Genomic DNA, 115,343 nt, shown 5'->3' on the forward strand with positions numbered 1-115,343 from the left:
ACCGCCCTATGACAATTTTGGCACCGCCGTAGATCGTCTTTACCACATTCACTCTTGCTTTGCCGGTATCCTCAAGCATCTTCTCGATTTCCAGCATTCGGTCCTTAATATCGGATTGTTCTGCCATGTTTGATTTTTTGGTGGCATTCAGTTTGATTCGCAGCGCCAGCTTGTCTGGCGACAAATGACCCGAGGAAGCTAACTGATTCAGAAGATAAAGCGCTTTATCGGTTTTATCCATACTTTCCAATGACTGTTTCAATTGGGCTCTAAGATCCGACAGTTCATTCCGCAGCTCGGGGAGAACACCAACTTCAATTACGGTAGCTGTCGACATGCTGTTTCCGATCGTTCGGGCAACCACTTTTTCACCCGCCTGCAAAATGCCGCCTACCACAAGGCCCTTCATACCGTTGCATTCGATATTCCGGACCGCCCGGATATTGGAGTGCATGATGCTCTGCGAGACAAATACGCTAGCGCCGGCTATGACGTTTCCATCCTGGATGAACGAGCTTTTGACATCCTGACCCGCCTTGACATAACCCTTGTTATAACCGATGATTCCGCCGGATATATCGATCGAGCCTTCAGCCTCCAGCTCGGCTCCTTCCACAAAGCCAGTGACTCGGATGTCCCCTGCTGCCTTGATTCTGAATCCAGTCAGCACATTGCCGCGAATGACCACCGTGCCGACAAAGTCGATATTGCCTATACTGTAATCAACATCTCCGTTAATCTCATATACCGGAAACACATTGATTTTTCCCTTTTCGGTTTTGGTGAGGAGTCCGTCAATTGCAGCGTACATGGCGGTTTTCTCGGCGTTAACAACGACGTTCTTCCCAACCTTGAAATGAGCTTCCTTTCCCGGTTTGCTCGGAATCTCCTCTCCGGTCACCGCCGTTCCAGGGACTCCCTTCGTTGGCGGGATTCGGGTGGCAAGCAGCTGCCCCTTCTTTACATTATTTAAACGAATCACTTCTTTATAATCCACTTTGCCATCTTCGATCTCAAGCGGCTTCAGATTCGTCTCATTCCCAAAATTAACGGTAAATTCGATTCTGCCGTTCTGTCCGTGCATAGGTTCCGTTCCCATTGCAATCGGCGTTCTACTATATTGATATTCCTCCGCATGATCTGCGATTCGCCGCAACGTATCATGTTGAAGTCCATATCGTATCTGGTGACTTCTCAGAAATTGTTCAAGAGCTTCTACAGAACAAGAGAAATCCTTCTCCCATTTGGTGAACTGTATATAGGCGACGACCTTGTCATCCGATAGCGTAACGCTAAAGTACTGATCCAATGCATAATCTACAGACAATCCAGGAACCCCCTTCATATATGGCAAGCGTCAATCGTTTTGCATCAGCAAATCCCGATCTTTATCGAGCGCGCCCCGAAGTCTCAAAATCGCTTTGGAATGAAGCTGAGATATTCGTGAAGGTGATAGCGACATCACTTCAGCAATTTCGCTGAGTGATAAATCCTCATAATATAATAAGGAAACTACGGTCCGCTCTTTCGGGGTTAATTTACCGATACCCTTCATCAGGGCTTCTCGCAGGTAAAATTCATGGACCTTGTGATCCGGATTTTTCGCTTTCTCATCAACCAGGAGCGACATTCGGGTCTCAGACTCCTCCTCGCGGATCGGATCCTCCAGAGATGTCAATGTCATGACTGCTACTTCCTGCAGCATGTGCCGGAATTCCTTCTCGGTCACGTCAAGGTAATCACTCATCTCGGAATCACTGACGCTGCGTAAATACTTCTGTTCCAACTGCTGATATGCAGTTTCAATCTTCTTCGCCTTCTCGCGGACAGAGCGCGGCACCCAGTCCCCCTGGCGCAGCGAGTCCAGAATAGCCCCACGCACACGCCAAGAAGCATAGGTTTCGAATTGCAGGCCTCGTTTGTAATCAAACTTCTCGATGGCGTCAATCAGACCCATTACCCCATTGCTGGCCAAATCTCCCTTAGAAACGTTCTTCGGAAGACCGATTGCCAAACGGCTTGAAACATAGTCAACGATGTGCAAATGATATTCGATTAGTTTCTTCTTCGCTTCATGGTCTCCATCTTCCTTCCATGCGCTCCATAAATCCGCATGGTTTAGCACAGAAGCTTTACGTTCGTCCAATTGCCTTCACCCTCCTTATTTTTCCGTAAGGTGACGAACGGCCTTGGCCAGTTCTTCGGGTTCTTTCGTTGAAACCAGCTTAGGAGGATTTAGCGGTACAAAGTCTCCATTCTCTTTGCTGCTGGATTCGGAATGGATTAAATCCATCAATTCCCGATCCTCATCAGGCGTGGATAAATCAAGAACAGTTCCTCGGTCTTGCTCCCGCTGCGTGTCGGCGTCCCCTTGAACAGTGGCTCGCGGACCCGTAATGGCAGCAAACATCCAATTCAACAGGAACGCCAGAAGAAACCAAATCGCACATGCAAGGAGAGCCCGATACATGCTAGTCATCCACAGATTGTTACGTATGGAGAAAATAAATGTGAACACAAACCCGGCAATTCCAGTCATCAGATAAAAACGAAGTTTTCCCATTAGCTACAATTCCTTTATGCCCTTTTGTACGCTTCGTATTGTAAACTTACCCGTTGCACAGTCCAACTCAACGGTTCTTCCGTAATTTCCTCCGGTATCCTCGGCAATTAGCGTTATCCCCATCTGCTCGAGCCCAGCCTTGCAGGACTCCACATTACGAGGACCAATGCGCATGGTGTCACCGGAGCCGGCAAAAGCAAACATTTGGGCTCCCCCCGCCATTTTGGCTACCATACGTGCCGGGGAAGCACCCAAATTCCTCATCTTGTTCAACAGGATCGGAAGAGCCGTATCGGCGTATTTTGCCAGGTTTAGCTGCCCTTCTCTGGCAATCGCTGAAGATGGAAGCATCACATGCGCCATTCCACCAATCTTCGTCACCGGATCATACAACGTCAGTCCGACGCACGAGCCGAGTCCCGTTGTACGTAAAATACCGTTTGGACCTGCGACGTTCAGATCCGCCATGGCTACTTTCACTATGCTTTGTTCTTCAATCATGCTCTAAGGGCACTCCTAAAGCTTCGAAAATTTGAGCAAATGATTGTGGATCAGGTATGAGGAAGAACTGGCCTTCCACCTCGTTCTGCCCTTCTAGGAACGTCGTGTTGATTAAGAGGGCATCGTCTCCCATTTCTCCGAACTGCAGCAGTCCATAACTTAAGATGGCACCTGCCATATCCATCGCGAGAGCTGGCACCGTAGGTGTCATGGACAGATTGGTCAAATCAGCGAGCGACGATAAGTACGAGCCTGACAATATATTTCCGATCTCACATAATGCGGACTGCTCCATCTCGGAGAATTGCTCCTCATCCGACACTTCAAAGCCCGCCAGATTCTGCAGCAAATTCTTCCCGGCTTCCGGACTCATAATAAAGAAGAGATTTCCCGGCGCACTGCCTTCTACCCGTAAAAATACGGCAAGAACGAGTTGTTCGCTCCCTCCTACACTTTCGGCAATCTGTTCAAAAGGCAGGAGTTGAACTTTGGGAACAGCCATATCAATCGGTTTGTTAAGCAAGCGGGAGAGGGCGGTTGCCGCATTGCCCGCTCCGATGTTTCCAACTTCCTTCAAAACATCCATTTTGATTTCCTTGCCATGCTTAAACAGCTCCACTGTCTACTCCTCAAGGCCTTCCAGCTGAATAATCTCACTTTTGTTCAGCACTTCGGACAGATTCAGCATGACGAGAAGGCGCTCCTCTCCTACCTTCGCGACACCGCGAAGATATTTCGCTTTTATTCCGCCGACAACCTCAGGTGGATTGTCAATGCTGTCCGTATTCAAATCGATGACATCACTTGCGGAATCCACGATAAAACCTACCTGCATGTCATTGACCGCCACGATGATAACCCGCGTTTGATCGGTTGCTTCAACCTCTTCCAATCCAAAGCGGCCGCGCAGATTGATTACAGGAATGACGACGCCGCGTAGATTAATAACCCCTTTTACGAAAGCATAGGTCTTGGGAACACGCGTAATGGGCATCATTCGCTCAATGGTCTGAACCTTGTCTACCTCGATGCCGTATTCTTCCTCGCCAAGTCTAAAGACAATAACCTTGATTTCTTCTCCCATGAATAAGTCCTCCTTCAAAATGTGTGGCCTGCCGCCTGAGTTATAGCAACCTGTTATTTGATAAATGCATTTGCGTCAATAATGAGAGCGACTTGTCCATCCCCTAGAATGGTTGCTCCGGATACTCCCTGAATGGCAGGCAGATATTTACCCAAATTCTTAATGACGATTTCACTCTGTCCGATAAAATCATCGATGGTAAGTGCCGCCAGACGATCCCCTTTGCGGATTACAACGATCTCTGTTTCTTCTTCCAGCTCCTCATCAAAATCCGGAATTTCAAACAAGCGGCTGAGCGAGATGACCGGAATCAGCGATTCTCGGAACTGGATCATGCGACTGCCGTGAACATGTTTGATTTGGCCACGCTTGATGATGCCCGTTTCAACAATGGAGGAAAGCGGAATCGCATATTTTTCAGATCCCATCCGGATTAACATAGCTGCAATGATAGACAGCGTTAATGGAAGCTGAACGGAAAAGTTCGTGCCTTTCCCCGGTGTCGAGTAGATGGTGACGTTACCGCCCAGGGCAACTATTTTGGATTTAACAACGTCGAGCCCAACACCTCGGCCGGATACATCCGAAATTTTCTCTGCGGTGCTGAATCCCGGTGCGAACAGCAGTTGATTGACCTCGTCATCGGTCATGGTCGCTGCTTCGGCCTCTGTCACAACGCCTTTTGCCAGCGCGTTCTTTAGAATTTTGTCACGGTAAATGCCGCGTCCGTCATCTTCAATCTCAATGAAAACATTGTTGCCGCTATGAAACGCACGCAGATGCACGGTACCGGTCTCCGGTTTACCAGCAGCGATGCGGTCGGCAACAGGTTCGACACCATGGTCAGCCGAGTTGCGCAGCAAGTGGACCAGCGGGTCACCAATCTCATCAATAACCGTACGATCCAGCTCCGTCTCTGCTCCGGTAATAATCAAATCAATCTTCTTGTCCAGTGTTTTAGCAAGGTCACGCACCATCCTTGGGAAACGATTAAACACCGTATCTACAGGAACCATGCGCAGCTTCAGGACGATATTCTGCAAATCGCTGCTCACGCGGCTCATATGCTCAACGGTGTCCGTCAGCTCCTGATTCTTGGACTCACTGGCCAATTGCTCTAGCCGTACCCGGTCAATCAGCAGCTCACTGAACAGATTCATTAATACATCCAGCCGCTCAATATCAACCCGGATCGTTCTCGAAGGATTACCTCCCCCTGCATTTCGGGCAGGTGCCTTGGACTCTTTGGCAGGCGCTGAAGGACTCTTGGCTTCCGGTGAAGCCACAGCCGCTGGAGCTGCCTCTGAAACTTGCGGTTTGACAGCTTCTGCTGTTGCCGCACTCTCCTGAACCATTTGCTGCAAAGATTCATGATCGAGCGCCACAACCGTAGTAGTCTCGATCTCCGAAACGCCCAGAATCTGGCTTTCAATGTCTTGCGTTTCTCTTTGCGTTATGTAATATAACGAAAATACGCGATCGAATTCACCTTGTTCAATCTCTTGAACGTCCGGATACGTTTTGACGATTTCCCCGGATCTTTCCAGCGTTTCGAATACCATGTAGGCACGAACCGCCTTGAGTTGGCAATCCTCTCGCAATGTCACTTGTATATATAAAACCTTATGTCCTTCCGAAATTGATTGATCAAGCACGGAAAATTGAAACTCATCCAATTCAATTCCTTGGACGGCCACAGCGGAGTTATCTCCTTCGGCAGCTGCCCCTCCAGACGAAGCTCCTTCACCACGTACAATCGACTGCAAGGAAGCCACGATTGAGGAAACATCCGCTTTCCCGTCTCCGCCTTCGGTAATATCCTGCACCATCGATTCAAGAGCGTCCAAGCTTTTGAAGAGCGTGTCAAAGATAAAATCCTGCATCTTTAGCTTTTCGTTCCGGACAAGATCCAGCACGTTTTCCATCTGGTGGGTAAGTGAAGCCAGATCTTCGTATCCCATCGTTGCTGCCATACCCTTCAACGTATGAGCCGATCGGAAAATAATCTGTACGATCCCGATATCGTCCGGGTTGCTTTCTAATTGAAGCATGTTTTCATTTAATGATTGCAGATGATCATTTGACTCATCAATAAACATTGTCAAATATTGATTCATGTCCATTGAGAGACACCTCCTCTTCAAGTTCACTTTCCGTTATTTACAGCTTGAACCATTCTAGGTGCAATATCATGAAGTGGCAGAACGTGGCTTACGCAACCGAGCTCAACAGCTGATCTTGGCATCCCGTATACGACGCAGGTTTGCTCGCTCTCCGCATAGGTGGATGTCACTCCTGAATCGTAAAGCTTCTTCATCATTCTCGCTCCATCGCTTCCCATGCCGGTCATCAGCACCGCATGACGTTTGATCATGGTCAACGGCAGTAGGGATTCGAACAGCACATCTACAGACGGACGGTGACCATTGCGAGTCTCATCCTGACTGATCCTGATTTGGTAAGCGCCGCTGTCCGAGCGGTAAACCCTCATATGGCTGCCCCCCGGTGCAATGTAGGCTTTCCCCGGTTCCAATACCATCCCTTGTTCTGCTTCCATGACCTCCAGCTGACTGAATGAATTCAAGCGCTGTGCAAGCGATCTGGTAAAACTCGGCGGCATATGTTGAACGATGACAATCGGGGCACAGAAGTCGCCGGGAATGGGCTCGAGAAAAGCTTTCAATGCTCTTGGCCCGCCGGTGGAGCAGCCCACCGCAACCAAATCCGTCAATTCCGTTGTCTGCGGTATCTTGGCTTCACGGAGCTGATGACCCTCGTTCTCTGGAAGCACGACTGGAGCTAAGTCTGCAACAGGCTTACGATCTGCCCGTTTTCTCTTTGAACCAGAGGGCTCGGCGCCGTCCGTAACAGTAGGCATCTTCTTCTCAACAGTCCGAGCTGACGGCAAACGAGGCGAATCCATTCGCTTGCTCCGTTGGTCAGTCTCGCGGACCGTCGTTCGCGTCTCATTCAGCTGCGGCTTCTTGTTCAGCGTTTTGTCAGAAGGCTTTGGCGAAAGAGGAACCGTTATGTCCGCACTCCGTCGTCTCTGCTCTTCTTCTTCCCACAATGCCCTCCGCTGTTTAGCCTGCATCGCCGCATTCAGTTGCTTCATTAGTTCTGAACGCACCTGCTCAATATCAAGCGCATTAGAAATGGAAGGCTTTCGTATAAAATCAAATGCTCCTGCCTCAAGGGCAAGAATGGTCTCTTTCATGCCTTGCTCATTAATGCCGGACAACATAATGACCGGACGGGGGCCCGATTCCATAATGAACTTCAGAGCATCCAGGCCGTTCATTTCCGGCATTTCTACATCCAGTGTAATGACATCCGGATTCAATTCCTTTACTTTCCGAACGGCGTCAAGCCCGTTATCAGCTGTTCCGACAACCTGAAAAGATGGGTCACGCTCGATGAAATCGGAAAAGATTTTCCTCATAAATGCGGAATCGTCAACGACAAGCACACGAAAAGGCTTCATAGATGTCCACCTCAGTTTCCATTAATCCAAGCAAAGAATCATTTCGTACGTTTGAGCCACCGATGCATAAATCCTTTGATTCCCTTCGGAGCTTTCGGCTCTGTGGCAGCAGGAACGGTCATGTAGCGAAGCGCGATCCGTCTGATATCACTAGAGGCATTACATCGCGGATAAGCTGCTGTAAATGGGACCTGCCGCTTAACCGCCTGAACAACATGCGTATCATCGGCAATCGAGCCGAGCAGCTTGATGTCAATATCAAGGAAACGCTGGGCCGTCAAAATAATTTTGTTTGCTGCCTCCCGAGCCTCCTGTTCATCACCCGCACGATTGACAATTAGGCTGAACGGAACCTGGTTTTCCGTGCCGTGCACCACCTTGATTAAGGCATAAGCATCCGTAATGGATGTCGGTTCCGGCGTCGTGACGACAAGGCATTGATCAGCGGACGTAATAAACCTCATATTTTCCTTGGACAAGCCAGCTCCCGTGTCAAAAATGATATAGTCCATTTCCGAGGAAATAATTTCAATCTGTGAAATAAAATAATTCATTTCCTCTTCAGACAGGGACATCATGTCAGCCAAACCGGAACCTCCGGCAATGTAAGGAAGCTTGTCCGGTCCATATTGAATTACTTCTTCAATGCTCTTCTCCCGGCGAATGAGATGATACAAGCTGTACCGAGAGCTCACGCCCATAAGAACGTCAATGTTTGCCATCCCGATATCGGCATCAAACACCAATACCTTTTTGCCCATCGACTGTAAAGTCAGCGCAAAATTCAGTGTGAAATTGGATTTCCCAACCCCGCCTTTACCGCTGCTGACCGTAATAATCTTGGCCGTTCTTGGAGATGCTGCCTTATCGCTGTTCCCTGATTGCTGAGAAGAAACAAGCTGGCGGAGCGATTGAGCTTGATCCGTCATGTACGAATCTCTCCCAGCAGTAGATGGCATAACCGCTCGCTGTCGGCCATCAACAGATCATCCGGCACATTTTGACCATTGGTCATATAGGACAAGCGAAGGTTATGGGCATCTATCAGATTAAACAAGGAGCCGTAACTGCCGGTCTCATCCATCTTCGTGAAGATGACCTTATCGAGTTCGTATTTGCTGAAATGATCCGCGATTTCTATCATATCGCTGCTCTTGGAGGTCAGGCTGAGCACAAGATAGGTTTCGCTTTGATCGGAATGGGAGAACAGGCTTTGAAGCTCGGAAACGAGCAGCTCGTTCCGATAGTTCCGGCCTGCTGTATCCATCAACACCAAATCACAATCCTGCAGCTTCTGAAGGGCTCGCTGCATATCACCAGGCGATTGCACGACTTCCATCGGCACATTGAGAATGGATGCATAAGTACGCAGCTGTTCAACGGCAGATATCCGATACGTATCGGAAGTAATAAAACCTACCTTGCGTTGGTTACGGAACAGCTGCTCTGCAGCGATCTTCGCGATCGTGGTAGTCTTACCGACCCCTGTCGGTCCAGCGATATATACAATCCGCGTCTCGGGTTGAACGCCGCCGCCGATACGCCCCTCAAGGAACGCCTCAGCTTGCTTGTAAATCACGTTCTGCAGCTCGGCCTCACTCATCTGCATATGATTAGCTTTCCAGGCTTCCTCCGCAGCTGTAAGCCACTCTTCCGTCAGTTTGGCCGAAAGATCCTGCTTGAGCAGTTGATCCCGAATGAAATGCAGCGGCTCAGGAAGATGCTGCGCTTCAAGATTTTGCCTGGATAATCGCGCAATCCATTCCTTCATTTCCTTAAGTTCTTCAAGGACTCTTTGTTCGGATTCGCTAATTCCTAGACGGGAACTTAAAGACTCCTCCTGTCCACCACGGGATGATTGAACCGATTGAACAGATTCAACGGAAGCTGCTGTTTCCGTTTGATCGTTTCGCATCGCTGCTTGTGCAGCTGCTGCAGGCTGTTGCACATGGCCCACTTCGTTCTTTTGCCTGTTAACTTCCTCCTCGGAAGCTGCAACCTGGCTCAGAATCTCGGCAAAACGACTATAGTCATCCTCATGCTGTACGCCGGAAGCTGTATCCGTGTTACTCGCAGAGTTCGTGGAGGTCTGTGTACCGGGCTTCGAGATTTCAGCCGTTCGTTGATAAGCCTTGGGTACAGCACCAGAAGGTACAGCAGGCAGAACTTTGGACTTCATCGGAGCAGAACCTTTGGATTTCTCCGCTTGCTCTACTGCCGCGATCACCTCGATCTTCTTACGGGTAAACATCCCCAGGAATCCGCCTACCTTGGTTTCCTTCGTACTCAGTATGACGGCATCCGCACCCAAATCCGTACGAATGTGCTGCATCGCCTCAGGCATCGTGTCGACGATATACCTCTTCACTCTCATAAGTTCACCACTCCGACACTTTGAATTTCGACGTTCGGCTCCAGCTCACTATAGGACAACACCGGAATATCCTGCATGCTTCGTTCAATGACCTGCCTTAAATACATTCTTATGGCCGGTGAGGTAAGCAGAACAGGCTGCTGTCCCATCTGAATGATCCGGTTAACCTGTTCACTGAGCTTCTGAAACACACTCTGTGTCGATGCCGGGTCCATAGCGAGATAGCTTCCTTGGTCACTCTGCTGGATGCTTTCGGCGATCTTCTTCTCCAGCTGCGGTCCAACCGTGATAACCCGCATGGCCTCGCCCTCTTGAGCATATTGCTGTGTAATTTGGCGAGAGAGGGCTTGTCTAACATATTCGGTAAGGACATCGGGATCTTTCGAATAATGTCCGTAATCCGCAAGGGTCTCGAGAATTGTGACCATGTCCCGGATTGAGATTTTTTCGCGGAGCAGCTTAGCCAATACCTTCTGTACTTCTCCAATGGTCAGCACAGAAGGAATAAGCTCGTCCACAAGGACCGGATAGCTTTCTCTAATATTGTCAACCAATGCCTTGGTCTCCTGGCGCCCAATCAGCTCATGGGCATGTCTCTTAATTAACTCAGTCAAATGGGTAGCCACAACAGATGGTGGATCGACAACCGTATAGCCGGCAAGATCCGCTCGCTCTTTCATGGCTTCATCTATCCAAAGAGCAGGAAGCCCGAATGCCGGTTCGGTCGTTTCGATCCCCGTTACGGAATCATCCTCGTACCCAGGGCTCATGGCGAGATAGTGATTTAATAATAATTCACCACCGCCGACAGCATTCCCTTTTATTTTTATGACATATTCATTCGGTTTTAGTTGAATATTGTCGCGAATTCGGATAACCGGTACGACGAGTCCCAGCTCAAGTGCGCATTGTCTCCGAATCATAATGATCCGGTCCAATAAATCTCCACCTTGCTGCGCGTCTGCGAGCGGAATCAACCCATACCCGAATTCGAATTCGATCGGGTCCACCTGAAGCAGGTTGATCACACTTTCCGGACTTCGAACCTCTTCGATTTGCTGTTCCTCCTCCAACTGCTCCACTTCGACCTGCTTGCGATCCAGATTGTTTTGCATCCTCCGTGCCGCAATGAATAAGATGAGAGCAATCGGTGCGGTCGTAATCAGATGAATGGGTGTGAAAATCCCTAGCAACAGAACGGTACCTGAAACAATGTACAATAGATGAGGGTAGGAGAAGAGTTGCCCTGTTAGATCCTCCGCCAGGTTCCCTTCCGAAGAGGCTCTTGTAACAATCAAGCCCGCTGCAGTGGAAATCAGAAGCGCCGGAATCTGACTGACCAATCCGTCCCCGATCGTCAGGATGGAGTAAGTGCTCATCGCGTCTCCGAATGACATTCCATGAATAGAGATCCCGATGATAAACCCGCCGATCAGGTTGATCAGCATGATGACAATCGTGGCGATGGCATCACCCTTAACGAATTTACTTGCACCATCCATAGCCCCGTAAAAATCGGCTTCCCGCTCGATTTTTCTTCTGCGCTCCCTGGCTTGCTGCTCATTGATCAAACCTGCGTTCAAATCCGCATCGATACTCATCTGTTTACCAGGCATCGCATCGAGCGTAAATCTTGCCGCAACCTCGGCTACCCGCTCCGAGCCTTTGGTAATGACGATGAACTGTACGACAACGAGAATCAAAAAGACGATGAAGCCAACCGCAATTTCACCATTCGCTATCCACTTACCAAACGTGGCTACAACCTCACCTGCGCTAGCTTCCGACAGGATCAGCTTCGTTGTCGAAATGTTAAGCGCTACACGAAACAGTGTCGTGATGAGCAATAAGGAAGGGAAAATGGAGAAGTCCAGGGCTTCCTTCGTATTCATGGCCACCAGCAAAATAATAAGCGCCAGCGAGACATTGATAATCAGGAGTACATCGAGCAGCCATACCGGGATCGGAAGAATCATCATGAGTACGATGCCAATGACACCCGCAAGGACAGATAGATCTTTTATTTTCACTGCACTGACGCCTCCGGTCCCTAATTATTTCACTTTACCTTTTAGTTTATATACATAGGCCAGCACTTCCGCTACGGCCTGGAACAGGTCTCCCGGAATCGAATCCCCGATTTCCGACCGTTGGTACAAAGCGCGTGCCAGCGGCTTGTTTTCCATCGTTATAATTCCGTGTTCCTTCGCTATTTCTTTAATCCGCAAGGCCATGAAATCCTGGCCCTTCGCAATGATCTGCGGAGCTTCCATCATGGACCCGTCATATTTGATCGCCACTGCAAAGTGGGTCGGGTTTGTGATGATAACGTCGGCATTCGGAACTTCCTGCATCATCCGCTGAAGTGCCATCCGACGCTGGCGTTCCCTGATCTTTCCCTTAATCAGCGGATCGCCCTCCATCTTCTTGTACTCGTCTTTGATGTCCTGTTTGGACATTCGAATGTTTTTTTCGTAATCATATTTCTGATACATATAATCCAGAATGGCTAGAATAATCAGCCCGATGGCAATCTTGAAACCCAGTGACATGGTGATATCGGCCACGAAATGAAAAATGGTGTCGGGTCCCATCGTTGACAAGGAAGATAGTCCTTCCCTCGCAGCCCACAAGGTGGTGTACACGAGGTAACCGATGATGGTCAATTTAATGACCGATTTCAAAAATTCGACCAAGGAACGCATCGAGAATATGTTCTTGAACCCTTTGATGGGATCGATTTTACTGAACTTCATTTTCAAAGTCTCGCCCGTCAGCATAAACCCGACCTGCAAATAATTAGCCACCAGCGCAATAACGAACACCGAGATAAACAACGGAGCCAGCAGAAGCAAGATTTGGACACCGTACTCCCCAAATAACTGCATCACATTGTCTTTCGTAACGTCCATGGAGAGCCGATTAATATAAATGTCGGTGAATAATCGAACGATGCGGTCTCTCATATACCCGCCGAAAATTAACAAGCAAAAGAATGCGGCCAGCAAAACCGATGCACCCGATACCTCCATACTCTTGGCAACTTGGCCTTTCTTACGCGTATCCTGGCGTTTCTTCGGTGTGGCTTTCTCCGTCTTTTCACCAGCGAAAAGCTGTAAGTCGACCGGATACCGGTATGACATCCGCTTCACCTCCATCCTCCTTAAGTCGGCCCGTCTCCAATAACGCCGAGCAACTGCCGGAGTGCTTCAAACATTTTGGCAAACAGATGATCAAATAGTGATACCAGCATCGGCATGAGCAGCATCAGCAGCACGAGTCCAACGATGATTTTGATGATAATACCTATAACAAATACATTGAACTGCGGTGCCGTCCTTGCAAGAAAGCCAAGCCCGACATCGGTCAGGAACAGGGCTGCTACCAGTGGAGCGGCCATTTGAAGTGCCAATACAAAAGAGTGCGAGAATGTCCGTACGAGAAAATCCGTTACATTGCCGTCATGGATCTTCCCAAACACATCACCCGTAATCGGAATCCAATCATAGCTGTACATGATCGCATCGAGCAGATAATGGTGACCATTCATGCTCAGGAATACCAGTAGAGCCAGATAATACTTGAAGGTACCGATTAATGGGGTTGAAGTCCCTGTAAATGGATCGATGACATTGGCCATGCTGAACCCGATCTGAATATCAATTAATGCTCCTGCCGTTTGGACGACGGTCATAATAAGATAAGCAGTGAAACCAAGAAGCAGTCCCACCAATACTTCCTGGACAATCAATATGACATAAGACAGATCTTGCGGAACCACTTCTCCGAGCCCGAACGAAAAATATACGATCAGGGCAATGATGGCCGAAAGGCCTATTTTGTAAGAAGCAGGTATCCCACGTGAAGTAAACACTGGCGATATTACAAAAAAAGCTGTTATTCGACAAAAAATAAGCATGAAAACAGGTAAACTTTGCTGTAACCATTCCATGGACACTCAGCCTATCCGATATATTTGTAGAGATTGTCCAAAATCCCGTGGGTAAAATCCACTAACGTCGTTAATATCCAAGGACCAAACAGCAGTAATGCTACAAGAACAATAATAATTTTTGGTACGAAAGCCAGCGTCTGTTCCTGGATTTGTGTTGTCGCTTGAAAAATACTGATGATAAGTCCGACAACCAGTGCGAGAACCAGCATCGGTGCGCTCACCTGGAGCACAATATAGACCGCTTGTCCTGCCAGACCGATAATAAATTCAGCGCTCACGGCGAGTCCCCCTGTATTCGAATTACTTGCCGCTTATTGCTACGTGTTAAAGCTCATCAGCATGGATTTCACGACCAGATACCAGCCGTCTACCAAAACGAAGAGCAAAATCTTGAATGGCAGCGAGATCATAACTGGCGGCAGCATCATCATACCCATCGCCATCAGCACGCTGGCAACCACGATATCGATGACCAGAAACGGAATGAAGATCATAAAGCCCATTTGAAAGCCAGTCTTCAGCTCACTAATGGCAAATGCCGGTACCAAAACCGTTAACGGAATATCCTCGTAAGATTCGGGTTTCTCTGCGCCTGTGTAATTCATGAACAACAACAGATCCTTTTCCCGTGTGTGCGCGAACATGAACTTCTTCATTGGATCTTGAGCCTTATCCAGCGCTTCCGCTTGAGTAATCTCACCTTTTAGGTAGGGCTGGAGCGCTACATCATTCATCGACGACAACGTTGGAGCCATTACGAATAAGGTAAGAAACAGGGCCAGGCCGATCAACACTTGGTTTGGCGGTGTTTGCTGTGTGCCGAGCGAAGTGCGTACAAAGCCAAGCACGATAACAATCCTTGTAAAACTAGTCATCAGCACCAGTATCGCCGGTGCAATGCTAAGAATGGTGATCAGGAGTATCAAGGACAAGGAGCTTGTCCCCGGTGTGTCTCCCTCATTGCCGATTTGAATATCGATGTTTGGAATCGGATCCGCAAATGCCGTATGGGAAAACAGAAATCCAAACAATATGAAAATCGCGATAGCGTACGAGATCTTTTTATTCATGAATCTTTTTGATCCTCCCGCAGCAATTCTTCGACCTTTTCTTTCCGGTTCGGTACGCTGCGCAGCTTGGATTCGAACACTTCATGGAAAGAAGATGTATCGTCCAATTCCATTTCTTCCGGTGGTTTGCCTTTACGGAGTTTTGCCGCCAATTTCGTTATGAAAGGCGGCAGTGCCCCATTATGTATTCCAGAATCCTGTTCAAATGCAGCTTGGATAAGCGCAACTTCAGCTGGATCAGAAATTTTGTCCACCAACCGGACGTCTTCGCCAACTCCGATCACATAGATGATGCCCCCAATTTCGACGAGCTGAAGGGACTTGTTAGGGCCCATCCCAACCGCACCCAAAGTACGAATGGAGCGGCCCTGCATCCAGCTCTGATTCTTTCTGCTGAGAAAGCGAATCAGGAACACGATCAACGCAACGATGATGGCAAGTACGATAAAGACATAAAATAACTGTAAATAATACCCGGTAGTACTACTTGAGCTTAATCCATCAGAAGCTGCCATCATCATAAGAAGAATCCTTATACGCCAAGCGTCTTATTGATGGCTTCAATGACTCTGTCCGATTGGAACGGTTTAACAATAAAGTCCTTGGCTCCAGCTTGAATCGCATCAATAACCATCGCTTGTTGGCCCATGGCAGAGCACATAATCACTTTTGCGTTCGCATCGACTTTTTTAATCTCTTTCAGCGCTGCGATACCATCCATTTCCGGCATCGTAATATCCATCGTAATCAGATCTGGACGAAGTTCTTTAAATTTCTCGATTGCTTGCGCACCGTCCTGTGCTTCTCCCACAACCTCGAATCCGTTCTTGACCAATATGTCACGGATCATCATTCTCATAAATGCAGCATCGTCCACAATCAGAATTCGGTTAGCCATTGATAAAAATCCTCCCTAAAATGTTTGTGCTATTGTAATTTTTGAATCCGGTCCCATTGGCTTACGATATCCGTCACGCGTACACCAAAGTTCTCATCGATGACAACGACCTCGCCTTTGGCAATCAGTTTATGATTGACAAGGATGTCTACAGGCTCACCGGCAAGCTTGTCCAACTCGATGATCGAACCTTGTGACATTTCCAGGATATCCTTAATTTGCTTTTGAGTCCTCCCTAATTCTACGGTGACTTTAAGGGGAATGTCCATCAGTAAGTTCAGATTGTTTTCATCCACCTGGGTGTATGGCGCAGATTGCAGATTAGCGAACTGTACGGGCTGTACATTCACATTGCGATTTGGCATGCCGCCATACTGTTGCGGCTGCCCTTGGTAAGGCATCTGCGGCTGTCCATATGGCATGGATTGCGGGATCTGTCCTCCCTGTCCTTGCACTGGCTGGCCGTAGCCTTGTCCGTAGTCGAATCCTTGGCCCATGTCATTGCCATTAACAGGGTTAGCCGGTGCTTGAGCCGGTTCCTGTGTACTGACAGGCGCTTCCACCGTCGGCGCGGCTTCCTGCTTCGCAGGCTGCGGCTCTTCCGTCCCGTTGATAAGCATGTGAACCATATCCTTGGAAAAATGAACGGGAAGCAGCTGCATAATGGTTGAATCAATAAGGTCACCGATAATTAATCGGAATGAAATCTTAATCAATGTCTCATCCGGCGGAAGGTTGTTAACCCCTTCACCATTGGCCATGTTCAGAATGTCAATGCCTGGCGGCGATATATTGACAAACCGGTTAAAAATCGTTGACATGCTCGTTGCGGAAGAGCCCATCATCTGGTTCATCGCTTCCTGAACGGCACTGATATGAATCTCGTTGAGTTCCTCTTCCACGGGGTTGCCTTCCCCGCCTAACATCAGATCAGCAATGACCTGAGCATCACGTGTTTTAATGACTAGAGAGTTAATTCCTTCAAATCCATCCACATAAGTAACATGTACCGCTACATGCGGCTTCGGAAATTCTTCCTCAAACTCGCTTCGCTTAATGATCGACACTTTGGGTGTCGTGATATCCACTTTTTTGCCCAGCAAGGTAGACAGAGCGGTTGCAGCACTTCCAAAGGTAATGTTACCAATCTCACCAAGCGCGTCCTGCTCTAGAGGTGTTAATACATCATCGACAGTCGCCGCCGAAGGAATTGATGCTGGTGATGCCATTTCCGACTGTTTTAACAAAGCGTCGATTTCTTCCTGGGATAAATAGTCTTTACTCGTCAAATTCTTCAGCTCCTTCGATGACAATTTCATCGATTTGTACAGCAACCCGGTCTTTTATCGTTCCGGGACTGCCAATAAACTTTAATCTGTCCCCAACCTTTATGGAAAGTCCATCATGCATCGGTTTGTTTAATGAGATGACGTCGCCGACACTCAGTCCTAAAAATTCGGACACCGTAAGCTGTGAAACACCCAGCTCGGCAACAATCGGAAGCTTGGCTTTACTTACACGCTGCTTAAGAGCATCTACTTCCTCTGGAACACTCGCTTTTTTCTCCGAGATAAACCACTGATGCGCCGATAGCTTGGACATGATCGGTTCCAGCACCACATGCGGGATACACAGATTAATCATCCCCGTGGTATCGCCGATTTTGGTGCTAAGGGAAATTAGCGCAATGGTTTCGTTCGGAGAAACGATCTGCATAAATTGCGGATTCGTTTCCAATGCCTCAAGGCGCGGTGAGATGTCCAGCACCGTTTTCCACGCTTCCTGCAGACTATCGAATGCCCGGCTGAAAATGCGCTCCATGATGATTGTCTCGATTTCGGTCATCGAGCTGACGGAAGAAGGAGCAATACCCGTTCCTCCCAGCAAACGGTCCAGCATCGCGTAAGCAATGTTCGGATGGACCTCAAGCACCATGCGCCCGACAAGCGGTTCCGCCTCGAATATATTAAGAACTGTCATTTTGGGTATGGAGCGAATAAATTCATCATATGGAAGCTGTTCAACCTGCACCACATTGATTTGCACAAAAGTACGTAATTGCGCTGAGAAATAAGTAGTCAGATATCGTGCAAAATTCTCGTGAATGCGGGTCAAGCTCCGAATATGATCCTTGGAAAACCGGAGTGCCCTCTTAAAATCATAAGAACGAATTTTCTTTTGCGTTTCCTCTTTTTTCAGTTCTTCAGCATCCATTTCCCCTGAAGAGAGAGCGGCCAATAAGGCATCGATCTCATTCTGCGATAAAACATCAACCATCTACTCACCCCCTTACAGGTCGTCCGACGAACAGTCTAGATACCTACGATCATTACTTCTGTCATTTCGATTTGAATTAACTGCCCGGACGTTAACGACTTATTGATCAGGTTCTGCAGCTTGCCAATAAACTGTTCGCGCCCTTTGGAGTCATTAAGCAACTCGGGTTTCGTGTCGGCCAACGTTTTGATAATAATCGGTTTGATTTTAATCTCCTTGATTTTATCGAATTCTTCCTTTGCTTTTTTGTCATTAAGCTGAAAAGCAAAGGCCATCTGGGCAATATGTTCAGGATCAGCGAGATTCGTCTTGATCCCGGTGATTTCCGAGGTCATCTTGACGATCTCATCGGCTGACAACTTGGATAAAGCCGCTGCATTAGCCGAAGCCTGACTTTTACTGTTATCGCCAAGCAGTTTGTCCGACAACAGGAAGATCGCCACAACGATCAGCGTAATGGATAACAGGATCGTAATTAACCAGGGGAGCATCTTTTTCATGAAGGTTCCTCCAATTGCTGCACTTTAATGGTAGCTTGATGAATGCCTACCTCGTGATGATACGCCTTAACGGAAGCGATGATTTCATTTGCACTTTCAAGCACAATCATGCGCTTTCCATTAATCAATGTAATGTAGGTGTCAGGAGTCTCCTCAACCATTTCTATCAACAGCGCGTTAAGCCACAACTGCGAACCATTTAACCTCGTTACCGATATCATGGACAGCCTCCTTGTTTAATGAGGGAGGGGGCTCCCCCTCCCTCTCCATCCTTATCGTTTCAGATTGACAACTTCTTGAAGCACTTCGTCCGAAGTAGTGATAATCCGGGAGTTGGCTTGGAAGCCGCGCTGAGCAACGATCATTTCAGAGAATTCGCCTGTCAGGTCAACGTTGGACATTTCGAGCTGACCGGCAATAATCGCACCAGTTCCTTCTTCAGCATTATTCCCTTCAAACATAACGGCATCCAGATCGCCATCAGGAACTGCATTCAGGGTCACGCGATACATATTGCCGCCGATTTTCTCAAGACCTTCCGGATTCGGTACTTTCGCAACGCCAATGATGGCTCCCTCTTCCGTTGATCCGTCACTCATCTTCTGAATAATGGCGCCGTTTTGCGCAATCGTGAATGCTGTTACATCATCGCCCAACTGGATAGGCTCACCTGTCGCATCGAGAACAAGCATACCGTCAGACGTTACCAGGTTGCGTGCCACGTCCACATGGAAATCGCCTGCACGGGTCAAGAAAGGCACATCTTGATCCTCACTAAGCTTCACCATGAAAAAACCGTCTCCGTCGATTCTCAGGTCCGTTGGATTCGGAGACATCATCGCGCTGCCTGGGGTATGCATGGTATCAATCGAACCGATCGATACACCAAGACCAACCTGCTTTGCGTTTACACCACCGGATGGATCGTCGGTTCCCGGCGTGACACCGGACATCGTTTGACTTAGTACGTCTTTAAACATCACTCGTCCCGCTTTAAACCCAACCGTGTTTACGTTGGCAATGTTATTACCAATGACATCAAGCTTGGTTTGGAAACCTCTCATTCCGGAAATACCGGAATACATGGATCTTAACATCGATTTTCCTCCTTTTGTTATGGACCGCTTCTGTCGATCAGCGGCCGCCTGGCTTCCTCACGGGCCAGCCAGATTTATGAAATAATAACTGCACTATCAATTTGCGTAAATACGTTATCCTTCATCGCTTTGCCATCCATTGCAGTGACCACGGTCCGATTCGGAATATTCACAATCAGAGCCATATCTTTCATCAAAATGAGAGATTCCTTGCTCCCCTTCGCTGCAGCTTTGTCCACAGCGCTCTGGATCTGCGCAAGCTGATCACTCTTCAATTCAATGCCGCGCTGCTGAAGTCTCTTCGCCGCATGGTTGCTGATTTTAAGAAGATTCTCACTTAAGAGTTCCTGAAACGTGCCCGCGGGTGGATTTACCAGAGCTTGTGCTGGTTTTCGTTCATTGTGAAGCGCTGCGGGATGTATTTTTCCAGGGTATAAATGGCCTATCATCATGCGGTCACTCATGGCGCTGTTCCCCCAGGCTCTTCTCCCCCTTGTCCGGGATCTCCGGCTTCAGGAACTGACGGATCGGGATTGCCTGTTTCGGGTACGGAAGGATCCGGATTGTTTGTTACAGGATCTGTTGGGCCCTGATTACTGGTGTCAGGTACAGAAGGACCCGGATTGTTTATTTCAGGATCTGTCGGACCTGAATTCAATGCATCTGGATCATTCTCGGTTACAGCGTTCTCGATTTTCACAATCTGGTCAAGCGATACTTCACTGTCACCGACTTTGGCATAATGGACGCCTTCACGAACAATGATGGAATCTACGATACCGCTCTTCATGACGGACTCCGAACCATCCTCCGGCTTGAACATCCAGCTGATCTGTTTACCGATCAAACTTGAAGCAGCGCCCAGAGACTGACTCATTGCCGTTAATTGAGTATTGATATTCATCAGCTGCTCCAGGGAAGTAAACTGGGCCATTTGGGCAATAAACTCCCGGTCCTGCATCGGCTGAAGCGGATCCTGGTGCCTTAATTGCGTAATCAGGATGCTCAGGAACTGATCCTTTCCAAGCTCCTGGCCGTTTCCGTTTTTACTGCTGACATTCCCTTTAGCATAGTTGGGCCACATATTTTTCGTAGATACCGGATTAGTTGCCATCCAAGCTCACCTCCTCACTGTTAGGCTTTCGCGGTAAATGTTCCTGCTTGTACAAGTTCATCGTCGGCTTGATGCTCAGCAATCCAATCGTTCAATTCTTCCGTCAGATTTGCGGCCAGCACGGCATCATCGGAAGGACTATCCTTCTCCTTTGAGCGGTGCTGCGGCTGCTGCTGGCCTGATCCAGGCTGACGGCCGTCTTGATAAAGATTCGCATTGGAAGGCTGGCTGCTCTGCGTAACTTCAATTTTCTCGATCTGCAGCCCTTGAGCTTGCAATGCGCTTCGAAGCTGTGCCATTTGCTGGTCAATCAGCTCTTTAGCATCCGTCGAACGTGTCATGAACTGGGCGATTAATTGGCCATTCTGCATCGTAAGTTTGATATCTACTTGACCCAGATGTTCCGGATTCAAGGAGATTCTCGCTTCCGTAAAACCGGTTTGTTTCACGATTTCGAGCTTATTAATAATGAAGGAAGTCATTTCGCTTCCGAAGTTCTCAACAGGCACCGGCGGAGCTGCAGGCTTTACTGCAATTTGCGTACCTGAACGCAGGGCTAGCTGACCGGCAGTGACCGTTCCTTGCTCCAACAGCGAATCGCCTTCGTTAATCACGAACTCAGTTGCTGTACCATCAACGTCGGTACTTGTCGTCAGCGATGACCACTTGGCATTCGCTTGGCCCGTTGTTTGTGATGAAGCCGACTGTCCTGAAGTATTCGTCGATATGTTAGACTGAACGGCATCCGGTTGCTTTTGGGCCAGGATGTTATCAAAACTGCCGCTTGCCTTACTCTCCCCGGTCCCTGTTCCTTGACCAAGCAGACTATGGAAAGATTGGACAAGCTGTTTTACAGCAGCTTCGGTAGTCAGATCCACCTGACCAGATTTGGACAGCATCGATGCCAGCTGGCTGATCGTATCCTGTACTGCAAATCGAATGGTCTCTGGTCTGGAAGCCAATGGAGATATCTCATTCCCATCCGAATTTTCTTGTGCTTGAGGAGAAGCTCCGCTCAGCATAAGATTCGCTTGCGTTAGCCAGTTCTGCAGCTCTTGCAAAAGGGAGGGATCCTCCATTAATGCCTGATCCATAGTGTCCAGCTCCTGCAGCAAACCTTGAAGCAATTCCATCAAGCCTTCAAGTGATGCTTCGGTTTCCGAAGAATACTGCGCAAGCAAGGATTCCAGCTTGGCAGCGACTTCCGTCGAAGTTGTTGAAGCGCTGTTACCGCTGCTGTTCATCTGGTAAGCCAGTGTCGCATCAAAGGAAACAGCCGCTGTCGTTTGACCCGCCGCGCTTGTCTTTCCGCTTCCCGAGGGACTGCTCACGGATGAAGACATGTTTTGTACCGTTATTGTCATCGTCTTATTTCACCTCCTTTCCTGGGGATGGAGATTCATTTCAGAGCTTATTTAGAGCCCATCAGGCGATTCAATATCTTTGCTGCCAGCTCCGCATCTTTCGAGGACATCGCATTTAAAATCCGTGAACGAGTAGCATCATCCACTGTATTTAAAATGGTCATGGTCTTAGCGGGACTGATCTTGTACGTTTGCATCAGCAGTTCGGCAGCGTTGGCGGGTGTCATTCCGGCAAAGGTCTGATTCAACTGGTTTTTATCCAGATTGTCGGATGACTTCTTCTGCGCTGCCTCCGTTTCGTTCTTCTTGAGTCTGGATTGCAAAGCCGCGATGGCCAAATCTTCAGAAGTCTCAGCATCTTTAAGCATCATGGTTGCATCCGCTGCCGTTTTCGGATCCATTTTCTGCAGAATGGCAACCCGGTTGCTGCTCTTCATCTGGCTAAGCATAAGCACCATTTCTTCCTGCGTAAGGTTTTGCATAATCGGTGCGGCTTTGCTTGGACTCATGTCGGCGTAGAGCTTGGACAGTTCACGAATCTGCTTGGTATACGCGTCTTCCTCTTCTGTCTCACCGCTTGTCGGTGTGCTCTGCATCGAATCAATCTGGGTTTCCAGCTCTTTCACCTTGTTTTCCTGTGCTGCCTTTTGCTCTGATACTTCATTTAATGTTTCTTCGCGTTCGGCAAGCTGCTTCTTGAGTTCAACAATCGTTGCTTCCGCGCTTTCTTCCTGCTGCTTCGCTTCTTTGAGTTTCTGCTCTTCCGGGGTCAGCACCGGATCCGGGACCCAGTTCTTGATAACCGGAATTTTATTAGCTACATCGATTAGTCCATCCCGAACATCGGCTCTAAAAAATACGGCAAGCGCCCCGAGCAGAACAATCGTGAATATAGCAGGTACCAAAATCAACAGTATCCGTTCAAATCCTCCGCCTGATTCTTCCTTATCAAGCGGCATGTCTTTTCGTGCCACTCTCATTCCTCCTTCGCGGTCATAACCCTTCGGTGTTTGCAAACCTTATCGGGCTTTGATCGCAAAACGTACCGTCGCCATTTCGTCCAGCTCGTTTTGTTCCCGAAGGAGACTTTCATGCCGGAACTTTTCTTGGGATTTATCTCTTGCCTTTAACCACACTTTTTCGTCAAGCATCTTATCAGACAATGCCTTTTGTTTCTTCGTTACATTGACATGAGCGATTCGTATGTCATCCCGTTTCCGCTCAATGCATTCTTCCAAGTACTCTGCATATACCTGAATGTTTCGGATCTCAGCAACCGGCACGCATCGCGATGCCACCTCCTGCTGAGCACGATACATTTGATCCCGCATCTCATACAGCTCATTCAGACTTTTCTCTTCTGCCTGCAGCTTCCCGATGGCACTTGACAGCATCCATTCGGCTTGCGTTTTCTCGTTGCTTTTCAGGTCTACGATTTTCTGGAATGCATAATGAAATTTCATTCTTCAAAGTCATCTCCTTGAAAACTCGGAAATCAAACGTTCCTGAACCTCATTCAATGTTGTCTTCTCATTCACTTTTTGCTTCGTGAAATCCCATATTTGGCTGATATATTCAATCGATTCATCGATATCAGCATTCGAGCCCTGTTGATATGCCCCAATATTGATCAAATCCTCCGAGTCTTTGTATATCGCCATCAGCCGCTTTACGTTCTCGGAAGCATCGATTTGTTCCTCCGGCGAAATATCTTTCATGACTCGGCTAATGCTAGCCAGCACATCGATAGCCGGGAAATGCCCTTTGTTCGCTATATTCCGGTTTAAAACGATATGACCATCGAGGATCCCCCTGACCGCATCCGCGATCGGTTCGTTCATGTCATCACCGTCTACCAGCACCGTGTAAAAAGCGGTAATCGAGCCCGTTGGCCCTGTGCCTGCGCGTTCCAGAAGCTTCGGCAGACTTGCAAAAACAGACGGAGTATAACCACGCATGGCCGGCGGTTCTCCTACAGCAAGGCCTACTTCACGCTGCGCCATCGCATAGCGGGTAACGGAATCCATCATCAGCATCACATTCAGGCCGCGATCCCGGAAATATTCAGCGATCGTTGTAGCGATCAAGGCCCCCTTAATACGGATGAGTGCCGGTTGATCCGAGGTCGCTACAATCACGACGGACCGCTTTAACCCTTCGGGACCCAAGTCCCGTTCAATGAAGTCCAGCACCTCGCGTCCACGTTCCCCGATCAAGGCAATGACATTGACATCGGCAGAAGTATTTCGGGCGATCATTCCCATCAAGGTACTCTTCCCGACCCCGGATCCGGCGAATATGCCGACCCGTTGGCCTTTGCCGATAGATAACAATCCGTCAATCGCGCGGACGCCGATGCTGATCGGCTCCTGAACCCTCGGCCTATTGAGCGGGTTCTGGGGGACATTATGGGTTGAATAATGCGGCATACGCGCCGGAATGATAGATCCGTCCAGTGGTTGTCCCAATCCGTCGAGCACTTTGCCCAGCAGTTCCGAACCTACCTGCACGCTCAGGGGTTTGCCGGTACCGACTACATCACAGCCGGGACCAATAGAGTGAAGCTCGCCGAGAGGCATCAGCAACACTTTGTTGTCTCTAAAACCCACAACCTCCGCTTTGAGCGGCTTGGATTGCTTCGTGGGATAGATGTAACAAACATCGCCGATGCTTGCATCCGGACCTTCGGACTCCACCATCAGCCCGATAACCTGCGTAACTTTGCCGTTGATGCGAACGGGGTCCAGATGTTTCAGATAATCCATATAACGCGCACTATTCAGCTTCTTCATCTTGATTTCTCCGTTCCTCATCATCAAGAGCGAACCGCACGAGTTCTTTTTTGATCTCGGCTAGCTGTGTATCGATGCGGGCATCCACGCTTCCGAAGGAAGACCTGATCACGCACCCGCGATCTTTAACCGTGGAATCCGGCAAAATTTGAAGTTCTGCCTGAGAATCGATCGATAATCCGAGCTCTTCCCGTGCCGCGTATACAAATTCGAATTGCTCAGGAGCTACGCAAAGGGAGATGACTCCTTTTTCCCGCTTGCGTGCCAGGTTCTTTCGAATCAACTCCAGCGTGAAATCAGGTTCAATCGCAAGCTGACGATCCAGTACTTTTTCCGCTATGCTGCAGCTGAGCTCCACCAAGAACGGCTCCGCTTCCTGAATTAAATCATCCTTAGCTTGATGGGCGAGCTGAAGCAATTCACTCGCTTGTAAAGTCGCTTGCTCCATCAGTTCCTTCATCTCAAGTTCTGCCTTGGCTGAGCCCTCGGCGTATCCTTGGTTAAATCCTTCCATTTTCAGCGTCTCAGACAAATCCTCGTCCTGAAGCCTTCTTTCGCTCCACCACGCTTCAATCTGCTGCTGCGCTTCACTCAACAGCCGCTCCGCCTCTTCCGAAGCCTCACGGATTTGCCTTTCGGCAAACTCTTGAGCATCCTTCAGCATCTCATGCTTTAAGCGTTCAGCTTCAGCCAGTGTCAGTACAACAGCCGGCTCGGCAGTCGGGGGAGTATACTCCTCGACCGTTTCCTGGGTTGGTGACGCGTAACGACGAGCAAGATCCAACTCTTTCAACACATCCATCGGTTTATAGTGGGACGATTTGATCAAGTTAGACAATGATGTCATCTCCTCCGCCGCGAGCAATAATGACCTCGCCCGCTTCTTCGAGTCTTCGGATCGTGCTTACAATCCGCGTCTGAGCTTCCTCTACATCACGCAGCCGCACCGGTCCCATGTATTCCATTTCTTCGCGGAAGGTTTCGGCCATACGCTTGGACATGTTGCGGAAAATGACATCCCGTACTTCTTCGCTTGCCACCTTGAGTGCAAGTTGTAAATCGGCGTTCTCGACATCGCGGATAATACGCTGTATCGAACGGTTGTCCACGTTGACGATATCTTCGAATACGAACATCCGCTTCTTGATTTCTTCTGCGAGCTCAGGATCCTGGATTTCCAGGGAGTCGAGGATTGTTCGTTCCGTTCCTCGGTCAACGCCGTTCAAAATTTGAACGATGGATTCAATGCCACCCGCACTGGTGTAATCCTGCGTAACCGTCGCCGACAGCTTCTGTTCCAGCACGCGTTCCACCTGAGCAATGACTTCTGGTGAAGTACTGTCCATGACTGCAACCCTACGCGCTACTTCGGCCTGCTTCTCTTGCGGAAGCGAAGATAGGATCGCGGATGCCTGCTCGTATTGAAGATAGGACAAGACGAGTGCAATGGTCTGTGCATTTTCGTTCTGTATAAAGTTCAGGATTTGGCTTGGGTCCGCTTTGCGGGCAAAATCAAACGGTCTTACTTGAAGCGTTGCTGTCAGTCTGTTGATCACTTCCATCGCTTTTTGCTGTCCAAGTGCCTTCTCCAAAATCTCTTTAGCGTAATTAATACCGCCTTGCGAGATGTATTCCTGGGCTAGACAAATTTGATGGAATTCCTGAATAATGCTATCTTTCTCATCACTGTCGACTTTGCGAACATTCGCAATCTCCAGCGTTAATTGTTCAATCTCTTCATCTCGAAGATGCTTAAATATTTGAGCGGACACTTCCGGGCCAAGTGTAATGAGCAGTATAGCCGCTTTTTGACGTCCGCTTAACATTTGGTTATTTCCCTTAGCCAATGCTTCCACCTCTATTCCTCAGCTAGCCATGTGCGAAGTAAATTCACGAATTCATCTGGCTTCTTCTTCGCCAAGGTTTCGAGCTGCTTACGAACCTGGCTTTCATTGGTTATACTTTCGAGATTAATCGATGGGAATTCCGTAACTGGCGGAAGCTGAATGTCGTCTTCAAATTCTTCCTGCTGCTGTCTGCGTCTGCGGATGATGAAATAGGTTCCTCCAGCAATTAACGCTAACGCAGCGATACCAATCCCCCATAATACAGGTTTTGAAAGAACGGTTTTCGGATTTTCATCCGCATTTACATTAAATACCTGTGAAATAACTGAAACTTTTTTGGACAAATCAGCGTCTGTATAAGTAGAGTCTGTATCCGAGAGCGACGCTCGTACAATATTAACCAGAATGTTCTGTATTGCCGTTCTTGTTGCATCATCCAAAGTTTGTTGTCCGGCAGGTGGTTCAACCGAGACATTAATGGTTAAATCTTTAACAGTATATGGACTTGCTATGATATCCTTCGTAATCCGGTTAACTTCATAGTTAACGGTTTTGGAGAGCTCTTCCGAGTTCGTTTCTCCACTTCCAGAATCGCTAGGATATCCCGGAACAGCTTCTTCGCCTACACCGGCCACTCCGCCGGTTGGACTACTGGTTCCCGAATAGTTCTTCTGGATCTCCTGAACACTGAGCTCAATCCCCTTCATTTCTTCTTCATCAACAGGGGTTACGATGTTTTCTTTGCTCTGCACCTGATCAAAGTTCAGTTTCGAGGCAACCAGAACATTAACTTTATTCGATCCCATGTATTGCGAGAGAAACTGCTGAACATTTTGCCTAACATCGCTTTCGAATTTTTTCTGAAGCGCGAAGTTTTCTTCCACCTTGACCGCCTTTAGCTGTTGCGAGCAGCTCGACTTCGTCATTGGTGATTGTAATGTTCTCAACCGGCAAGTTTGGAATGGCTGTCTTCACCAGGTTGTAGTACCCGTCAATGACTTCTTGATTAGGACGATAGCCCGGTTTGAATTGCACAACTACGGAAGCGCTGGCTTGATCTTCGTTTCCGTTCTTGGCAAATACACTTTCTTTTGGCAGATTTAATAATACCGTTGCATCTTGGACGCCCTGCATTTTCTCAAGCAGTCGTTCTACTTCGCCATTCAGTGCATTTACATATTTCACTTCGAATTCGTTATCTGTCATCCCGATGGCCGATGCGTTCTTCTCGAAGGTTTCGAATCCGATCGTACCATTCTGTACAAGTCCTTGAGACCCTACATCAATCTGGACTTTAGCTGCGCTCGTACTCGGAACCAGGATGCTTCTGCCATCCTCGCTCAGCTTGTAGGAAATTCCTTGAGTCTCCAGGTGGCTGATGATTCCTGCGGCATCGCTGGAATTTAGATCCCGGAATGCTACTTCGTACTTCGTCTTAGAGAACTGCATCGTTAGTACGATTAGAGCAATCAAAACAAATGCTATTGTAGCGATTAACATTATTTTTTGTTTGTTGCTGAATTGGTTCCAATACTGGGTCATTCTCTCCCTATATTGGGTAATTCTCTCGTTCACATTGTCACCCCATCCGAAACTTTGCTAGAAACATTTAGATTTGCGTGCGCATGATCTCTTGATAGGCTTCTACCACTTTGTTTCGGACCTGTGTTGTGAGCTGAATGCTCAACAGAGCCTGTTGGGCGGATATCATCGCCTGATCTACGTTTACTTGTCCAATCATTAATTTATCGCTCATGACATGAGCATTTTGTTCCTGTGCTGCCACAGAGTTCAGTGCTTCATTCAGGTAAGAGCCAAAATCGCGAATCGATTCGGAAGGAGTCGCTCCATTTTTCACTTGCTCCTGCAGTTGAAGCGGCTGTACGCCCTGAACACTGAACATTGCATTTTGAATCATCTCTTTCTCTCCTCCTACAATATGGGCTTATGTATTTTCACTTGTTATCTACCGATCTCCAATGCCTTCATAATCATCGCTTTCGAAGCATTTATCGCAGTAACGTTAGCTTCGTAAGAACGTGTAGCTGCTAGCATATCCACCATTTCCTTCGTAATGTCCACGTTAGGCATAAAGACATAGCCTGCCGCATTCGCATCAGGATGTGTAGGGTTATATACCTGTTTCAGCGGGGTTTGATCTTCCCGTACCTGGGCAACCTTTACCCCTTGTCCCACATTCTGTCCATCCATCTGTGCTCTAAGAAGCCCTTCAAACGATTCCTGCTGCGGCTGGAACACAACTGTTTTTCGGCGATACGGAACGGCTTGGCCATTCTCGATTCGTGCGCGTGTAGTTTCTGCATTGGCTATGTTGGAGGAGATGACATCCATTCGAAGCCGTTGTGCTGTTAGAGCTGATGCATTAATACCGAAACTATTGCTAATATTCATGAACCCTATCTCCCTTCAATAGCTGTACGCATCATTCGAATCTGCTCATTTACAGCTTGTATGTATGAATTATAACGGAGCTGATTCTCTGCAAGCAGCGACATTTCTCTGTCTGCATCGACATTATTCTGGTTGTTATTCATGGAGCTGCTGCCATCCTTCATGACCGAAGCATCAGGAATCCCCCCGGTTGGACCAATGACAAAATGCCTGGGATCTGTTCTTCTGCCCTGAAGTGACAATTGGGCCCCATCCATTTCTTTTTTCAGAAGACTCTCAAAGGATACCTCGGATCTCTTAAAATGAGGAGTATCCACGTTGGCGATGTTGTTTGCAATCACATTGTTTCTGAGATTTGCTGCATCCAACCCGCTTTGAAGCCGTTGAAAAGAACTATTATTCAACAGGTTCACTAGCTCATTCCTCCTGACTGGACTTTGCAGAAAGGTATTCCACTCTTCCTAGCTAAATCCTCTTTTTTCGACAAATCATATAATCCGTATGAACTAACCTAGGTCTTAAGTAGAAAAAGACAACATGATGTCACATAAACTAAGTTTCTTAAAGTTTGGGACTTTTTACAATAAGAAAAAAGCCCTATCTTTTACCAAAAAGAAGGGCTTTGTGTTCATTTTTATCCGGTTTTTTTCTATATTATTGCAAATCGTACCACTAAATCTGTAAAATTTAAGCGATTTTTCCCGAAGGGTAGGTCCTGCTACGACCCATAAAATTCACAAAAAATTACGAAATCCGTCCCGATCCCTTCCAACATGCGAAAGCGCTTCGACAACTTGCTAGTAGGGTCATGATGAATATCGACAATTATTTCCTTTCGCATACCCGGAAGATAGACCTATATGCATGCAACTACAGAATATACTGGCTCAGATCCCGGTCCTGGGCGATGCCGGCAAGTTTCTCCCGGACATACTGCGGCGTGATCACCATGCGGTCCAGCGTCAACTCAGGCGCTTCAAATGACAGGTCTTCGAGGAGCTTCTCCAATATCGTATGAAGCCTCCGCGCGCCTATATTCTCCGTGTTCTGGTTAACCGAAGCCGCGATTTGGGCGATCTCCCGTATTGCTTCTGGGGAAAACTCAACCTCAAGATCTTCAGTACGCAGCAGATTGACGTATTGCTTGGTTAGTGCATTTTTCGGCTCGGTCAAAATGGATACAAAATCGTCGAGTGACAAGCTGCTGAGCTCCACCCGAATCGGAAAACGCCCCTGAAGCTCGGGTATCAAATCCGATGGCTTCGCAATATGAAAAGCACCGGCAGCGATAAAGAGGACAAAGTCCGTTTTTACCGGCCCGTATTTCGTCATAATCGTGGAGCCTTCCACGATAGGCAAAATATCGCGCTGCACACCTTCTCTGGACACATCTGGACCTGATTGACGGCCCTGGCTGGCAACCTTGTCGATCTCGTCGATAAAGATAATACCGGATTGCTCTGCCCGACGAATAGACTCCTGAATGACATCATCCATATCGATAAGCTTGCCAGCTTCCTCTTGCGTCAGCACTTTCCTGGCTTCCTTGACGGACAGCTTGCGGCGCTTTGTGCGCTTTGGCATCAGATTACCGAACATTTCCTGCATGTTCATCCCCATCTGATCATTGCCCTGCCCCGCAAACATATCAAACATGTTCGGAGCAGCATCCTCGACATCAATCTCAATCGTTTCATCTTCAAGCTTGCCGGACAGCAGGTTAAAACGAACTTGTCTCCGTTTCTCTTTGAGACTAACGTCCTTATCGTCCGCATCCTCATCTTCGGCCTGGGTATCGTTATTGGCACCGCCAAACAGCATCTCAAAGGGATTGCGCTGACTTTTCTGTCCTTTGGTTGAAGGTGCCAACAGCTGAACGATCCGCTCGTTCGCCATTTCCTCGGCTTTGTCCTTTACCTTCTCGGTACGTTCCAGCTTCACCATCCGGATCGCGGTTTCCACAAGATCACGTACCATGGATTCCACATCACGCCCAACATAACCAACCTCGGTAAACTTTGTCGCCTCGACCTTGACGAACGGTGCATGGACCAGCTTGGCAAGCCTTCTTGCAATCTCCGTTTTGCCGACGCCGGTAGGACCGATCATCAGAATGTTCTTCGGTACGATTTCATCCCGCTCGTCATCTGTAAGCAAACTCCGGCGATAGCGGTTCCGAAGGGCTACAGCGACCGATTTTTTAGCGTCCTTCTGCCCTACGATGTATTTATCCAGCTCGGATACAATCTGTCTTGGCGTCATCGATTCTTTACTCATCGCGAATACCTCCACCCCTGATATGGCTATATGTTACTGTATGGCATCCTTACAGCTCTTCGACAATAATGTTGCTGTTGGTATAGACACACACCTCAGAAGCGATCTGAAGCGCCTCTCTGGCTATATCCTTTGCTTCCATATGTCCGGCATGTCGCTTAAGCGCCCGACCTGCCGACAAGGCAAAATTGCCGCCTGACCCTATGGCCAGCACATCATCATCGGGCTCGATGATTTCGCCGCCGCCTGAAATCAGGAGCATTCCTGTTTTATCCATAACAATCATCAAAGCCTCAAGTTTGCGAAGCACACGGTCTTGACGCCAGTCCTTCGCGAGCTCAACAGCGGCACGCTGCAGGTTTCCATGGTGCTCTTCCAGCTTGCCTTCGAATTTCTCAAATAACGTAATTGCATCCGCCACAGAACCGGCAAAACCGGCGACAACTTGTCCCCGGTAAAGACGGCGCACTTTCTTGGCGGTCTGCTTCATGACTACACTTTCACCAAATGTAACTTGGCCATCGCCGGCAATAGCTGCTGTGCCATTATGCCGTACTGCGCAAATCGTCGTGGCGTGAAAAGTCATTTCCATGATGGCAAGACCTCCCTAAGAAAATAAGATTAGATTGTATTTAGTTCGTTAGCATTAATAAATATTCGTACTCCGTCAAGAGCTCGGCTCGCAAGCGCTTCGTTTTTTTCCTTTTTGTTGCGAATGCGCTTCTCGAGACTCGGAAGAAGACCGAAGTTCGCATTCATCGGCTGGAAGTTATCGGGATCTGCATGGGTGATGTAGTAGGCCATACTTCCGATGGTTGATTCCTGAGGGAATACAATCCCCTCCTGCCCCTGAGCTGCTCTTGCTGCATTGATTCCAGCAATCAATCCGGATGCCGCCGATTCAACATATCCTTCAACACCTGTCATTTGTCCCGCCAGATACAGATTAGGCCGTGTTTTCACCTGATAGGTTTGTTCCAGCAGTCTAGGCGAATTAACAAACGTATTGCGGTGCATAACGCCGTAACGCACAATTTCGGCGTTCTCGAGTCCCGGAATCATGGAAATGATCCGCTTCTGTTCGCCCCACTTCAAATGAGTCTGGAAACCGACAAGGTTGTAGAGAGTACCTGCCGCATTATCCTGACGGAGCTGCACCACAGCGTGTGGCAGCTTGCCTGTATGCGGGTTCACCAATCCAACAGGTTTCATGGGGCCAAACAAGGCCGTTTGTTTACCACGCTTCATCATAATCTCGATCGGCATACAGCCTTCGAAATAAATCTCCTTCTCAAACTCTTTCAATTGAGCGACTTCGGCATTGATAAGAGCGTCATAGAAAGCGTCAAACTCCTCTTCCGTCATGGGACAATTCAGATATGCCGCTTCGCCTTTATCGTAACGGGATGCCAGATAGACCTTGCTCATATCGATGGAATCCTTTTCCACGATCGGAGCAGCCGCATCGTAAAAATAGAAATAGTCCTCACCCATCAGCTCACGAATCTGTGATGACAATGCGGGCGAAGTCAGAGGCCCTGTGGCAATAACAACGATGCCTTCTTCAGGTATATGCTGAATTTCTTCATTTACAACCTCAATTAAAGGATGCTGATGCAGGGTTTCCGTAATTTCTCCCGAAAAACCGTCACGGTCAACAGCCAATGCGCCGCCAGCCGGGACGGAATTGCGGTCTGCCGAACCGATGACAAGCGAGTTCAGCATCCGCATTTCTTCCTTCAATACCCCGACTGCGTTGGTTAAACCGTTCGCGCGAAGCGAATTACTGCATACAAGCTCAGCGAACTTGTCCGTATGATGAGCCGGCGTCTTCACGACCGGCCGCATCTCATATAATGTAACGGGTACGCCGCGGCTAGCGATCTGCCAAGCAGCTTCACTGCCTGCAAGCCCTGCACCGATAACCGTAACCCTCTGTGAATCTGTCAAAGTCATTCCCCCCTGTATGCCTTACAAATCTGCTGCATCGTCCTGTTCCTCGACCATTTCGGAATAATCACAAGAAGTACATTGAAGCTTGATGCCTTGCTTGCTTTTCTTCTCTACCATCAAACTACTGCAATTCGGACATGGCTTCGTTGACGGTTTATCCCATGATACAAAATCACATTCGGGATAACGATCACACCCAAAGAAGACGCGCCCCTTCTTGCTCCGGCGTTCCACGACATGACCTTCCTTGCATTTCGGGCACGCCACGCCGATATCTTTCACGATCGGCTTGGTATTCCGGCAATCCGGGAAGCCTGAGCATGCAAGAAACTTACCAAACCTGCCCAGCTTATACACCAATGGCTTACCGCATTTTTCGCAGATCTCATCGGAAACCTCATCTTCGATTTCGATTTCCTTCATTTCTTCCTCTGCTACTTCAAGCCGCTTTTCAAAGGATTCATAGAACTCTGCCAATACTTTGACCCAATCTTCGGAGCCCTCCTCCACATGGTCGAGGTCTTCTTCCATGTTCGCCGTAAACTCCACATTGAGAATTTCCGGGAAGAACTGCTCCATCTGTTCGATGACAAGTTCACCGAGCTCGGTTGGCATGAATTTTTTCTCTTCGATGGCAACGTAGCCTCTCTTCTGGATCGTTTCCAGCGTCGGGGCATACGTACTAGGACGCCCTATACCAAGCTCCTCCAGCGTTCGGACAAGACGTGCTTCTGTATAACGCGGAGGCGGCTGAGTGAAGTGCTGTTTCGGCTCAATATCCTGCTTCTCCAGAATGTCGCCACTATGAAGCTCTGGCAGGTATTTATCTTCCTCTGTCGTCCCGTCGTCGTTGCCTTCAACGTAGACCTTCATGAAACCAGGGAAACGAACCTTCGAACCCGTTGCGCGGAAAACGGTCTTGCCCGCGGTAATATCCACAGAAAGCGTATCCAGCACAGCAGATGACATCTGACTCGCCACAAATCGCTCCCAAACCAGTTTATACAGGCGAAGCTGATCACGACTCATGAACGACTTCACGGATTCAGGATCCCGCAGCACCGATGTAGGTCGAATCGCTTCATGCGCGTCCTGAGCGTTGGCCGCTTTTTTCGAGTATTGTCTCGGGCTCTCCGGAACGAACGGATCACCATACTTCTCGGTGATGTATTCTTTCGCTTCTTCTTGAGCCGTGCCTGAAATGCGCGTGGAATCCGTACGCATATAGGTAATCAAACCGACGGTGCCTTCCTTGCCAAGCTCGACGCCCTCGTATAACTGCTGGGCAACGGACATGGTCTTGGCAGCCCGGAAACCAAGTTTACGTGCAGCTTCCTGCTGCAAGGAACTCGTCGTAAACGGTGGAGACGGGTGGCGCTGACGTTCGCGTTCTTTTACTTCGCCGACTTGGAAGGAAGCATCCCGAATCGCTTCGAGAATTTCATTGACTTCCTGTTCATTGGTCAGCTCCTTCTTCGCGCCGTTAAGCTGGGTGAATTTGGCTTCGAATGCGGATCCTTTAATGGCCAGCTTAGCCGTAATGGTCCAATATTCTTCCGGAACGAAAGCGCTTATCTCATTCTCACGGTCGAGAATGATTTTGACGGCTACGGATTGAACGCGGCCGGCAGAGAGTCCCTTTTTTACTTTCTTCCATAGAATAGGGCTGATCTTATAACCAACCAAACGGTCGAGGATACGTCTTGCCTGCTGCGCGTTAACCAAATCCATGTTAATTTTGCGCGGCGTCTTGAAGGCGTCCTTCACGGCCGTTTTCGTTATTTCATTAAATACAACCCGCAGGCTTTGAGTATCATCCAGCTCCAATGCATGCGCAAGATGCCATGCAATGGCTTCCCCTTCGCGATCGGGGTCAGCTGCGAGGTACACTTTTTTCACCTTTTTGCTAGCATCCTTAAGTTCCTTTAAGACAGAACCTTTTCCGCGGATCGTAATGTATTTCGGATTGAAGTCGTTTTCCACTTCAACCCCGATCTGGCTCTTCGGCAAATCGCGAACATGACCCATCGAAGCCTTCACGATATACTTGCTGCCGAGATATTTGCCAATCGTTTTCGCCTTAGCAGGCGACTCTACGATGACGAGTGAATCCGCCACAGGTTCATCCTCCTCTCCAACATTCAAACTTTCCCATTAAATGATCTTATATATAGCACCGGGTAATTGGGTAATCTGCTTTTTTATGATTAAAGATAACAGAACTGAATGCAAATGTCCAAAATCCCACCGGGTGCGCTCGATCATCTCATCCAGCGACCCGGGACCCTGTTCGAGCATATGGTATATTTGTCGTTCGTCATTTGTCAACCCGGCTAGTTCATCCGGATACTCCTGACGAGGGGCCCGCCGCTCCTTATTGTATGTATCCGAAGCCACTTTTGGCAACCAGGAATCATATTCTTCTATTATATCACTAGCTTGCGTGACCATCTTGGCCCCTTGCTTGATCAAATCCAAGGTCCCTCTACTCTTGGGTGAAGTGAGAGGTCCCGGAACGGAGAACACGTCCCTTCCTGCCTCCAGGGCTAAATCCGCCGTAATCAACGATCCGCTGCGGGCATCCGCCTCTACCACCACGGTACCTAGCGTGAGTCCCGCAATAATCCGGTTTCGCTGCGGGAAGAATCCCGGGAGCACCTTGGTGCCAGGCGGGTATTCGGAAATGATAAGTCCCTTTGCCGCGATTTCTTCATACAGCGATCGGTTCTCCGGTGGATATATCACGTCAATGCCGGCTCCGAGAACCGCTACTGTCGGTCCCCCGCTTCGCAAAGCCGTATCATGGACTACGCTATCAATGCCTCTGGCCATGCCGCTGACAACCATGAACCCTGCCCCTGCCAACTCCTCGGATAGCATCGTTGCAATCTTGCGCCCATATGCAGTAGGCATTCTTGTACCTACCATCGCAATCCCCGGCCTCGACAGCAGATGAGGATCGCCTATGCAATACAATACCCAGGGTGCCTGTGGTGAAGATTTTAACATGTCCGGGTAGATATCATCGAGGGCTGTTATAGTACGTATTTTTGAACGGTTTGTCAAATTCCATACCCCGGCTTCATGTTGTCCAAACCCGACATCATCCGCACTCGAAAGATCAATCTGCTTTCTTTCGACAACGGAAGAAAAATCTTTGGCCAGTTTATTCGCTTTTTCGACAGATAAACCACAGGCTCTCCAATCATTTGCATCATATGACAGCAGCCCCTGATGCAGTTCACCGTTCAATATGATTCGATTAATGGTCTTCCATCCGATACCTTCGCTTTCATGCAATGCGATGAGCAGTAAGCTATCCAGCTTCATAAACGGGACCTCCTTAAAATATAAAATCAAAAGCAAAAAAGCAACCCTTCATTTCCTATTCAGGAAATAAAAGGTTGCTTACCTTAAATTATAACCATAGGCTTAGCCTAGGATTGCATAAGAATCTAGTTCTAGTGAGTCGTGCAAGACTCCAAAAGACCTTTCTCCTCAAGCACGCTAACCAGGGTTGAGCCCATTTCAGCAGGTGTAGGAGCTACCTTGATACCGCAAGCTTCAAGTACAGAGATTTTCTCCTTGGCTGTTCCTTTGCCGCCAGAAATAATCGCGCCTGCGTGGCCCATACGTTTTCCTGGAGGCGCCGTCGCGCCGCCAATGAAGCCTACCACTGGTTTAGTCATGTTCGCTTTGATCCATTCAGCCGCTTCTTCCTCTGCGGTACCGCCGATCTCACCGATCATAATAACCGCTTTGGTGTTAGGATCTTCATTAAAGAGTCTCAATACATCGATAAACTCCGTCCCTTTAACCGGGTCGCCGCCAATCCCTACGGCGGAGGATTGTCCGATGCCGCGAGCTGTCAGCTGATGAACGGCTTCATATGTCAGGGTACCACTGCGCGATACAACGCCGACGTGTCCTGGCGTATGGATGTAGCCAGGCATGATGCCGATTTTGCATTCACCCGGTGTAATGACACCAGGACAGTTAGGACCGATCAGACGAGTTTTCTTGCCTTCCATATAGCGGGATACTTTTACCATATCCAGCACCGGAATGCCTTCCGTAATACAAATAACCAGATCCATCTCGGCATCAACAGCTTCCAGAATGGAATCGGCTGCAAAAGCCGGAGGCACATAAATTACGCTAGCGGTTGCGCCTGTTTTGGCTTTGGCTTCCTCAACGGTGTTGTAAACCGGCAATTTGACGGTTTCGCCGTTCTCAAGCGTAATTTCAACTTCGGTTCCACCTTTGCCGGGTGAAGTTCCCCCGACCATCTGTGTACCGTAATCCAGGGCCCCTTTTGCATGGAAAAGGGCTGTTTTACCTGTAATCCCTTGCGTGATAACTTTTGTATTTTTATCGATCAAAATACTCACGATTGATTCACATCCCCTATTGTTATTTGAAAATGAAAGCAACCGCACGGCAGGGCTAAAGAGCCCATCGTGCCATGCCCCTTCAGGAATGAAATATTACTGAACGAGGGAGACGATCTTCTGTGCTCCGTCGGCCATGGAATCAGCAGGTACGATATTAAGACCGGACTCAGCCAGAATCTGCTTGCCGAGGTCTACGTTCGTTCCTTCCAAGCGTACAACAAGCGGACGAGTTAAGCCCAGCTGTTTTGCAGCTTCGACAACACCGGTAGCGATAACGTCGCAACGCATAATACCGCCGAAAATGTTGACAAAAATTCCTTTTACTTGAGGATCGGACAAAATAATCTTGAAGGCTTCCGTTACCTTCTCCGTTGTTGCACCGCCCCCAACATCAAGGAAGTTAGCAGGGTCGCCGCCATAATACTTGATGATGTCCATCGTAGCCATGGCAAGACCTGCGCCGTTAACCATACAGCCGATGTTGCCATCGAGAGCTATGTAACTCAAATCGTATTTGGATGCTTCGATTTCCTTCTCATCTTCTTCGTCCAGGTCGCGCAGCTCAAGGATGTCTTTATGACGGAACAACGCATTGGAATCGAAATTGAGTTTGGCATCGAGAGCCATGACGTTTCCGTCACCAGTTACGACTAGCGGATTGATTTCAGCGATAGAGCAATCCTTCTCTACAAATGCCTTATACAAGGCCAGCATGAACTGAACGGCTTTACCTACCAGTTCATTCGGAATATTAATGGAATACGCTAATTTCCGCGCTTGGAATGTTTGAAGTCCGATCGCTGGATCTACAACCTCTTTAAAAATCTTCTCAGGAGTTGCTGCTGCAACTTCTTCAATCTCGGTACCGCCTTCTTCGGACGCCATCAAAACGACACGACCGGTAGCACGGTCAACGACCACACCGATATAATACTCTTTGCGAATATCGCAGCCCTCTTCAATGAGGAGACGCTTGACTTCCTTGCCTTCCGGACCTGTTTGGTGAGTCACCAACACCTTGCCCAGAATTTCTTCAGCATAAGCACGAACCTCATCCAGGTTCTTCGCCACTTTAACGCCGCCGGCTTTACCCCGACCGCCTGCGTGAATCTGTGCTTTGACAACGGTTACGGGACTGCCCAAAGATTGTGCAGCTTCAACTGCTTCTTCTACCGTAAACGCTACCTTGCCGTTCGGAACAGCTACTCCATATTGCTTCAGTACTTGTTTTCCTTGATATTCATGGATATTCATTCTCGAATCCTCCTATCAACATGACTGGAACAAGGCTGGCTAACACGGAACTAATCTATGAAAGATTACCCTGTCAACCTTTATATATTAAACCCAAGCTATTGTAACATGTTTTTAAAACGCTTACCTTAAAAAGTTCACAGTTTATCCACTCTATTTGGCATGGGTATGATTCCTTCCAGATATAAATTGGAGAAATATGTAAAAATCATTTGTTTTTCCGTGCAAAGTGTATCAATCCAATGATCCCCAATGCGACAACGGCAATACCTAACAATCCTGCTAGCATAATCATAATATTTCCCCATAATATGGTCATCACGCTTCCCTCTCCTATCCGAAATAATTAGTATATCGATTACTATTATACCATTAAATCCCTTTTCATTTAAGTTAAACTGTGACGCAAAATAAAACTCTTTATCCTTTTTCCGCTATCCGTTAGAATGATTGAAAGATTAGTGAACGCATTCATAAGGAGATTCAGCATGAGTTGGTTGAAGTCATTTTTTCCACTGCATTCATTATTTGTCAAAATGCTGGTGTATTTTCTCATCGTGATTTTCCTGCTCTCCTCCTACAACCTATGGTCGATGACATTCTACTCCCGTAATGTAAACAATGAAATTGTCAAATATAATCTGACCCTGATTCGAAATACCGTAGATCAATTTGAGAAACAATACTCCACTTGGAAGAATCTCCTCCTCAACCTTCAGCACGATGAATTTGTCGGCAATATCAGCAGGCAGGCCGATTCCGGCGGAAAGAAGGGCATCAATTATCTGCAGGTGGATATGGTGATGGATCAGATCCGGACCTTGGTAAGCCAGCCCTACTATCACTTGAACAATGTCATGATCTACTACCAAAATTATTCCTTCCTGCTTGAACGGGATGGCATCGTTGACGATGACCGCATGTTTAAGCATTACTACATAAGCGACTCCTATCCATACGAGTTCTGGAAACGGAGAGATCACGCAACCGGTTTTCTGCATATGCTCCCCAGCAGCACTTTCTCCATCGGGACAGAGAAGAGCGAGTTACAGCTGATGCCTCTAATTACAAACGTACAGAGCAGTCCCTGGAAGATCATAGCTCTCGTAAATATGAAAAGCTGGTATGAATCCTATAAAGGAATGACCGGTTCCCGTTTTCTGCTGATGGACTCGGAGGGAGAAATTCTGTTCGAATCAGCCCCGGATGTGAACACCCAGCCACTGCCGGAATGGGACGGCCAATCGGAATGGATGATGGAGAAGGGATCTTATTACTTTTTCGAAAAGGGCACCCGCTCCGGCCTCACCTACGTCTCCATTATCCCGCATAACGAACTCAACCAAAGCATCAGCCGCATGAACTGGATTGCCGTGCTGTTATTTGCAGCTACCCTGCTCATCGGGATTCTGGCATCTTGGGTATTTTCCCGCAAAATCAATCGGCCGCTCAAGAGAATGGTTACAGGACTGGGCCAGGCGGAGATGGAGCTATATCAAGGGAGCATTGCCGAATTCAGCGCCATTTCCAACCACCTGAAGGGTTTGCAGCATGAACGAAAGAGCATCAAGGAATGGATGGACCATACCAAACCGCTCTTAACCAGCTACCATTATTTGGCCCATTTCAAAAACTTTGCACTTGATACCGCCGCTGCCAAAGAGCTTTGGGTCAGCGAGGGTGCATTCATGGTTATCGTTTATCAGTTGAGGTACCGGCACGTCCCTTCGCGTCAGCTTGATGCCTTAATGACAAGAGCAACCGGCAAGATCAAAGATATGATCACGCTGCAAATACAAGAATCGTTTCCCCTATCCCACACCCTTCAGATGGAGGGCAAGCAAATCTTGTCCATTGTGTATACTCAAGAAAAATCTGATATGCTGCAGCAGTGTCTGAGTCAGCTCAAACAGATTTTTGATCAAGATCAAAGCACTTATCTCGTGAATATTGCGGTTTCGTCCGTGTTCCAGCAAACCTCTGATTTTGACCGGGCTTATGCAGAAGCCATGTCGCTCCTGCAACAAGCCATGCCGATTGAGGAAACCCAGATCATCTGGGAGAAGGAACGCCGTGAAGATGTAACAGGATTCACTGCCGAGCAAGAGCACGAGTTTTACGTGAATTTACAGGCCGGCAACGAGAGCAGCTGCCAATCGCTTATTGAGCGCGCCCTGGATCGATTGCAGCGGCAAGAGGCCACGGCCGATCAACTAAGCCACTTTGCCAAATCGGTCTCGGTCCGCATGAGAAGGACAGTAGAACTGCTGAAAATCAATATCGACGCACTTCCGGACTACGCAGAAAAGCTTGCATACAGCGTGACCCCTGAGCAATACCGCGACATCCTTCTCGACGAGCTCGCCCATGCAGCCCATGCGATCCGTCTGAAACGAGAGGAACATTACGATATCATTCAATATGTCTTTCATTATCTGGAGTCGCATTACGCTGAAGAAATATCGCTCGAACAGCTTGCTTCTAAACTCAACATGTCGCCTACTTATCTGTCAGGGTATATTAAAGAGAAAACGGGGAACAACTTCAGCGACCAATTGAATGCGATTCGAATAACAAAAGCGAAAGAACTACTGCAGACAACAAATATGCCGATTCAGGAAGTAGGCAACCGGATCGGCTACCGCAATGTCACTTCCTTTATCCGCATGTTCAAAAAAGTAACCGGCCAAACACCAGGTGATTACCGGAAAACCTACTGGATCCGATAACACACAGGTGAGCGGCCGGCCGCTTTAACCTGCAACCTTTAACCTTTTACTGAGCCAATCAAAGCCCCTTTTACAAAATACTTCTGTATAAACGGATAGACAAGCAGGATCGGCAAGGTGGACACCATAATGGTAGCGAATTTCAAGCCATCCTCCACCACCACGATATCGCCTACAACCGGACCATCCGTTCCCGTCAATTGCCCCGACAGCACGATGTTTCTTAAAATCACCTGGAGCGGCTGCATATCAGCATCCCGCAGATACAGCAGCGGTCCCATGAAATTATTCCACATCCCGACGGCATAATACAATCCGATGGTAGCCAGCACCGGCTTGGAGAGCGGGAGCACAATCCGGAAGAAGATTCCGATTTCGGACAACCCGTCTATTTTTCCGGATTCCTCTAGCTCTTGAGGCATACCCATGAAGAAAGTTCGCATGATGAGCAGATTCCAGGTGCCTACCGCTCCGGGCAGCACCATCCCCCATATCGTATTGACAAAGCCAAGCTCCTTCACGACCAGAAACGTTGGAATCATCCCACCGTTAAAAAACATCGTAAAGACGATTAGCATCAAGATCGGTTTGCCCATGACCATCTTGGTCTTGGACAGCGCATAAGCCCCAAGTGCCGTTACAATCATAGAAATGGCAGTTCCTGAAATCACATAAATCAACGTGTTCTTATATCCTTTCAGCACCCGTCCGTCTTCGAACACATACTGATACATATCCAGGTTGAAGCCCCTCGGCCATAGCCATACTTCCCCGGAGGCGATGGATGCGGAATCACTGAGGGACACGGCCAGCATATAAACAAACGGGTATAGACACGCCATCACAATCCCGGACAAAATCAAGGCATTGAGCGCGTCAAACCAGTTCCATTTGGGTTTCATCACGTTCCTCCTTTACCAGATGCTGCTTCCGCTGACTCGTCGGCTGAACGAATTGGCCGCGACAATGAAGATAAAGCTGATGATGCCGGTAAACAGATCAATTGCCGTGGCATAACTGTAATTGCCTTGCGTTAATCCGACCCTGTACACATAGGTGGATATAATATCGGCTGTCTCATAAGTGGCCGGAGTCGAGAGCAGGTATACTTTCTCAAAGCCGATCTCCAGTATTTTTCCGATATCAAGTATCAAGATAATCACGATCGCCGGCGCGATGCCGGGAAGTGTAATGTTCAGCGTCTGCTTCCACCGATTAGCCCCATCCATCCGTGCCGCCTCATATAATTGCGGATCGATTGCCGTCAAAGCAGCCAAATAGATGATGGTGCCCCATCCAATATGCTGCCATACGTCAGTCGTTACATAAATCGATCTAAACCAGGAGGCCTCAACCAGAAAGTTGATCCGGTCGACTCCAATTGCGCTGAGCAACTGGTTGACCACTCCACCTGTCGGGGACAGAAACATGACCGCGATTCCTGCTACAACCACGTTGGATATGAAATGCGGAAGATAACTGACCGTCTGGACAAACCGCTTCAAAAAGGATTTGCTCACCTCATTGATGAGTAACGCAAGAATAATAGGAGCCGGAAAACCGAAAATCAGCTTATATAACCCTAATAGAAATGTATTTCTGAGAACAGGCCAGAAGTCAGGCGTATTAAAAAACATGCTGAAATATTTGAACCCCACCCAGTCGCTCTCCGTGATCCCCTTAAATAAGTTGTAGTCCATAAAGGCGATCGAAATGCCGAATATGGGAACATACTTAAAAATGATGTAATACAGAGCACAGGGAAGAAGAAGCAGCAGCAGGTATTTGTCCCGCTTCACTTTCGTCAAGAAACTCGAATTCTGTTCTTGCAAAAAACGTACCCTCCTTAGCGAAATCAAAACTGACCTACAGGCCCCTTCCCATAAGGACCGGGACCAGCCTATACTTCCGAAAGCCGGTCCGGGAAAGGAAAGCAGTGCGCTCATCTGGCAACATCCGTGCAGGTATAATTTTTACTTGGCTTCGTTTAGGAACTTTTGCGTCCGCTCATAAGCGCTCCTATGAACATCCAGCACCTGCTGCACGCCAAGCTTGTTCACTTCGTTCACGTAAGCATCCCAATCATCCATCGGTTTCTGTCCTAGAATGAACTTGGCAATCTGCTCCTCATGGAACTTTTTCACGGTTTCGCCGACCATGCTCAGCACTTCATTTTCTTCATTTGTATAGGCGAGCCTTGGCTGCGGCTTCGTTTCATGGTCAGGCGCGATTTTCATCGCTTCCCGCATTTTTGGAGAATACATGGACTCGTAAGCCGTCATATCCAATACCGTATGTGCCCCGATTGTTGCGATGCCCGTCTTGGTTCTCAAGTCGCCGAACTCTTTGTAATCCACGTTGAATTTGCGAGCCCCGTTCTCGGTTGTGAATGTCTCCCCTTCCCTACCCCAAGTTGCCAATTCAATTCCTTCGGGGGAGAACAAGAAATCGAGGTACTGAAGAAGCCGATCCCGCTCCTTGGAATTTGCCGCCACCGCAAAGCCGTCGGACTGCAATCCGGCGAATACATTGTGGGACTTGCCATCCGGAGTTCCAACAGGAGGAACCATATAATCGAGACTGAACTCGGATGCCTTATCCCCAAGCATTAACGGAAGTTCATCCATGATGCCGATATAGTCGCTGGCGATAAACGATTTGTTCTGAAGCAGCAGATCGTTAAATTGCTTGCGTTTATGCGCCATAAAGTCAGGTGCTACCAATCCTTCCGCATAAAACTTATTCATGTACTCAACCATTTTCTTGTAATTGTCCTCTGTCGGGCCGTAGCGCCATTCGTCCTTCTCATCATCGTAATAATAGCTGCTATTGGTGTTAAACGCCGGTGCCATATTAACCAGAGGACTCAAACCGTTAAACACGGCAATCGGAAAGCTGTCCGGATATATTTCCTTCAATCTTTTCGCAACCGTGTACAATTCGTCGTAGGTGGTCGGCGGCGTCAGATTGTGTTTCTCGAATACGTCGTCCCGGTAAAGCCATGACCGCCTGGATTGCTGCTCAAGTCCATACAACGGCATAAAATAGTTCTTCCCCTCGGGAGACAGAATAGCTGCCTTTACTTCCGGATGGTCCTCGAGAAACTTCCTGTAGTTCGGCATCTGGTCCAAGTGCTCGAAATAGTCGACAAACGCTCCGCTTACCCCGTGCGTGTTGGCGGCATTCAGGCTGTTGACCATCATAAGATCCGGTATCTCGCCCGAGGATATCGCCAGGTTCATCGTTGTGGTGTAATCACTCATCACAGGTTGTACCTTGAAGGAGATGCCGGTTTCTTCTTTCAAGTACTTATAAATCGGCCAATTTTCCTTATACGGCCAGTTCGTATGAGAGAAAGTCATCATCTCTAGTGTGACTTCCTTACCTAAGGCGACGTTTTCATGATTCTCCTCCTTTACCGCGTTTTCTTTTGAGCATCCGCTCAATAACGTGCCGGTTATAATGGCAGCTAATGCCAGCAACCCGAGCTTTCGGTTCCAAATTTTCACACGAGCCCTCTCCCTTATGTATGATGATGTAACGCCAGCCGCTCTTAAGGCAGCATGTCGTTTATGATTTTGATTCTACTTGCGAACCCGTGCGTTGACTATTGACATTCCTTCCCGTTATTGCCTGTAGCTACGATTCTGAAAAAGTGGCAACTTTCTGAACTACGGTACATTCACCGCTCAGATCCCGCACCATGGATGGGCCCTTGCCTATTGAATGGAGTTTCTTGCATAGTGCGAATTGACAGTCGGGAAGGGAAATTTTACAATACGGACTAGAGTCACCCAACGAAAATGAGGAAGCACCCTTTTCGAATCTTGGATGTTCTATTACGATTCAATCCACTGATATCAGAAATGAGGTGCTTTCATTTATGTACGGAAAACTTCATAGCGCTTGCTTGCACGGCATTGACGGCGTTGTCATCCAGGTGGAGGTGGACCTGGCGAACGGGCTGCCCCAAACTTCTATCATCGGTCTGCCTGATTCCTCCATTCGCGAATCTATTGAGCGGGTTCGGGCATCGATTAAAAACTGCGGTTTTACCTATCCCTTAAAACGGATAACCGTCAATCTTGCACCGGCAGATCTGCGCAAAGAGGGCTCTTCCTTCGATCTGGCGATCGCCGTCGGCATATTGCTAACAAGCGAGCAATGGACCTTTTCGAATGCCGGGCAAATGTTGATCCTGGGCGAACTTGCACTGGATGGTACACTTAGGCCCATCACAGGGGTATTGCCGATGGTAGAGCAAGCGAAAAAGGAAGGGTATGCCGGGGTTATTCTCCCGCGCGAAAATGCTCCGGAAGCTGCATTGATCGGGGGAATCGAGGTCTATGGGCTTCAGCATTTAAAGGAGCTTGTTCAGGAAGGACCCGATGAAAACATCCATCGTAGTGAAACTGGGGGAACTACAAGCTTTACCGTTTCGCTGTCAATGCTCAGATATGATCGGTCGACGACTCAAAGCGGAACTCAAGTGGACAGCCTACGGGGCAAGCAGCTTGAAGACTATCGAGATGTGATCGGTCAGCAGCATATCAAACGTGCCTTGACCATTGCTGCCGCAGGCATGCACAATATTCTGCTCATTGGGCCCCCGGGTACTGGAAAAACGATGCTCATGAAACGCCTCCCCACCATACTGCCGCCGCTGGCGGACCAAGAAGCGTTGACTACAACGAAAATCTTCAGCGCTGCCGGAAAGCTAAAGCCATCCGACGGGTTGATGACAAGACGCCCCTTTCGGTCCCCTCACCATACCATCTCGGCTGGCGGGCTCATCGGAGGCGGCACCATTCCGAAGCCGGGGGAAGTCAGTCTGGCCCATAAAGGCATTCTCTTCCTGGATGAGCTTCCCGAGTTCTCGAGGCATGTGCTGGAGGTGCTGCGACAGCCCCTGGAGGATCGCGAAGTAACCATCAGCCGGGCACGAGCGGTATTTACCTTCCCTGCGCACTTCATGCTCGCTTGTTCGATGAATCCCTGTCCGTGCGGTTATTACGGCAGTGATCACCCCCATCAACGCTGCACGTGCAGCGTTACCCGAATCGCTCAATACCGCGCTAGAATATCGGGGCCCTTGATGGATCGGATCGACCTTCAAGTAGACGTGCCTCGGCCTAAGGAATGGCCGGGAAGCGCAATACCTATATCATCCGAGCAAATGCGGGATCAAGTCTATGCGGCACAAACGATTCAATTGGAACGCTATAAACAGCTCCCGTTCAGCTGGAACAGCGAACTGTTCGGCAGCTTCCTGAGGAAACATGCGGTGCTGGACAAGGACTCGGCAGAGCTCCTGCAAGCGACAATCGATACGCTGGGCCTGAGCATGCGCGCTTATGACCGAATCCTGAAGCTGGCCAGAACCATTGCCGATCTGGAGGCATCCGATGCAATACAAAGCCAACATATCGCTGAAGCGATTCAATACCGTCAGCTGGATCGACAATATATCACTGCCGAAGAAACAACTCGTTGATGAAAGACAATAACCCATGGTCATCAGGCCGATGACTCATGAAGACTGGAAGTTTGCTCCTATTGCATAAAATAAACCTGTCATACGCAAAGAAGGTGATGGAGCTCAGCTCCTATCACCTTCTTTGTTATGGCTGCTTCGGCTCGTACCCATCAAAATGCATTCTCGATATGATCCATCGAGACAGACGTCAGATCCGCGCGAAGCATAACGGAGATAACATCAAAACGGATTGGCCGGTCATAATAACGCTTATGATGAACGTACTGCTGGGCCGTGTTTCGGACCTGCATCACTTTGCGAGCATTCACGGACTCGGCAGGCGTGCCGAAGCTATTCGTTCCGCTTCGGCTTCTGACCTCAATTACCACAAGGGTCTCCCCTGTTTCAGCGACGATGTCCAGTTCTCCAAAGCGGCAGCGCCAATTGCGGTCCAAAATCCGGTAACCTTTTTCAATCAGGGAAGCGGCCGCCAGCTCTTCGGCAGCGGCTCCTTTTTGCTTGCGGCTGTCCTTTTTACCGGATGGCGAGTTCATTAGGGCATCATCCCTCCATCCTTCGCTTCACGATCTGCACGATAAACATATGTCAACACTTCCGCTACAAGCTGGTATAGCACCTCCGGAATCTGCTGATCCAGATCCAGCTTAGAGAGAATCTCCACCAAAGCTGCATCTTCTTGGACAGGGACGCCATGCTCTTTGGCTTTGTCTAATATAGACTCCGCCAATTTCCCTTGCCCTTTGGCAACCACAATCGGTGCTTCACTCTCGCCAGGCGTATATTTAAGGGCTACCGCCTTTTTCATGGCCGTTATTTGTCCTTGCTCTTTCTCTTCCTTGCTCATATCCGCATATCCACCCCTTTATAGGTTTGCGGGGTGTATTCTGCCGCCGTTCCCTGCACGGACGCGTCTGAAGTAAGCGGTGCAACTAAGGGTAGCGGTTCTGTTTTTACGCTAAGCAATTGATAGCCGATAGATGAAACTGCCTGAGCCAACTCTTGCTTTTTCCCCTCAAACAGCTCCGCGGCGTAACTCTGATCATTCCGAAAGCTGAGGCTGACAATCCGGTCAACGACCTGCACATCGATCAAGGTCGGGCCTAGAAATTTCATGTCCAAGTCGAACAACAGCCTGCAGTTGGTTGCATCCAGCTCGCCTTTTCGGCCTCTGCGGGATTGAATATGTACGGATGCCGTCTGTTCCCCGTCGACCCCATGCAGAGGTATGAACATGGTAACCTGTGCGAAAGGTGCTGTTCGATCGGTGTTTAGCAAGAGCTGCTGGCCCGTTAAATGCTGAACGACTTGCTGTGCCGCTTCCTTTAGCGCAGGCGGCGCATCCTGGCTGGACAACACCTGAAGCAACACTCCCTTCAGTGTGTCTTGCAGGGCAAGCGCCGATTCACCCGATGGCGTTGAAGCCATAACGGCTTGCTGTACGCCTTGGGCGATATTCTGCTGCCCGGATGGCACAACTGGCTGCGTCGAGCCCTGTTGATTCACAGCACCGGCCTGCGCATTCGCAGCAGCTTGCTGGCTCGTATTCGCCGCATTCCCTGGCGTGCCAAGAGCCCCAGGTGTAGTCGCTGCTGCGCCACTGCTGCTAGAGGCAGGTGCTGCTGACTGGGAAGCTGCTTGTCCGCCTGCTTGGCCTGCTTGGCCTGCTTGGCCTGCCGCGGCAGCGCTTGGCTCAGCTGCGGCGGGCAGCGGTGCAGCAGCACTCGCAGCTGGAGCAGGAGTGTGTGCTGGCACGGCCGCATTCGCTCCTGGAGCCGCGCCCGCGGCCGTGTTGCTGCCGGGCTGCGCGGCTGCCTGCTGCCCGGCAGGTGGTGCGGCGCTACCCGTGCGCGCCGCTTCGCCCGCGGGGCCCGTACCGGCCCCTCGCAGGGCTTGCTGCTCGTGCTCTGCACCGAGCAGCTTCAAGAGCCGCCCCACCCACGGCTCCGCGCTGGGGGTGGACGGCTTTGGCGAAGGGCCTGCGGCACCTTCGCCTGGAGCTGCCGCTGGGCCCATGGCCACGGCGGCGGGTTGACCGGCGGCAGGCGTTGCCGTGCCGCCGCTGGCCCATGGCTGCGCGAGCTCGCCGCGCAGCTGCTGCAGCAGGCCTTGCAGCTTGGTCAGCAGCGCTTGCTGACCTGAGCCGGCCTGCGTGATACTGCCAGCGGAGGCCTCACCGCCAACCGTGGGAGGTGCTCCGGATGCTGCTTGTTTCCCCGCATCCACCAAACCTCCACTACCTGCGCTTAAAGTAGACGCCAGCTGCTGCTCCAACGACTGCAGTAGTTGATGCAGTTGGGGCCCGAATACCGCTTGATGCAGTCCCTTCACGCTTTCGGGGGTAATCGGCAGTCCGCGGTGAAACGCAATCGCAGCCGACTCCGCCCATTCCGCCGCGGGAATCTGCGGAGGCTTCACGGCCAATGCCTCGCGGAACATGGCAATATTGTCCTTCGTTAGCGGAACTCCCGCGTTCTGCATACCCCGGATCATTTCGCGGTTTTCCTTCGTATCCGGAAGACCGGCAAAATCCAGCACCTCAGCCATGGAAGACGGGGACAGCGGTTGTCCCGGCGTTTGACTAAGCGGCTTGAGAACGGCCGTCCCTCCCTCTCCCGGCGGCTGAACTTGCAGAAGGGCAGTTTCCCCGGCTCGAAGCGGCGTTTCCAGCTTCGCCTTCACTTGAACGCCCTGGATCTGCACCACGGCTTCTTGTCCGTCTTCCGATACGTTCATAACAACACCGCGAACGACCTGACCCGGTTTTAATTCCAACGTCTTGGCGTCTCCCGGCTTTTGCTCTCCCAGGAGGCCGCGAATCAACGATCCGATGTTCACGATAGTTCCTCCCACACCTTCTGTTTACCTTATATATCGGCAGCAGCCCGCCTTTTGACGAGGGCGGGCTGCATCGAAATCTAGAATAAGGACAATTGCTCAATCTCCATATTTTTCAGAAAGCTTCTTCTATGCATAGCGGTAGGTCCGTGCAGCTGCAGCTGTTCACGGTGAAACTTGGTAGCGTAGCCTTTATGTACGGCGATTCCGTATTCCGGATAACGCGTCTCCCATTCCCCTTCGCACAATCTGTCGCGAGTGACCTTGGCAATAATGGAGGCCGCAGCAATGGACTGGCTGTTAGCGTCGCCTTTAATGATGGCACGCTGGGGAATATCGCAATCCACCTTCTCGGCATCAACAAGCAGAAACTGGGGAGTAACAGCCAATTGCTCCATAGCCATCTTCATGGCAAGCCTTGCGGCTTGTTTGATGTTAATTCGGTCAATCGTTTCCGCATCCACCAAACCAACGCCAACCGCCAGCGCCTGTTCCATGATGAGATCATAGAGGGTTTCCCGCTTCTTGGCACTGAGTTTCTTCGAATCATTGATCCCTTCAATCACTAACCCCTCCGGCAAAACAACCGCCGCAGCGACCACATCGCCGAACAAACAGCCGCGGCCTACTTCGTCAATACCTGCAATATGTATATAACGGCTCCAGTACTCACGCTCGTACATTAATAAATCTGTCATAGGTTTAACCCCTTTGGTTCCGAATTACCGCTTGTTTGATGTCTGTACATACGGTGTTTCAAACACGTTCTATCAATCTAGTAACTCTTCTAGATTATCACACTCGCCACAGAGCGTCACCCTTTAACCTCCCCTTTCCTGCTGGAGCTGAGGCGAAAATACCGGTCCAAACAAGGCACGCACATCAAACGAAGTCGATCTTCAGAGCATCTACCGAGTTAAACTAGATAGAATCAATGCAGTCTAATCTCCTCCTGATCTGATCCAGAAAAAATAACCATTCCGCCGTTAACCGGCAGAATGGTTATTTTTTGGTTTAAACTAGTGGAGGATAGCTCTCGTTCACCCTATTGAATCAATAAGGGGATTCCATCGAATAACGCCCAAGCTTGCCTGCGCGTAGTTCACGTAGGAAAATGCTCGAGGCTTTTTCCAGATCGACTCTTCCTCCGCTGACGATGCAGCCTCGTTTTCTTCCGATCGCTTCCATTATCGCCACAATTTCATCCGGGTTATCCAGATCTGTTGGGCGCTCCTTAAGATCAAAACGTTCGCTCATCGATTCCCAATAATAGTTGGAGAAATATTTGATCGCAAAAAAGGCAATATCCTCTACGTTCAATATTTCCTCTTTGATGGCGCCGGTTACCGCAAGACGATACCCTACATTCTGATCCTCGAATTTTGGCCACAGGATGCCGGGTGTATCCAGCAATTCCATCTCACCACCAGCAACCTTAATCCACTGTTGTCCTTTCGTGACACCCGGACGGTCACCCGTCTCTGCAATGTTGCGGCCGGCAAGACGGTTAATCAGCGTGGATTTGCCTACATTCGGTATACCTACAATCAACACACGCATAGCTCGCGGGTTCATGCCCTTGGCTATTTGTTTATCGATCTTCTCTTTCAGCAGCAGCTTAATCTGGTTCGGAATATCCTTAACACCTGTCCCTGTGGATGCATCTACAGGAAAGGCGGTTAGGCCATTTTCCTTGAAGTGGGCTTGCCATTGCCTTGTGACCTCAGGATCTGCCAAATCGGCTTTATTCATAATAATGAGCCGCGGCTTGCCCTGCAAAATCTCGTCAATCATCGGATTTCTGCTTGAGAGCGGAAGCCTCGCATCGGTCAGTTCAATTACAGCATCGATCAGCTTCAGCTTCTCCTGAATTTGGCGGCGCGCTTTGGTCATATGTCCGGGAAACCATTGTATTGTCAAACGTCGTCACCTCTACTTTGCACTGCAAACTTTCATCGTTTCTTTAGCGCCTTGGCTAATGGTTGATGAGCCCTATGTCTTTAATCGGCCAGAAGATCAAGTCTGCTCGCCCAATAATATCCCCCAAAGGAACATATCCTATCATACGGCTGTCCGTGCTGTTGGAGCGGTTATCTCCCATCACAAACACATGACCATCTGGCACAACACCATCCTGAACGAACGAGTTCGGGAAATCTGTGTTATTGTATAATCTGTTTTCAGCATGGGCTTGATCAATCGCTTCCTGTATGTAGGTTTCATTCACAGGCTCCCCATTGACAAGCACTTTATCGCCTTCAACTTTAACCGTATCACCAGCAACTGCGATCACGCGTTTAATGAAATCCCTGCCCTCATCAGGAACATGGAATACGATAACTTCTCCACGCTCGGGTTTACGGATATCATATAAAATCTCATTGACGATCAGCTTCTGATTGGATACAAAGTTAGGTTCCATGGATGGACCCTGCACAATAAACGGTTTAAAGAGAAGCCAGCGAATGAGAACGACGAGAACCAGAGCAATGAGAAGAGCCTTCAGCCATTCTACAAGCTCGTTCTTAGCCTTTTTGGCCGGTTTCCCCACGTTGGTTTCAATTGCCTCCTGGTGTTGATCTTTCTCCATAACCCACCGTCCTTCTCTATAGATCGCTTTCGCATTATAGCGATTTTTGGATATACAAAAGGGGCTTGTATATACGCACAAGCCCCTTTTACCGCCTTGTAATTAACGACGAATTTCTTTAATTCTCGCTGCTTTACCGCGCAGTTCACGAAGATAATAAAGCTTCGCACGACGCACTTTACCACGGCGAGCCACTTCGATTTTATCGATTTTAGGCGAGTTGATTGGGAAAGTTCTTTCCACACCAACACCGTAAGAAATTTTACGAACGGTAAAAGTCTCACTGATTCCGCCACCGCGACGTTTAATTACTACACCTTCAAACAACTGGATACGCTCACGAGTTCCCTCGATAACCTTAACGTGTACTTTTAAAGTATCACCAGGACGAAAGCTCGGAATATCTTTACGAAGTTGTTCTTGAGTAATCGCTTGAACGATATTCATCTATGACTCCCTCCTCTCACACAGGTGTTCTTGCATCTTCCGGAAACTCTATGTATTTCCTTCATTATCCGCAGCGGACCACCGTATTCACAACAAAAGAAATGATAACATATTTTGTAGACCGAATCAAGTGTTTTATCTTTACACCCTCATGCCTAAACCAGCTTTTTCTCCTAGCTCTGGTCCATAAAAAACCACTTCCAGCATGAAAATCATGCCGAAAGCGGTTAGCCTCACCTTAATTTACGGTTTCTTTCGAGTCGTGCATGCCCTTATGACGCTTGCCATAGTATTCAAGGATGTCATCTACCGTTTGAAATTGAACTTCTGTATTTGTTGTTTCTTCTATTTTCGCTTCATGTTGTTGTCGATGTTCTGTCATGACAAGATGCCTCCCAGTTCTCAAGTGATACTCCAGTTACATATTACCCATCAACGCAGGAGTTGTATCAGCAATATTAAAAAATATGACACTGAAGTATACAAATCTGGGCTAAGAGCCAATTCTAAAGATGGAAATCCTTGCGCCGGTTTGAGGAGCATTAATCGCTTTGCTGACTGGCGATAAATTATAGAGCCCTACGGTGTTACCGGCACTTAAATTGATGACCGCAGATCCTGATACCTCGGCAGTGGCTGAATTCGAGTTCATGTTCGCCGTACTGGTTATATTCCCGTTCACGACGATTCCGAACGTGTTGGGAGCGGTTTGGCCATTTTCGAGCGATATCTGCCAATCAAAATAGTAAAAACCCGCTGTCACAATGGTCAACGTCGTTGTACCATTATATGTTACACCTTGAAGTATGCTCGTCGAGAATGTTACAGGTGAATTAGTAGCCACATTTTGAGTGACTCCATTACTGGCATACAACACGCTGCCGCCGATAAGCGTATTCGCCTCCGTCGGACCGGTTGGACCGGTTGGACCTGTAACTCCCGTTGGCCCAGTTCCACCAGTTGCTCCGGCAACGCCAGTCGGACCTGTTACTCCCGTCGCTCCTGCTGCTCCTGTGGTTCCTGTGGTTCCCGTCGCTCCTATGACGCCTGTTGCTCCGGTTGCTCCTGTAACTCCTGTTGCACCCGTGGCTCCAGTTACACCTGTAACGCCCGTTGGCCCAGTACTGCCAGTTGCTCCGGCAACGCCAGTCGGACCTGTTACTCCCGTCGCTCCTGTTGCTCCTGCTGCTCCTGTTGCTCCTGTGGTTCCCGTGACGCCCGTTGCAGCTGTTGCCCCTGCCGGACCTGTTGCTCCCGTGACTCCTGTTACTCCCGTCGCTCCTGTTGCTCCAGTAGCACCTGTAACCCCTGTTGCACCAATTTCTCCGGTTGCTCCTGTCAGACCTGTCACCCCGGTTACTCCTGTGGCACCTACTTCTCCCGTTGCTCCTGTTGCTCCTGTCGATCCGGTCACTCCTGTGACACCAGTAGCTCCGGTTATGCCTGTTGCTCCTATCGGACCTACTGCTCCTGTTTCTCCCGTTGCTCCAGTTGCGCCTGTTATTCCAGTTGCACCCGTAGCACCGGTCTCGCCTACTGCTCCAGTCGCACCGGTTTCACCAGTCGGTCCGGTCGCTCCTGTTATCCCGCCAGGTGCCCCTGGCGGTCCTTCCGGACCTGTTGGACCTGTAGCACCCACCGCACCCGTCAGGCCAGTTGCTCCCGGCACGCCGTCCAATCCGGGCCCTCCTGTAGCACCTGCAGTGCCTGTCGGGCCAGTCACACCCATGGCTCCTGTCGCTCCAATCACGCCCGGCTGATCGTTACCTGGCACGCCTTCCAACGTTTCCTGGATCGTGAGACCTTGAACAGTTTCAGCGCTCGTCCTTGCTACAGCTGGCAGAGATTGCAGAGCAGCATCTTGGACAGCCACCGGAACGCTTAATGTCGCTATCGTTCCTGAAAGAGCATTCGTATAGTTGATCAACTGTTCATTCAAATGTTCAGGCGACGCCCCATTCTGCAACGATGCATTAATTCCATCCGTTGCTGCTTGCAGCCTGCCCAGCTGTTGTCCGGAACACCCTAATCTCGCAGCCTGCTGGTTAATTCCCTGAAGTACTTCAGTAAGCTGCTGACGAGACCCGGCCACTCGATTCGTCGTTGCATTCATAATGTAAAAATGCAGATTGTTCATTAAATCGATTAGAGGGACAGCATCCGCACTCGGAAACGCATTATCCAGCCTTGATTGAATACCATTTTGCAAAGCAGCGATATCCGGACCGATCTCGCCGCCGACCCCAATTCGTTCTCCATACATTTGAAACAACGTCATGACTTCATTCAATCTTGTTAAAATCCCTTCCAGATTGTCCGAATTGGAAATCCTTGCAATTTGCTGTACAACCTGCCTAAGATCCCGCCGTTCCCGCAGCGAGAACCTCATTTCCGAGACCAGATCGTTAAGGCTCTGCAATTGTATTTTGATAAGTGTGAAATCCTCGTTAACCGGCTGTTCCACAAATGCGCGTAACAGTGATGTTAATTGACGGATCAATGTAACGAATCGAGTGGCTTGGGTCCTTCCGACACGGATTCGTTCTGGCGTAAGTCCCTGAATTACAGCCTTATTGCCGCTGCCCTTCCTTCTTCCTTGCTTCAATCGATTTCACCCCTTACGATTAATGCATCCGCAAACGCCTATTTATCACACTATTCAATTCATACGAATTTTGTTCTCAGGTGCAAACATGAAACGTGCATATTACTACATACTAGCCACATTCAAGAAATAAAAAAACGAACAGACCTGTGCTTACAGATCTGTTCGTGAGATTAAACAAAAAAGCTTATGAGGATCCCGCTTCTCGCTGAAGCTTGTCTAAATATGCCCGATCCTGCTTGGACAACTCCAGCTTGTCTAACAACTCAGGGCGACGCTCCCATGTCCGCTTAAGCGCCTGTTCCCGACGCCACACGTCAATATTTGCATGATGACCGCTTAACAAAATATCCGGCACTTTCCAGCCGCGAAACTCAGCCGGACGGGTATAGTGCGGATATTCCAGCAGGCCAGTACTGAATGAATCCGTCACCGCTGACGTTTCATTGCCTAGTACACCCGGCAGCAATCGGACCACAGAATCGATGGCAACCATCGCTGGCAGCTCTCCACCGGTAAGCACGTAATCCCCGATGGATAACTCATCGGTAACAAGAAACTCGCGAATCCGTTCATCATAACCTTCGTAATGCCCGCATATAAACACCAGATGGTCTTCCTGAGACAACTCTTCGGCCTTTTTCTGCGTAAAGGTCTCTCCTTGCGGACACATCAGAATGACTCGCGGAGGCTTGGCTGTTCCGGAAATTTCCACTGGAATCTCTCCGGCAGGATTAGCCCCATCCTCATGATTCGAAATTTCATCCGTATCAGAAGCAAGGATATCCTCTACCGCAGCAAAAATCGGGTCCGGCTTTAACACCATCCCCCCACCGCCGCCATATGGAGTATCATCAACCTGACTGTGCTTATTTCCGGCATACTGGCGGAAGTTGATGGCATTCAAGTTCACAATTTGTTTTTCGGCTGCTTTACCCAGAATACTCGAATGAAACACACCATCGAACATCTCGGGGAACAGCGTCAGCACATCGATCCGCATGGACTATAACAACCCTTCCATGAGATGCACCCGAACAAGCTTCGATTCCTTGTCTACATCAAGTACGACATCCGGTATGGCCGGAAGGAGAACTTCTTTTCCCTCAGGTGTCTTGACAACCCACACATCATTCGCGCCTGGGGTCAAAATTTCGGTGATCAAGCCAAGCTCCTCGGCAGGGTCTTCGTCGGTCATCACCTTGCAGCCAATGATCTCATGGAAATAGTACTCGTTCTCTGGAAGCTCTTCCTGAAGATCTGCTGTGATCTTCAGCAGCGAGCCCTTATATTTTTCAGCATCATTGATGCCATGCAGCTCCTTGAATTTAACGATATACATGTTTTTATGAAAACGAGATGTATCCACCGTTACTTCAATCTTGCTCCCCTTGTCCGGGACAATATACAACTGGCTCTTTGGAGCAAATCGCTGGTCGGCAAAATCCGTATGCGGCATGACTTTAACTTCCCCGCGGATGCCGTGCGTATTCACGATTTTCCCTACAGTTAACAACTTTTCAGACATGGTCTTCCTCCTGCATCACTTAATAAACGTTCTAAGCTGGTTTGACCGGCTGATTTCTTCAGCATGTACGAAAAAGGGCTAGGACATGCATCCTAACCCCCTTTCGTATATTTTAAGAAATGATATCAACGGTCACCCGTTTATCCATTTTAACCGCCGCCGATGTTACGACTGTACGCAATGATTTGGCGATACGCCCTTGTTTGCCTATGACCTTCCCGACATCGTCAGGATGCACGTACAGCTCATATACAATCAAGTGCTCCTTCTCAACGGTTTTCACAGTCACATCTTCTGGATGATCCACTAAAGCCTTAGCAATAACGCGAACTAATTCTTCCATAGATAACCCTCGCGATCAGTCTTATTTCTGATGCTTCAGCTCATGAAACTTCTTCATTACGCCCGCTTTGCTAAGCAAGTTGCGAACCGTGTCAGATGCTTGCGCACCATTTTGAAGCCAGTTCAGTGCTTTCTCTTCATCGATTTTAACTTCAGCCGGTTGAGCAACCGGATTGTAATAACCGATTTCCTCGATAAAACGGCCATCACGTGGGGAACGGGAATCAGAAACCACCACGCGGTAGAAAGGAGCCTTGTGAGCACCCATGCGTTTCAGACGAATACGTACTGCCATTTGAAAATTCACCTCCTTCAAAAAATGTCCATTCGATATGACCGAGACTTAACGGAATGGAAACTTCATGCCTTTCCCACCAGTCAAGCCTTTTAGCTGTTTCATCGCTTTGTTCTTGCCGCCTTTAGGACCCATCATATCCGAGAACTGCTTCATCACGCGGCGCATTTCGTCAAACTGCTTGATGAGCCGGTTCACTTCAGCCAGCGAGGTTCCGCTGCCTGCCGCAATCCGTTTACGACGGTTGTGATTGATGATATCAGGCTGCTGCTTCTCCGCCGTTGTCATGGAGTGGACAATTGCCTCGATGCGTCCCATCTGCTTCTCGTCAACCTTGAGATCCTTGGCTTGCTTCATCTTGCCCATGCCCGGAATCATATCCATCAGCTGATCCAGAGGACCGAGCTTCTTGACCTGATCCATCTGCTCCAGGAAATCCTCGAACGTAAATTCGGCATTACGCATTTTACGTTCCATTTCCTTGGCCTTGTCTGCATCAATGTTCGATTGTGCTTTCTCGATAAGAGACAGCATATCGCCCATTCCGAGAATCCGCGATGCCATCCGTTCTGGATGGAACGGCTCCAGCGCATCAATCTTCTCGCCAAGCGCCGCGAATTTGATCGGACATCCGGTAACCGCCTTAACCGAGAGGGCGGCACCGCCTCGGGTATCCCCGTCCAGCTTCGTGAGTACGACACCTGTCAGCGTCAATTGCTGGTTGAAGCTTTCCGCGACGTTCACCGCATCCTGACCCGTCATTGCGTCAACGACAAGCAGAACTTCGTCAGGATTTACGACGCTATGAATCTGCTTCAATTCTTCCATCAGCTCTTCATCGACATGAAGGCGACCAGCAGTATCGATAATGACATAATCGTGACCATTATCTTTGGCATGCTGGAGGCCTTGCTTCGCGATTTCCACTGGGCTTGTCTTATCTCCCAGGGAGAACACCGGCACGTTGATCTGATCACCGAGTACTTCGAGCTGCTTGATCGCAGCAGGACGATAGATATCGCCGGCAACAAGCAGCGGTCGGCTGTTCTGCTTCTGAAGCAGCTTGGCCAGCTTGCCCGAAGTCGTTGTCTTACCGGCACCTTGCAAACCAGCCATCATAATGACCGTTGGCGGCTTATTGCTCTTCGCCAGTTTGGCTTGGCTTCCTCCCATCAACTCCGTCAGCTCTTTATTAACGATGTCAATGATCACCATGCCGGGCGTAAAGCTGTCCATCACTTCCTTGCCGATGGCCTTCTCTTTTACTTTGGATACGAAATCCTTAACCACTTTGAAGTTAACGTCGGCTTCGAGAAGCGCGAGCCTGACTTCACGCATGGCGGCTGTTACATCTTCTTCGGACACCTTGCCTTTACCACGAAGCTTGCTGAACACATTCTGTAGTCTGCTGGTCAATCCTTCAAACGCCATATCCGCCACCTCCGTTCATACTTAATCCCATACTTTTAATCGCTCAACCATATCGGTCATTACATTCTTATCATGTTCACCCAGGTCGCTACTCTCCACCATTTCCCGAAACTTATCCAGCTCCCGGATGCGCGTCTCATGCTTGCTCAGGAGCCCCAACTTCTCTTCATAGGACTCGAGCACCTGCTCTGCACGCTTGATATGTTCATAGACGGCCTGACGACTAATCTCAAATTCACCTGCGATTTCTCCAAGGGAAAAATCATCATGGAAATAATATTTCAAAAAGGTCTGCTGTTTCTCTGTCAGCAGCTGCTCATAGAAATCGAACAGCAAATTGATCCGGTTCGTCTTCTCGAGCCGATTCTCCTGACTCATTTAAGGGCACCCCCCTCGTCAAGGAAAAACACTTTACAGTTCGCTTAACGAACCTTATCATACAAAAAACAAAGAAGGATGTCAAGCCATTTCCCTTGTCATCCTTCTTCATGTTCAGGAAGCCTTCATCCTCCCCGTTCAACCGATAGGAAGAAGGTAGATCAGTATCGCAAAAAAGTGGAGAATCGAACCCGCCAGCACAAACAAATGCCAGATGGCATGATGGTAAGGAAAACCCCGCCATACATAGAATATAGTGCCCAGCGTGTACAGCACGCCCCCAATGGCAAGTAAATTCATACCTTGCGGCGCTACAACCGCCGTTAACGGATTCCAGGCAATGACGATCAACCAGCCCATCGCAATGTAAAATACCGTGGAGAGGAACAGAAACTTCTTGACGAAGAATGCTTTAAATACGACACCAAACAGCGCAACGCCCCATACAATCCCGAAGAGACTCCAGCCCAGCGTTCCCCGGATGGCAACCAGCAGGAAAGGCGTATACGTCCCTGCGATAAACAAGTAAATGGAGGAGTGGTCCATAAACTCAAAGAAATCCTTAGCTTTCCCGTCTCTCAAGCCGTGTACGAGCGTTGAGCTCAAATACAGCAGGAGCATCGTCGATCCGTAGATCGTAAAGCTAACCACATGCCAGGCAGTGCCCTTCAAACTTGAAAAAACAATCAGGAGCACCAGTGCTGCAACGCTTAATGCCGCTCCTATGCCATGTGTTATTGCATTCGCTATCTCTTCTCTGCGTGGATATGTGTAAGTATTGGCCATAACAGGTATCCTTTCGCTTAAAATCTTATACTTCATTATACGCCCTGCGGGCATGCAAAATCAAAGCCGCCCCCCTATATCAGCCTCCCTGCGATTGGAAAAATTGCTGAATGGCGCTGACGATTTGGCGGGACGCAGTGCCGTCGCCAAACGGATTATGGGCTCTTGCCATGCTGTGGTACGCTTCCTTATCCGTCAGCAGCTGCTCTATTCCAGCCTGAACCGCTTCACACTTCGTACCGACGCATTTTAGAGTACCGGCCGTGACTCCTTCCGGGCGCTCGGTTTTATCCCTCAGTACCAGAACCGGCTTCCCTAGTGACGGCGCTTCCTCCTGTATGCCGCCGGAATCCGTCAAGACCAGATAGGAACGCTGCATGATATGATGCAGATCTACCACATCGAGCGGTTCGGTCAAGTGAATTCGCTCGTGCCCCTCAAGCTCTTGCGCGACCGCCTCCTGCAGCACAGGGTTTGGATGGACCGGATATATCACTTCAATATCAGGGTGCTTTTGGATCACCCGCTTCACTGCCTCAAATACCCCTTTCATCGGTTCTCCCCAGTTTTCCCTGCGATGCATGGTCATCAGTATTAATCGGCTATTTTTCCGTAACTTGCTCTGTATCGGATGCTCAAAAGGAGCCTGAAGCGTCCACTTCATCGCATCGATTCCCGTGTTTCCCGTTACATATACGTGAGCCGAACGGTTCTCAGCTTTGAGATTTGATGCGGACAGCGCCGTCGGGGCAAAGTGCATATCAGCCACTCTGCCGATCCACTCGCGGTTCATCTCCTCTGGAAACGGCGCGTATTTATCATACGTCCGCAGCCCTGCTTCCACATGTCCCACCGGAATCTTCGCGTAATAAGCTGCTAAAGCACCGATAAATGCTGTCGTTGTATCCCCGTGGACCAGCACAAGATCATATTTTCTCGCTTGGAATACCTTCTCCATCCCTTTTAGCAGATCAGCGCTCAGACTGTATAAGGATTGCCCTTCCTTCATGATATTCAGATCCGTTTGCGTCTGGATTTCAAAAAAACGAAGCACCTGATCCAACATCGCCCGGTGCTGTGCGGTTACGCATACGATTGGAGTTAAACCCGGGGCTGACTCCAATTCCTTGACCAAAGGTGCCATTTTGATCGCTTCCGGACGCGTTCCGAATATAACAAGAACATTTTTCTGTCTCACGAACCTTCACTCCCCCTCGTTTTATATGAAAAGATAGATCTGAATCCTCATATCTTAAACATTATATGGCAAGTTGATAGATTCGTTCCGGTCAGTTGCATCCTTGTAGAAATCAACCATTTTTCGGCCTTTCGCTCATTCGTCCAATTCTATGAAGCTAGCAATGCATATATTATCCCGAGTACAAAAGAAAGGAGGAAACCTCTTGGCTGTTATCATTTATCCGAGAACGATGAACTGGTCGTATATGAAACAGAGACCGCAGCAGCTTATGACTCAATTGGGGGCGCTTGGTCATCAGGTTTTCTTCGAAAACCTGGCACCGCTGGATAAGGAGTTCAAAGAAGTGGAACCGAATGTGTTCCTATTCACAGATACCAAAACATTTCTGCACAAAAAACTGCCTGCCCTTCGCAAAGAACATCCGATTGTCGTCTGGACGACGTGGTCTAAACTCCGGACTCGCATTTCCACTCTCTTTAAGCCCGACATTACGATCTACGACTGCTGCGATGAATTTCCGCATTGGGCTAAGTATGAACCCAAAATGATTGACGAGGCGGACCATGTCGTATGTACCGCAGAGGTGATTCACACCCGGTTGTCCCTGGCTTATCCGGACAAACCGCTCACCCTGATCCCGAATGGCGCTGACTCCTCATTTTTTCATATTCCATTCAGTGAAAGGCCCGCCGATCTCCCTCCGGGTCCTGTTGTCGCTTATATCGGCGCCTGGGCGTATTGGGTAGATCATGAGCTGTTTGCTAAGGCGGCCCTTCGTTTTCCAAACGTCCAATTCGTTTCCATTGGAGCTCCTTACGGCAGCTCCGGCGATTATTCGAAGCTTCCCAATGTGCATATACTCGGTGAAAAGCCGCACCAGGAGCTCAAACGTTATCTGACTCATATTGACGTTGCTTTGATCCCCTTCCAATACCATCCGATTACGCTGGCAACCAATCCAGTCAAGGCGTACGAGTATATGGCATCCGGTGTTCGCGTACTATCAACAGCTCTGCCGGAATGCATTGCCATGGAGCCGCATGTTACCACAGCGACAACCCATGATGATTTCTTGGGCAAGCTGTCCTCCATGCTGCATCACCCGGATACAGCAGAGCATAAGCTGGCACGCATTGCCTACGCCAGAGAGAATCGCTGGGTTGAACGCGGATTGAAAGCCGATCAAGTGATTCGGCAGGCCATCCTGGACAAAGGCATGAGCTCCCATTGAAACCTTATGCCAAACTATGTACGCAGCCATTCGGCTACAGAGCCACCGATACGTTTGCCTATCGCAAACAAATTATTCAGGAAATCTCACAAATAGACCGTGAGTGGATTCTATGGGGCGGTAACTTGTCCTTTTCCAATAAGAGCGCACAGACTTCCATTCCGATGCCAACCCCAATTCCAGATCATATTGTCTGTATATGCATGAACGGTGCCCCGCTGTATTGGAGAAAATCCTGGCTGCTTGCTGCTCTTACCTACTGGAATAACAGGCTTCCGGCTGCCAAATTTCTGCCTTACGACCTGCTGCCTGAAGACCCAAGCCTTACGATGCATCTGGACCCAACGCAAAATCCTCCGTATCAAAAGGATCTGGAGTATATTCTCCCTATTCTGTCCGCAACAAGGATGCGAAATAACACCACCAGCTCCAAAGGGTCTTTATCCCCTGAAATTCCTCAGCAGCCTGTCGTCTCCATTCTGATGAGCATCCACAATATGAAGAACACTTTAGGCTGGAGCATCCGTTCCGTGTTGGCACAATCAAGCGATAACTGGGAGCTGCTAATAGGTGATGACGGCTCTGAAGACGATAGTCTGGAGGAAGCCTGTGCTTATCTTGACAGCAGAATTCGGGTTCTGTCTCAATCGCGTAACCGCGGAAAGGCGATCATGATGAATCGGCTGCTTTTCGAAGCAAATGGTCAATATATTCTGGAATTGGATGGCGATGACTGGCTGGCTCCCGATGCGGCCGCACTCCTGTCCAAAGCGCTTGACAACAATCCGGACAGCAGGATGGCCACGGGCCGGTATGGATGCTGGGAACGCACCCGGCAGTTCGGTCCTCTATGGAGAAGAAACGTTGATTCGGGCAAGCTTTATTCGGCGTGGTCTACTTCCTTAAATCGAACGAATCTACACGGCCACCCGCTCGTCCCCCGTATGTATCGAAAGTCATCCCTAATCGACATTGGCGGCTGGTGGGATCGGGAGGATCGCTTCGGACGTATCTTCGAAGATATCGATGTCATTGCCAGGCTTCTTAAGCACAGCTCACCGATTCAGGTCGATGCCGTATTGTATCATCGCGTCATTTATGGCAGCAGTACCAGCCAACGTAACCGCAACCTCTTCGAAGCCTGGTGTCAGCAAGCACACAAGAGTTAGACAGCGCATGAAAAGGAGGTGATACGTACATGCATATTGCCGCTTCCGGGTACTATGGAATGGGAAACTTCGGTGATGATTTATTTCTTCACACCCTTCGCCAAGTATTCCATGATCATCACGTCTATCCCTGGAACTCCCGATTGGATCCCCGTCAGACGGATGCCTTCATCATCGGTGGCGGAGATTTAATTACACCCTACTCGTTCAGTCCCTATTACTTCCCCCCTCAGCTCGTAGGACAGCCCACTTGGGTCTATGGCGTCGGCATTGTGGATGCCTACCCCGAACACACCTGGCCTGAAGAGCAGGTATCCGCCTATCGGGATATCATTTCCAAGGCAAACCGCGCGGTGTTCCGGGATGAACGATCGTCGGCCATCGCCAAGCGGGCAGGCTTCCACCGGAATGTCGAAACAGCCCCTGACATGGTATTCGGCTATCGTCAGCCCGATATCCCGGTGAAACGTTTCTCTAAACGTCCAACGATTGGCGTCGTTGTGTTTTCCTATGCATCATTTCCGATGGACAACATGACCAAACTGCTGGCACATCTTATCGCCAAAGGCTATCATGCCGTCCTTATCCCGGTCATTCATCATCCGGGCAACGCGTACTCCGATTACAACACATGTCTGCAATTGCAGCAAAAGGTAAAGGAGTCTACACCCGCTGCTTCCATTGAGACGCTGCCGTTTCTTATGGACATTGAGCTCACTTACCGGTTCATTCAATCTGTCGACTATTTGATATCTTTTAAGCTTCACCCGTCGCTAGCCGCTTTACGTGGCGGCAAGCCTGTACTGGCGCTTAGCACCATGAGCAAAGTGCATAGCCTGCTGAGCTCTTTTCATCTCGGTCAGTACTTTACGGATTATCGTCAGCCGCTTGATGTTCTGGTCGATAAAACCGAAACCTTCCTTAAATACGGCCCTGGTCATGTGCAGCAGATTATGCCCCTGATCCGCGCAGCGGAGGAAGAAAGCACCGCTTCGCTTTTAGAATTAAAGAGGCATATCGAAGAGCACAACCGTTGGTAATACAGAAAGGAGAATGACTATGTGTTGCTTCCTGTTCTGCAGAAGACTTGCAAGGCGAGTCAAGATGTTAACACGGCAGGTCGAACTTCTAAGCCAGGAAACCAGTCAATTAACCGAACGGGTAGAATCATTGGAAAGTCAGGTCCTCACCGGTTTAACGATTAATCCGGAGCTGACTCAATTTTTCGAAGTCCGTACCGGCCAACAAGTCCGGGTCAGCACAACGTTTGTCACGTTGGAAGGGGTCGTTTTGGCTACTGCTGAAGATGGTGTTCAGCTCCGTGAGGCATCTGGTGACCTTGTGCTGATTCCATTCGCCAATATTACTTCCGTTCAGTAATTCCATCGAATGATGCTGGATCCTCAGCTTCAAACTTTCATTACGGCAAGGAGGTTAACCGATATGCGCTACGTGGATTGGCTGCAAGGATTTATCGGCTCGGAAACCGAAGTAATGGTGCCCGGAGATGTGATCATTGGCACGCTGACCAAAGTGGGCGAAGGAACCATCACCTTAAAAGTACCGCCCATTATCTATGGTCCTCCTACAGATACGGCCATCATCCCGCTTCGTTCAATTGAATTCGTTCGGATCGTCTCTTCATAAGAAGCATGTGCCCGCAGATCGAGCCGAACATGAAGAAGGACCGAAAGTATATCTTTCGGTCCTTCTATATACATATTCGATTAGACCAGTGTCTAGTCTTGTTGTTCTACAGCATTCTCTTCTTCTTTAATCAAACCCGCGAAGAGGGCATGAACGAACTGCTCGGAGTCAAAGGTCTGGAGGTCGCCCATTTTCTCTCCCAAGCCTACCAGTTTCACCGGAAGATTCAACTCTTGACGAATCGCGATCACGATGCCGCCCTTAGCCGTGCCATCCAGCTTGGTTAATACGAGGCCGGTCACGCCGCTCTTCTCCCCAAACAGCTTCGCTTGGCTCAACGCATTCTGTCCTGTCGTCGCATCAAGGACCATCAGTACCTCATGCGGGGCACTCGGAATTTCGCGTTGAATGACGCGGAAGATTTTATTCAACTCTTCCATCAGATTCGTTTTGTTCTGAAGGCGTCCCGCCGTATCACAGAGCAGAACATCCGCTTGCCGCTGCTTGGCTGCTTGAACGGCATCGAACATAACAGCTGCCGGGTCTGAGCCGGGCTGCTGTTTAATGACTTCAACGCCAACCCGTTCTCCCCATACTTCCAGCTGTTCAATCGCACCTGCACGGAACGTGTCGCCCGCTGCGAGCAAAACCTTCTTGCCCTCCTGCTTGTAACGATGCGCCAGCTTGCCAATCGTAGTTGTTTTACCGACTCCGTTAACGCCGACAAACAGAATGACCGTAATGCCATCCGGATTCTCCCGCAGTTCATTGCTGCTGTCATCACGAAGGAGTCCCATCAGCTTCTCTGACAATACTGGCTGCAGATCGGCAGCGTCTTCAATCCGCCGTTTCTTCACTTCGGCACGAAGATCGTCCATCAGATCCATCACGGTATTCACGCCGACATCAGCACCAATCAGAATCTCTTCCAATTCCTCGTAGAATTCTTCATCGATTTTTTTTCGGCGAATCACCAGGTCCGACACTTTCTCGATAAAACCCTTCCGGGTTTTCTCGAGTCCGTCGCGGAACTGTTTTGTTACATTTTCCGTTTTGCTGGAAATGCTCTCTTTTAACTTCTTAAAAAAGCTCATACGTACCCTCCATGTCGTTATGTTAAATTAGGCAATCTCCGCTTCCTCATTCTCAAGTTTGACAGACACCAGCTTCGACACGCCGCCTTCTTCCATTGTGACGCCGTATAGCACATCCGCCTCTTCCATCGTCCCTTTGCGGTGGGTGACCACAATAAACTGCGTTTGTTCAGAGAACTCCCGCAAATATTGGGCAAATCGGACCACGTTCGCTTCATCCAGCGCCGCTTCGACCTCATCCAGTACGCAGAACGGAACCGGCTTCACCTGCAAAATGGCAAATAGCAGCGCCATAGCGGTTAATGCACGCTCTCCGCCGGAGAGCAGCTGCAGATTTTGCAGCTTCTTGCCAGGGGGCTGTGCGACGATATCGATCCCCGTCTCAAGCAATCGATCCGGATCGATCAGGACCAGGTCGGCTCGTCCGCCTCCGAACAACTTCGTAAATACCGTGCCGAACTCGCGCCGGATCGCATCGAACGTCAGCTTGAAGCGCTTGGACATTTCATCGTCCATTTCCTTAATGACCTGGTACAGCGTTGTCTTCGCTTCAACCAGATCCGCCTTTTGCTCACTCAAGAACAGATATCTCTCATTGACACGCTGATACTCTTCAATGGCCCCAAGATTCACATCTCCGAGGGAAGTTATCGACCTCTTCAAATCACGCACTTCGTTCTGAGCGGCCGTGATGTCTTCCGGAATCGGATACCGCTGCTTGGCAAGCTCATAACTCAGCTCATAGTCCTCGCTTAATTTCTTCAATATATTCTCAAGCTCAACATCGAGCCGGTTTACCCCAATCTCGGTCTGGCGAAGCTGATCATCCACGGACCGCAGCTGCGTGCGCTGTTCCTTGGTTTCGCTCTCTTCCAGCTCCAGCTTCCGGCTTAGCGCGGTGCGTGCAGCCCGTTTGAATTCAAGCTGCTGCGTCGCCTCTTCCTTCTTCAGCTTGTACTGGTTCAGATCCTCGATCTGCTTCACGCTTTCGCTTTCGTTCTGATTCAGGTCGGCTTGAACGGAGGCCAGCATCGTGCGGTTCTGCTTCTGCTCCTTCTCATGGTTGTCGACATCCGACTGAAGGCGCTTGAGCTGTTCCTCCAGTGAGAAGGTTTCCTGATCCAGCTTTCCTTCGCGAACCTTGAGGTTCGTCAACTGACTTTGAAGCTCTTCCTTCGCCGATTCATTTGCTTTCCGGGCAAACTCTGCAGCTTGGATGGCCAGATGGGTCGATTTCTCTTCTTCCTCCAGCTCGGACAACAGCTTCTGCGCGCGTTCACGGCTTGCCTGAATCTCTTTGGCTTCCTTCTCTTGACTGCTCTTCTCTTCGCCTGCCAGCTCGGCTTGTTCGAGTACGTGGCGCAGCTCATGCTCAAGCTGCTTGCGGTCCCCTGCAGCCTGCTGTTCCTCAATCCGCTTATCGTCTCCGGCTTTACGGAGCTCGTCCAGCTTATTCTGAGATTCAATCATTTGATTCCGGACGCTTTCAATGCCCTGCTGCAGCTTCTCCAGCTGCTTCTCGGTTTCCGAAATTTCCTGATCGAGCTGATCCAATTGACGCTTGCGACCCAGCAGACTGTTCGTTTTCTTGTGCTGACTACCGCCTGTCATGGATCCGCCTGCATTGACCACGTCTCCCTCGAGCGTGACTACACGGAAGCGATAGGAGAATCTGGCGGCAATTTTGTTCGCTTGCTCCAAGGTCTCGGCGATGACGACATTGCCCAAAAGGCTGCCGACGATGTTGCTATATCTGGGATCATACTTCACCAACTCGGAGCCAAAACCTACAAACCCGGCTTCCCCTTCTGCCAAATGCCGGTCGGATGCGGATACATTCCGCGGACGAATGACGTCCAGAGGCAGAAAGGTCGCCCGACCTAACTGGCGCTGCTTCAGGAAGGCAATCGCCTGCCTGGATACGGATTCGTTCTCCATGACGATATGCTGAACTGATGCGCCAAGGGCGGTCTCCATCGCAAGCTCAAGCTTTTCCGGTACACGAATAAGCTCGGCCACAGCACCATGAACGCCATGGAGCACGGATTTGCGGGATGCCTTCAGCACTTCCTTAACACCTAGCATAAATCCGTCAAAATCGTCCTGAAGCTCTTTCATGGTATCGCGGCGGGAAATTTGCGCTTCTCGCTTCTGCTCCCATTTCCGAAGGGCTCCCTGCGTCTCTTCCTGTAATTTCTGCAGGGATTGATATCGCTCGCTCTCGCTGATATAACCGCTGCGAAGGTCGGCAATCTCTTTACCGAAGCGTTCAATGCTTCGATCGATACTCTCTTTGCGGCGGAGCAAATCCTCTTTCAGGGCTTCCCACTTACCTGACTCTTCTTGTGCTCGATTCATCCGCCGGTCCAGCGCCTCCTGCTGCTGGTCCGCATACCGGATTTCATTCCGCGCTTGAGCCATTTGGTTCATAAGCTCCAGCAAATTCCCCTTCAAGCTCTCTTCCTGCTGCTGACTGATTCCGCCGGTTACGCCCACCAGCTTCGCTTCTTCCGCTGACAGCTGATCCCGCACCTGGGTTAATTCCTGCTGGAGCTCTTGCAGCTTGCTCTTCATGCTCGCAAGCTCGCTTACGCGCTCTCCCAAACGATGATCGCCTGATTGCAAACTTTCTTCCAACTGCTCGCGCGTACGTTCCAGGTTACGGCGGCGCTCCTTAAGCACCTCGCCATAGCCTTCGCTCTTCTCAAACAGCTCGCTGAATTGGAGCAGCTGGCTCTGCAGATCCTCAACTTCCTGCTCCAGCTGGCGCAGTGCCGATCGGTCACTCTCTAGCTTGGCATCATGCGCGGATACAACGGTGGACAGAGCAAGCTGCTCTTCCTTCAGCTGCTCCAGCTTGGCATTGGCCTCGCTCCATGAGGTATGTATCTGTTCGATCTGATACACATACAGAGAGATTTCCTTGTGCTTCAGCTCTTCCCGAAGTTCCTTGTAGCGAATAGCCTTCTCGGACTGCTCTTTCAGCGGTCCGATCTGATCCTCAAGCTCTGTAACCAAGTCGTGGATACGAAGCAGGTTTTGCTCCGTTTCATCCAGCTTGCGCACAGACTCTTTTTTACGAGATTTATATTTAACGATCCCGGATGCTTCCTCAAAAATCCCCCGGCGATCTTCTGAACGTGTACTCAAAATTTCCTCAATACGGCCTTGTCCGATGATAGAATAGGCTTCTTTACCGATTCCGGTATCCATGAACAGCTCCGTAATATCCTTGAGTCGGCACGATTGCCGATTAATGAAATACTCGCTGTCCCCGCTGCGGTGCACCCGTCTGGTTACGGTTACCTCATTAAAATCCAGCGGCAGCACATGGTCCTCGTTGTCCAGCGTAAGGGAGACCTCTCCATAATTAACCGCTTTGCGCGCATCACTCCCGGCAAAGATAATATCCTCCATCTTGCCGCCGCGAAGCGATTTGGCACTTTGCTCGCCGAGCACCCAGCGGATCCCATCGGAAATGTTGCTCTTACCGCTGCCATTCGGACCTACAACGGCTGTAATTCCCCGGACAAATTCCATCTCCGTCTTGTCGGCAAACGATTTAAATCCTGCTAACTCGATCCGTTTCAAAAACATATTCGATCTATCACCTCTCCTGCTATTGTACCACAAGTAGAATCGGCTTCACCGCCGTCTTTGGACGAGGTCCATTAACGTAATAAGCAGCTGTCCCTTTATAAAGACAGACAACGAAAAGAGCAAAAAACAGTCATCCTATCCGGGTCCGGTTATCCGCTTGACTGCTCTTTGCTCTTTGTTTGTCATCACATCAGCGAAGCTTTAGGCATCCGCACGTTTCAGCTGCTTTAGGGCTACTGCCGCTGCCTGCTGCTCGGCTTCTTTCTTGGATCTGCCGCTTCCACGTCCAAGACATTCGCTTCCCATGTAAACCTCCGAGACAAACTCCCGCTCATGTGCCGGTCCTCGCTCTTCTACGATACGATATTCCAGTGCGCCCATGCCGTGATGCTGGGTCAGTTCCTGAAGCTCGGTCTTATAATCGCTCATCTGCGGACGACCGTTGACGGTCACCGTGGGAAAGACATGGTCGCTTAAAAACCGGCGAACCGCTTCCAATCCCTGATCCAGATAAAGCGCCCCCACAAATGACTCAAATACGTCTGCCAGAAGAGCCGGGCGGGTTCGACCGCCCGTCATTTCCTCTCCTTTGCCTAGCAGAACGTAACGTCCAAAATCCAGACCTACAGCGAATTGAACCAAGGAAGGCTCGCATACGATAGCGGCCCGCAGCTTGGTTAACTCACCTTCCGGACGGTCCGGAAATAGGTTGTATAAGAATTCGCTCACCGTCAGCTCCAGAACAGCATCCCCGAGAAATTCAAGACGCTCGTTGTCCTGGCTCTGACTGAAGCGATGTTCGTTTACATAAGATGCGTGGGTAAAGGCCTGCTTCAGCAGCATTGCATTGCGAAACTGGATTTGAAGTTTATGCTGTAACTGCTTCAGATCTCCACTCAACACACTGTCCCCTTACTCGGCGTATTTTTTCAGGATAATCGTAGCATTATGCCCGCCAAATCCAAACGAATTGGACATGACGATATCCAAATCGGCTTTACGCGGGTGATTCGGTACATAGTCAAGATCACACTCCGGATCTTGATCCTCCAGGTTAATCGTTGGTGCAATGATTTGGTTCTTCAAGCTCAGTCCGCAGATAACGGCCTCAACGCCGCCAGCAGCCCCAAGCAAATGACCTGTCATCGACTTGGTTGAACTAACGGCCACTTTATAGGCATGGTCACCGAGAGCCATCTTAACGGCCTTCGTTTCCGAGCGGTCACCCACCGGCGTTGAAGTCCCGTGAGCATTAATGTAATCCACTTCCTCCGGCGCAATGCCTGCGTCACGGATCGCCATCTTCATGCAGCGGGCTGCTCCATCCGGATCCGGCTCGGTAATATGATGGGCATCGGCACTAAGGCCATAGCCAACCACCTCGGCATAAATGTTGGCACCGCGTTTCAACGCATGCTCCAGGGATTCGATCACAAGTACGCCAGCGCCTTCACCCATTACAAAACCGTCGCGGCCGGTATCGAATGGCCGACTGGCTTTCTCCGGCTCGTCATTGCGGGTTGACATTGCACGCATAGCGCAGAAACCAGCCATCCCTGTTGGACGAATGGTTGCCTCCGCCCCGCCGCAGATCATGACATCCGCATCACCACGCTGAATCAGACGATATGAATCGCCGATCGAATGTGTTCCGGTAGCACAAGCCGTAACCTGTGTGGTGTTCGGACCCTTGGCTCCCAGATTGATCGACATCTGGCCTGAGGCCATGTTTGCGATCATCATCGGAATAAAGAATGGGCTTACACGTTTCGGGCCCTTCTCGAGCAGGATATTATGCTGATCCTCCCAAGTTCCCAAACCGCCGATACCCGATCCGATCGATACGCCAACACGCTCTGCATCGGCATTCACTCCAATTTCAAGACCACTGTCCTCAAGCGCCTTCGAACCGGCTGCAACCGCAAGCTGTACAAATCGGTCCATCCTGCGGGCTTCTTTGCGATCCATGTAATCCTCAGGATTAAAATCCTTCATGGATGCTGCAATTTGCGTTGTGTAATCACTCACATCAAATGCTTCGATGCGGGATACGCCAGACTTGCCTTCCATCAAACTGTTCCAGAATGTATCCAGGTCTTGACCAATCGAAGTCATGACTCCCATTCCTGTTACAACGACTCTATGTTTCAAACAGACTCACCTCTATGTGGACTGCCCGTCCATCTATGAGGCCGCACACGCAGACTCATGATAACGAAGGCAGTAATAATCTATCACTTGTTCGTGCTAAAGCTTGGATTGAATGTGGAGAAGTCCCGTCTTGCTAAAGAACGGGACTTAACTGTAATGACTTAGGTATGAGATTGTATGTAATTTACAACTTCACCTACGGTCGTAATTTTCTCCGCATCTTCATCAGAGATCTCCATATCAAACTCATCTTCCAACTCCATCACCAATTCAACTACATCGAGAGAATCAGCTCCAAGGTCGTCTTTGAAAGATGCTTCTAATGTTACGTCGGCTTCGTCAACACCCAGGCGGTCGATAACGATGCGTTTCACGCGTTCCAATACATCGGACATCCGGCTCACCTCCTCTTGGTAATTATACGAGATATGACTTCAAATTGCCATAGAAGGCATTTGAAAACGTTTTAATGCCCGGCGGCCAGCGCCGGAACAGTAGCGGCGTCTACATATACATGCCGCCATCCACATGCAGGACTTGTCCAGTCATATAGGATGCACTGGAAGATGCTAGAAAAGCAACCACGCCGGCAATCTCCTCCGGCTGACCCAGTCGGGCGAGCGGAATTCCGCCAAGCAGGCCTTCCCGCATGTCCTCAGGAAGTTCCCGGGTCATATCGGTATCGATAAAACCAGGAGCCACAGCGTTCACCGTAATCCCGCGGGAAGCCAATTCCCGCGCGGCTGATTTGGTCAGACCGATGACTCCGGCTTTGGCCGCAACATAGTTGGCTTGCCCCGGATTACCAAGCGCTCCGACAACGGAGGATATATTGATAATGCGTCCATAACGTTGTTTCATCATGGGACGCGTCACCGCCTTAAGACAATTGAATACCCCTTTAAGATTCGTTTCGATCACCTGATCGAACTCCTCTTCCTTCATCCGCATGATTAGATTATCTCTAGTAATCCCTGCATTATTCACCAGGATATCAATTCGACCAAAAGTCTCCATCACCTGCTTTACCATGGCATCGGCTTCTTCAGTCCGTCCAACGTTGGATTTAACCGCGATGGCCGATACGCCCTTTGCGCGAATCGCCTCCACAACCTCGGTTGCGGCCGCTTCGCTTCCTGCATAATTGACAGCAACGTTAGCGCCCAGATCAGCAAGTCCAAGAGCAATGCTCCGGCCAATGCCGCGGGAAGCACCCGTAACAAGCGCAGTCTGTCCTTTTAGAGCTTCACTCATACCTATTCCTCCTTTCCAGAGTGATCTGGTTTTTATCCATCGTTATTTATACTACGGTCTCCAAACTGCTGACGCTGTCCAGACTATTTACATTAATGACTTTGACGGATTTGTCAATCTTCTTGATCAAACCGCTGAGCACGCTGCCAGGACCAATCTCGACGAAGGTATCCACGCCTTGAGCGATCATCCATTCCACGCTGTCATGCCAAAGCACGGGGGAGTATACCTGTTCCACCAGCAAACCGCGGATGGCAGCGGCATCTTCTACCGAACGCGCCGTCACATTGGCAACTACCGGCACGGAAGGGGTATTAAACGCAGCCTGCTCCAGTTTACCAGCCAGCCGGTCAGCCGCCTCCTTCATCAAGGTCGAATGGAAGGGTCCGCTAACCTCCAGGGGGATAGCCCGCTTGCCGCCAGCTTCCTTCACTCTTTCTGCAGCAGCTGCGACGCCTTGAGCTGAACCCGAGATGACGATTTGCCCCGGACAGTTCATGTTCGCAAGTTCTACAACATGTCCCTCTGCCGAAATGCGCTTGCACAGCTCGGACAAAGCCTCACGATCTGCGCCAAGCACGGCTGCCATTGCGCCTTGACCTCCGGGAACGGCTGCCTCCATGTATTCTCCGCGGGCTCTAACGATCGACACAGCTTCTTCGAACGAAAGCACGCCTGCACATACAAGTGCACTGTATTCGCCGAGGGAATGGCCCGCAACGTAATCCGGTTCGATCCCCTTTCCACGAATGGCTTCCAGGTAAGCCATGCTGGTTGCGAGTAGAGCTGGCTGAGTGTTTACCGTTTGTTTCAAATCTTCATCAGGACCATTAAAAATAATGGAGCTGAGCGGAAATCCAAGCTGATCATCCGCGGCTAGAAAAAGATCCCTTGCAGCAGGAACCGCATCATAGGCATCCTTACCCATTCCGACGGACTGAGCGCCTTGACCAGGAAATATAAATGCTGTTTTACCCAAAATCGTGAGCTCCCTTCTCTTATTTCACTAGGCCTAAAAGCTGTTATGTTTACCAGATAAGTACGGAGGAACCCCATGTTAATCCGCCACCAAACCCAACCATCAACACCTTGTCTCCTTCTTTCAGGCGGCCGGACTCCTGTGCTTCGACAAGAGCTAACGGCACGGAAGCGGCTGAGGTATTGGCGTATTTATCAACATTGATCATGACTTTCTCTTCCGGAAGCTCCAAACGCTCCATGGCAGATTTAATAATCCGGATGTTGGCTTGATGAGGAATGAATAAGTCGATATCCTTTTTGTCGATGCCTGCTTTGGATAATACAGCTTCCGTGGCAGATCCCATTACCCGTACCGCAAATTTGAACACTTCGCGGCCGTTCATATAAATAAAGTGTTTATTCGTGTTAATTGTTTCAGCAGAAGCCGGTAATCTCGAACCGCCTGCCTCAATGTACAGATGCGCTCCGCCTGCACCTTCCGCACCAAGATCAAAGGCTTGGAACCCGCGGCCTTCCGGCACTTCGCCGACAATCGCCGCTCCGGCACCGTCGCCAAATAGAACGCAGGTATTACGGTCGGTATAGTCCGTAATGCGGGACAAGCAGTCCACTCCGATCACCAAAGCATTGTTGTACATGCCCGTCTTCACGAAATTTGTAGCTGTAGCCAGGCCGTATACAAATCCCGAGCAAGCAGCCGACAGGTCAAATGCCGCCGCCTTTTTGGCTCCAAGCCGATCCTGAAGCAAACATGCGGTCGATGGAAAGAACATATCCGGCGTAATGGTCGCCACAATAATCAAGTCCAGATCCTCGGCGTTCATTCCGGCTGATTTCAACGCGTTCACAGCAGCGTGGTAAGCCAAATCCGACGTCGCTTCATTTGGAGCGGCAATATGCCGTTCCCGGATTCCCGTCATCGAGACAATCCATTCATCGCTTGTATCTACCATTTTCTCTAAATCATGATTTGACAATATTTTTTCAGGTACGTATTTGCCTGTGCCAATAATACCGACTGGACGCAAATTGTTCATTTCCTCACTCACTTCCCGCTGATTTCATTCGAAATACTCTCTACCAATCGGTTCTGCAGCGCCGTCCGCGCTTGGCGAACCCCATTCTTGATGGCGTTCGCATCCGATGAACCATGGCTCTTAACGACCAGACCGCCCAGACCAAGCAGAGGCGCTCCGCCATGCTCCTTATAATCAAGCGTCGATTTCAGGCTGCGAAGCTCTGGCATCATCAAGGCGGCAGCCATCTTGGTCTTAAGAGACTTGCTGAACTGCTCCTTCAACAGCGAAAAGAGTGCGCCAGCTGTTCCTTCAATCGATTTCAACAAAATATTGCCCGAGAACCCATCACATACGAGTACATCACAAACACCGTTCATGACATCGCGGGACTCAACATTGCCAACAAAATGAATGGGCAGCTCCTCCAGCAACGGATAAGCATGCTTCGTCAGTTCATTGCCCTTGCCCGGCTCGGTACCGACATTTAACAGCCCGACCCGAGGTTTGGTGATTCCATGCACCTTCTCGCGATACAGGCTGCCCATTAATGCGTACTGCTGCAGATGCTCAGGCTTCGAATCCATATTCGCTCCAAGATCCAAGGCGAGCATCCCCTTGCCATCGAGAGTAGGAATCATTGGCGCAAGCGCAGGCCGCTCAATCCCCTTCATCCTGCCCACGACGAGTAGTCCGGTTGTCATGAGGGCCCCCGTATTGCCTGCCGAGATCATGGCATCGGCTTCGCCTTCGCGAATCATGCGCCCCGCCACAACCATTGAAGCATCCTTCTTCCGGCGGACAGCCTTTACCGGCTCATCCTCCGCTTCTATGACTTCACTTGCATGAACCACCTTCAGATTGGACGGTTTGTCCTTCAACAGTGCTCCAATCTGCGCTTCATCCCCTACGAGAATGATCTCGGTATCGCTCCATTCCTGTGCAGCAATGAGCGCGCCTTCGACGTTACTCTGGGGAGCGTTGTCGCCGCCCATCGCATCAATCGCAATTCTCATGCCAAACTTCCTCCTTTACTTATGTCATTCTCCTGCAGATCGGTAGATTACGAAATTCCCCTGAAACACCATTTCATCAGCGACATAAGTAAACACTTCCACCTTGGCCTTTCCCTTCTGGCCGGCAATGGACCTAACGTAGGCTTTGGCAATGCATTTCTCGCCGAGACGCACCTGTCTCAAAAACCGTATATCCGCTGAAGACGTCAACGCGATTTCTTCATTGATTACGGCAATGGCAAGTGAATTGGCTTGAGCGAACACGTAATGCCCGCGGGCAATTCGCGTTTTGCTGAATACATGTTCCTCACGGATTTCAAATATCGATATTCCGCTCTTGTCCAACTGCAAGTCAACGACATCCCCGATCACCTCTTCGAGTGACAAGGAACGAACCTGGTCATAAGAATGCTCCGCCATCTGCTTCATTCGCTCACGAAGCTCCGGGATGCCAAGTTCCATACGGTCAAGGCGTATCGTCTGAATGCTCACTTTAAGCTGGCGAGTCAACTCGCGGTCTGTAACAAAGGGATTCTCGTCGATCAGCTGAATCAGCCGCTGGTGACGGTCTTTCTTGGATAAACGATCGATGACGAAACAACTCCTTCTGCCGCTATGAAAGCCGCCATTCTTCAAACATACATATATGTAAATTAGTCGCAAATATTAGAACCTGGTACTAATGTTAAGTATAAATCATGTCACGTTAAAAAGAAAGGGGGACTTCAGACAAAAAAAATAGCACCTCACCAAAGATGAAGTACTACTTATTTAAAAATTATTGTTTGATGATCTCTCTTGCCTTATACGTTCCGCATACTTTACATACGCGATGAGCAAGTTTCAATTCTCCGCATTGCTCGCATTTCACCATGCCTGGCACAGCCAGCTTAAAATGAGTACGACGCTTGTCACGACGTGTTTTGGACGTTCTACGTTGAGGTACTGCCATGTTCCCACCTCCTTATCAATTCAACCCGCTGAACACGGGTGCCAAATCCATCATCATTTAAAGAAGTCCTTCAGTCCGGCTAGCCTAGGATCGATCACTTCCGTATCGCAGTTGCACGTGCTTTCATTCAGGTCCTTGCCGCAATTCGGGCAGAGTCCCTTGCAGTCGGCTTTGCACACCGGAGCTAGCGGCAGGTGGAGCAAAAATGCTTCTTCTACATAGGGAGTGAGATCCACACTCTCACCTTGCACGTATGTAGTGTCATCATTCTCATCCTGAATCGATTCAGGATCTACCACCGGCTGGAATACTTCATGAAAAGGGATGTGCACATGTTCACTGATCGGCCTCAGACAGCGGGAGCAATTCATCTCCAGCTCGCCTTGCAACCTTCCATGAACATCCACCGTACCAGAAATCGATGAGGCTGCTGTCAAATCCACGTCTAATGGCTGAACAGCAATAATGTCCTTCCGATCCTTAACGGCATTGCTTACATCCACGGTTTGATGGAACTGTAACGGTTGATCGCTGGTTGTCAATTTACGAAATTGAATTAGCATATCCATCACTCCAAACAAACAAAGATTATTATACCGATTCCCAAAGACTTTTGTCAACAGGATAACCCTAAAGAACCATGATTGTTCCCCGATATTTCTCACGCTACAACGAGATTATCACCCATATATGGCGATGAGCTTATTGTTGCAGGAACGTCCTGTAATTATGTTATATTCTTATCAAGGAGTTGAAACTAATGAAGACGGTTGGCATTGTCGTTGAATATAATCCCTTACATAACGGTCATGTTCTGCATTATCGTAAATCCAAAGAAGTAACAGGGGCGGATGCCGTTGTTGCAGTGATGAGCGGTCCTTTTCTCCAACGCGGCGAACCTGCTATTGCAGGCAAACGCGCACGCGCCGAAATGGCCCTTGCCATGGGAGTAGATCTGTGCATCGAGCTGCCGGTAACCTATGCCGTGCAGCCTGCAGAATGGTTTGCATACGGTGCGATAGCTATTCTGGAAGCTACCGGGGTGGTGGACTGTCTTTCCTTCGGATCGGAGAGCGGTACGCTGGAGCAGCTTCTACCGCTGTCCCGTTCGCTTGCCAGCGAATCCGGCGAGCTCCAATCCGAAATTGAAAGGCATCTCCGGGAAGGCATGAACTTCCCGTCCGCTTACGGTGCTGCCGCTGCAGCCCTATTCGGCGAGTCCGGACAAGCAATTGCCCATTTGCAAGAGCTGCTCACGCAGCCGAACAATTCCTTGGGCCTGCACTATCTGATTGCCCTCCACCGCCTTGGCAGCCGCATTACACCCTACACCATTCCAAGAGAAAACGCGCACTACCACGATCCCTTGCCGGGAGACTCGTCCATTGCCAGTGCAACCGCCATCCGTAACATCATTCTTTCACAGGGCTTGGAAGCAGCCAGACCCTACATCCCCGAATTCACGCACAACATCATGGAGCGGGAAATGGAAAGCGGACTAGCTCCCGTCCACTGGGAACAGTTTCGTCAGCCGCTGTTTCAATCCCTACTCACGCATACACCCGCGCAGCTTGAAGGCTTCCTTGAAGTTACCGAAGGCTTGGAATATCGTGTTCAGCGCATGCTTGCGCAGTTGAAGCAGCCCACGGTTGGGTCTCTCCTCGAAGCGTTGAAGACCAAACGCTATACCCGCACCAAACTTCAGCGTATGCTCCTGCACATCATGCTCAATCATGACAAGGCATCCATGAATCGCGAGGAGCTGGCCAAAGGTCCGGGATATATCAGGGTCCTTGGCTTCAGCGACACAGGGCGTTCCTTGCTGAAACGAATGAAGCAGAGCGCCTCGCTACCTGTTATCCAGAAGCCGACAACGCTGGAGCATCCTCAGCTGGAGAGGGACCTGATGGCAGCCGCCGTATACGCCAACGGACACCCTAAGCCGGATATCCGCCATTACTACAGCGATTACCTGCTGCCGCCACTCACCCCTTAGGCGGCAGCTGCTCCAGATAATCTACTGCATCCTGCAGATCGTCAACCGGGACCAACTTCATATCCGTTTTGATTCGGTCCGCCCGCTTCTTGGCTTCATCGTAATTTTTTTGCGGCACAAAAAAGATATCGGCTTCCTTCCGGTCAGCCGCCACGATCTTGTGTTTCACGCCGCCAATGGGACCTACGGCGCCTGATTTGTCAATGGTACCCGTTCCCGCTACCCGATAACCTCTGCTTAAATCACCTTCGGTGAGCTGGTTATAAATTTCAAGGGTAAAAATCAGTCCGGCTGAAGGTCCACCGATATTGGTATCCGCAAAATGAATGGTGTGATCGGGATTCGCCGGCTCTACGCTTTGCATCGTCGCAATCATGACGCCAAGACCCGGACGCTCCGCCCCGGTCTTCTCATCCTTAATGCTAACAAGCTGAACCTGTTCTTTAACGGTTTTCCCCTTGCGTTCAAGCTCCACGGACACCACTTCCCCGATCGTTTTCTCGCTTAACAGGCTGGCAATTTTCTCATTATCCTCTGCCGGCTGCCCATCAATCTTGATCAATTTATCGCCAGGCCGGAAATGCTCGGCATTAGCAGATTTTTTGGAGATCGACATCACGAATACATAAGCAGGCTCGATACTGTAGTCAATACCCGCTTCTTGATAAGCGGCTTCCATTGCAGCGGACTGGGAAGAATTCATGTAATACACTTGTGTGGCTGCATATTCGTCCTTACTCTGATCTCCCATTTTCTCGGCCTTTTTCACAACCTCCGAATTGGGATTAAACGCAGACATCATTAACAAAACCATATTGGCATAGCTTGCCGACACGGTTGTCATCATAAATGTGCCCTCTTCCGCCGGATCGCTCTTCTCGACATTGATCATGGGGCGAACCTCCTCGGCGCTCCCCGGCTGGTATACAAGATAAGGGGTCGGCATATAAACGACAACGTACAGCATGACCCCAACCATTAATAAATACAGCGCAATTTTTAAGCCATTCGGTTTTACAGACTTCTTCATGTAGTTTCCTTCCCTCCGCCTTATATATCCAGCCTTCCACCAAGTTTGGTCTGACGGTTGTCTCCTTTGCATAAAGTTGTACTAGCCATGTTTACGCTGAAAGGAGATTCCTTATGAATAAAGACAACGCCGTCAAGTCATCAAACGGGCTGTGGAACACCATCCTGCTGGGTGCTGCCGCTTTCCTGCTTGTACTGGCTGTCGTCAGCGCGCCCGAACCTGCCTTCCAAGCCACCCTGCAAGCACTTAAGCTATGGTGGAATATCGTATTTCCCGCTTTGCTGCCGTTTCTCGTTCTGCTGGAAATACTCATCGCCTATGGCTGGGCCCATGGAGTTGGCGTACTGCTGGACCCTTTGATGAAAAAAACATTCAAACTTCCCGGTGCTGGCGGCTGGGTTCTTATAACAGGAATGACAGCCGGGTTCCCGGCAGGAGCGCAGGCCGCCTCCGGAATGTATAGACAAGGCGAGCTTCGTGCCGATGAGGCCGGAAGGCTCGCCGCTTTATCCCACTTCTGCAATCCAATGACCATTCTCGTTGTCATCGGAACTGGTCTGCTTCATCAACCGGAAACTGGTTATCTGCTGCTGATCGTTCATTGGATTTCCGGACTGCTGGCCGCTTGGATATTCGGGTTTTTCCATAAACCGGCTTCCTCAGAAGGAACACGGCAGTTTACAGCATCGTTAAATAAAGTCCGATCAAGCAAATTTACCCAACGTCCCCTTTTAAAAAGGGCAGCGACTGCTGCTCTGGAGGCCCATCAGCGGGATGGACGGAGCTTTGGCAAGTTACTGGGCGACTCCGTTACCCGTTCGGTTCAAACCTTAATGATGACAGGCGGCTTTATCTTGTTCTTCGCCGTCCTGACAAGAGTATTGACCGGTCACCTGCTGCCGCAGCTTCCGCCCTATCTTGTATCTGGACTATTGGAGGCCCATCTGGCAGCCCAATCCATCAGCTCATCGGCATTCCAAGCAGGCATATTGCAGCTGGCTGTACTGTCCGCCGCACTGGCATGGAGCGGAATCAGCGCTCAGCTGCAAAGCCTGTCGCTGATGCAGGAGACCGGTCTCTCTTGGCGTTACTTTATGGTGAAGCGAGCCTTGCATTCGGTGCTCGCCTTTGCGATTACACTGGCCATGTGGAAACCGTTCAGCGCCCTATCAGCAGGCATCGTACCAGCCTTCCGAACGGAACCACTGGATCACGCCAACGCGGATCAGCACTTCAACTTTTGGAGCGGATTGCCTTCATTCTTGCAGGTTCAAGGCGTAATCTGCTTATTATTGATAGCGGCGTTCTGGCTGTGTTCCCGTCTTATTGACCGTTATCGCCACTAAATTTACGGCGCATCGCGGCATGGACCTCGGGGCTGACCAGATCCGTTGTATCTCCATTAAAATGCGCGATTTCCTTAACAAGACTTGAGCTCAGGAACGAATATTTCGGGTGTGTCATCATAAAGATCGTCTCCGCATCCGGATTCAACTTATGATTGGTGGATGCTAGTTGAAGTTCATATTCAAAGTCGGTCACCGTGCGGATCCCCCGTACAATGACCTGGGCATTCTTCTGGCGGATATAATTCGCCAGAAGGTCACGGAAGCTGTCGATTTCCACATTCGGAAGATGTGCTGTTTCCTGTCTCAAGAGGTCCTTGCGCTCTTCAATCGTGAACAGCGGGTTCTTGCTTAGATTATTCAACACGGCCACAATCAGCAGATCAAACTGCTTGGAAGCGCGTGTGATAATATCCATATGTCCCATGGTGACCGGATCAAAACTTCCCGGGTATACGGCAACACGGTATGTACTAGTATTCTCATTTCTCATCCTGTAATTCCTCCTCATCAAGCTCTGACGCTTGATCTTGCGCTGTGTCGTAACGGTATATCGATATGGCGGCTTCTCCGTACTTCGCAGTCCGGAAACAACAAAAGTCACCAAATTTCTCAGGATAATTGTAGCTTGATTCGTATTCCAATACCACCACAGCTGAATCTTGCAGCAAACCTCGCTCTGCCATGTCCAGCATCAGCTCATCACCATTCTTAAACCTGTATGGCGGGTCCAAAAAGACCAGATCGAAGCTGTAGCCGCGCTTTTCTAGCGCTTTTAGCGCTCGTGCCGCATCATTGCGGTACACCTCGGCGCCTTCTTCAAGCCTGGTTGCCTTCAAATTATCCTTGATCGTACTGATGCTCTTCGGCTCCACATCAATAAAAACAGCACGTTCCATCCCCCGGCTTAATGCCTCAATGCCAAGGCCTCCCGTGCCTGCGAACAGGTCAAGCAGGACGCCCCCCTCAAAGTAAGGACCGATCATACTGAATATGGATTCTTTCACTTTATCCGTCGTCGGACGGGTGCTTGTACCAGGCACACTTTTGAGCGGCCGGCCCTTTGCACTTCCGGATACTACTCTCACTGCTTCATTCACCCGTTTCATTATCTATAAATTCATTGCCAAGACAACGCCATTGACAGTAATTATCGTAACACAATCATCCCATATATGAAAAACGAAACATAACGTCTCTCCATTTTTTTTCAAAGTCAGGTATATTTCTACCGCAGCCGGGCATCCTTGAAATATCGACATCAATGAATGTCGTAGACAACCGCGGAGAAGACTTACGTTTCCCCATAAGCTCTTCGTCCGGTTTCTCCTCTCCCATGAGGGAATCTCTTCGGAGGTTCCCGAACTAAATCCCTGTAACGGCAATGTCTATTACAGGGATTTAGTTCTTTTTTTATGTTGAGCCGCTCACCTCGTTGAGCGGCTTTTTTCCATATCAATCCTCACCTTCTAGTCAGACGGTTCACCTAACCTTATATGAAAAGCATAACCAATCCCTCTCAGCCAACGTTCTAACGATAAAGGGCATGATGGGAGGAACACGTGATGAACCTGTTTTTATATGCAGGATTGGCTTGCTTGTTGATTGCAGCGCTTCTATCCGGAGCGTTTATTACGGGATACCAACAAAGAGCCAACTTCTATGCTGAATCCAAGGACGACCGCGCATCCAGAGAGAGAGTAGCCAACTGGTTCTTATTAGCCGGTTTCGTATTTCTTGCGGTCGCCGGCATTGTGTATTTGTTCCGCTAAGTTGGCACTTTGAACATTTACTTGCTCCCCGCAGCGCAGAATAAAAGCACAGAAGCACCGTTCAGGAAATTCGCCAAAATCGAAACGATGAAGAATGATTTATACGAGGCTTTATTGATATTGAGGGGGAACCGATATTACTTAATCAGGTTTCTGCTACCGATGATCCCCTTGGCAATCCCCTTAACTTAACACCGTTAGGCCGACGCAGTTCATCATACAATCGCGAGCTTAACTGGCAAGACGCCCCCGGATATCCGGCGAGCGTTTTTTTGTTCCCCTCTTTAAGGTCATAACGCCACGCAACCTTTGCAGGAATAACACCGATTTTGTCGAATCAATAAATCTGTTTGAAAAATATTCCTAATGTTACAGTGAAGAGAGGTCATGTAATTGAGAAGAACGTTGTATGTTCTCGTATTGTTCAGCATGCTGGTGGGACTTGGCTTTGCGGGCACGACGCACGGGATCGCTGCTGCCGAAGAGTCCAGGCTCCAGATCAGCGATATTGCGGGAAGAAACACCTACCTGATGAGCGATGGCTCCATGTGGTCCCTGATTGACGGACGACATGCCATACGGACGCCGGGTAAAGTTGCAGCCATCAGCGGTTATGAATACGAAGGCATTGGTATGACGCAGGATGGGCGATTAGTGGAATGGGATATCGGCAAGGGACCCCAGGTCGTTCCGGGAACAAGCGGCGTGAAGCAGATAGCGGGTTACTACTGGCTGAAGTCAGACGGTACCGTATGGGGCGGCTCGGAAAAAGCAAAAAACCTCAGCGGCATTTTGCTCATCGCCAATGCCGATCAAGAATTTGCCGCCTTGTCCTCCAACGGGGAGCTGTTACTGCAGGATAACTACAAAAATGGACAATTCAAGAAGCTCGGCATCGTGGAAAACCCTTCAGGGGTTAAATCCATGACGGTTCACAGCGGGCGTGTAGCCCTTTTGCGTGACAACGGTGACGTGGTTGTATACGAAACGTCCAACTTTGACGATAACGGGCGCATCATACCAGTTACCGTCGCTCAGAATGCAGCTCATATCGTTTATGCTTCCAATGAGCCGACGGATCTTCTGATTGTGACGCTCCAAGACGGAACCGTATGGACAACCGGAGTGTATAAAGACCGCTGGAAGCTCAAGGAGCAGGTCTCCGGACTGAGCGGGATCGTAAAAACCTCCATTTACGGAAATGCAAAGGATCTATCGGAGGGATTCTATGCGCAGCGCTCTGACGGAAGCTGGATCCATCACCAGGATGGACAGAACAAATCGGTTGATGTGCCTGTCGTTAAGGCCGTATCGGTTTCGGTATCCGATGCCAAGCCTTATGTAGGGGATGTCCTGGAAGTCAGTATCCAGGAGACTTACACGAACGGGGCCAAGATCAAAGTACCGATTAAAGATGCCCAGATCGATATAGAGAAGCCTTATTTGATGAACATGCAGAAGAATGGAACCCTTAAGTCTGCGGGCGTTGGCAAGACACAGATTACGGTAACCTCGGGTGGTCTGTCCAAATCGATAACGGTATCGTCCAGCCTGCGCAACAATTTGAAATATGCAAAACAGATCAACGGGAATATCATGGTGCCGGCGAAATCCGTCATTCAGGCACTGGGCGGCGCCTACTCGACCAAAAACGGAGCCGTGGAGGCCAAGTTCGAAGAGACCGTGCTCTCGCTTACAGCAGGCAGCAACCAGGCCAAGCTGAATGATAGTCCGCTGCGCCTAAAAGCAGCACCGATCAAAGACAAAGGCGAGCTGCTGATTCCGGCCGCCGTGTTATCCGATGTTCTGGGTGCGAAAATCAGCTGGGATACCAAGTGGAAACAAGCGAATATCTCCTTCGGAAGCGATGCAGAGATGACTATTGTCTCTAACGAAACGGCTGGCTTGATCAAAAAAGCCATGCAAGGCAGCTTGGTTAAATTCATCGGCCGAACGTATTGGGTGAATGATTTCGAAGACCTGGAACGCTTCTCGAAATTATCGGTAACCGACATTTTGCCGGACGACAAAGGCGAATTCAACGTGATCTTCAAAACGGCATCAGGAAAAACAGTGAAAAGCTATCCTATGCGCTCTTCGGAAGTGCTGCAGCTGTTTGCAGACCGTTCTTCTTTATTAAATTACGATCCTTATCAAAAATACAAATGGTCCGCATCGGTCTGGAAACAGATTAAAGCAGGCCAGGTTTCCCTCGGCATGACAAAAGAACAGGTGCAGCTTTCATGGGGGAACCCGGCAGCCAAGGACATTACCACTGGCGGCGGTAAAACCATTGAAACCTGGGGGTACTCGAATTTCGATATCGTATCTTTCGTAAACGGTAAAGTTATACTGATTATGATGTAACATGAGTAACAGGCCGGGGCCAGACCTCTGACCGGATAATATTCGTTCTCCCAAGAACAGACCGCTCTTCTCGAGCGGTCTGTTTTTATTAGTGATGCTCTGATAGACGGTTAAAACGATGATTCATGACAAGTCATGAAAGCCGATTCTCGCTTCAAAAAAACAGGACCGCCCTAAAAAGAGGCCATGCCTCTTTAGGACGGTCTGTCGTTGTGACTGCTCATGGTGCTCGGTATCACTTATTGATTCAATTGGTTTGTTCACTCAAGAGATGGATTAGATAAATGCGCGAGTAATGATCACCAACAAGATGAATAATACCAAAATAGCACCTACAGAAGAGCCATATCCATAGCCACCATAACCTTCTCCTACTCCGCTCACATGAATCCCTCCTTTTTTGAACATACCACATGTTATGTTGGTTCCGCTCAAATGAACTGGGCTGCCGCCTGTTCGGGTTAAGAATAATGAATCAGCCCATGCTTTGGAATCTGCCGGATTTGGATTGAACATTTCCTTTGATTCCGATATGAAAAAGGCGTGGTTTAACCGTCGTTCCACCACGCCTCATGCGATCACTAATTGTCTATACCTGCGAAAGTTGTTCTTTTTCATCCCGATCGGTCTCAGGATCTGAATATACAATTTTTCTGCGGCGATCGACCAAACCTTCCTCGCCCAACTCACGGTATTTGCGCATCCACACTTTCAGCCGTCCGATATCTGATATTTGTAAGGCGGATGCCACTTCTTTCTTAGTCATACCTTCCAGCCGCATGGCGACTGCCTTTTTCTTCGTTTCGAAACTGTAATGATGGAATGTCTGTCCCTTTTTCGCCATGATTATCACCTCTTTACTACCTTTATCGGCTATCATCGACCTTCTTTCAATACCTAGGGCCTATTCCGACATGCGCATGCTTTCAAGGTCTATAGAACCGATGGTATTTCTACCTAAATAAATCCATGTTATGGTATAATTTGTGTTACAACTTTACATAGAAATTGAGGGATCTCTTTTGTTTAAACTCATCATTTTTGGATTTCTGTTCTACATCTTCGGTAATCCGATTACGGCGATCCTGGTGCTGCTTCTCATCGTGTATGTGCTGGATCGCCGTTTTGTCGGGGTATTTCCCAGTTTGACAAAGCCAATCAAACGTGCACGGAATATTTCCAAGCTGCGCAGACAGATTGCAGTTAGTCCCAGCGACGTTTCATCAAGACACGAGCTTGCCAGATTACTCTTGGAGCGCCGTAAGTATGGGGAAGCCCTGAAGCTGTTGGAATCCATAGCATCCAGTCTAGAGGACTCCGCCGAATTCTGGGACGATATTGGAAATGCACGCCTGCATACCGGCAGCATCACACAAGGGGAAGCGAATATTATGCGTGCCCTTGAGATTAATCCGAGGGTCAAATATGGCCGGCCTTTTCTTCGGCTTGCTGATGCATTTCGGGATTCGGATCGGGAGAAGGCGTTCCATTATTTGGAACAGTTCCATTCCATTCACTCTTCCTCCAGCGAAGCCTTTTATTTGCTTGGTTATATGTATCAATCGCTTGGAAGGACTGAGGATGCCAAAAAGTCCTATCAGGAATCGCTGGATGTGTATCGGTCACTGCCGAAATACAAAAAACGGCAAGAACGTAAATGGGCGGTGCGAAGTTTTTTTAGGAAATTATTATAAATCATAAGTGATTATATATAAACCAAAGGGCGTCCACGCGGTCAAGAGACCATGGGACACCCTTTTTTTGATCATTCGGTTTTCTATGCAAGTGGCTTGTACCCAAGTCGATTTAATTGTTCCGCGATCACCCGGTACCCTCGGCCATTCGGGTGTAAACCGTCCACCGACATCAGTTCTTTCTCTCGGCCAGAAAATTGTGTGTAAATATCAGCTACGCGAAAATAGCCGTCGCTTAACCCCATCAAATGCCGATTGAACCGAATCACGTATTCCGTCGCCTCCGTCCAGGCCGGATATGGATTATACAGACCGATAGCGCGAATATAATAAGGTTTGCTGACTGGTGACTTTATTTTTCGGATATGTTTGACGATATTAGCCACATGATTCTGACATCGATACAAGGCAGCGTCCAGCACCTCCCGATTCGGTCGACCTCCCGTGGACTTTACCGCACGTATCAAGTCATTGCCTCCGATCGATATCGTGATGATCTGGGCCTGCTGCAGATGATAGCGAAACGTAGGAAGCTGAACTACCCGATCGTATAACTCATCCGAGGTTAATCCGTTGACCCCGAGATTCTCATGGGCCACGAACTGGCGAAGCTTCTCCTCCGCCATCCGACGGTATAACGGAACAAAACCGCTGCCAGGCATCGCCCCAAACCCAAAGGTCAAGGAATCGCCGACAGCGGTATAATGGTACACCAACATGTTCACCCCCTGCCCCGCTCGTTACGACATTATATGAGGAATGCCGCCATTGCGAAACGGGTTTATTGTCTTGAATGGCAATTTTAATTACACTCCAAGACGGCAAACATGCTTGTAATCTGAATAGCTTATTCTTCGGACTCCTCCACCTCGTAGATGCAGCGGAATCTTTCAACGCCCGGATACTTCTCTCCCAAGCTGTATACCTCAAAGCCGATACTGCGATAGAAGTTTACGGCTTCTTCGTCCGTTTCCGCAATCACTCGGGCCGGTTTAGGCTGAACCTCAAGGAGCAGCTCCAAAATCAATCCGCGACCATATCCCTTTCCCCGATTCTCCGGAAGAACGGCAAGATGCCGAATGGTAAGCTCGTCCTGATCGATATCAAAACCGATGACTCCTAAGAGAAGCCCATCCTCTTCATATCCAAACAACCGGCTGCGGCCCGTCTGATAAGAAGCTGCAGCCTGATCCACCGCTTCCGGATCCGGAAATACCGAGTAACTGAGCAGTTCCTTTACTTCGGGTTGTATCGCTTGCACCGTTATATCTTTAAGCATACTTATCTCCAATCTAAAACTTGTATAGGTCTACAACATCTTCTCTGCACTGATTCCCAGCTTGCGCAGCAGCATCGCCGCCTGCGCTCTCTCGTCCTCCGACAAACCGCTAAGCACCTTAACCATCAATTCCTGATGCTGAGGAAAAATGGCTTCGAAGAATTCTTGTCCCTCTGCGGTAAGCTCAGCATAAATAACGCGGCGGTCCTCAGCGGAAGCCCGGCGAACCAGCAGGTTTTTCTTTTGAAGCTTATCCACCACATATGTAATGTTACCGCTGGAGATGAGCACCTTCTCCCCAATTTTCTGCAGCGGCTGCGGTCCTTTGTGATAGAGTACGTCCAATACACCGAATTCGGTGGAGTTCAATCCGTGACTATTGATGCTGCGATTCGAATGTGTCATAACTGCGTTATAAGCTCTGGCAAGGACAACCAGCAAATGTAACGGGGTATCCTCGTGTTCTTGAATATCCGACATATTTCACCCTCCGAGAGATATCATGTTATTAAGGTTAATGAACGCCGGATCAACTGTCAAATGTATTCTTTGCTTCTATGCTCCCGGAATGCAGTATCCGTACCGTTCCATCCTGGCAGCCTATGATCGCTTGGTCGGCCATACCGATAAACAGCCCATGTTCAACCACGCCCGGAATGACGCCTAGCTGGGAGCTCAATTCCTCTGGGTGGGCAATATGCTGAAACCGGCAATCAGCAATATAATTCCCGTTATCCGTAACATAAAACCCTTCATCTTGCTTACAACGGATTTGCACCGTACAGCCAAGCTGGGCCAGTGACCGAACTGTCCACTCATAAGCAAAAGGGACAATCTCAACCGGCAGCGGAAAAGCGCCGAGTTGAGCTACGGCTTTCGCTTCATCTGCTACAATCACAAGCCGTTCGCTGTGAAAAGCAGTGATCTTCTCGCGGAGAAGCGCTCCGCCCCCTCCCTTGATTAACCGCAGCTGGTCGTCCAGCTCATCAGCCCCGTCAATCGTCAGATCCAAGCGATCGATCTGATGTATGGGCGTCAGGGATATTCCTTGTTCCATCGCCAGCTTCTCCGAAGCTTCAGAGGTAGCCACGGCCTGGATCGAGAGTCCGGATCGGACCATCTCGCCGATTTTGAGAATGGCGTAATAAGCGGTTGAGCCTGTGCCCAGCCCAATCTTCATTCCATCCTGCACATACTTGGCGGCATGCTCTGCCGCCATTTTCTTCATATAATATTCACTCGTCATGTGAACCCCTCTTTCGTCTTAAGCTGAATCAAATGCTATAATATGGGGTAAATTGATGGATTTCATACCAAACGAAAGGATTATACCATGCGAACAGAGAACCAGATCAAATCCAAGATCAATGAACTTACGATGCAGAAGAAAAAGCTGCAAACCCGCTTGGCTGCTCTCGAAGAGAACAGTCCGGAGCGAGCCTCCCTTCTCAATCAGGAAGCCCGCCTCGACGATATGATCACGTTGCTGGAATGGGTACTGTTTGAGCCAAGCGGATCCTATCATATGTAAAGCCGACTGACAAACGTCAGGGGCGCTAACTGCGCCCCTGACTTTCATTAAGATTACAGAATTTATAATTTTTCAGCGGAGCTGAACAATTCTATAATCGCAAAAACCTACCTTTGAATCCGGTCGCTCATCCTTGAAAGGCCTCGATAGAGGTTTGTTTTTGGGGGTCCCTGCAAAGTATTTGGAATAAGCATCGAAGCATAGGCTCCACTTTGTGGGGTTATTTTATATTTGCGCCTCCTTCTCCTGTGTGTACTGCTCAAGCCAATGGACATAGAGCTCTTCATTATCAGGAGAAAAACAAACGAAGTCAATCCGATCCAGGCGGTTATCCGGCAAATCTTCCTCAAGCAGCTTCGTAACCGCCTTTAACGCAACATCACATGCCGGAGCCTTAGGATACTCATAGATACCCGTGCTTATATTAGGAAAGGCGATGCTTCTGGCACCCACCTCGATTGCAAGCAAGAGACTGTTGCGGTAGCATTCCGCCAGCGTATGCTCCTCCCGCCGTCCACCGCCCTCCCATATCGGGCCGACCGTATGAATGATATGCTGGGCAGGCAGCCGACCTGCACCGGTAATCACGGCATTGCCTGGCGGGCAGCCGCCTTGCTGCTTGCGAATTTCCATGCACTGCTCCATGATCTCCGGGCCGCCGGCGCTGTGAATTGCGCCGTCCACGCCTTTTCCACCCAGCAGTCCCGAATTTGCAGCATTGACGATAATGTCGCCCGTCCATGTCGTAATATCGCCTATAAAGACGGAGACCGATGTCCTTCCGATTATAAATGTTTTCATTTCGGAAAATCTCCTTTCGGTCTTTTATTTCTCTATTACCCCGCAAGTGGGTGGATTGACCCTGTTTGCCTATTCTGTTCTGGGCTTTTTTTTCGCAGCTGCAGACAGTCGATCGGTCAAACTCTTCTCTTCCGCTCCTTGCAGCGCTTCCTCCACCGTACGGTAGAACATCAGCGTGCCGGTATCCCTGGCCTTCGTCAAATGATGAAGAAACACATTGCCAGCTTGCTCCAGCTTCAAATCCTCCGACTCATTCTTGACCCGGCAAAGATATACCTTCATCATGCCTTGTGGATCGCGAAATTCCATGACGCCGATGGGACTCATCGATCTTTTGTCCTCCTCCGTGAACTGAGGCGTCATATAAACGGTATATTCCGAAGCAGGCGGAGGAATGTATGCTTCCCGTTTTTTATCCGCAATTAATTTGGAATTCATGAATGCGATGTAACCCGCCGCCGCGAACAATAGAATGCAGGCAGCAATTGCGATATTGAACATGTATGTCTCTCCTTGTATATAATCATCCATCAGGCATTAACCTAAAGAGTTCTTCTCTATAAAAACACCCGTAATAACGCAATAATCAGCAAATGCAGAGGATAAAATGAACGCCATACCCAGCGGCTCACCCGGATAGACTCCAGCTTCCTCCATATATGCGGGCCATAGGCTATCGCAGCCGTCGGGATGACACTCCACATCTGCAGCTCCCAGTTATTAAGGAACCAGAATAACAGGTTCAACACAATATGAAGCGGAACAAGCCAGCTGGCCTGGGCATATCGGAAAATCAAGATCAACAGCAGGCCGTAAGCTCCGTAATCAAACGGAAATTCGCTCATTAGCGCACAGGCGGCAACAACAATCATCCATGAAAACAGCTGGGAATCCGATCGTTCCAGCACATACAAAACGATGGCTCCAGCTACCAGGGTAATGACTACATTCAACCCTTTAAGATCCAGCGCAAGCTGATAGGGAATTTGGGAGATTGCCGCAATGACGGCCAGTCGAATGATATACTTGGGTCTCGAAGAAGTGTAGCGGTGCCCCTGAACGAGAGCATAGACGTAGATTGGGAAAGCAATGCGGCCGATGATTCTCCAAATCTCCTGATGCGGAAAAAACACAAGTCCTACATGATCAATCAGCATCGTCAGCATGGCGATCCACTGCATGATAACCCCCTCCTCGCACTCGAAGATGTTGAATCTATATGTACTTGAAATCGATATATCTATTATGGGTTGCAACACTGGGACTTGCAAGCGAAGAAACATGAAAGAACTGGATATCCGGCATCCATGTCCAATATCCTCTATAATAAGAACAACAGCAACTTGAGAAGGAAAAGCGCTTGTTTGGATCAACATGATACAGATGGAGGTGACGGCCGTATGGAAAAGAAAAAGAACAACATGGCCCTTGGGATAAGCATGGGGATCGGCGTTGGCGTAGCCCTTGGCGTTGCCATGGATAATATCGCTATCGGCATAACGATCGGTGCCGCCATCGGCATTTCGTTTGGCTCAACCATGTCAAGCGATAACAAGAAGCCCCCTAATGAATAAACAGAACTTCAAATAACAGTAAATAGACCACCCGATTCTTGCCGGGTGGCCTGTTTGGCGTTCGTTTCCCTCTATTTCAATACAGCATGAATTTCTCGGATGTTCCCGTTACGAACTTCATGAGCCAACGTTCCTGTAAGGAGGGGTCCATCCACCTTGATCGAATCCCCTCCCACCGTGATGAGAGTTAATCGCTGAATCGTAACGCCGTCCTGGCCATACGTATTTGCTGCGCGCTCGCTGCGATACGTCACCTTGACGGAACCAAGAAAGGTGAACGACACTTCTTGATTCTCGTCAAACAGCCAAGCCGGAAGCAGTGGGTTCAGATGCAGCTGAAGCTGGCCGCCTTCGTAACGGAATACCTTCTTCCCTGCCATCATCGTAATCCACATGCTTAGGAATTCGGCCGTCGATCCGCTAAGCCTTGCCACAAAACCTCGTCCATGCACGTGAGGATCCGGATTGACGCTGCTGGCAATGAACGAGGAATTCTCCAGCGTGCTGCGTCCATAAACCGCCGGGTCCAGAAAAGGGACAAGGGATGTTTTGATTTCCGAGAAAAACTCGTCATACAATCCGGCTTTTAATAATGAAAGCAAGTATTTATAGGTCATATGCAAAAATACGGATTCCCGCTCCAGCCACCCGGCTGTAAATGCACGGATGCGTCCGATTTCATCGGTTTCGCCTCCCAGGCTGACGGACGTTTTATACATCCCCAGCGCGGGATCATACAGATCGGAAGCCTTGATCCGATCATACATCGTTCTCGCCTGGCCTTCATCAGCGAGCTTCATTCCGCGGGCCGGTGCCTCCAGAAAATGCGGGAGCGCATATGCCTTGAATTCAAGCACTTTTGCCGCGGGCAAACCATAGCGGGTGATCACCGGGTTCCCCGCTGCATCCCGAACCTCTTCAAAGCGCTCGGCTTCAAAGCGGAAATACGTTGGCACGATTCCGCCTCCCATCTGCTCGGCACGCTGAATCCCTTCTTCGATTTTGTCCAAGAATGCCGCGTACATGACCTTCACGTTTTTCACCGACATCTCAACCTCCAGACCGCTGATCCCGTACCGGACCGATGCACGATAGGATTCACGCTGCCCCGCTACCAAGTCCCAGTAACCGAATGAATCCAATGAGCCGGACTGATATTGCTGTACGGCTTCGTATACACTACCTAAATAAGACGCGATCTCCTCCGGTACCTGAATCACTTGATGGCCACACCGCTCGGCCGCATCCACGATAAATGCGACCAAACGCTTCAATTCCATCGTTTCGCTCATACCCGATCCAAACAGTCCCGGCAAGCCGTTCATTGCGTCATTCCAGCCCGGCTTGTTCGCCTCCATCTCTACCCCCATCCCGTAAGGATCGAGTGTCGCCATTTTATTGAGGGACAATGAGATCATTTTGACAAACAGATTCGTGCGGTACATGCCGCCTAATCCGCCATCTACCCGCAGCCATTCCGCCGCGTTCCGTTTTCTGCCGAGCTTATTCAGCTTCTCCTCGTCCTCCAGCAGAGCACCATATTGCCGAACCTTGCCTCCTTGACTGATCACAACCTTCTCACTCCGCGGAAGGACGTACACCGGGCTGTCAAAGAACGTATACGTATTCTCCTCAAACAATAGTTCCTCATAACGGTCGGGATAAATATTCAAGTAGGTATCAACTAAATCCATATTATACGTCCAATGATCCGACCAGAACCCTTCCCCGAACGAAGCTGCAAAATACTGATCGGATATCGTCAACAGCCCGGATAAGAACTGTTCCTCGCTAATCTCCAACCTGATGGCTTGATCCGAAATCGCGTTGATGATTTTTCCTGGCGTATAGTCCCCGGCGCATGCCTTTGTCAGCTTCTCATAATCTTCCTCAGCCGCGGAAACGCGCAGCAGCTTTTGCAGCTCCTCCTCCTTCCCTTCACTCACGCGAAATTTCGTCCCTTCTACGCTAAGCGGGTTATAACCGTCGGCTTGAATGAGACTGAAAAACATCCGGATATTGAACGTGCCCACCTTCGGGTTAAAAAACACGTCATTTCGTCGATTCTGATTCATATCCCGGAAATTGCCATTCCCTTGTGAATAGTACTCCGGCGCAAGAGAGAAGAAGTTATAATCCCGCTCCAGATCCCCATGCTTGCGGGAGTATAGATGGACAACGGCCCCTTCCTTCCCGTTATCGAATAGGAATGGATATCCGCCCCGCAGAAAATTGTCCAGATAGGACTGACGGCTATATTCGTCAAATAGGGGTAATCCCGTTTTGGTGGCCACATCCGCGGTTAATTTCCGGGTCAACGCCGAGGCCTCCTCGCGTTTACGGAGGATATAGGCAGGAGAACACAAATCTTTGGAACGTTTATTGATTTTACCGATATCGTTCACATGACCAACCAGTGTATAAACGGTCGCCGTCTCCCCAGGCTTAAGCTGAGTCGATAATCCGCTGAATCCGCATGGTACTTTGTTCACGGCATAAGGCGTGGCGTTCATCAAAGATTCCACCGAGCTCACAGCAAATCGATCAGGGTGGATCAAGGAAGTGTTTCCGCCAAAGATCAGCTCAAAGTCTACAAGGGGTTGGAGCAGCTTCCCATGCTGATTAAACGACAGATAGAAGTGACCGCTCGTAACTTCGCTGACTTCCGCCTCGTCGTGCGTACTGGAGCGAACTTTATAGAACGGGATCCCCTGATCCAAGTTCTCCACTTCCATCCAGCTCCGCAGTAGATTGCCGACCTCCTTGTACCCGCTATTCTCGACACCGTAAGGCAGAATCTCCGGCATGCCGTCCAGCAGTTCAAGCGATACAGTCCCGGCTCCGATATTCGTTACGCTGACCTCGCGAACAAGGGCGGCAAAATCCTCACCGGGCAGCTGAAAATACGACACCGAAGTGCGAAGTCCTTTACCGGCATGCTCCTCCTCAATGACCAGCTCATTCTGACGAATCAGCATCGTTCTCTTCGCTTTGGAATCCGGCTGAAAGGATTGGAACGGCTCATAAACGGGCGCTGTCCCCGCCATCTTGATAAACGTGCGGAAACCGGTAGTCGAAACATTCTTATACGAGATATTCGCAGGGGAAAATTCCATGATTGGCGAGTTCTTATCGCGTATGCCGAAGCTGCATATCCCCTGCCCCCGATTCACATAAAAGGTCCACATCGGAATCCCTTTCAGGCCTGCAATTCCGGGCAGAAAGCTGGAAAACGGTTTGGCAAGATCATACTGCTCGATAACAAAGGTATCCTTCTCAAAACGATAATTTGACATGTTAGATCCTCCTTTAATGGGTCATAATCGACTCAACTCTAGAGTCCGATTACTTTCGAAACCGGTTTCGAAAAATGGTAAAAATGATTCCTGCCTTATATTTCACCTAGGTGACCGGGTGGCAGGATTCCCGGATAATCAATTGAACTGGCAGCATAACCGACTTTACTGTTGCGTCTTGCTCTTCGATGGAAGAAAGAAGGAGCTCCGCCGCAACGGTGCCCAGTTGCTCCGTATCCTGGCGTATGGTCGTTAACGCAGGGGTGATGTAACGGGACATTTCAATATCATCAAAACCAATGATGGACACATCTCCCGGTACATGCAGGCCATGTTCCTGAACGGCACGTATCGCTCCAAGTGCGAGTAGATCACCTGCCGCATAAACAGCAGTCGGCCTCTCTCTAAGCCCCAGCAGCTTCTTCATGGCTTCGTATCCGCTCTCGGTGGAGAAAAAATCGCTGCCGGTTATGTACTCTCCCCTTAGATCCAGGTCAAGCTCCCGAAGGGCTTGCTCATAGCCTTGTTGGCGCTGTTCGCCTGCAAACGTATTCAATCCGCCCGATATATGGGCAATTCTGCGATGTCCGAGCGAATGCAAATATCGAAGTGCCTGCATGCTCCCTCCGATATTGTCGGAGTAAACCGAATGCACATGTTCCGGTGACGAATCCAGAATGACGCACGGAATGCCGCTATCCAGCAGCTCCTGGAAATCGGGATCCTCGCTGCTCGACAGAATGACGACCACACCGTCGACGCCTCGGATTTTGCAATGCTCCACATAACTGCTTCTTCGGCCGCCGACATCCTTGGAGATGAACATCAGATCATACCCTTTGGATACGGCAATTTTCTTAAAGCTTTCGATAACAGCTCCAAAATAGGGGTGACGAATCCCTGCTCCAGTGGCTTCTACAAAAAGAATACCAATGGTCCAGGATCGTTTCGTTGTAAGCGATCTGGCGTTTGCGTTTGGAAGATAGCCCATTTCCTTCGCGGTCGCCAGGATCTTGGCTCTCGTCTTCTCCCGGACATCCGGATAGTTGTTGAAGACTTTGGACACCGTCGTAGGCGAATAGCCTGTTTTCTTGGCAATATCATAAATCGTAGTCAACCTTGGAATCAGCTCCTGCACCTTCGCCGGCATATTCTAATTCAAATCTATCTGATATTAGATTCTACCTGTCCTGGCAGGCTCTCGTCAATGTTATTCCGCACGGACGGACTAGCAGGAGCCGAACCTTCGGTTATCCAAAAAACAAATCTTCTAGGACAAGCTGGCAGATGCGGTCTGCGGTTTTGCAGGACTTGCCGTTTCCTTATGGCGAATCATCAGAACGCAGATCAGCGCGAGCAGCATGCTGCCAGCGGCACAATAAAACAGAATCGAATATCCCATGCCATCAATGAGCTTGCCCAGCAGAGGCGGTGACGAGATCGCCGCCAGCGAGGATACCAAATAGTACATTCCTGTCCGCGTCCCAATGCTGTCCTCCGATCCGGTAGATACGATAAACGGATAGGAGTTAATATTGATGCAAGCCCAGAATAACCCGCCAACAGTCAGCAATACACGGAGCAACAGCATTGATTCAACCCATGGTACAAGCGCAAAGACAATCAACAGCCCGCTGACGCCGATCAGAATCATCCGTTTCTTGCCGAATTTACCGCCGAGCCATCCGCTTGGAATGGCGAACAGAACAAAGGCGAGTGAAAAAAACGTTAAGGAAAAGGAAGCCTGCGATTCCGTTAGCCCCATCTCGTTCTTCCCGTACAGAGTAAACAGCGTCTCAACTCCCTGATAAGCGACAAACCAGAAAAATATAGCCGCCAAGAGCAGCACCGTCGTCCGATTGAGCTGACTCTTAAAGGAAACTTTAGTTTTGGCTTCCGTCTGAGCCTGATAGCCTGGAGCGTCGCGCTTCTCCTGGATAAATGTTCTCAAAATGAACAACGACGCCAGCGTTATGCCGGCCGCTGCAATAAAAGGTAGGGAGCGATGAGCGCTATACAGTACCGAGCCCACGCCAAAACCCAATATAGACCCTATGCCGCCCATAAAGTTAATGATGCCGTTGGCCCTCGTGCGTCGTTTCTCCTCCGTAATATCCGGCATTAGTGAAACGGTAGGCGAACGATACAGGCTCATAGCCAGATTCATGAGGACCATGAACAGTATCAATGTTACCATTCCGGTGTGAAACGGAATGATTGCGGTAAACAGAGCGCCAAGCGGCATTCCGATGAGCAGGTAAGGCATTCTTCTGCCATACCGGGTATGAGTACGGTCGCTTCGACTTCCAATCCATGGCTGCAAGAACAAGGCAAAGTAATTGTCGATCGTCATAAAAAAACCGATCAGTGCGACACTGGATATGTAATCCTCCAGAAAATAGGGCACAAACGCATTGTAGAGCGCCCAGGTAATGCTAATGCTGAAAAAGCCAAAGCCCAGCAGCCATGTTTTTTTCACAAAGTCACGCTCCCTTGGTTTGTAGCAATCCCCCGAGTACATCCGGATAATCCGTAATAATGCCAGCCACGTCTGCATCGATCAAGGCTTTCATCTGTTCCTCGTCATTGACAGTCCACGGGTGATAGACAACACCATGCTGCTTCGCTTCCGCTACCCATTCCGGTAGAACTGCGCGATGGTATGCATGAAGCGCATCCGCTTTAGCCAATTTGGCATACTCCCACGGTTTGTATAACCCTTCTCCATACAGCAGGCCGGTACGGATTTCAGGATCAATATGTTTGCACTCCACCAGGGAATAATGATTGAAACTTGAGATGACGATTTGCTCTGACATTTTGTAGTGTCTTACGGTCTCGATCACGCGCTTTTCCAGCTCAGGATATTGAATCGACCCGTTCTTCAGCTCAATGTTCACGATCGTGCCACGGTTTTTCGTTAATTCCAGCAGTTCTTCCAGCAGCGGAATCCGTTCCCCTTGAAAAGCCGCTCCAAACCATGAGCCTGCGTCCAACTTGGCCAGTTCGTTGTATGTATAATCTTTGACTAGCCCCTCAGCCCCCGTGGTACGGGCAACACTCTCATCATGGATCAGAACCAGCCTTCCATCCTTCGTCATCTGAACATCGGTTTCAATCCCGGTAGCTCCCTGCTCCAAGCCTTTGGCAAAGGCAGCCATCGTATTCTCGGGGCATATAGCCGATGACCCGCGGTGTGCAAAATTAATCAATTGTGACATTTGTACTTCCTCCTGAGTGGTTAGAAATTGGTTTGTACTATAAATATAGCTCGCAATTGTTAGAGCTATGTTATCATTCCATTTTTCATATTCCACATCGTTTTACGAAACCCTGTCATGCAGACAATTAATTTTTTGAATGGTTTGACTGATTTGCATGTCAGGCATATAATTGTTTAGACAATTATTTTTGAAAACTTGAAATGAAAGGTGTGACTTGTTTCTTGAAAGTACCTAAACGCAACCCCTCCATCGGTTTTCATCTGGGTTACACCTACCGCCGCGCATCCCATTTGTTTGCTAACGCCTTGAAGCCCTATGATATCACCCCTGAGCAATGGCTGGTGCTGTACCACATCGGAGAGCACGAAGGGTTAAATCAAAAGGAAGTTGCCGCCAAAGCGGACAAGGACCAACCGACCACTACCCGCATTTTGGATCTGCTCGAGAAAAAAGGATACACCCGCAAATCCGTTTCGGTAAACGACCGAAGAGCTTTCCAGCTCTATTTGACGGATACAGGCAAACAATTGATCGAGAAAACCACAACGATCGAAAGTCAGTGCGGAAGCCAGTTAATCGAAGGCATTGACGATCATCAATTAGAGATGTTCTGGGACACACTCTCACGCATCAATACCAACATACACAACTTAGAGAATAACAGGAGTGATGTTTCACATGAATGAAATAAATTCGAAACAACGATTATGGACCAAAGAATTCATCACCTTGATGGTCAGCAACCTGTTTCTGTTCCTGACCCTGCAGATGATGCTGACCACGCTGCCCGCATACGCCAAAGAGGCGTTTATGGCAAGCCCGCTTCAGGTCAGCCTGATCACCAGCTTGTTCGCCTTCAGTGCGATCGCTTCCCGCTTCGTGTCAAGCAAAGCGCTGGAAAAAGGAAAACTGCGCCTGCTTCTGTACGTCGGGCTGTTGATATCGCTGGCAGCCACGCTCGGCTATTACTGGGCATCCGGCATCGCCTTTCTGCTGCTGATGCGCGTTTTGTTTGGCATCGGCTTTGGCATGACAAGCACCTCGTTTCCTACGATGGCTTCAGACGTCATTCCTATCAAACGACTGGGCGAGGGCATGGGGTATTTCGGATTATCCACTACCCTCGCCATGTCGATCGGCCCGATGATCGGCTTGACGCTCCTGCAAGACGGGGGTTTTACACCGCTTGTGGTCATCACCGTCATCATCAATGTACTTATCTTCCCACTCGCCTACGTTCTGACGTTAAAATCGGCAAAACGAAACACGGAGCGCCCCTCAGCAGTTAAACCTCGAGTGGAGGAACAACCGAAGGGCTCATTCAATAAAAAGCTGATTCTACCCAGCGTCCTTAATTTTTTGATGTCCATTACGTACGGCGGGCTGCTGAGCTTCATGGCGTTGTTCGGCACCGAGGCTCACCTCCGGAATCCCCAGTATTTCTTCTTGTTCAATGCCATTGCCATCATTCTGGTAAGGCCGTTCTCCGGCAGAATCTATGACCGCTATGGACACAAGGCGCTGGTTATACCCGCTGCTGTTCTGATGGTCACCGGTTTGTTGTTGCTGACCTTCGCCTCATCGACGGGAATTATGCTGTTATCGGCATTATGTTATGGCCTTGGCTTCGGTGCGATGCAGCCGTCCATCCAGACCTGGATGATCCAGGAGGTTCATCCGCTCCAGCGCGGCATGGCCAACGGCATGTTCTTCAACTCCCTGGATTTCGGTGTCGCTATCGGCTCTATCGCGCTCGGCTCCATCGCCAAATCCACTTCGTACACGATCATGTACCGATATTCAGCCATTGCGTTAGTGCTGTTGATCCTGATTTATATCGTCATGCAGGCAACCGGCAAATCGCGCACTAAAGCTACATCAAAGCTTGAGGATACCGAACCCACCGTTGCAGGATAACGGGGGTTCGAAAGCGAATCCAATTTTTTGGCATCTCTTTGATTTCATCCGAATATTTTGCATGCATCAAGCTCTGACCTACCGGATCGGACCCGGATGGATCATGCGGAGCCGTTTACTCGATTATACGAGTGGACCTTCGTTCCCTATGCTCCCGATCCGTACCCGAATATGAGAGAAAGGTCTTGTCCATTATTTATGGACAAGACCTTTCTTTTTCAAGCCCTGCGGTTTCTTGAAATCCACTCGGTATGAATTCCCTCCGGTATCGTCTTCCTTCGCCTCCGGCTTCACGGCGAATAATGTAAGCAGGCCACCTACAGCCGCGACGGCTGCCAACGTGCCGAACAGCACCCAATGATTCGCCCCGAGCAGCAGTGAAACAACTGGCGGACCGAGCGATACGCCGATAAAACGCATACTGCTATATAGGGAGGTAATGGTACCGCGCTGCTCCTTCTCAACACCTTCCGTCAGCAGCGTGTCCATGCATGGCAGTACCATCCCGATCCCGATGCCACCAAGCGTCATCATGCCGACTACAAAATAGATCTGTGCACTAAATCCGGTTACGATCAAGGAAGCCGTCAAAATGGCCATGCCCGCGAAACCGGTCCACTTCTTAGCCGCTTTATTTTTGCCCGTAAATTTACCGGCTAAGTAAGATGAAAGACATAACAAAGCTAGCGGAATCGCAAGCACCAGCCCTTTCACCACACCGTGTAAATGGTAAGTGCTTTCGAGCGTTTCCGACAAATAGAAAAGAACGCCGAACACGCCAAACATCGCGATGCCGCCGATGGCAAATATCGCATACAGCCATCTTCCCTTCTCGTGCAAAACCTGCTTGGTTGTTTTTAAAAACTCGCGAATGGATTGTTTGTCGTTGTCGTTCGACTTCGGTGTCTTCACAAGAAAAATGACAAGCACGATAGAGATCAAGCATAGAATCGGAATAGCTATAAAGGGCAAGAACCAAATAAAACTTCCGAGCAGGGCACCCAGTATCGGGCTAATTACCTTGCCAAACGTATTGGAGGTTTCGATAATACCCAAACTCTTACTAACCTCTTCTTCCTCTTTAAACATGTCACCGACAAGCGGAATGACAATGGGGAATGCCCCGGCAGCACCAATTCCCTGCAGAAACCGACCCGCCAAAATAACGTAATATGCCGCTGTCCCGCTCAGCATCCAAGCTGCTACAGCCGAGACTGCTCCGCCTAACGCCGCAATAATTAAGCTTGGGATGATGATTTTCTTTCGTCCATAACGATCCGATAAATAACCGGCAATCGGAATCAGTAAGATGGCTACAACAGCATATACCGTTATAAGCATACTGACTTTGAAGGAACTGATCCCCAGAGCTTTTGAAATCGACGGCAAAATGGGAATCAGCATGGAATTTCCCAACGTCATGATAAGTGGTATGGATGCAAGGGCAACCAGATCCCATTTTTTGTTTTCCATGAGAGAAAGACCACCTTTGCGTTATCTGTCATCCATATTGTAGGTTCTTTTACCCGGAATATGCATGATTGCAAGGTGGCCGTTTTTTCCCATATGCAATTTTTCCTTATTTATACTTTAAAGCCGGACATCAACTGCCGCAGCTTGCTGGACATTACGTTCAAATCCTCAACGGAATTTGTAATTTCCTCCATAGAGGCCAGCTGCTCTTCCGTGGCTGCACTGACGCTTTGGGTTCCACCTGCCGTTGTCTCCGTGACCTCCTGAATTCTGCGGATGGCATGAACAAGCTCTCCTGCTCCGGAGTCCATCTGTTCAGTTGCAACAGTGACACTCTGAATTTGTTCGTTCAATTCGCCGACGGATTGCTCAATATCCTTAAAGGCTCTCTCAGCTCCTTGTGCCACGTTCATTCCCTCGGTCACTTCGCGGGTGCCCTGCTCCATGACGCCGGCCAATTCAACAATATCCTGCTGAAGCTCATGGACGAATTGTCTGATTTCGACGGAAGAGTTTGAGGCCTGATCAGCCAATTTTCGGACCTCAGCCGCTACAACCGCAAAACCTCTGCCATGCTCACCTGCCCGAGCGGCCTCAATGGAGGCATTCAAGGCAAGTAGTGATGTCTGCTCTGCAATTTCGATTATGATCTGTCCCATCGCTCCAATGTTGGAGGCCTTTTCGCCGAGCGCCCGCACCGATTGCGCAGATTGATCCACACTGGTGCGTATGCCTTCCATCTGAGCCAGCGTATGTATAAGTGCCTGTTCCCCTTCAGCCGCAAGTTGGTTCGTCGTTGCTGCCAATCCGGAGACGTCTTGGGCGGCATGCGCGATATGTTTCATGCCTTCCGCCATGTCCGTTACCGTAGCTGTCGTTTCCTCCGTATCCTGAAGCTGGTTTTCTACCCCGGCCGCCAGCTCTTCCATAATCCCAGAGGTTTGCTGAGAAGCTTGACGGATTTCCTCGGTCGTGGAGTGCAGCGTCGAAGCTGCGACACCAACTTTGCCAGCCGTATCCTGCACCTGTACGACAAGCACCCTGAATCCATCAACCAGTTTATTGTAGGCGTCGGCTACCGCCCTGATCTCATCTTTCGTAGTAATCTGTAATCGGGTAACCAGATCACCACCGCCCTCGGCAATCTTCAAAAGTTGTTCGCTCATCTGATTCAAAGGACGAATCGAGCGAATAAGAAGATATCCCTGTATCGCAAAATAAGCGATACCTGCTATACCGATCAACATGATCACCATGTTCTGAAATCTGCTGCTGTCCGCAATCTGGTCAGCCTGCTTAGCCAAGGCTTCATTTTTATGCACCGTAAATTGGGCGATAAGCGTACTGAAGGAATTACGCACTTCCCGTTCCTTGCTAAACGCAGCCTCATATACCCGGAACGGCACAGCCTTGTAAAAACCGGTATCGTACCCCAATTTGCTCAATACCTCGTTAACGGCTTCAGAATAAATGACATATCCGGTTTCAATCTCGTTAAACACCTTAAGGTCTTCCTCAGCCGTCATCAAGCCTTTGGTTTCAGCCATAAGTTTGGCAACGGACTCCTGTTTCGCTTTCAATGAATCTGCAAAGGTCGAATCTCCGGTCAATAGGTAGCCCCGCTCATCATTAGAGACACCAGTCAATAGGGTCTCCAATTGCGTCAGGTTATAAATGACCTTCTGATCCACTTCAATAATTTCGCTGAACCTCTTCTCCGTCATGTTCGAAGTGATGAACGCGATGATTACGATAACCACCGTAACCGTTGCAAGAATCGTAGACGAAAGAATTAATTTTGTTTTTATCTTCATCCGCAAGCACCCGACCTTTGATATAAGTAATAGACCCCCAATCCTTTTTTCGTCAAATTTGTGTCCAAAATGAATAGACTCGGCGGTCGAGAAAACACTTTTCCCGAAAATAATTGAAAAAAATTATTAATCACCGGTCAAATCATCATAAATATTGGATAACTCCCTCCTTATGGTATAAAGCATACTCCCTATCTCACCCTAAATAGGTTTCCGTTTTTTTCCTTTTCCATGAAACATGTTTGGATTTCATATAACAATCATGAAAAAAAAGGCCTGCCTAAGCCGTGGCTCAGACAGACCTTTATTCATTTAATATTCATCCGGGATAAAGTGGCTTTTTTCCCCGATATGATACACATGAAGTTTGTGCATGGCACGCGTACATGCGGTGTAGAACAGCTTGCGGTCGCTTTCGCGATGGTACACATCCTCAGAGCCGTTGTATATGATCACCGCGTCGAATTCCACGCCCTTGGCCAAATAGGCAGGAACGACAAGCGTTCCTTTCTCAAAAGCCGGAGTGGTTTTGGCAATTAATCGTGTTTGTATATCTGCTGACAACTGCTCGTGTACGCGTCTACTCTCCTCTTCTGTCCGGCAGATCACCGCGACGTACTGGAATCCCTGTTCATGAAGTTCACGGATATCAGAGACAATCGCTGCAAGCAGGTGTTCTTCATCGTTCACCGCAACCACACGCGGAGCTTCGCCGCTTCGATTAAATGGAACGATCCGCTCCCCGCCCGGTATCATCTGCCGCGTGAAATCAACGATTTCATACGTGGACCGGTAGCTTTGCGTCAGATTGATAACCTCCGTATCCTCCTTGCCGTACAGACTTACCAGATTTTCGAGATTGCCGAGTGCCTCTCCATGTGCATAAATCGCTTGATTAAGGTCTCCCAGCACCGTCATTTTCGCTCGTGGGAACAATCGCTTCAGGAATTCCAGCTGGAATCCGGAATAGTCCTGTACTTCATCAACAATGACGTGTCGAATCGACGTGTTCGTGCGGAAACCTTGAAGCAGCTCCTTCAGATAGAGGAACGGAGTCGTATCCTCATACAACAGCGATTTGTTGTCCAGTGACGCAACGGTAAGATTGCAGATTTCTTCCCAATAATCCGGGAGCATCTCCAAATTTCCGGCCGCCCGGCGAAATAACGATTCATCCGTATATAGTTTTCGATACATGCCCTTCACATCCACATAACGGAACCGCTTGATCCAGCGTCTGACCGGCTTGAGCCGATTGCTGATGACCATTTTGGCAAGGACGTCCCTTTCCTTATCGAAATCGTCAAACGTGTCTGCCTTCCGGTTTTGCTTACGTCTCATCGTTTGAAAGGCCCGTTGGTAATCCTCCGTATCCAGCAGCTGGATTTGCTCCTCCACCCACGGGGCGTCTTTTTCGCTCTGAGCAAACTCCGACAGGCGTTTCAGCATCCACTCTTTCATGAGGTCGATACGGCCAGCAAGCTTAACCGCCGCATCATAACCATAGAACTGCGCGGACATTTCGTCGGAGCTAACGATAACCTTACCTTGGAATACGACCGGCTTAAAGAGCATCCCGTCCTGTTCCAGCAGCTCCTTATATCGTCTGATGGTGTCCAGATAAGCACCCGAGGATTTATAGGATATACTCTGAAGCCGTGCCCGGTAACGCGGCGAATCGTCCGCATTCAGCAGGGTTTCCGTCTGCGTGAACACGTCTTCGAGCTCAAACTCTTTGCCGAGCCGATGCTCCAGATAGGACTGAAAGGTCGTCTGCTGCATATTGTCCTCGCCAAGCTCCGGAAGCACCGTGGATACATAACTGTTGAACAGCGGGTTCGGTGAGAACAGAATCATCTGATCGGCCCGAAGCGTCTCCCGGTACTTATACAACAGATAGGCCACTCGCTGCAGTGCCGCTGAGGTTTTGCCGCTGCCAGCAGCCCCCTGAACGATCAGCATGCGGGTTTTGTCGTTTCGGATGACGGCATTCTGTTCCTTTTGAATTGTAGCTACGATGCTCTTCATCCGATCATCCGCGCTATGGCTGAGCACCTGCTGGAGCAGCTCATCCCCGATCGTTACACCGGTATCAAACAATACCTTGATCTCGCCGTCATGGATGACGAATTGGCGCTTAAGCAGCATTTCGCCTTTGACCGTACCCGAAGGCGTTTCATATTGGGTCGGACCGGGTGCCCCGTCATAATACAAGCTTGATATCGGAGCCCGCCAGTCGTAAACCAGAAACGTCTCCATATGTTCATCCAAAAAAGATCCTGTCCCCAAATAAATGGTTTCCGTCTCCGTGGTTCCATCCTCTTGAAAATCAATGCGTCCAAAGTAAGGGGATTCCACAAGTTTTCTATACTTTTTAAGCAGCTTGCTGGATTGCAGATGAGCATGCTCACGTTCCGCGAGCACCTGCGACTGCTGTCTCAGGTTGGTGGACGTTTCACCCAAATCGTCCGGGTTGCTGAAGTTGACCGTTACTTCGTCCCAAAAGTCTTTCCGCATATCAATAACGACTTCACGGATATCTCCAACGCTCGCTTCCAGCTGAGATATTTTATTACCGATTTTCGTTGTCACTTCCGTTACCCGTGCCTGTTCTTCTTTCCAATCCTGTTCGCTGATAGCCATTTGTTCATCCCCCTAATATACTGGTTGACAGCGCAAGTTGCCTGTGTTATAATACAATTGTGATATTCTAACCACGAATCCTAATTTTAATGACAAATCATTGCTAATTATAACAATGAGCCCCGTATAATTCAACATCGAATTTCAGAACCGACCCACCGGGCGGTTTTTTTTGCGTTTATATACAATACCATTCCCAAAGCTCACTGCCAAGAGAAATCATCATAAAACTGGTGCATGAAAACAGCCGATCAAATATGGCATCTTGATCGGCACCCTCATGGTGAACTTCACTTATTTACGCAGCCACGAGAACAAGACTTCATCCTGCTCTTTATCATCCGTAACGCGGCTGATATGATCCGCCACACGGTTCAGCCGGTCAAGCTGATATCCGTAATCATACATGGAGGCAGCCACCACTGACAGCCGAAGCCCCCCGGCATTGGCGCCTGGCCCGCACATCACCTGCTCCATAAACGCTTCATTGTTCTCCGCCATGGTCTCAGCTTCGTCCTCATTCGGTTTCAGTTTATCTTCGAATTTCCACAAGATATGCTCATGGTACTTCATTAACCGCTCTAGATTATGATCAAACTTCTCGTCGATTTCTTCGGATCGTTCCGCCTGAAAATAGTGGTTCTCCACCGCATCCAGTACTTCATACCCCTTACGAAGGGATTGGAGCAATTGCTTATACACCACTAGCTGCCTTGCTTGACTGTACTTGGCCCGCTTTAGCTTCCTCTGCTCTTCCTCAAACAAATTGTATTTGTCGGACAACGATTTGATCGCCGATTCCAGCTCCTTCTTCTCCGCACGATACACCGAATCCTTCATTTCATGAGAGATGGCCGTGCGCAGCAGAAGTGACATTTTGCCAAATACAATATGAATCCGCGTGATGTACTGTTCCTTGGGTTTCGGGGGAAACACAAGAATATTGATAAGAAATGCAGATATGATACCGATAATCGTCAGAATAAAGCGATTGAGTGCAAAATCCCATTGACCTGAAGCTTCCATCACAGATATTACCGTGACGAGCGTAAGTCCGATGGTCTCACCCATATTCAGCTTCATACAAATCATAATCACTAAAACACACACCAAACCGACGGAAATAGGCTGATTCGATAAAAAGTATCCTCCGAGCATCGCCAGAATCGCACCGAGCGTACTGGTCTGCAGCTGGTCCAGGAAATATCTCCACGACCTATATATGGATGGCTGCATCGCAAAAATCGCGGCTATGGCGGCAACAACAGGGGATTTAAAGTCAAAGAGCATGGCTAAATAAAGAGCCAGCGTCACGGCTAAGCCGGTTTTGAACATTCTTGCTCCAAACGCCACAGACAGCCCTCCTTACCGAACCCAATTTCACATCTATGGATACACACCATGATACATACTCCTCCGTTTGAACCGCTATTACATGAATTACCCTTGCGCTTCCAATGTTATGCAGTTTCTGATCCAATCCTATCTTCCGGGTTGGCCCGCTTCCCCATCCTCTTCTCGTAAGATCGGACCAGAAAGCCAAGCCAAGCGCAAGCAGCCAAATATCCGCCAAGAATATCGCTTGGATAATGGACCCCAAGATAGACTCTGCTTAGTCCGATGCCCAGAATCATGACGACGGAGATGGATATTAAAGTCCCTCTCCCCGCCCTGCTGTCGATATGTCTCCACAGCAAGTAAGCCAACACGCTGTAGAACGAGAAGGCAGCCATGGAATGTCCGCTGGGATAACTATATCCCGTAATTTCAATTAAGCGGTGGATGTCAGGCCTTGCCCGTTGAAAGACCCATTTTAATAATACATTCAGAATAGATGAACCGAAGACGACCACAATAAGGAGAAGGATCTCCGCGCGGTGCCCCAGTACCCAATATAGCACGGCGATTACAATCAGACATAACATAATCACCGGTCCGATAGAACCTATAAACGACAGCCCGATGGCGATATCCGTGATAAGCGGCTGCTCCCAGGCTTGTACCGTTGTTATGATCGCCATGTCAAACGTTTCCAGGCCTTGCCGCTTTACCAAAGCTGCCAGCGTGACAAATCCTATGAGGCTGATCATCGATATGAGAAAAATCCAACGTTGCCTTCCTGAAGTCGGGTGTAGCTTCTGTCCGCTCAACTCTCTTTTCTCCTTTGCCTTTGTTTCGAACCCGTGTCAATTGGTGAAAACAAGATAATATCATTTTCCCGAGATAAAGGAAAGTACATTTGGGATATACATGAAATATCCCGTAGTCTATGTCAAAATCGCAATGATTACTCTTTCAAGGAAATTTTTACCGCAAAGGAGCATGTCCACATGAAGATTCTCGTTGTCGGTGCCAACGGCCAAATCGGCAAACAGCTTACACATCTGTTGCAAGACCATGAAAGATATACCGTGAGAGCAATGGTACGAAAAGAGGAACAGGCCGCCCCATATCAAGCCGCCGGAATAGAGTGTGTTCTTGCGAACCTGGAAGGATCGGTCGAGGAGCTTGCTGATGCGGCGAAGAATTGCCAGGCGGTGGTATTCGCTGCCGGCTCAGGCGGAGCTACCGGATACGACAAAACCCTGTTAATCGATCTGGACGGAGCCGCAAAAATGATCGAAGCCGCCGAGCAGGCATCTGTTTCGCGTTTTGTGATGGTAAGTGCGCTTCAAGCCCATCATCGGGAATTTTGGAATGAGGAGATCAAACCGTATTATGCCGCCAAGCATTACGCGGATCGCATGCTTCGTCAGAGCAGCCTCACGTACACCATCATTCGTCCAGGAGGACTTACAAATAGACCCGGTACCGGTCGTATTACCGCTGCGGAGGATATCCAGGGCGGATCAATTCCGCGCGAGGATGTAGCACGAACGATTCTGTTATCCTTGGATGAAGAAAATACCTTCCGTCGTTCCTTCGATCTGATTTCAGGAGATACTCCTATATCCGAAGCTTTATCCTCTATTTAAAGAGAATGCCTTTGCCAAAAAAAAATCGCCCCTTAGTATAAGCGGTACGGTTGTATCCGCTCATACTTCAGGGGCGATCTTTCAGTTCTGGTTGAATAATATAACCAGCTCACAATAAAAGCAGTCCATGCCGACGCAGCGCATAGATCGTGAATTGCTTCGTCAAATTAGATTTTGTTTTGTTATCTTACGCGCCTGTCTTCTGCAGCATTTGATTCCGCAATATATCTTTTACCGCATCCACAGCTTCTTCCACCCGGTCCACCGCCACAACGATAGGCGTGCTTCCCTCATATTGGCTGAAAGAGTGATTATACTTGGGATCATAATAATGCTCGAGCAGCAGCTGTATTCCCTGAGCAAATCGACCCTCTTCCAACGACTTGCCGATTTCCGCAGCGATAGGTGTGTGGATCCTGCTTTTGATTAACTGGAAGGCTGCTAAATATTGCTCTTTAAAAGCAGCAGGGTTGTAATCCTCCAGAATCTGACGAACACGCTCGGCCATCGGCAGTTCCAACACGATGGCTACCCCAGACTCCTTCTTCTTCATGAGGAAATCGGGGACGACAATTTTGCCAATCCGTTTGCTCTCCGCCTCAAATAACAAATACGGCGCAGATTCCAGTTGCTTCAGCCGCTCAACCAATCCCGAATCAAACGTCTTCTGATTATTCGCCCGGAGACCGATATGTCCAAATATCGAGCCGCGATGTCCTGCCAGCCCTTCCAGGTCCACGACCGGGTAGCCTTCCTGCTGAAGCTGTCTAAGCACTGCGGTCTTGCCTGTGCCTGTCAATCCATGAAGGACAAATGCTTCTGCGTCCAGACTCTTATGCTCCAGCGTATCCAGCACATACTTCCGGTAAGCCTTAATCCCGCCCGTAATTCGGTTGACATGGATATCCATTAAAGAGAGAACGGTTGCGGCGGTCCGGCTGCGCATGCCGCCCCGCCAGCAATAGACCGCCTTATCCCCTTCGATCTCCTTGAATTGCTTCACAAAGCTCGGGAGCTTGGCCGACATAATGGCAAGTCCACGCTCTTTAGCCGCATCCACGCTCACCTGTTTATAAATCGTCCCGATCTCCGCCCGTTCTTCATCATTGAAGACCGGAATGTTCAGACTTCCCGGAATGGTGGAATCCCTGTACTCCGAAGGGGAACGGACATCAATCAAAGTAATCTTCTTCTTGCTTTGCAGTTCCATTAATTCTTTTACGGTGATGTCTTGAAACATGTCTGTTCGCTCCTTTATTGATACAAAACCAGATTCCCTTTATAACTCAACGACAATGCGATTCGGATGGTTATCCACGACCTCACCGATTCTTCCTGCTTCCAGACCGGCTTGGCGAAGCTCTGACAGAAGCTGATCGGCCTGCGAGCCATCAACCGCAATGAGGAGTCCTCCTGAAGTAACGGCATCGCACAATATCCACTTATCAATCTGGTCCATGCTGTCCGGGAAATCCACGTCGTCCTTCACGTGATCATAGTTGTTTTTTGTACCGCCTGGAATAACACCACCATCGGCCATCTCTCGAACCCGCTCCAGAATGGGAACAGAAGGTTTAGAAATTCGGATCCCCGTGCCGCTTCCTTTTGCCATTTCAAGCGCATGGCCAAGGAGACCGAAACCAGTCACATCCGTGCACGCATGCACCTCATAAGGTTCCATGAGCTCAGCTGCCGTTTTGTTCAATGCCGCCATCACGGCGGTAACTCGGCGAATCTCCTCATCGCTTAACAGATCTTTCTTGATGGAACTCGTCAGGATACCCACGCCGATTGGCTTGGTCAAAATCAATGCATCGCCTGGCTTAGCACCGGCATTGGTCCTTACTCTGTCCGGATGGACAGTACCTGTAACGGCAAGGCCGAATTTTGGTTCTTTATCATCGATGGAGTGCCCGCCAACCAGGGTTACCCCCGCTTCCTTCAATTTATCCCCCGCACCTCTCAAAATATCCGTCAATACCTGCTTGTCCAGCGTTGAGATCGGAAATGCTACGATATTCAAGGCAGTCAACGGCTTGCCTCCCATGGCATAAATATCGCTGATGGCATTTGCTGCAGCCACTTGTCCAAAATCATAGGGATCATCCACAATCGGCGTAAAGAAATCGACGGTCTGAACCATAGCCAACTCATCCGTGAGGCGGTATACGCCAGCATCATCACTTGTATCCAAACCAACCAATAAATTGGGATTCGGCTCGGCTTGCGGGAGCTTGCGAATGACCTGTGCCAGGTCCGCAGGTCCGATCTTGCATCCGCATCCTCCTTTAGAGGAATACGAGGTTAATTTTATTTTCTCCGATTGACTCATCACGGGTCTTCCCTTCGTCTTAAGAGTTAATTTTAACAAAACACATGCAACAACCCCGGCGTGGATGCATAAAAAACGTCTCATCTACCCCGGGGATAATCTGATATTTGTCCGTTTACTAACACTTGTGATCACACACAATATCTATATTATAAGAAATCGGCTGCTCCAAGTCTAATGGTCTTCCTATTTCTTGCAATTACCGGGAATATCTTTCTTCGTTCTGTCCGCAATGTGATATACTAATTGATTGGATATGTAAATCATTTCACAACACATCGGGGGAATATAGATCATGAATCACTCAAGCGACGGCAGAATGGCCTTTGATCATTCGGATCGCAGAAGAACCATCTGGTTCATCACCATCTTCATCATCATTGCAGCAACAGGGCTAACCTACGTAAAATGGTGGCCTTATTACGATAAAGCGCTCAAAGCTATTATGGAGCACAGCATTGGCTCTTCCATATTAGGCCTGGACCCGGGCAATGCCGCGCCATCTTGGCAAGCAGCCTGGGAATATGCGGTCACGTATTTTAAAGCAGTTTGGAAAGCGGCGGTGCTCGGTATCCTACTCGGGACCTTGATCCAGTCGCTGCTGCCCTCCCAGTGGCTGCTCCGCGTACTTGGCAAAACCACCTTCGGCAGCACGGCGATTGGAGGAATCGTCTCCATTCCGGGCATGATGTGTTCCTGCTGCGCAGCACCGATCGCGATCGGTCTGCGTAAGAAAAAGGTGTCCGTAGGCTCCGCCCTCGCGTTCTGGATTGGTAACCCGACCATCAATCCGGCGACACTCGTGTTTATGACGTTTGTTTTGTCATGGAAATTCACCGCGCTGCGTTTGATCTTCGGCATCATTCTGACCTTTGGCGTCAGTTATCTGGCTAACCGCTTTGCCAAAGAGGCGAATCCAGTAGAGATTGACGCGCCAGAGAGCACTGAACAACTCGATGAACGTCCACTGTGGAAACGCTGGTTCGCCAGCATCGGTCATATGATTATTCGGGTGGTACCGGCTTATTTTATCGCTGTGCTTCTCCTTGGCGCCCTGCAAGTGTGGATGTTCCCTCATTTGGGAGCTGCTGCTGGAAACACGCTGCTGGCCGTCATTTTCTTCTCCGTGATGGGAATGCTGTTTGTCATTCCAACCGCAGCGGAAATCCCGATCATTCAGGCCTTTATGGCCGCGGGCCTCGGAGCGGGCCCGGCCTCAGCGCTGCTTCTGACCCTGCCGGCCATCAGTCTTCCATCTCTTCTCATGGTGAGACGCTCATTCCCGAGGAACGTCATGTGGTTTGTTGTTGCTGCCGTGGTCCTGCTTGGAATTATATGCGGTATAGCGGGAATGCTGATCCTGTAGGCCCAGCTCCAACTTTTTCGATTATCTTTTCAATTTTTATTTTTTCTTAAGGTAAACCCTTGGCTTATCTGGTAAAGTGATTAAAGAATGAACTAACTCATTATTACATGCAGTCGAAGGGAGTCAATCATTAAATGAAAGATAACGATTTGCAGCCAAACCATCCGGGGCAACCCGAGGATGAACAAGGACAAGCCCAAGAGAAAGAGAATAATCAACAAGATCCGGGCAGCTTGTCTAATGAAGAAGAAAGAATAGATTCAACCTATCCTGAGTCGATCGAGCTTCACAAGGATGAGAACGAACAGCCTGCACTCATGCATCCAACAGGGGATCAACCGCTTAACGATGAACAGTCCCCTGCAGGTGGCGGCGGCAACGGAAGCAAAGGTTGGATGATCGCTTCGCTGGTATTGGCGGCAGCGTTAATCGTCGTCCTGATTGTCCCTCCGTTTGCCAAGGGATCCGGCAATGAAGCTATAGCTAAAGTCAATGACGTTAACATTACCAAGGATAATCTATACAACGAGCTTGTCAGCGCAGGCGGCAAACAAACACTCAATTCCATGATCACAGAGGAATTGATTCAGCAGGAGTTGAAGAAGAAATCCATTACGGTGACCGATGCTGACGTCAATAAAGAAGTGGATACCTTGAAGGGAAGTTTCCCGTCCGAGGATCAATTCAATAGTGCCCTTCAGCAAAGCGGCATGACGCTCGATGACCTGAAAAAGCAAACCAAAACCCAGGTCGAGCTCAAAAAACTGATGGCCGACAAAATCAAAGTCACCGATGAAGAAATTAAAGAAATTTACGACCAAAACAAAGAAAGCTTCGCTACGCCTGAGCAAGTTCGCGCATCCCACATCCTGGTCGAGACCAAGGAAGAAGCCGAAGCCATCGAGAAGCAGCTGAAGGAAGGCGCCGA

The 115,343-nt window shown here is 49.3% G+C and carries 114 protein-coding genes and 1 pseudogene (2 of these 115 only partly in view); 19 read left to right on the plus strand and 96 right to left on the minus strand.

The window, feature by feature from the left end:
• The 41 genes and pseudogenes from NYE54_RS22040 to sucC form a co-directional block, all read right to left on the minus strand.
• Positions 1 to 1,327, minus strand: the 5' portion of a protein-coding gene (locus NYE54_RS22040; protein WP_339266212.1) for a FapA family protein. The gene continues 83 nt to the left of window position 1, outside the view; only the first 1,327 of its 1,410 coding nucleotides appear in the window; the start codon lies at positions 1,325 to 1,327; its stop codon lies off the left edge, out of view.
• A 30-nt stretch (positions 1,328 to 1,357) separates the two neighbouring features.
• Positions 1,358 to 2,146, minus strand: coding sequence for a FliA/WhiG family RNA polymerase sigma factor (locus NYE54_RS22045; RefSeq protein WP_071220103.1), 789 nt, complete (start codon positions 2,144 to 2,146; stop codon positions 1,358 to 1,360).
• Between the two features lie 15 nt (positions 2,147 to 2,161).
• Entirely contained in the window at positions 2,162 to 2,563 is a 402-nt protein-coding gene (locus NYE54_RS22050) for a hypothetical protein (RefSeq protein ID WP_098747017.1), read from the minus strand.
• 3 nt (positions 2,564 to 2,566) lie between these two features.
• Positions 2,567 to 3,064: a chemotaxis protein CheD gene (locus NYE54_RS22055; protein ID WP_006211305.1), complete on the minus strand. Its 498-nt coding sequence runs from the start codon at positions 3,062 to 3,064 to the stop codon at positions 2,567 to 2,569.
• Positions 3,057 to 3,683, minus strand: coding sequence for a chemotaxis protein CheC (locus NYE54_RS22060; protein WP_071220100.1), 627 nt, complete (start codon positions 3,681 to 3,683; stop codon positions 3,057 to 3,059). The genes NYE54_RS22055 and NYE54_RS22060 overlap by 8 nt, the downstream gene beginning before the upstream one ends.
• A gap of 3 nt (positions 3,684 to 3,686) precedes the next feature.
• The gene (locus tag NYE54_RS22065; protein WP_076324974.1) at positions 3,687 to 4,148 is read right to left on the minus strand and encodes a chemotaxis protein CheW; all 462 of its coding nucleotides are present in this window, start codon (positions 4,146 to 4,148) and stop codon (positions 3,687 to 3,689) included.
• Between the two features lie 53 nt (positions 4,149 to 4,201).
• Complete coding sequence (locus tag NYE54_RS22070; RefSeq protein ID WP_339266214.1) at positions 4,202 to 6,271, minus strand: chemotaxis protein CheA; 2,070 nt, start codon at positions 6,269 to 6,271, stop codon at positions 4,202 to 4,204.
• Between the two features lie 23 nt (positions 6,272 to 6,294).
• Complete coding sequence (locus tag NYE54_RS22075) at positions 6,295 to 7,632, minus strand: chemotaxis response regulator protein-glutamate methylesterase (protein ID WP_339266216.1); 1,338 nt, start codon at positions 7,630 to 7,632, stop codon at positions 6,295 to 6,297.
• Positions 7,633 to 7,670: 38 nt separating this feature from the next.
• Positions 7,671 to 8,561 carry a MinD/ParA family protein gene (locus NYE54_RS22080; RefSeq protein WP_339266217.1) on the minus strand — a complete coding sequence of 297 codons (891 nt, stop codon included), beginning with the start codon at positions 8,559 to 8,561 and terminating at the stop codon, positions 7,671 to 7,673.
• Entirely contained in the window at positions 8,558 to 10,006 is a 1,449-nt protein-coding gene (flhF, locus tag NYE54_RS22085) for a flagellar biosynthesis protein FlhF (protein ID WP_339266219.1), read from the minus strand. The genes NYE54_RS22080 and flhF overlap by 4 nt, the downstream gene beginning before the upstream one ends.
• The gene (gene flhA / locus NYE54_RS22090) at positions 10,003 to 12,036 is read right to left on the minus strand and encodes a flagellar biosynthesis protein FlhA (protein WP_339266221.1); all 2,034 of its coding nucleotides are present in this window, start codon (positions 12,034 to 12,036) and stop codon (positions 10,003 to 10,005) included. Before flhA ends, flhF begins: the two co-directional genes overlap by 4 nt.
• Before the next feature lie 24 nt (positions 12,037 to 12,060).
• Positions 12,061 to 13,149, minus strand: coding sequence for a flagellar biosynthesis protein FlhB (gene flhB / locus NYE54_RS22095; protein ID WP_098747031.1), 1,089 nt, complete (start codon positions 13,147 to 13,149; stop codon positions 12,061 to 12,063).
• 20 nt (positions 13,150 to 13,169) lie between these two features.
• Positions 13,170 to 13,958, minus strand: coding sequence for a flagellar biosynthetic protein FliR (fliR, locus tag NYE54_RS22100; protein WP_076324980.1), 789 nt, complete (start codon positions 13,956 to 13,958; stop codon positions 13,170 to 13,172).
• 11 nt (positions 13,959 to 13,969) lie between these two features.
• Positions 13,970 to 14,239, minus strand: a complete 270-nt coding sequence (gene fliQ / locus NYE54_RS22105; RefSeq protein ID WP_009594725.1) for a flagellar biosynthesis protein FliQ — start codon at positions 14,237 to 14,239, stop codon at positions 13,970 to 13,972.
• A gap of 39 nt (positions 14,240 to 14,278) precedes the next feature.
• On the minus strand, positions 14,279 to 15,031 hold the full coding sequence (fliP, locus tag NYE54_RS22110) for a flagellar type III secretion system pore protein FliP (protein ID WP_076324981.1): 753 nt from the start codon (positions 15,029 to 15,031) through the stop codon (positions 14,279 to 14,281).
• Entirely contained in the window at positions 15,028 to 15,552 is a 525-nt protein-coding gene (locus NYE54_RS22115; RefSeq protein WP_076324982.1) for a flagellar biosynthetic protein FliO, read from the minus strand. The genes fliP and NYE54_RS22115 overlap by 4 nt, the downstream gene beginning before the upstream one ends.
• Before the next feature lie 11 nt (positions 15,553 to 15,563).
• Positions 15,564 to 15,929, minus strand: coding sequence for a response regulator (locus NYE54_RS22120; protein ID WP_006211317.1), 366 nt, complete (start codon positions 15,927 to 15,929; stop codon positions 15,564 to 15,566).
• A 29-nt stretch (positions 15,930 to 15,958) separates the two neighbouring features.
• On the minus strand, positions 15,959 to 17,218 hold the full coding sequence (gene fliY / locus NYE54_RS22125) for a flagellar motor switch phosphatase FliY (protein WP_339266224.1): 1,260 nt from the start codon (positions 17,216 to 17,218) through the stop codon (positions 15,959 to 15,961).
• Positions 17,208 to 18,206, minus strand: a complete 999-nt coding sequence (gene fliM / locus NYE54_RS22130) for a flagellar motor switch protein FliM (protein ID WP_076324984.1) — start codon at positions 18,204 to 18,206, stop codon at positions 17,208 to 17,210. The genes fliY and fliM overlap by 11 nt, the downstream gene beginning before the upstream one ends.
• 35 nt (positions 18,207 to 18,241) lie before the next feature.
• The gene (locus NYE54_RS22135) at positions 18,242 to 18,706 is read right to left on the minus strand and encodes a flagellar basal body-associated FliL family protein (RefSeq protein ID WP_339266225.1); all 465 of its coding nucleotides are present in this window, start codon (positions 18,704 to 18,706) and stop codon (positions 18,242 to 18,244) included.
• A complete protein-coding gene (locus NYE54_RS22140; RefSeq protein WP_009594749.1) occupies positions 18,703 to 18,927 on the minus strand; it encodes a flagellar FlbD family protein in 225 nt (74 codons plus the stop codon). The genes NYE54_RS22135 and NYE54_RS22140 overlap by 4 nt, the downstream gene beginning before the upstream one ends.
• A gap of 51 nt (positions 18,928 to 18,978) precedes the next feature.
• Positions 18,979 to 19,803: a flagellar hook-basal body complex protein gene (locus NYE54_RS22145; RefSeq protein WP_098747042.1), complete on the minus strand. Its 825-nt coding sequence runs from the start codon at positions 19,801 to 19,803 to the stop codon at positions 18,979 to 18,981.
• A gap of 74 nt (positions 19,804 to 19,877) precedes the next feature.
• Positions 19,878 to 20,267 carry a TIGR02530 family flagellar biosynthesis protein gene (locus NYE54_RS22150; protein WP_098747045.1) on the minus strand — a complete coding sequence of 130 codons (390 nt, stop codon included), beginning with the start codon at positions 20,265 to 20,267 and terminating at the stop codon, positions 19,878 to 19,880.
• Positions 20,264 to 20,917 (minus strand): flagellar hook capping FlgD N-terminal domain-containing protein, encoded by a 654-nt coding sequence (locus tag NYE54_RS22155; RefSeq protein WP_098747047.1) that lies wholly within the window; start codon positions 20,915 to 20,917, stop codon positions 20,264 to 20,266. The genes NYE54_RS22150 and NYE54_RS22155 overlap by 4 nt, the downstream gene beginning before the upstream one ends.
• Positions 20,918 to 20,937: 20 nt before the next feature.
• A complete protein-coding gene (locus tag NYE54_RS22160; RefSeq protein ID WP_339266229.1) occupies positions 20,938 to 22,281 on the minus strand; it encodes a flagellar hook-length control protein FliK in 1,344 nt (447 codons plus the stop codon).
• Positions 22,282 to 22,328: 47 nt separating this feature from the next.
• Positions 22,329 to 23,261, minus strand: a complete 933-nt coding sequence (locus NYE54_RS22165; RefSeq protein WP_339266230.1) for a kinesin — start codon at positions 23,259 to 23,261, stop codon at positions 22,329 to 22,331.
• A 39-nt stretch (positions 23,262 to 23,300) separates the two neighbouring features.
• A complete protein-coding gene (fliJ, locus tag NYE54_RS22170; protein WP_339266232.1) occupies positions 23,301 to 23,744 on the minus strand; it encodes a flagellar export protein FliJ in 444 nt (147 codons plus the stop codon).
• Positions 23,745 to 23,753: 9 nt separating this feature from the next.
• A complete protein-coding gene (gene fliI, locus NYE54_RS22175) occupies positions 23,754 to 25,073 on the minus strand; it encodes a flagellar protein export ATPase FliI (protein WP_339266234.1) in 1,320 nt (439 codons plus the stop codon).
• Positions 25,057 to 25,911 (minus strand): FliH/SctL family protein, encoded by an 855-nt coding sequence (locus NYE54_RS22180; protein WP_339266236.1) that lies wholly within the window; start codon positions 25,909 to 25,911, stop codon positions 25,057 to 25,059. Before NYE54_RS22180 ends, fliI begins: the two co-directional genes overlap by 17 nt.
• Positions 25,904 to 26,920 carry a flagellar motor switch protein FliG gene (gene fliG / locus NYE54_RS22185; RefSeq protein WP_071220479.1) on the minus strand — a complete coding sequence of 339 codons (1,017 nt, stop codon included), beginning with the start codon at positions 26,918 to 26,920 and terminating at the stop codon, positions 25,904 to 25,906. The genes NYE54_RS22180 and fliG overlap by 8 nt, the downstream gene beginning before the upstream one ends.
• Before the next feature lie 11 nt (positions 26,921 to 26,931).
• Positions 26,932 to 28,495 (minus strand): annotated as a pseudogene (gene fliF, locus NYE54_RS22190) (flagellar basal-body MS-ring/collar protein FliF).
• A 34-nt stretch (positions 28,496 to 28,529) separates the two neighbouring features.
• A complete protein-coding gene (gene fliE / locus NYE54_RS22195; RefSeq protein ID WP_076324995.1) occupies positions 28,530 to 28,838 on the minus strand; it encodes a flagellar hook-basal body complex protein FliE in 309 nt (102 codons plus the stop codon).
• Between the two features lie 44 nt (positions 28,839 to 28,882).
• The gene (gene flgC / locus NYE54_RS22200) at positions 28,883 to 29,332 is read right to left on the minus strand and encodes a flagellar basal body rod protein FlgC (protein WP_339266238.1); all 450 of its coding nucleotides are present in this window, start codon (positions 29,330 to 29,332) and stop codon (positions 28,883 to 28,885) included.
• A gap of 5 nt (positions 29,333 to 29,337) precedes the next feature.
• The gene (flgB, locus tag NYE54_RS22205) at positions 29,338 to 29,745 is read right to left on the minus strand and encodes a flagellar basal body rod protein FlgB (protein ID WP_076324997.1); all 408 of its coding nucleotides are present in this window, start codon (positions 29,743 to 29,745) and stop codon (positions 29,338 to 29,340) included.
• A 457-nt stretch (positions 29,746 to 30,202) separates the two neighbouring features.
• Positions 30,203 to 31,609 carry an ATP-dependent protease ATPase subunit HslU gene (gene hslU / locus NYE54_RS22210; RefSeq protein WP_076324998.1) on the minus strand — a complete coding sequence of 469 codons (1,407 nt, stop codon included), beginning with the start codon at positions 31,607 to 31,609 and terminating at the stop codon, positions 30,203 to 30,205.
• A gap of 49 nt (positions 31,610 to 31,658) precedes the next feature.
• Positions 31,659 to 32,201: an ATP-dependent protease subunit HslV gene (hslV, locus tag NYE54_RS22215; RefSeq protein WP_006211334.1), complete on the minus strand. Its 543-nt coding sequence runs from the start codon at positions 32,199 to 32,201 to the stop codon at positions 31,659 to 31,661.
• 29 nt (positions 32,202 to 32,230) lie between these two features.
• Positions 32,231 to 33,559 (minus strand): FADH(2)-oxidizing methylenetetrahydrofolate--tRNA-(uracil(54)-C(5))-methyltransferase TrmFO, encoded by a 1,329-nt coding sequence (trmFO, locus tag NYE54_RS22220; RefSeq protein WP_076324999.1) that lies wholly within the window; start codon positions 33,557 to 33,559, stop codon positions 32,231 to 32,233.
• Positions 33,560 to 33,580: 21 nt separating this feature from the next.
• Positions 33,581 to 35,680: a type I DNA topoisomerase gene (gene topA, locus NYE54_RS22225; protein ID WP_339266241.1), complete on the minus strand. Its 2,100-nt coding sequence runs from the start codon at positions 35,678 to 35,680 to the stop codon at positions 33,581 to 33,583.
• Positions 35,681 to 35,716: 36 nt separating this feature from the next.
• A complete protein-coding gene (dprA, locus tag NYE54_RS22230) occupies positions 35,717 to 36,892 on the minus strand; it encodes a DNA-processing protein DprA (protein WP_339266243.1) in 1,176 nt (391 codons plus the stop codon).
• Between the two features lie 131 nt (positions 36,893 to 37,023).
• Positions 37,024 to 37,953, minus strand: a complete 930-nt coding sequence (gene sucD / locus NYE54_RS22235) for a succinate--CoA ligase subunit alpha (RefSeq protein WP_071220478.1) — start codon at positions 37,951 to 37,953, stop codon at positions 37,024 to 37,026.
• A 96-nt stretch (positions 37,954 to 38,049) separates the two neighbouring features.
• On the minus strand, positions 38,050 to 39,210 hold the full coding sequence (gene sucC / locus NYE54_RS22240; protein ID WP_006211339.1) for an ADP-forming succinate--CoA ligase subunit beta: 1,161 nt from the start codon (positions 39,208 to 39,210) through the stop codon (positions 38,050 to 38,052).
• A 488-nt stretch (positions 39,211 to 39,698) separates the two neighbouring features.
• Between sucC and NYE54_RS22245 the strand changes: the two genes are divergently transcribed.
• A complete protein-coding gene (locus tag NYE54_RS22245; RefSeq protein ID WP_339266246.1) occupies positions 39,699 to 41,939 on the plus strand; it encodes an AraC family transcriptional regulator in 2,241 nt (746 codons plus the stop codon).
• Between the two features lie 38 nt (positions 41,940 to 41,977).
• Here the strand turns inward: NYE54_RS22245 and NYE54_RS22250 are convergent, their stop codons facing one another.
• The 3 genes from NYE54_RS22250 to NYE54_RS22260 all read right to left on the minus strand — a co-directional run bounded on the left by NYE54_RS22250 (position 41,978) and on the right by NYE54_RS22260 (position 45,448).
• Complete coding sequence (locus tag NYE54_RS22250; RefSeq protein WP_339266248.1) at positions 41,978 to 42,841, minus strand: carbohydrate ABC transporter permease; 864 nt, start codon at positions 42,839 to 42,841, stop codon at positions 41,978 to 41,980.
• A gap of 12 nt (positions 42,842 to 42,853) precedes the next feature.
• On the minus strand, positions 42,854 to 43,771 hold the full coding sequence (locus NYE54_RS22255) for an ABC transporter permease subunit (protein WP_339266249.1): 918 nt from the start codon (positions 43,769 to 43,771) through the stop codon (positions 42,854 to 42,856).
• 141 nt (positions 43,772 to 43,912) lie between these two features.
• On the minus strand, positions 43,913 to 45,448 hold the full coding sequence (locus NYE54_RS22260; protein ID WP_339266251.1) for an extracellular solute-binding protein: 1,536 nt from the start codon (positions 45,446 to 45,448) through the stop codon (positions 43,913 to 43,915).
• Positions 45,449 to 45,822: 374 nt separating this feature from the next.
• Between NYE54_RS22260 and NYE54_RS22265 the strand changes: the two genes are divergently transcribed.
• On the plus strand, positions 45,823 to 47,433 hold the full coding sequence (locus tag NYE54_RS22265; RefSeq protein ID WP_339266253.1) for a YifB family Mg chelatase-like AAA ATPase: 1,611 nt from the start codon (positions 45,823 to 45,825) through the stop codon (positions 47,431 to 47,433).
• Positions 47,434 to 47,585: 152 nt separating this feature from the next.
• On the opposite strand, the gene NYE54_RS22270 is transcribed toward NYE54_RS22265, so the two are convergent.
• The 17 genes from NYE54_RS22270 to wecB form a co-directional block, all read right to left on the minus strand.
• Positions 47,586 to 47,969 (minus strand): YraN family protein, encoded by a 384-nt coding sequence (locus NYE54_RS22270; protein ID WP_076325009.1) that lies wholly within the window; start codon positions 47,967 to 47,969, stop codon positions 47,586 to 47,588.
• Positions 47,969 to 48,280, minus strand: coding sequence for an EscU/YscU/HrcU family type III secretion system export apparatus switch protein (locus tag NYE54_RS22275; RefSeq protein WP_076325010.1), 312 nt, complete (start codon positions 48,278 to 48,280; stop codon positions 47,969 to 47,971). The genes NYE54_RS22270 and NYE54_RS22275 overlap by 1 nt, the downstream gene beginning before the upstream one ends.
• The gene (locus tag NYE54_RS22280; protein WP_339266256.1) at positions 48,277 to 50,271 is read right to left on the minus strand and encodes a hypothetical protein; all 1,995 of its coding nucleotides are present in this window, start codon (positions 50,269 to 50,271) and stop codon (positions 48,277 to 48,279) included. The genes NYE54_RS22275 and NYE54_RS22280 overlap by 4 nt, the downstream gene beginning before the upstream one ends.
• An 80-nt stretch (positions 50,272 to 50,351) precedes the next feature.
• The gene (locus NYE54_RS22285) at positions 50,352 to 50,969 is read right to left on the minus strand and encodes a ribonuclease HII (RefSeq protein WP_076325012.1); all 618 of its coding nucleotides are present in this window, start codon (positions 50,967 to 50,969) and stop codon (positions 50,352 to 50,354) included.
• Between the two features lie 355 nt (positions 50,970 to 51,324).
• Positions 51,325 to 52,191, minus strand: a complete 867-nt coding sequence (gene ylqF / locus NYE54_RS22290; protein WP_076325013.1) for a ribosome biogenesis GTPase YlqF — start codon at positions 52,189 to 52,191, stop codon at positions 51,325 to 51,327.
• 55 nt (positions 52,192 to 52,246) lie between these two features.
• Positions 52,247 to 52,861, minus strand: a complete 615-nt coding sequence (lepB, locus tag NYE54_RS22295; RefSeq protein ID WP_076325014.1) for a signal peptidase I — start codon at positions 52,859 to 52,861, stop codon at positions 52,247 to 52,249.
• 102 nt (positions 52,862 to 52,963) lie between these two features.
• A complete protein-coding gene (gene rplS, locus NYE54_RS22300) occupies positions 52,964 to 53,308 on the minus strand; it encodes a 50S ribosomal protein L19 (RefSeq protein ID WP_015736355.1) in 345 nt (114 codons plus the stop codon).
• Between the two features lie 238 nt (positions 53,309 to 53,546).
• On the minus strand, positions 53,547 to 53,690 hold the full coding sequence (locus tag NYE54_RS22305) for a hypothetical protein (protein WP_213644152.1): 144 nt from the start codon (positions 53,688 to 53,690) through the stop codon (positions 53,547 to 53,549).
• Between the two features lie 111 nt (positions 53,691 to 53,801).
• On the minus strand, positions 53,802 to 55,913 hold the full coding sequence (locus tag NYE54_RS22310; RefSeq protein WP_339266260.1) for a collagen-like repeat preface domain-containing protein: 2,112 nt from the start codon (positions 55,911 to 55,913) through the stop codon (positions 53,802 to 53,804).
• Positions 55,914 to 56,100: 187 nt separating this feature from the next.
• On the minus strand, positions 56,101 to 56,916 hold the full coding sequence (gene trmD / locus NYE54_RS22315) for a tRNA (guanosine(37)-N1)-methyltransferase TrmD (RefSeq protein WP_339266261.1): 816 nt from the start codon (positions 56,914 to 56,916) through the stop codon (positions 56,101 to 56,103).
• Positions 56,917 to 56,919: 3 nt separating this feature from the next.
• Positions 56,920 to 57,441, minus strand: coding sequence for a ribosome maturation factor RimM (rimM, locus tag NYE54_RS22320; protein ID WP_076325016.1), 522 nt, complete (start codon positions 57,439 to 57,441; stop codon positions 56,920 to 56,922).
• 112 nt (positions 57,442 to 57,553) lie between these two features.
• Positions 57,554 to 57,784, minus strand: coding sequence for a KH domain-containing protein (locus tag NYE54_RS22325; protein WP_006211360.1), 231 nt, complete (start codon positions 57,782 to 57,784; stop codon positions 57,554 to 57,556).
• A gap of 21 nt (positions 57,785 to 57,805) precedes the next feature.
• The gene (rpsP, locus tag NYE54_RS22330) at positions 57,806 to 58,078 is read right to left on the minus strand and encodes a 30S ribosomal protein S16 (protein ID WP_006211361.1); all 273 of its coding nucleotides are present in this window, start codon (positions 58,076 to 58,078) and stop codon (positions 57,806 to 57,808) included.
• A 48-nt stretch (positions 58,079 to 58,126) separates the two neighbouring features.
• Entirely contained in the window at positions 58,127 to 59,509 is a 1,383-nt protein-coding gene (gene ffh, locus NYE54_RS22335; RefSeq protein ID WP_076325017.1) for a signal recognition particle protein, read from the minus strand.
• Between the two features lie 21 nt (positions 59,510 to 59,530).
• On the minus strand, positions 59,531 to 59,887 hold the full coding sequence (locus tag NYE54_RS22340; RefSeq protein ID WP_076325018.1) for a putative DNA-binding protein: 357 nt from the start codon (positions 59,885 to 59,887) through the stop codon (positions 59,531 to 59,533).
• A gap of 138 nt (positions 59,888 to 60,025) precedes the next feature.
• Entirely contained in the window at positions 60,026 to 60,673 is a 648-nt protein-coding gene (locus tag NYE54_RS22345) for a hemolysin III family protein (protein ID WP_076325253.1), read from the minus strand.
• A gap of 79 nt (positions 60,674 to 60,752) precedes the next feature.
• Positions 60,753 to 61,817: a UDP-N-acetylglucosamine 2-epimerase (non-hydrolyzing) gene (gene wecB, locus NYE54_RS22350; protein WP_339273608.1), complete on the minus strand. Its 1,065-nt coding sequence runs from the start codon at positions 61,815 to 61,817 to the stop codon at positions 60,753 to 60,755.
• A gap of 259 nt (positions 61,818 to 62,076) precedes the next feature.
• On the opposite strand from wecB, the gene NYE54_RS22355 reads away from it, so the two are divergent.
• The 5 genes from NYE54_RS22355 to NYE54_RS22375 all read left to right on the plus strand — a co-directional run bounded on the left by NYE54_RS22355 (position 62,077) and on the right by NYE54_RS22375 (position 65,921).
• A complete protein-coding gene (locus NYE54_RS22355) occupies positions 62,077 to 63,105 on the plus strand; it encodes a glycosyltransferase (RefSeq protein ID WP_339266264.1) in 1,029 nt (342 codons plus the stop codon).
• The gene (locus NYE54_RS22360; protein WP_339266266.1) at positions 63,102 to 64,274 is read left to right on the plus strand and encodes a glycosyltransferase; all 1,173 of its coding nucleotides are present in this window, start codon (positions 63,102 to 63,104) and stop codon (positions 64,272 to 64,274) included. Before NYE54_RS22355 ends, NYE54_RS22360 begins: the two co-directional genes overlap by 4 nt.
• A gap of 29 nt (positions 64,275 to 64,303) precedes the next feature.
• Positions 64,304 to 65,314, plus strand: coding sequence for a polysaccharide pyruvyl transferase family protein (locus tag NYE54_RS22365; protein WP_339266267.1), 1,011 nt, complete (start codon positions 64,304 to 64,306; stop codon positions 65,312 to 65,314).
• A 64-nt stretch (positions 65,315 to 65,378) separates the two neighbouring features.
• On the plus strand, positions 65,379 to 65,654 hold the full coding sequence (locus NYE54_RS22370; protein ID WP_256720743.1) for a hypothetical protein: 276 nt from the start codon (positions 65,379 to 65,381) through the stop codon (positions 65,652 to 65,654).
• Between the two features lie 63 nt (positions 65,655 to 65,717).
• On the plus strand, positions 65,718 to 65,921 hold the full coding sequence (locus NYE54_RS22375) for a hypothetical protein (protein WP_076325023.1): 204 nt from the start codon (positions 65,718 to 65,720) through the stop codon (positions 65,919 to 65,921).
• A gap of 92 nt (positions 65,922 to 66,013) precedes the next feature.
• On the opposite strand, the gene ftsY is transcribed toward NYE54_RS22375, so the two are convergent.
• The 12 genes from ftsY to NYE54_RS22435 form a co-directional block, all read right to left on the minus strand.
• Positions 66,014 to 67,015, minus strand: coding sequence for a signal recognition particle-docking protein FtsY (gene ftsY / locus NYE54_RS22380; RefSeq protein ID WP_098747111.1), 1,002 nt, complete (start codon positions 67,013 to 67,015; stop codon positions 66,014 to 66,016).
• Between the two features lie 27 nt (positions 67,016 to 67,042).
• Positions 67,043 to 70,612 carry a chromosome segregation protein SMC gene (smc, locus tag NYE54_RS22385; RefSeq protein WP_339266269.1) on the minus strand — a complete coding sequence of 1,190 codons (3,570 nt, stop codon included), beginning with the start codon at positions 70,610 to 70,612 and terminating at the stop codon, positions 67,043 to 67,045.
• 204 nt (positions 70,613 to 70,816) lie between these two features.
• Positions 70,817 to 71,515 carry a ribonuclease III gene (rnc, locus tag NYE54_RS22390; protein ID WP_071220044.1) on the minus strand — a complete coding sequence of 233 codons (699 nt, stop codon included), beginning with the start codon at positions 71,513 to 71,515 and terminating at the stop codon, positions 70,817 to 70,819.
• Positions 71,516 to 71,527: 12 nt separating this feature from the next.
• Entirely contained in the window at positions 71,528 to 72,766 is a 1,239-nt protein-coding gene (fabF, locus tag NYE54_RS22395; protein WP_076325026.1) for a beta-ketoacyl-ACP synthase II, read from the minus strand.
• 161 nt (positions 72,767 to 72,927) lie between these two features.
• Positions 72,928 to 73,161 carry an acyl carrier protein gene (gene acpP, locus NYE54_RS22400; RefSeq protein ID WP_006211375.1) on the minus strand — a complete coding sequence of 78 codons (234 nt, stop codon included), beginning with the start codon at positions 73,159 to 73,161 and terminating at the stop codon, positions 72,928 to 72,930.
• A 109-nt stretch (positions 73,162 to 73,270) separates the two neighbouring features.
• Entirely contained in the window at positions 73,271 to 74,020 is a 750-nt protein-coding gene (fabG, locus tag NYE54_RS22405) for a 3-oxoacyl-[acyl-carrier-protein] reductase (RefSeq protein ID WP_339266271.1), read from the minus strand.
• A gap of 46 nt (positions 74,021 to 74,066) precedes the next feature.
• A complete protein-coding gene (fabD, locus tag NYE54_RS22410) occupies positions 74,067 to 74,999 on the minus strand; it encodes an ACP S-malonyltransferase (protein ID WP_339266273.1) in 933 nt (310 codons plus the stop codon).
• A gap of 49 nt (positions 75,000 to 75,048) precedes the next feature.
• Positions 75,049 to 76,038, minus strand: a complete 990-nt coding sequence (locus tag NYE54_RS22415; RefSeq protein WP_339266275.1) for a beta-ketoacyl-ACP synthase III — start codon at positions 76,036 to 76,038, stop codon at positions 75,049 to 75,051.
• Positions 76,039 to 76,046: 8 nt separating this feature from the next.
• On the minus strand, positions 76,047 to 77,033 hold the full coding sequence (gene plsX / locus NYE54_RS22420) for a phosphate acyltransferase PlsX (protein WP_215156350.1): 987 nt from the start codon (positions 77,031 to 77,033) through the stop codon (positions 76,047 to 76,049).
• Between the two features lie 24 nt (positions 77,034 to 77,057).
• Positions 77,058 to 77,669, minus strand: a complete 612-nt coding sequence (fapR, locus tag NYE54_RS22425) for a transcription factor FapR (RefSeq protein WP_179090709.1) — start codon at positions 77,667 to 77,669, stop codon at positions 77,058 to 77,060.
• Positions 77,670 to 77,811: 142 nt separating this feature from the next.
• Positions 77,812 to 77,985, minus strand: a complete 174-nt coding sequence (gene rpmF, locus NYE54_RS22430) for a 50S ribosomal protein L32 (protein ID WP_006211382.1) — start codon at positions 77,983 to 77,985, stop codon at positions 77,812 to 77,814.
• A gap of 53 nt (positions 77,986 to 78,038) precedes the next feature.
• The gene (locus NYE54_RS22435; protein ID WP_339266279.1) at positions 78,039 to 78,548 is read right to left on the minus strand and encodes a DUF177 domain-containing protein; all 510 of its coding nucleotides are present in this window, start codon (positions 78,546 to 78,548) and stop codon (positions 78,039 to 78,041) included.
• A gap of 197 nt (positions 78,549 to 78,745) precedes the next feature.
• On the opposite strand from NYE54_RS22435, the gene NYE54_RS22440 reads away from it, so the two are divergent.
• Positions 78,746 to 79,981, plus strand: a complete 1,236-nt coding sequence (locus tag NYE54_RS22440) for a nucleotidyltransferase (protein ID WP_339266281.1) — start codon at positions 78,746 to 78,748, stop codon at positions 79,979 to 79,981.
• Here the strand turns inward: NYE54_RS22440 and NYE54_RS22445 are convergent.
• Positions 79,971 to 81,011: a SepM family pheromone-processing serine protease gene (locus NYE54_RS22445; protein WP_339266283.1), complete on the minus strand. Its 1,041-nt coding sequence runs from the start codon at positions 81,009 to 81,011 to the stop codon at positions 79,971 to 79,973. The genes NYE54_RS22440 and NYE54_RS22445 overlap by 11 nt on opposite strands.
• Positions 81,012 to 81,124: 113 nt before the next feature.
• On the opposite strand from NYE54_RS22445, the gene NYE54_RS22450 reads away from it, so the two are divergent.
• Positions 81,125 to 82,357, plus strand: a complete 1,233-nt coding sequence (locus tag NYE54_RS22450; RefSeq protein WP_339266285.1) for a nucleoside recognition domain-containing protein — start codon at positions 81,125 to 81,127, stop codon at positions 82,355 to 82,357.
• On the opposite strand, the gene coaD is transcribed toward NYE54_RS22450, so the two are convergent.
• Both coaD and rsmD read right to left on the minus strand, forming a co-directional pair.
• Positions 82,335 to 82,850, minus strand: coding sequence for a pantetheine-phosphate adenylyltransferase (gene coaD / locus NYE54_RS22455; RefSeq protein ID WP_076325035.1), 516 nt, complete (start codon positions 82,848 to 82,850; stop codon positions 82,335 to 82,337). The two genes, NYE54_RS22450 and coaD, sit on opposite strands and share 23 nt — an antisense overlap.
• Positions 82,840 to 83,445, minus strand: coding sequence for a 16S rRNA (guanine(966)-N(2))-methyltransferase RsmD (gene rsmD, locus NYE54_RS22460; protein WP_076325254.1), 606 nt, complete (start codon positions 83,443 to 83,445; stop codon positions 82,840 to 82,842). Before rsmD ends, coaD begins: the two co-directional genes overlap by 11 nt.
• 477 nt (positions 83,446 to 83,922) lie before the next feature.
• On the opposite strand from rsmD, the gene NYE54_RS22465 reads away from it, so the two are divergent.
• The gene (locus NYE54_RS22465) at positions 83,923 to 84,129 is read left to right on the plus strand and encodes a DUF5316 family protein (protein ID WP_339266288.1); all 207 of its coding nucleotides are present in this window, start codon (positions 83,923 to 83,925) and stop codon (positions 84,127 to 84,129) included.
• A 393-nt stretch (positions 84,130 to 84,522) separates the two neighbouring features.
• Positions 84,523 to 86,496, plus strand: a complete 1,974-nt coding sequence (locus NYE54_RS22470) for a stalk domain-containing protein (RefSeq protein WP_339266290.1) — start codon at positions 84,523 to 84,525, stop codon at positions 86,494 to 86,496.
• 276 nt (positions 86,497 to 86,772) lie between these two features.
• Here the strand turns inward: NYE54_RS22470 and NYE54_RS22475 are convergent, their stop codons facing one another.
• The gene (locus NYE54_RS22475; protein ID WP_083397613.1) at positions 86,773 to 86,904 is read right to left on the minus strand and encodes a sporulation protein YjcZ; all 132 of its coding nucleotides are present in this window, start codon (positions 86,902 to 86,904) and stop codon (positions 86,773 to 86,775) included.
• 181 nt (positions 86,905 to 87,085) lie between these two features.
• A complete protein-coding gene (locus NYE54_RS22480) occupies positions 87,086 to 87,340 on the minus strand; it encodes a helix-turn-helix domain-containing protein (protein WP_076325039.1) in 255 nt (84 codons plus the stop codon).
• Between the two features lie 178 nt (positions 87,341 to 87,518).
• On the opposite strand from NYE54_RS22480, the gene NYE54_RS22485 reads away from it, so the two are divergent.
• Entirely contained in the window at positions 87,519 to 88,190 is a 672-nt protein-coding gene (locus NYE54_RS22485; protein ID WP_339266293.1) for a tetratricopeptide repeat protein, read from the plus strand.
• An 83-nt stretch (positions 88,191 to 88,273) separates the two neighbouring features.
• On the opposite strand, the gene NYE54_RS22490 is transcribed toward NYE54_RS22485, so the two are convergent.
• The 4 genes from NYE54_RS22490 to rpiA form a co-directional block, all read right to left on the minus strand.
• Entirely contained in the window at positions 88,274 to 88,909 is a 636-nt protein-coding gene (locus NYE54_RS22490) for a GDSL-type esterase/lipase family protein (protein WP_076325041.1), read from the minus strand.
• Positions 88,910 to 89,037: 128 nt separating this feature from the next.
• Complete coding sequence (locus NYE54_RS22495) at positions 89,038 to 89,469, minus strand: GNAT family N-acetyltransferase (RefSeq protein WP_339266296.1); 432 nt, start codon at positions 89,467 to 89,469, stop codon at positions 89,038 to 89,040.
• Positions 89,470 to 89,499: 30 nt separating this feature from the next.
• A complete protein-coding gene (locus NYE54_RS22500; RefSeq protein ID WP_076325043.1) occupies positions 89,500 to 89,949 on the minus strand; it encodes a MarR family transcriptional regulator in 450 nt (149 codons plus the stop codon).
• A 49-nt stretch (positions 89,950 to 89,998) separates the two neighbouring features.
• Entirely contained in the window at positions 89,999 to 90,715 is a 717-nt protein-coding gene (gene rpiA, locus NYE54_RS22505) for a ribose-5-phosphate isomerase RpiA (RefSeq protein WP_339266298.1), read from the minus strand.
• A gap of 87 nt (positions 90,716 to 90,802) precedes the next feature.
• On the opposite strand from rpiA, the gene NYE54_RS22510 reads away from it, so the two are divergent.
• Positions 90,803 to 91,000, plus strand: a complete 198-nt coding sequence (locus NYE54_RS22510; protein WP_339266300.1) for a hypothetical protein — start codon at positions 90,803 to 90,805, stop codon at positions 90,998 to 91,000.
• A gap of 225 nt (positions 91,001 to 91,225) precedes the next feature.
• Here the strand turns inward: NYE54_RS22510 and NYE54_RS22515 are convergent, their stop codons facing one another.
• From NYE54_RS22515 to NYE54_RS22525, 3 genes are all read right to left on the minus strand, one after another.
• Positions 91,226 to 91,801 (minus strand): macro domain-containing protein, encoded by a 576-nt coding sequence (locus tag NYE54_RS22515; protein ID WP_076325045.1) that lies wholly within the window; start codon positions 91,799 to 91,801, stop codon positions 91,226 to 91,228.
• Positions 91,802 to 91,870: 69 nt separating this feature from the next.
• A complete protein-coding gene (locus NYE54_RS22520) occupies positions 91,871 to 92,302 on the minus strand; it encodes a hypothetical protein (protein WP_076325046.1) in 432 nt (143 codons plus the stop codon).
• Between the two features lie 56 nt (positions 92,303 to 92,358).
• Positions 92,359 to 92,982: a TraX family protein gene (locus NYE54_RS22525; protein WP_339266302.1), complete on the minus strand. Its 624-nt coding sequence runs from the start codon at positions 92,980 to 92,982 to the stop codon at positions 92,359 to 92,361.
• A gap of 219 nt (positions 92,983 to 93,201) precedes the next feature.
• Between NYE54_RS22525 and NYE54_RS22530 the strand changes: the two genes are divergently transcribed.
• On the plus strand, positions 93,202 to 93,375 hold the full coding sequence (locus tag NYE54_RS22530; protein WP_179090703.1) for a hypothetical protein: 174 nt from the start codon (positions 93,202 to 93,204) through the stop codon (positions 93,373 to 93,375).
• A gap of 71 nt (positions 93,376 to 93,446) precedes the next feature.
• Here NYE54_RS22530 and NYE54_RS22535 read toward each other — a convergent pair whose 3' ends face one another.
• From NYE54_RS22535 to NYE54_RS22550, 4 genes are all read right to left on the minus strand, one after another.
• Positions 93,447 to 96,671, minus strand: a complete 3,225-nt coding sequence (locus NYE54_RS22535) for a cellobiose phosphorylase (protein WP_339266303.1) — start codon at positions 96,669 to 96,671, stop codon at positions 93,447 to 93,449.
• Positions 96,672 to 96,777: 106 nt separating this feature from the next.
• Positions 96,778 to 97,788, minus strand: coding sequence for a LacI family DNA-binding transcriptional regulator (locus tag NYE54_RS22540; RefSeq protein ID WP_076325049.1), 1,011 nt, complete (start codon positions 97,786 to 97,788; stop codon positions 96,778 to 96,780).
• A gap of 153 nt (positions 97,789 to 97,941) precedes the next feature.
• Entirely contained in the window at positions 97,942 to 99,150 is a 1,209-nt protein-coding gene (locus tag NYE54_RS22545; RefSeq protein WP_339266305.1) for an SLC45 family MFS transporter, read from the minus strand.
• A gap of 4 nt (positions 99,151 to 99,154) precedes the next feature.
• Positions 99,155 to 99,892: a glycerophosphodiester phosphodiesterase gene (locus tag NYE54_RS22550; protein ID WP_339266306.1), complete on the minus strand. Its 738-nt coding sequence runs from the start codon at positions 99,890 to 99,892 to the stop codon at positions 99,155 to 99,157.
• Between the two features lie 224 nt (positions 99,893 to 100,116).
• Between NYE54_RS22550 and NYE54_RS22555 the strand changes: the two genes are divergently transcribed.
• Together NYE54_RS22555 and NYE54_RS22560 are read left to right on the plus strand one after the other, a co-directional pair.
• The gene (locus tag NYE54_RS22555) at positions 100,117 to 100,581 is read left to right on the plus strand and encodes a MarR family transcriptional regulator (RefSeq protein ID WP_076325052.1); all 465 of its coding nucleotides are present in this window, start codon (positions 100,117 to 100,119) and stop codon (positions 100,579 to 100,581) included.
• Positions 100,574 to 101,812: an MFS transporter gene (locus tag NYE54_RS22560; RefSeq protein WP_339266307.1), complete on the plus strand. Its 1,239-nt coding sequence runs from the start codon at positions 100,574 to 100,576 to the stop codon at positions 101,810 to 101,812. Before NYE54_RS22555 ends, NYE54_RS22560 begins: the two co-directional genes overlap by 8 nt.
• Before the next feature lie 192 nt (positions 101,813 to 102,004).
• Here the strand turns inward: NYE54_RS22560 and NYE54_RS22565 are convergent, their stop codons facing one another.
• The 5 genes from NYE54_RS22565 to NYE54_RS22585 all read right to left on the minus strand — a co-directional run bounded on the left by NYE54_RS22565 (position 102,005) and on the right by NYE54_RS22585 (position 109,892).
• Entirely contained in the window at positions 102,005 to 103,285 is a 1,281-nt protein-coding gene (locus tag NYE54_RS22565) for an MFS transporter (RefSeq protein WP_339266309.1), read from the minus strand.
• Between the two features lie 110 nt (positions 103,286 to 103,395).
• Complete coding sequence (locus NYE54_RS22570; protein WP_339266311.1) at positions 103,396 to 105,099, minus strand: methyl-accepting chemotaxis protein; 1,704 nt, start codon at positions 105,097 to 105,099, stop codon at positions 103,396 to 103,398.
• A 312-nt stretch (positions 105,100 to 105,411) separates the two neighbouring features.
• Positions 105,412 to 107,742 carry an RNA polymerase recycling motor HelD gene (gene helD / locus NYE54_RS22575; RefSeq protein ID WP_339266313.1) on the minus strand — a complete coding sequence of 777 codons (2,331 nt, stop codon included), beginning with the start codon at positions 107,740 to 107,742 and terminating at the stop codon, positions 105,412 to 105,414.
• Positions 107,743 to 108,036: 294 nt separating this feature from the next.
• A complete protein-coding gene (locus NYE54_RS22580; protein WP_339266314.1) occupies positions 108,037 to 109,095 on the minus strand; it encodes an aromatic acid exporter family protein in 1,059 nt (352 codons plus the stop codon).
• Between the two features lie 107 nt (positions 109,096 to 109,202).
• The gene (locus NYE54_RS22585; RefSeq protein ID WP_339266315.1) at positions 109,203 to 109,892 is read right to left on the minus strand and encodes a phosphatase PAP2 family protein; all 690 of its coding nucleotides are present in this window, start codon (positions 109,890 to 109,892) and stop codon (positions 109,203 to 109,205) included.
• 180 nt (positions 109,893 to 110,072) lie between these two features.
• On the opposite strand from NYE54_RS22585, the gene NYE54_RS22590 reads away from it, so the two are divergent.
• A complete protein-coding gene (locus tag NYE54_RS22590; protein WP_339266317.1) occupies positions 110,073 to 110,717 on the plus strand; it encodes an SDR family oxidoreductase in 645 nt (214 codons plus the stop codon).
• Between the two features lie 187 nt (positions 110,718 to 110,904).
• On the opposite strand, the gene mnmH is transcribed toward NYE54_RS22590, so the two are convergent.
• Together mnmH and selD are read right to left on the minus strand one after the other, a co-directional pair.
• Positions 110,905 to 111,957 carry a tRNA 2-selenouridine(34) synthase MnmH gene (gene mnmH / locus NYE54_RS22595; protein ID WP_339266318.1) on the minus strand — a complete coding sequence of 351 codons (1,053 nt, stop codon included), beginning with the start codon at positions 111,955 to 111,957 and terminating at the stop codon, positions 110,905 to 110,907.
• A gap of 39 nt (positions 111,958 to 111,996) precedes the next feature.
• Entirely contained in the window at positions 111,997 to 113,049 is a 1,053-nt protein-coding gene (selD, locus tag NYE54_RS22600; protein WP_339266320.1) for a selenide, water dikinase SelD, read from the minus strand.
• 295 nt (positions 113,050 to 113,344) lie between these two features.
• Between selD and NYE54_RS22605 the strand changes: the two genes are divergently transcribed.
• Both NYE54_RS22605 and NYE54_RS22610 read left to right on the plus strand, forming a co-directional pair.
• Positions 113,345 to 114,415, plus strand: coding sequence for a permease (locus tag NYE54_RS22605; protein WP_339266321.1), 1,071 nt, complete (start codon positions 113,345 to 113,347; stop codon positions 114,413 to 114,415).
• A 134-nt stretch (positions 114,416 to 114,549) separates the two neighbouring features.
• Positions 114,550 to 115,343 carry the 5' portion of a peptidyl-prolyl cis-trans isomerase gene (locus NYE54_RS22610; RefSeq protein ID WP_339266323.1) on the plus strand. Its footprint extends 391 nt past the window's final position, so 794 of the gene's 1,185 nt are visible here — the first part of the coding sequence; its start codon is at positions 114,550 to 114,552; the stop codon falls past the right edge of the window.

The sequence above is a fragment of the Paenibacillus sp. FSL K6-1330 genome (genome assembly GCF_037976825.1).
In the GTDB taxonomy this organism is placed as follows: domain Bacteria; phylum Bacillota; class Bacilli; order Paenibacillales; family Paenibacillaceae; genus Paenibacillus_AQ.

Bases quoted from the DNA above. Each gene is read 5' to 3' on its own strand.
- hslU (WP_076324998.1), bottom strand. From the start codon at position 31,609: ATGAGTAAAGAATCGATGACGCCAAGACAGATTGTATCCGAGCTGGAT.
- NYE54_RS22120 (WP_006211317.1), bottom strand. From the start codon at position 15,929: ATGGCTAACCGAATTCTGATTGTGGACGATGCTGCATTTATGAGAATG.
- NYE54_RS22145 (WP_098747042.1), bottom strand. From the start codon at position 19,803: ATGTTAAGATCCATGTATTCCGGTATTTCCGGAATGAGAGGTTTCCAA.
- NYE54_RS22345 (WP_076325253.1), bottom strand. From the start codon at position 60,673: ATGGCCAATACTTACACATATCCACGCAGAGAAGAGATAGCGAATGCA.
- sucC (WP_006211339.1), bottom strand. From the start codon at position 39,210: ATGAATATCCATGAATATCAAGGAAAACAAGTACTGAAGCAATATGGA.
- NYE54_RS22475 (WP_083397613.1), bottom strand. From the start codon at position 86,904: ATGTTCAAAAAAGGAGGGATTCATGTGAGCGGAGTAGGAGAAGGTTAT.
- NYE54_RS22340 (WP_076325018.1), bottom strand. From the start codon at position 59,887: ATGAGTCAGGAGAATCGGCTCGAGAAGACGAACCGGATCAATTTGCTG.
- ffh (WP_076325017.1), bottom strand. From the start codon at position 59,509: ATGGCGTTTGAAGGATTGACCAGCAGACTACAGAATGTGTTCAGCAAG.
- NYE54_RS22525 (WP_339266302.1), bottom strand. From the start codon at position 92,982: ATGCAGTGGATCGCCATGCTGACGATGCTGATTGATCATGTAGGACTT.
- coaD (WP_076325035.1), bottom strand. From the start codon at position 82,850: ATGAGAAATGAGAATACTAGTACATACCGTGTTGCCGTATACCCGGGA.
- NYE54_RS22515 (WP_076325045.1), bottom strand. From the start codon at position 91,801: ATGAAAACATTTATAATCGGAAGGACATCGGTCTCCGTCTTTATAGGC.
- NYE54_RS22520 (WP_076325046.1), bottom strand. From the start codon at position 92,302: ATGTTCAATATCGCAATTGCTGCCTGCATTCTATTGTTCGCGGCGGCG.
- fliJ (WP_339266232.1), bottom strand. From the start codon at position 23,744: ATGAAATTTCATTATGCATTCCAGAAAATCGTAGACCTGAAAAGCAAC.
- NYE54_RS22265 (WP_339266253.1), top strand. From the start codon at position 45,823: ATGTACGGAAAACTTCATAGCGCTTGCTTGCACGGCATTGACGGCGTT.
- selD (WP_339266320.1), bottom strand. From the start codon at position 113,049: ATGAGTCAATCGGAGAAAATAAAATTAACCTCGTATTCCTCTAAAGGA.
- NYE54_RS22510 (WP_339266300.1), top strand. From the start codon at position 90,803: ATGCGAACAGAGAACCAGATCAAATCCAAGATCAATGAACTTACGATG.
- NYE54_RS22070 (WP_339266214.1), bottom strand. From the start codon at position 6,271: ATGGACATGAATCAATATTTGACAATGTTTATTGATGAGTCAAATGAT.
- NYE54_RS22570 (WP_339266311.1), bottom strand. From the start codon at position 105,099: ATGAAGATAAAAACAAAATTAATTCTTTCGTCTACGATTCTTGCAACG.
- NYE54_RS22530 (WP_179090703.1), top strand. From the start codon at position 93,202: ATGGAAAAGAAAAAGAACAACATGGCCCTTGGGATAAGCATGGGGATC.
- NYE54_RS22480 (WP_076325039.1), bottom strand. From the start codon at position 87,340: ATGGCGAAAAAGGGACAGACATTCCATCATTACAGTTTCGAAACGAAG.
- NYE54_RS22435 (WP_339266279.1), bottom strand. From the start codon at position 78,548: ATGCTAATTCAATTTCGTAAATTGACAACCAGCGATCAACCGTTACAG.
- NYE54_RS22365 (WP_339266267.1), top strand. From the start codon at position 64,304: ATGCATATTGCCGCTTCCGGGTACTATGGAATGGGAAACTTCGGTGAT.
- NYE54_RS22160 (WP_339266229.1), bottom strand. From the start codon at position 22,281: ATGACAATAACGGTACAAAACATGTCTTCATCCGTGAGCAGTCCCTCG.
- dprA (WP_339266243.1), bottom strand. From the start codon at position 36,892: ATGAAGCTGGATAGCTTACTGCTCATCGCATTGCATGAAAGCGAAGGT.
- NYE54_RS22275 (WP_076325010.1), bottom strand. From the start codon at position 48,280: ATGAGCAAGGAAGAGAAAGAGCAAGGACAAATAACGGCCATGAAAAAG.
- NYE54_RS22080 (WP_339266217.1), bottom strand. From the start codon at position 8,561: ATGACGGATCAAGCTCAATCGCTCCGCCAGCTTGTTTCTTCTCAGCAA.
- NYE54_RS22590 (WP_339266317.1), top strand. From the start codon at position 110,073: ATGAAGATTCTCGTTGTCGGTGCCAACGGCCAAATCGGCAAACAGCTT.
- wecB (WP_339273608.1), bottom strand. From the start codon at position 61,817: ATGGCACCTTTGGTCAAGGAATTGGAGTCAGCCCCGGGTTTAACTCCA.
- NYE54_RS22550 (WP_339266306.1), bottom strand. From the start codon at position 99,892: ATGTCACAATTGATTAATTTTGCACACCGCGGGTCATCGGCTATATGC.
- fliE (WP_076324995.1), bottom strand. From the start codon at position 28,838: ATGATTCAAAATGCAATGTTCAGTGTTCAGGGCGTACAGCCGCTTCAA.
- rpmF (WP_006211382.1), bottom strand. From the start codon at position 77,985: ATGGCAGTACCTCAACGTAGAACGTCCAAAACACGTCGTGACAAGCGT.
- NYE54_RS22495 (WP_339266296.1), bottom strand. From the start codon at position 89,469: ATGCTTAAAGATATAACGGTGCAAGCGATACAACCCGAAGTAAAGGAA.
- NYE54_RS22450 (WP_339266285.1), top strand. From the start codon at position 81,125: ATGAATAAAGACAACGCCGTCAAGTCATCAAACGGGCTGTGGAACACC.
- helD (WP_339266313.1), bottom strand. From the start codon at position 107,742: ATGGCTATCAGCGAACAGGATTGGAAAGAAGAACAGGCACGGGTAACG.
- NYE54_RS22155 (WP_098747047.1), bottom strand. From the start codon at position 20,917: ATGGCAACTAATCCGGTATCTACGAAAAATATGTGGCCCAACTATGCT.
- hslV (WP_006211334.1), bottom strand. From the start codon at position 32,201: ATGGAAATGACTTTTCACGCCACGACGATTTGCGCAGTACGGCATAAT.
- ftsY (WP_098747111.1), bottom strand. From the start codon at position 67,015: ATGAGCTTTTTTAAGAAGTTAAAAGAGAGCATTTCCAGCAAAACGGAA.
- NYE54_RS22370 (WP_256720743.1), top strand. From the start codon at position 65,379: ATGTTAACACGGCAGGTCGAACTTCTAAGCCAGGAAACCAGTCAATTA.
- NYE54_RS22075 (WP_339266216.1), bottom strand. From the start codon at position 7,632: ATGAAGCCTTTTCGTGTGCTTGTCGTTGACGATTCCGCATTTATGAGG.
- NYE54_RS22050 (WP_098747017.1), bottom strand. From the start codon at position 2,563: ATGGGAAAACTTCGTTTTTATCTGATGACTGGAATTGCCGGGTTTGTG.
- flgC (WP_339266238.1), bottom strand. From the start codon at position 29,332: ATGAATATTAGCAATAGTTTCGGTATTAATGCATCAGCTCTAACAGCA.
- NYE54_RS22305 (WP_213644152.1), bottom strand. From the start codon at position 53,690: ATGACAGAACATCGACAACAACATGAAGCGAAAATAGAAGAAACAACA.
- NYE54_RS22560 (WP_339266307.1), top strand. From the start codon at position 100,574: ATGAATGAAATAAATTCGAAACAACGATTATGGACCAAAGAATTCATC.
- NYE54_RS22445 (WP_339266283.1), bottom strand. From the start codon at position 81,011: ATGAAGAAGTCTGTAAAACCGAATGGCTTAAAAATTGCGCTGTATTTA.
- NYE54_RS22065 (WP_076324974.1), bottom strand. From the start codon at position 4,148: ATGGGAGAAGAAATCAAGGTTATTGTCTTTAGACTTGGCGAGGAAGAA.
- smc (WP_339266269.1), bottom strand. From the start codon at position 70,612: ATGTTTTTGAAACGGATCGAGTTAGCAGGATTTAAATCGTTTGCCGAC.
- NYE54_RS22500 (WP_076325043.1), bottom strand. From the start codon at position 89,949: ATGTCGGATATTCAAGAACACGAGGATACCCCGTTACATTTGCTGGTT.
- NYE54_RS22250 (WP_339266248.1), bottom strand. From the start codon at position 42,841: ATGAAACCCAAATGGAACTGGTTTGACGCGCTCAATGCCTTGATTTTG.
- NYE54_RS22270 (WP_076325009.1), bottom strand. From the start codon at position 47,969: ATGAACTCGCCATCCGGTAAAAAGGACAGCCGCAAGCAAAAAGGAGCC.
- NYE54_RS22375 (WP_076325023.1), top strand. From the start codon at position 65,718: ATGCGCTACGTGGATTGGCTGCAAGGATTTATCGGCTCGGAAACCGAA.
- trmD (WP_339266261.1), bottom strand. From the start codon at position 56,916: ATGCGGATCGATGTGCTGACGCTGTTCCCCGAGATGTTCGATGGTGTG.
- fliI (WP_339266234.1), bottom strand. From the start codon at position 25,073: ATGAAGAAGCTGAATAGTGCGCGTTATATGGATTATCTGAAACATCTG.
- plsX (WP_215156350.1), bottom strand. From the start codon at position 77,033: ATGAGAATTGCGATTGATGCGATGGGCGGCGACAACGCTCCCCAGAGT.
- lepB (WP_076325014.1), bottom strand. From the start codon at position 52,861: ATGGAGAAAGATCAACACCAGGAGGCAATTGAAACCAACGTGGGGAAA.
- NYE54_RS22135 (WP_339266225.1), bottom strand. From the start codon at position 18,706: ATGAAAAAGATGCTCCCCTGGTTAATTACGATCCTGTTATCCATTACG.
- NYE54_RS22245 (WP_339266246.1), top strand. From the start codon at position 39,699: ATGAGTTGGTTGAAGTCATTTTTTCCACTGCATTCATTATTTGTCAAA.
- NYE54_RS22565 (WP_339266309.1), bottom strand. From the start codon at position 103,285: ATGGAAAACAAAAAATGGGATCTGGTTGCCCTTGCATCCATACCACTT.
- NYE54_RS22415 (WP_339266275.1), bottom strand. From the start codon at position 76,038: ATGAACAATTTGCGTCCAGTCGGTATTATTGGCACAGGCAAATACGTA.
- mnmH (WP_339266318.1), bottom strand. From the start codon at position 111,957: ATGTTTCAAGACATCACCGTAAAAGAATTAATGGAACTGCAAAGCAAG.
- NYE54_RS22115 (WP_076324982.1), bottom strand. From the start codon at position 15,552: ATGATGATGGCAGCTTCTGATGGATTAAGCTCAAGTAGTACTACCGGG.
- NYE54_RS22440 (WP_339266281.1), top strand. From the start codon at position 78,746: ATGAAGACGGTTGGCATTGTCGTTGAATATAATCCCTTACATAACGGT.
- NYE54_RS22465 (WP_339266288.1), top strand. From the start codon at position 83,923: ATGAACCTGTTTTTATATGCAGGATTGGCTTGCTTGTTGATTGCAGCG.
- NYE54_RS22535 (WP_339266303.1), bottom strand. From the start codon at position 96,671: ATGTCAAATTATCGTTTTGAGAAGGATACCTTTGTTATCGAGCAGTAT.
- NYE54_RS22605 (WP_339266321.1), top strand. From the start codon at position 113,345: ATGAATCACTCAAGCGACGGCAGAATGGCCTTTGATCATTCGGATCGC.
- NYE54_RS22285 (WP_076325012.1), bottom strand. From the start codon at position 50,969: ATGACAGATTTATTAATGTACGAGCGTGAGTACTGGAGCCGTTATATA.
- rimM (WP_076325016.1), bottom strand. From the start codon at position 57,441: ATGTCTGAAAAGTTGTTAACTGTAGGGAAAATCGTGAATACGCACGGC.
- rpiA (WP_339266298.1), bottom strand. From the start codon at position 90,715: ATGACGAGTGAATATTATATGAAGAAAATGGCGGCAGAGCATGCCGCC.
- rplS (WP_015736355.1), bottom strand. From the start codon at position 53,308: ATGAATATCGTTCAAGCGATTACTCAAGAACAACTTCGTAAAGATATT.
- NYE54_RS22325 (WP_006211360.1), bottom strand. From the start codon at position 57,784: ATGGAAGAATTAGTTCGCGTTATTGCTAAGGCTTTAGTGGATCATCCA.
- fabG (WP_339266271.1), bottom strand. From the start codon at position 74,020: ATGAGTGAAGCTCTAAAAGGACAGACTGCGCTTGTTACGGGTGCTTCC.
- fliR (WP_076324980.1), bottom strand. From the start codon at position 13,958: ATGGAATGGTTACAGCAAAGTTTACCTGTTTTCATGCTTATTTTTTGT.
- NYE54_RS22055 (WP_006211305.1), bottom strand. From the start codon at position 3,064: ATGATTGAAGAACAAAGCATAGTGAAAGTAGCCATGGCGGATCTGAAC.
- NYE54_RS22490 (WP_076325041.1), bottom strand. From the start codon at position 88,909: ATGTTGGTGTACCATTATACCGCTGTCGGCGATTCCTTGACCTTTGGG.
- NYE54_RS22140 (WP_009594749.1), bottom strand. From the start codon at position 18,927: ATGATATCGGTAACGAGGTTAAATGGTTCGCAGTTGTGGCTTAACGCG.
- fliP (WP_076324981.1), bottom strand. From the start codon at position 15,031: ATGAATAAAAAGATCTCGTACGCTATCGCGATTTTCATATTGTTTGGA.
- NYE54_RS22150 (WP_098747045.1), bottom strand. From the start codon at position 20,267: ATGAGTGACCGCATGATGATAGGCCATTTATACCCTGGAAAAATACAT.
- flhB (WP_098747031.1), bottom strand. From the start codon at position 13,149: ATGTCATACCGGTATCCGGTCGACTTACAGCTTTTCGCTGGTGAAAAG.
- rpsP (WP_006211361.1), bottom strand. From the start codon at position 58,078: ATGGCAGTACGTATTCGTCTGAAACGCATGGGTGCTCACAAGGCTCCT.
- acpP (WP_006211375.1), bottom strand. From the start codon at position 73,161: ATGTCCGATGTATTGGAACGCGTGAAACGCATCGTTATCGACCGCCTG.
- fliM (WP_076324984.1), bottom strand. From the start codon at position 18,206: ATGGTTGATGTTTTATCGCAGAATGAGATCGATGCCTTATTGGCCGCT.
- NYE54_RS22165 (WP_339266230.1), bottom strand. From the start codon at position 23,261: ATGAGAGTGGCACGAAAAGACATGCCGCTTGATAAGGAAGAATCAGGC.
- flhF (WP_339266219.1), bottom strand. From the start codon at position 10,006: ATGAGAGTGAAGAGGTATATCGTCGACACGATGCCTGAGGCGATGCAG.